We start from the raw sequence: 89,419 nt of genomic DNA on the forward strand, positions 1-89,419 counted from the left end.
CGACAAACCCCAGCACACTGGCCATCCGGATATTGTTCTCCCACCGATACAAACAGTACGCCAGCAACTGCGGCGCCAGGTTCGGCAGCGTGCCGTAGCAGAACGCCAAAACCGGATTCCCTCCCTGCAACCGAATTGCATCCGCCGGTTCCGGAGGCGTGTTTTCCAGCGCCTCAGCAAACAACCGCCCCAACACGCCCGTGGTGTGCAGGGCCAGTGCCAGTGTCCCGGCATTCGGCCCAAGCCCAGCCGCCAGCACCATCAACGCAGCCCATACCAGTTCCGGAATCGCGCGCAGTGCATTGAGCAGCAGGCGCGCGGCACTCTGAAAAAACCAGCCAAATCGGCCTGCGGCGGGGAGCGCCAACAACAAGCCCAGCACGGCAGCGAGCAGGGTGCCGAGGGCGGACATGGCGAGGGTTTCCATCGATCCGCGCAGGATGGCTGTCAGGTAATCGGCGCTGAGGTCCGGGCTGAGAAAGCGCCCCACATACAAGCCCATCTGTTTCAGGCTCGTAGGACTGCCGAGTTCTTCAAGATCAAGGCCCAGGTAGGCAAACGAGGCAATGACGGCCGCAACAATGGCAAGAATCAGCACCAAATTGATCAGGCGTTTCATGCCAGTCTCCAGCGCAGCAGGCGGCTGAGTTGGTCGGCGCCGAGGACGAGGAGGAGGAAGGTCAGGAGCATGCTCGCGACTTCGCCGCCGGCGAACATGCGGATCGACAGGTCGATCTGTTGGCCGAGGCCGCCGGCGCCGACGAAGCCCATGACCACCGAGGCGCGGATGGCGCATTCCCAGCGGTAGACGGTGTAGGAGAGCAGTTCCGCCGCGACGTTGGGCAGTACGCCGTAGGCGAAGCTGGCGAGGCGGCCGCTGCCGGCCTGGAGCAGGGCGTGGGCCGGGCGTTGGTCGGTGGATTCGTAGATTTCGGCGTAGACCTTGCCGAGCATGCCGCTGTAGGTGATCGCGATGGCCAGCACGCCCGCCGCCGGGCCGAGGCCGACGGCGCGCACGAACAGCAGCGCCCAGACGATTTCCGGCACGCTGCGCAGGAAGATCAGCAGCCCGCGCACCGGCCAGCGCAGCAGTCGTCCCAACAGGCTCGGGCGGCCGCTGCGGGAGGCGGCGGTCAGCGACAGGGCGCGGCTGGCGAGCAGGCTGGCCGGCACTGCCAACAACAGCGCCAGGGCCATGCCGGCGGTGGCGATGGCCAGGGTTTGCAGCGTGGCTTTGAGCAGTAATTGCAGAAACTCGCGATCATGGGCCGGTGGCCAGAACATCGACACGAAGCGGCCCATTTCACTCTGGCTGTCGGCATGAAACAGCACGCCCAGATCCAGTTCGCTGAGCTGAATGGCGGGCCACAGCAAGGCAATCGCCAGCCCGGTCAGCAGCAACCGGGGCAGCGCGGCGGGGTCGCGGTTGTCGGCGCTCAGCATCGCGGAATCTGCACAATCAGCGGGGTGACGGCGGGCGCCGGGGATTGCAGTTGTTCGTTGGCGTAGAGGGTGTCGAGCATGTCGCGGCTGACTTGCGCGGACGGGCAGTCGAACAGGATCCGGCCCTCGCGCAAACCGACGATGCGCGGGAAGTGCGACAGCGCCAGTTCCACCGCGTGCAGGCTCGCCACCAGCGTGACGTTGTGCTCGCGAGCATGGCGCGACAGGATCGACAGCGTGTGCCCGGCCAGCACCGGGTCCATCGCCGAGACCGGCTCATCCGCCAGCAACACTTCCGGCGCCTGGTACAGCACGCGGGCGATGCCGACCCGCTGCAATTGCCCGCCGGACAGTTGCTGGCACTGGCTGAAGAGTTTGTCGGCCAGATCCAGTTTTGCCAGGGCGGCGCGAGCGCCGGGCACGTCGAGCGGGTGCAGCAGATTGATCAGGCTTTTGCCCAGGCTCCATTGGCCGAGTTTGCCGGCCAGCACCGCCGTCACCACCCGTTGCCGGGGCGGCAGCGGAGGCGCCTGATGCACCAGACCGATGCGCGCACGCAGGCGTTGCCGTTGGCGGGCGGACAAGTGCCAGGCGCGCTCGCCCAGGACTTCGATGTCGCCGCTGCTGGGCCGAATCGCGGTTGCCAGCATATTCAGCAGGCTGGATTTGCCGGCGCCGGACGGGCCGATGATCGCCACCTGCTCGCCGGCTTCGATCTGCAAATCCACGCCGCGCAGGGCTTCCACGCCATTGGTGTGGTGCAGAAAACCCTGTTTGAGGCGCAGCGTCATTTCAGCAAGTCGGCGGCGCGGGCGGCTTCCTCGATGCCTTTGTAATTGTCCGGGCTGGTTTCGATGAAACGGCTGGCGGCTTGCAGGTCGAGGATTTTCTTGTGCTCGGGGTTGGCCGGGTCAAGGTCGAGGAAGGCTTTTTTGATCTTCGCCGCCAGCGCCGGGTCGAGGGTGCCGCGCACGGTCCAGTTGTAATCGAAGTAGGCCGGGGTGGTGGCGAAGACCTTGACCTTGTTGGTGTCGACCTTGCCGGCGTCCACCAGTTTTTGCCAGACGCTGGCGTTCAGCACACCGGCGTCGACCTTGCCGGCCTGCACCCAGGCGACGGTGGCGTCGTGGGCGCCGGAGTAGCCGACGCGGCTGAAATAGCTTTCCGGTTTGATGCCGTCCTTGAGCATGAAATAACGCGGCATCAGGCTGCCGGAGGTGGACGACACTGAGCCGAAGGCGAAGGTCTTGCCCTTGAGGTCGGCAAGGCTTTTGACGTTCGGGTCGGCGGTGATGAATTTGCTGGTGAACTGCGCGTCTTGTTCGCGCTGCACGAGTGGAATGGCGTTGCCGGTTTTCAGCCGCGCCTGAACGAAGGTGAAACCGCCGAGCCACGCCAGGTCGAGACGGTCGGTGGCCAGCGCTTCAACCACCGCCGGGTAATCCGCCACGGGGACGAACTGCACGTCCATGCCCAATTGCTGTTGCAGGTACTTGCCCAGCGGCTCGAACTTGCGCAGCAGCTCGGTCGGGGCTTCATCGGGAATCGCGCTGACCTTCAACACCTCCGCAGCTTGCGCCAGCACGGCGGACAGGGACAGGGCCAAACCAGCGGTCAGTGCCAGGGTTCGCTTGAGCATGGAATTCTCCGTTTCGTGGGCATCAAGGTCGATGCACCCGTCGATGGGCAATCATCGTCGGGTGCAACGTCAGGTTAGACGAAACGGTGAAAGTGCGAGGGCGCCGAGATCACTTCAAGCGGTCAACGAGGGTCTTGCCCACGGCCAGGGCCGACGCCGGGTTTTGCCCGGTGACCAGTTCGCGATCAACCACCACATGGCTGGCCCACGGCGCCGAATTGCTACTGAAAACGCCGCCGGCCTTTTCCAGCGCAGTCTGCGGATAGAACTTCATCGCGCCGCCGTTCAACAGGCCTTTGGCGATTTCTTCTTCCTGATTGCTGATGACCGTGAACTTATAGCCGGCATACGTCCAGTTGTTTGCCGTCTTGGCTTTGCCGGTTTCCAGCTGGCGGGTGAATGCGGTCGGATCCGTCAGGGTCGACAGCAGTGCAATCGGGCCGTGGCACACCAGCGCTGTGGTTTTGCCTGTTTGATGGAAGTTGTTCAGCAGTTTGCCCAGCGCCTGGCTGTGCAGCAGATCCTGCATCGGTGCGTGGCCACCCGGAATGTAGACGGCATCGAAATGCTCGTAGCCGACTTGCTCCACCCGCGACAGGCTGATGACCGGCGATCCATCGGGCGAGGTGATCTTCAGTTGTTCCAGCAGCGCCTTGTGGGTCTGCAGTGCTGCCACGTCATTGTTGAAATACATCTTGTCGTCGGAGGAGCGATCCAGCGTCGGCGCCTTGCCGGTCGGGGTGGCGAAGGTCACGGTGTGGCCGGCATCGAGCAGCAGCTTGACCGGTTGCATCAGTTCGTTGAGGTAGAAACCGGTGCTGAAGACCTTGCCGTCCTTTAGATCGAGATGATCGGAGTCCGACAGCACCACCAGCACATTGGCCGCATGGGCGTTCAACGCGGCAACGGAGAGAGACAAGGCGAAAGCAAGACGTGTAATTGAGCGCATGGCGATTCCAGAAGATGAAGGAAAGTACGGCTCACTGTATTGATGCTCATCGCGGCGATAAACTCGCGCCACAGCAAAGCATTTGTTCTCTGGAGATCAAGATGAGTCGCCGATTCGATTATCTGGCCGACGTCGAAGTGTTCGTCACGGTGGTGGAGAAGGGTTCGCTGAGCGCCGGTGCAGTGTTTCTCGCAACCACGCCGTCGGTGGTCAGCCGGGCGATTTCGCGGCTGGAGGCGCGCCTGGGTGTGCAGTTGCTGCGGCGCACCACGCGGCGTTTGAGTCTGACCGATGCCGGGGTGTTGTACCTGGAGCAATCCCGGGCGGCGTTCGGCCTGATCGACGACGCCGAGCGCACGATCCAGGGACAGGACGGCGAACTCAGCGGCCGCGTGCGCCTCAGCGTGCCGACCACTTACGGCCACTATCGTTTGCCTGCCATGCTCGGCCGTTTCACCCGGCAACATCCGCAAGTGCGCGTTGAGTTGAGCATCAGCAATCGCAACGTCGATTTGGTAGCCGAAGGCTTCGACCTGGCTATTCGGCTGGGCGCGTTGCCGGACAGCGGGCTGATCGGGCGCAAGCTGGAGGACGCCGGTTTATGTGTGGTGGCCGCGCCGGAATATCTGCGACGGGCCGGAACACCGCAGCGCGTCGACGATTTGCAGCGGCATGCGTGCCTGCCGTTCGTGATGCCCAGCACCGGGCGCGTCGGGCCGTGGCTGTTCCGTGAGCAGGGCGAAGACCGCGAATGGCTGCCCAGCGCCAATATTCAGGTGTCCGACGATGTGCTGGGGATTGTGTCACTGGCGGAGCAGGGGCTGGGCATCTGCCAGACCTATGACTTCATCGTCCGCGAGCGGATCGAGAGCGGGCGACTGGTGCGCCTGCTTGAACAGTCGGGCGGGCGCTCCCGACCGTTCTCGGTGATCTATCCGCCGCACCGGCAGCTGTCGGCTTCGGCGCGGGCGCTGATTGATTGTCTGACCCGAGAGGTCAGTCAAGGCGTTGGGGAAGGCCTCGACTGACGCAATTCAAACGACGGGCAGACGCGTCACCCATTTCCCGCCACCCGCGCCGTCCTTCAGGGCGCGCAAGGCCTGGGGCAATTCATCGAAGTTGAACATCTGCAGCGCCGGGCCGATCAGGCTGCCGTCCAGCAAGGCTTGCAGCAGGTGCTCGCCGTTGCGGCGCAAGGTCTGGCGATCGTGCAGGCTGGCGTGGACGTGGAAGCTGTTCAATGCCACTTCATGCAGCGAAATCGCGCTGGTGAACGCCGGCAGCGGCGCGCTTTCCTGACGATCCTGAATGCACACCAGATGGCCGTTGTAGCCCAGCAGGTCGGCCATTTTCGCCGCGTGAGCGCCGCTGACCGTGTCGAATACGGCGTGCAAACGACGTTCGCCGAGGCTGGCTGCGAGTGCGCTTTGCCAGTCCGGTTCGCGGTAATCGAATACGCCGACTGCGCCCAGGGCCTTGAGCTTTGCATGATGCGCGCCGGACGCGGTCGCCCAGACCCGCCATCCGCGTTGTACCGCCAGTTGCACCAGCAGCAGGCCGACCGCGCCGCCGGCGCCGATCACCAGCACATCGGCTGCGCCATTCGCGGGGACTTTTTCCACGGCTTGCCACGCGGTCAGTCCGGGGCAGGGCAGTGACGCCGCCGCGGCATCATCGAGCGCGGCAGGCACCGACAGCACGGTGGCGGCGTCCAGCAGGCAGTACTCGGCGAAGCTGCCATCGTTCGCCAGTGATTGGTGATACGCCACGCGACTGCCGGGTTGTAGTGTCACGCCGGCGCCGGCTGCGACCACCACGCCCATGCCGTCGACACCCGGCACACGGCCGGTGTGCCACGCGGAGTGGCCCCACTCGATGATCTTCCAGTCCACCGGGTTCAAGGCGATGGCGCGGTTGGCCACCAGCACTTGGCCGGGGCCGGGTTGCACGAGGGGTTTGCGGGTCAGTGTCAGGCCATCCAGCCCTTGGCCGGACGTCCAGGCCCAGGCAGCGTAATCGGTTTGCATTGTGCGGTTTCCCATGACTGTCAATGGCCGCCAGTATCGGTGGCAACGGGCATGAGAAGAACCGGCCCTGGGTCAAAGGTGTTTTGCGTAAAAGTCAGCAATGCTCCCGCAGCACCTCAATCGACCTGCGCAAACCGCTCCACCAGCCAATCAATGAACACCCGCACCCGGTTGCTCAAATGCCGGTTCGGCGGGTACAGCACATGAAACGGATACACCGGCGGACGCCAATCTTCGAGGACCGGCACCAGTTCGCCGCGCTCGATGGCTGTCCTGACCGTGTAGCTGAAGGTGTGGATGATCCCCAGCCCGGCGAGCCCGGCCGCCAGGTGCGCGTTGCTCTCGTTGACGCTGATCAGGCCTTTGCCTTCGATCTGATGGCGTTCGCCGTTGCGCTGGAAGTTCGACGGCAGGATGCGCCCGGTGGAGGCCGAGCGGTAGGCGATCAGCTGATGGCTGGCCAGGTCGAGCGGGTGGCTCGGGGTGCCGTGGCGTTGCAGATAATCGGGCGTGGCGCAGGTGGTCCACGACACTTCGCCGAGGCGGCGCACGGCCAGGGTTTGTTCGGTCAGCGGGCCGCCGCGAATCACGCAGTCCACCCGTTCACTGATCAGGTCCACCGGGCGGTCGCTGACGCCCAGATCAACCTGGATGTCCGGATAGCGTTCGAAGAACTTCGGCAGTTCGGGGATCACCAGCATCGTCGCGGTCGAGCCGCCGATGTCTACGCGGATCTTGCCGCGCGGCAGCCCCTGAGCCTGGCTGAAGCCCTGATCGATGTCGTCCAGTTGATGCAGCAGTTGTTGTGTCAACTGGTAATAAGAGGCGCCGTCGGCCGTCACGGTGAGGCGGCGGGTGGTGCGTTGCAGCAGGCGTACGCCGAGGTGGTTTTCCAGTTGGCCGATCAGTTTGCTGACCGTGGTTTTCGGCAGGTTCAGCGAGTCGGCGGCTTTGGTGAACGAACCGCTTTCCACGACGCGGGCGAAGGTGCGGATCGCCATTAACTGATTCATCGATTCGGGCTCGGTGGGGTAGATGCGGTTGAGTATTGTGCATGTCTGTGCACAAAAAAAACCGATTTTGCGGATTTTTCAATTCAATCGATCGGCCTAAAGTCGCTTCCAACGGCTCACCTACGACCCGTCACTTACCTCGAAACGGTTACTGGAGATTCATCATGAGCAACAGACTTGAAGGCAAAATCGCACTGATCACTGGCGGCACCACCGGCATCGGCCTGGCCTCGGCGCAGGAATTCGTCGCCCAGGGCGCCACGGTATTTATCACCGGCCGCCGTCAGGCCGAACTGGACAAAGCGGTCGCCGCCATCGGCCCGCGTGCCATCGGCATCCAGGGCGATGTGGCGAAGCTGGAGGATCTGGATCGCATCTACAGCGAGATTTCCGCCAAGGCCGGGCACCTCGACATCCTGTTCGCCAACGCCGGCGGCGGGGACATGCTGCCGCTGGGCGCGATCACCGAAGAGCACTTCGACCGGATTTTCGACGCCAACGTGAAGGGCACGCTGTTTACCGTGCAGAAGGCCTTGCCGCTGCTGCGCGATGGCGCCTCGATTCTGCTGACCTCGTCGACCACCTCGGTGCAGGGCACGGAGAACTTCAGCGTCTACAGCGCGAGCAAAGCGGCGGTGCGCAACTTCGCTCGGTCATGGTTGCTGGACTTGAAACCACGGCGCATCCGCGTCAACGCCATCAGCCCTGGCCCGGTGCGCACGCCAGGTCTGGCAGGGCTGGTGCCAGCGGAACACACCCAGGGGCTGTTCGATCAACTGGCGTCTATCGTGCCGATCGGGCGTCTGGGCGAGCCGAGCGAGATTGCCAAGGCTGCGTTGTTCCTGGCCTCGGATGACAGCAGCTTCGTCAACGGCATCGAGTTGTTCGTTGACGGCGGTACTGCGCAGATCTGATCCGATCTGATTTAAACCGCTTGATGCCCCGGCACTTGTTCAGTCGAGTGCCGGGGTTTCTCTGTTTCTTCGTCCGGCGCGTTATCCCAGATCAGCCGTGGGTCGAAACTCATCGCCGAAAGCATGGTGAACACCACCACAAGGCCGAAGAACAGAATCCCTACGCGCGGCTCGATGTCCCCCAGCGCCTGGAATTTCACCAGTGCAGCCACCAGCGCAACCACCAGTACATCGAGCATCGACCAATAGCCGATCAGCTCGACGAAGCGGTACAGCTTCGAACGCTCCTTGCGCGCCCAATGGCTGTCCCGTTGCACGGTGACCAGCAGCAAGGTCAGCGCCACGAATTTCACCCCCGGTACGGCGATGCTGGCGACGAAGATGATGACGGCGATGTCCCACGCACCGTGTTCCCAGAACTCCAGCACGCCGCTCATGATGGTGCTGTCGGCGCCGCTGCCGAGCAGGGTGGTGTTCATCACCGGCAGCAGATTGGCCGGCACGTAAAACGCCAGCGCGGCGAACATGTAGGCCCAGGTGCGGGTCAGCGAGTTGGTCTTGCGCCGGTGTAGCGGCGCGTCGCAGCGCGGGCATTGGTGCGGTTCGCCGGTCATGTCGCAGGCCAGTCCGCAGCTGTGGCACAGGCACAGGTTGAGTTCGCTGGCAGTCGGTGGTCGTTTCATAGGATGTCCCACAGTTCGCGCACATCGCGCCCGGCGATGCGGATCAGCAACAGGCTGAGCACGGCCAGGGCAAACAGGCCGATGCCGGGAATGACGTCGAGCATGCCCGCCAGTTTGAACACCGCGACCATGGCACCGAGCAGGCAGACTTCGAGCATGCTCCACGGCCGCAGCGTTTCGAGCCAGCGCATGCACAGCTTGAACCCCGGCGAGCGGCGCGAAGCGAGGGCGAAGCTCAGGACCCAGATCAACAGCACCAACTGGAAGGCCGGGGCGATGATGATCGAGATCGCCGCGACCATCGCCATGAAGGTGATCGGCCCCTGACTCAGGGCCAACACTGAATCCCAGAGGGTCGCGCTGTTTTTCAGGCCCTTCATGCTGATGCTCATCACCGGGTAGAAATTGGCGAACAGCCACAGCATCGCCGCGGTGAAGCTCAGGGCCAGCCGTTGCTCCACGCTCAGGTTGTTGTAGCGCTGGAGCACGGCGCCGCAACGCACGCAGAGGGTCTTCTGGTGTCTGGCCAGCACGACTTTTTCGTACACGCAGTCGCAATGCTCGCAGATGATCAGTTGATCGGTGCTGGCCATGGGGCGCTCGACGGAAGGAAGGCTTGAACCCCTTCACTATAGAAGCGCTGGGGCATTCGGCAACCGGGGTGCCATTCGTCCAATGCCGGGCACTAACCACCACTCACTCGTTTCACACCTTCAGGTACGAACATTGCGCACCAGAACGGAGAACCTCATGGACATTGATGAAAATGCACCCGGTAACCAGTCACAGCAGGCTGTGACCCGCACGACCGACAACGAAACCGGCCATGATCCGCGCAAAGACGAGTCGCCAGTCCCCTTGCCGCCGGACGATGAAGCGCCACTGGAAGAAGACATGAGCGATGTGGCGGCCAACAATTCGTTGGGTTCTGAGCATCCGCAGGACGGCAACCGCTCAGGAAGCGCCGACGCCGACCCGCAGAGCATCACCAAGGATGATGAGGACCGAGAAGCGCGGGGCCTGCCGGCAAGTGATCCGGAGTCGGGCGCCTGACTGCGCGCCGGCCCATTTGAGGGCGCTCAGCGCAATCGGTCGCGTCAGAGGACCGGTTGCGTGGCTTCCTCTGCCGCGATGGCCGCCCGCACACTGGGTCGCTCGGCGATGCGCGATATGTAGCTCGCCAGCGCTGGCCAGTCTTCGATGGCGATACTGAATGTCGGCAACCACTTCAGCACCGTGAACAGATAGGCATCCGCTACGCCGAAGGCCTGCATCAGAAACGGCTGGGTGGCGAGGAGGCGGTTCAGGTAATCCAGACGTTTGAACAGTTTGTATTTGAAGAACGTTTTGGTGGTTTCCGGGATTTCGCTGCTGAACAACGGCGCGCTGCCGCCATGAATTTCCGAGCTGATGAAGTTCAGGTACTCCTGCAAACGCGAGCGCTCCCAGCTGCCATTGGCCGGGGCCAGCGCATGACCGGGCACGAGGTCGGCGAGGTACTGCAGAATCGCCGGCCCTTCGGTCAGCACTTCACCGTTGTCCAGCATCAGCGCGGCCACGTAACCCTTGGGATTGATCTGGCGAAAGTCCCGGCCGTCGGCGGTTTGCTTGGTCTGGTTGTTGACCCGGATCAGCTCGAACGGCAGCTCCAGTTCGCGCAATACGATGTGCGGCGCCAATGAACAGGTCATGGGGGCGAAGTACAGTTTCATGGGATCTCCTTATAGATGGAGGCTCAGAATCCGCCATCGCCGCTCGGCTTCGCAAAGGACATATCCAGTGCTAGCGTATGACAAATTCTCATGGACTGAAGAGGTCATATGCTGCCCCGACTGCCATCGCTCAACGGATTGCGCGCCTTCGAATGTGCCGCCCGGCACATGAGCTTCACCCGTGCCGCCGAAGAATTGAACGTCACGCAAACTGCGATCAGCCATCAGATCCGTCGCCTCGAGGATGAACTCGGCGTGCGTCTGTTCATGCGCTTGAAAGACGGTTTGGCATTGACCGAGGAGGGCAATGCTTACTTGCCCGGCATCCGCTCGGCGTTTCTTGAATTGCGCTACTCGACTGAAAAGCTGCTGGAATCCAGCAACAACAGCGTCCTGACCATCAGCACCCTGGTGTCGGTGGCGTCCAAATGGCTGTTGCCGCGTCTGCCGTCGTTTCGCGAAGCGCATCCGGACATTGATGTGCGGATCAGCGCCTCCACCGAGTGGGTGGACTTTCGCAAGGGCGGCATCGATGCGGCGATCCGCTACGGCGACGGGAATTGGCCTGGACTTCGGGCCGACTGGTTGATGGCCGACGAGATCTTCCCGGTGTGCAGCCCGCGCTTGCTGACCGGCGACAAGCCGTTGAATACACCGGTGGACCTGGCCCATCACCCTTTGCTGCAAGTCAGCGGCGTGACCGCCAATGACTGGAACGACTGGCTGCATGCGGCAGGCCAGCCACCGCTGACGGCGAAGGGTCCGCGATTGACCTTCGACCTGGCGATGATGGCGGTGCAGGCGGCGATTGACGGGCAGGGCGTGTGCATCGGTCGCTCGACCTATGTCGATGACGATCTGCGCGCGGGCAGGCTGGTGGCGCCGTTTGATCTGCGCTTGAAATCCGCTTCCGGCTTTTACCTCGTCACGCCCCACGATCAGGCCGAATCGAAAAAGATCGTGGCGTTCAGAGGCTGGCTATCGCAGGTGCTGGCCAAACCCTTTGTATAAGCGTGTATCCATCGCGCCGCCGTACACAAACGGGTAACAAACCCCGTCATCAGGACACATCCTGAGTACATGCCTCGGCCAAAGTAGTGGCCAACACATCACTACTTCCAAGAGGACAACACCATGCGCCGCACACTTCTGATGACCGCTGCCGCCGTACTCGTTTCGCTGACCGGCCTCGCACAGGCGGCTGACACCCCATCTGCCGCCCCGGCGAAGAACTGGCAACAAGGCCTGAGCCGTACCGATCTGGTCCGACAGGACCTGGGTGCTGCGGATCGCGAGGTGATTCAGGCTCGCGTCGATTTCGAACCGGGCGTCACGTCGCCCAACCATGCGCATCCGGGTGTGGAAGTGGCTTACGTGATCAGCGGCACCTTCGAGTACCGGCTCGAAGGCCAGGCGCCGGTGACGCTCAAGGCGGGTGATTCACTGTTCATCCCGGCGGGTGTGGCGCATATCGCCAGGAACGTCGGCAGCGAGAAGGGCTCGGAACTGGCGACCTACATCGTCAAGAAGGGCGAGCCGCTGCTGATTCTCAAGCAATAACGTTTCGCGAAAAAAAGAAGGCCTGCCGGTTTGGCAGGCCTTCTTGCGTCTGGCGTGCAGCCAAAGTCGTGGGTCGCGGCGAACGACCGCTTCAACTGTCGTTTTCGAGTGCCGACTCCACGGCCCTGAGCAGCACATCACCGGAGAACGGCTTGCCCAGGCAGGCGAAGGCGTTGTAGCGACGGGTCTCGGCCAGGGCGGCGTCGTCCCAATGGGCGGACATGCAAATGACCGGGAATTTCCTGTCTCGGGACGCCAGCGCCTGCATCACCTCGATCCCTGACAAACCGTGCATTTTCAGGTCCAGCAACAGGCACGCAATGTCCTCGAAATGTTCCTGCGCCAGGAAATCCTCGCCACCGCTGTATAACCGCGCGTGGTAACCAGCGGAGCGCAGCAGGTTGGCGAGGCTTTTACGTACGGACGCATCGTCGTCGACGATGCAGACGATAACCGCGCTGACAGTGAGCGCGGGCGTGTCGGTGTCCTGACTCATGAAGGGTTCTGCACGCCGGACGGTGGCGGCGTGCTGATCAGGCCATACAGCTCGACGAGCCCGACCAGCGAGCGCGTCTGCATTTTCACCATGATGTGTTTGCGATGAACCTTGGCCGTCACTTCACTGGTGCCCAGCCTGTTGGCGATGTGCTTGTTGGAGAGGCCCGCAACGATCAACGGCAACACTTCACGCTCCCGTGGCGTCAGCAGGGCGGCTCGCTGGCGCACGCTCTGGACCCGCTGCCACTGCTGGAAATCAACCGCTGCGCGCTGGCGGGTCGCTTGCAGGATGGCCAGCAACTGGTCGTCGTCGAACGGCTTGGTCAGAAACTCGACGGCGCCCGCTTTCATCGCTTGTACCGACATCGGGATGGTGCCGTAACCGGTCATGAAAATGACCGGCCATGGATGTCCTCGCTCGCCGAGCGTCGACTGCAGCTGCAGACCGGTCGCCTCCGGCAGGCTGACATCGAGCAACAGGCAGGCCGGCCCGGCCTCGAGGTCAGCGCCAAGCAGCTCTTCTGCCGAATTGAAGATCCGGTGGGGCACGCCTTCGGCCCGCAGCAGGCGGCTGAGTGACGTGCGCACGGAAGCCTCGTCGTCCACGATGAACACCGGCACGCTGTCCGGATCAATCGCAGGCTGAACCTCTGTTGCAGGGACGCTCGCGGCGACCGGGTGAAACGGGGGCAGGGAAGGGGCACTGTCTTTCAATAATCGGTAACCTCGGCGCGGGACCGTCTGGATGATCTCATTCTCTCCAAATAACTTGCGCAGCGATGAGATCTGCACTTGAAGATTGTTTTCCTCGACGACGGTATCGGGCCAGACCTGGGTGAGCAATTCATCTTTGCTGACGATCCGGCCATCGGCCTGCATCAACACCGACAGCAGTTCGAACGCCCGTCCTCCCACGCGCAGCGGCCGTCCGTCAAGAAAGGCTTCACGCCGCTCCAGGGAAATAGTCGCTTGGCCGAGTCGGATCATACGGTTCTCTGCGTGGTGTCGAGTGAGTGGCACAGGGCGCCGGTTCATCAGGACGACACGCTAGGCGACGACCTCGCGCAATTCAATTATCCCGAGGGATAAGGCCGGTGGTTTTTCAATCTCTGCAACCGGTCGGGACAGGCGCTCGACGGCCATGATGGTGCCGGATGCGGACATGGGCATCACCACGAAACCTCTGCGCCAGAGCCTTGCGTATACTCCTGCGCCAGGCCTGAAACGAATAATGAGCGGTGACAGCGAATGCCCGGCAGACTTTCCTCCTCTCCAGCCCTCTGCAACCCGGATGTCGTGCCGGATGACGCCTGGCTGGAGGGCTGTGCATTCGAGCTGCTGCGCCGGGAAATCGACCTGACCTGGTTCACCATCCACGATCCTCGGTCGGACTTCCGCTGGCTGGCCGCCCGCGCACCGATCCAGCGTCCTGACGTGGGCAAGCGTCTGGAACGGGACTTTCATCTGCGCCCGGATTCAGCCTGGGCCATCCGGCCGGTCGCCTTCATCCGTTCGGCAGAAGGGCCGTTGCTGGTCTATCCCGAGACGGGCGTGGCCCTGTCTGATCTGCTCGGTCAGTCCCGCCTGCCGCCGGGCCGCTTGCTTGCCATCGCGGTCGCGGCGGCCCATGCGCTGGTCAATGCCGGGAAGGCCGGCGCACGGCAGTCCAATCTGTTGCCCTGGCACTTGCGGGTGGGCGCCGATGATTCGGTGAGCCTTCTGGGTTATCACACCGACGAGCAGGCGGGCGCCGTCGCCGAGCTTCCTGCGCTGGAGCACTGGCCCTACCTGGCCCCCGAGCAGGTTCGGCGCGATGGCGCCGGTTTCGATGAGCGCAGCAATGTCTACGCGCTGTCGAGCATTCTTTATCACGCCTTGACCGGCCAGCCGCCCCTGACGGCGCGTGACCCGTCGCACTGGCGGCATGTGCATGCCGCGGTCCAGCCGACATCGCCGGCCGTGCATGTCGCCGACCTGCCGGAAGGCCTCTGTCGCGTGTTGCTCAAAGGCCTGGCCAAGGAGCCGGGCGCTCGCTATCAGAGCATGGAGTCGATGGCCACTGACCTTGTCTGGTGCCGTCAGCAATGGCTGGAGCATGGCCATGTGAAGGCTTTCAGGCTGGGCACCTTCGATGCACTGCCATCCGTTGCTGACGACCCGGTACTGTTTGGTCGGGAGGCGGAGCGCGCACAACTGCTCGAACAGATCAGCCAGGTGCGCAGCGACGGTATCGCCCGCGTGCTGTGGGTGGGCGGTACACCGGGAGCGGGCAAGTCAACCCTGATCCATCAGGGCGTGCGGCCGTTGGTTCCCGGCTATTGGGCCAGCGGCAAGATCAACCTGTTGCAGCAGGAAATCCCCAATGCGCCGCTGGCGGAAATCTTTCGTTCGCTGATGACTCAGTTGCTGGGCAAACCCGCACTGGAACTGCAAACCCTCGGCGCGCAACTGATTGAACGGCTCAAGGGGCGCGGCAGGATCCTGGTGGATCTGGCCCCCGAGGCCGAACTGGTGATCGGTGCCACGCCGGAACTACCCAACATGCCCGCCCGGCACGCGCTTGAGCGGGTCAATCGCACGCTGCTCGATGCGCTGGACGTGTTTGCCCAGCCCGGGCGGCCGCTGGTGCTTTTCGTGGATGACGTGCAGTGGGCGGACGATTCGACGCTTGCGTTTCTGCGCGCTTTCTTCGCCCGGCCACCGCGGCATCTGGTACTGATCCTGGCGTACCGGGACAGCGGGTCGAAGGCCTTTGCGCGGGAGGACGCCATACTCGACGTGCTGCGCGGCGAACAGGCATTGCCCGGCATTCACATCACGCTGGGCGCCTTGTCGGTGTCCGCCGTCGCGCAACTGCTGGCCGCAGAACTGGACACCGATCCCGCCGGCATTGAAGTGCTCGCCCAGGTCGTGCATTTGAAAACGGCTGGCAATCCGCTGTTCGTCGGCCAGGTGTTGCGGGCGCTGATCGATGAGCGTCTGGTGCGTTTCGACGCGGCGGCGGATCGCTGGGTCTGGAACCAGAGCGATGTGGACAGCTATCGCTATGCCGACAACGTCGCGGAGTTGATGGTACAGCGACTGGACCGGCTGACATTGACCGAACGAGACGTCCTGCGCACGGCGGGTTACATCGGCGGTCGCTGTGATGAATCGCTGCTGGGCCGGGTGTTGCCGTTCGATTCGGTGCAACTGGCGCGCGATGTACAAAGTCTGGTGGATGGGGGATTGCTGCTGCGCGCCGGCGCGCAACTGGTGTTCGGCCACGACCGGGTGCTCGAGGCGGCCTGTCAGCTGCCTTCGCCGGTGGGGCGTGGCAGTGAGCATGCGCGCATCGCCGCTGCCATGCTGGACCTGTGGGGCGAACAGGCCCATGAGCGCGTGTTCGAGATTGCCGGTCAGATTCAGCGTGTCGACGATGCTGCACTGACGCAGTCGCGCAGCGCCGCGTTTATTGATGTCCTGGTCGAGGCTGCCGAGCGCGCGAGGGATTCGGCCGCCGTGCAACTGGCGGCGGATTATCTGCAGACGGCCGGACGCCTGCTCGGTCAGAGCGGCTGGACCCACCTCTATCCGCAAGCGTTCGCCAGCACCTGGCTGGCTGCCGAGTGCGCGATGCTGCTGGCGGATCTGGCGGGGGCCCGGGGACGTCTCGATGATTGCCTGAACTACGCGCTCACGGACGCGGACCGCGCGAAAACCTATCGCTTGCGTGCCACGTTGCGCACGCTGCACTCCGACTATGAAGGGGCGATCACCGAGGCTTTGACCGGCCTGGCGCTGCTGGGCATCACCCTGCAACGCAAACCTCCCGAGGACCATCTGACCCGGGCCTTTGCGCAGGTGCGCGACCTGATCGGCACGCGAGCGATCGCCGATCTGGTTCATTTGCCCAAGGCTGAGGATGCGCAGATCGAGGCGGCCATGGAGCTGCTCGGCACATTGATTCCTTCGTTCTTCGTCGATGACGATCTCCGCTTGCTGCACCTGGCGAAAATGGTCGAACTCACGCTCGAACACGGTACTACGCCAAGCAGTGGCTACGGATTTGCCTGGTTTGGCGTGATGATCGCCGAGCGTTTCGGCGAATACGTGGACGGACTGGCATTTGCGCAAGTCGCCCTGAAACTGACTGACCTGCATGGCTATGAGGCCGGCCGCACAGGCACCCTGGTGGCGCTCGATCAGGTCAGCCCATGGACCCGGCCGATGGCGTATGCCCGGCAGACAGCGCTCGCGGCGTTCGAGTGCGGTCAGGCCGGGGGTGACCTGGGCATGTCCTGCTATGCCTGCAATCACATTGTTTCCGACTTGCTGTTCATGGGCGAACCCTTGCAAAAGGTGCTGGACGAACTGGAGCACGGTCTGGCCTGGGTGAGGCAGTTCAATTACGTCGATATCGAACGCATTCTGCTGGCGCAACAGGCGTTCGCCATCGACCTGCGTGACGGTCGCCCCGTGCGGGCACTGTCTGAACTGGAGGGCGTGGAACACGACCGTTTCGGCCCCATCGATCGCGCCAGTGTTTCGCAGTCGACGTTGTTCCTGTCGTGGCTGTATTCCGGCATGTCGGCCTTTTATGCAGGCGATGCGCTGTATGCCTGGCGGCGTTTCGAAGACGCCGCGACGGTGGCCTGGTCCATTCCTGCGCATATCAATCTTGCCGATTACCATCTCTTTCGCAGCCTCGCACTGGCCAGTGCGCAAGTGCCGGGTGACGTTGAGCGAAAGCTGCAAGTGCTTGAGCAGCAACGCCAGCGATTTCTTTCATGGGCCGCGCTCAATCCGGCGACATTCCGCAACAAACTGCTGTTGATCGAGGGCGTGATCGCGCGCTTGCGCGGTCAGGATCTGATTGCCATCCGTTGCTTCGATCAATCGCAGATCGCAGCGGCGGGCGCCGGTTTCGTTCACGAACAGGCACTGGCGCACGAGCAACTGGCTGACGTCTGCATGTCCAATGAGCTGGTCTCGGGGGCTCATCACCACCTGCGTTTTGCCCGGGATTGCTACGACCTCTGGGGGGCGAGCGCCAAGGCGCGGCAACTGGAAAACCGCCATCCGTTTCTGCGCACGGAACCCGCTTCGCAACCTTCACAACCGATCAACCGGGGCCGGCTGGACCTGGAGGCGGGTATCGAGGCCGCGCGGGCACTTTCCCAGGAGGTCTTGCTGGATCGGCTGGTCGAGACCTTGATGAACCACCTGATGGTTCAGGCCGGGGCTGACCAAGGTGTGCTGATGATGGTCGCTGAAGGCGACCTGCGCCTGGCGGCCGCTGCGTCGATGGAAGCCGGCAATCTGATGATTGCGCTGGGCAGCGACCAGGCGCTTGAAGCGCTGGCGCCTGCGTCGGTGCTCAATGCAACGATGCGCACTCGTGCACCCCTGGTGCTCGACGATGTGCGGGTCGATTGCCCCGAAGCCTATGGCGCCGATCTGCGTCGGCGGCAGACCCGCTCGATGTTGTGCCTGCCGCTGCTCAGACAAGGCACGTTGATCGGTCTGGTCTATCTGGAAAACAGCCTGGTGCCCGGCCTGTTCGGTGCCGAACGGCTGACCATGCTGGAAATTCTTGCCTCCCAGGCAGCGGTGTCGCTGGAGACCGCCCGGCTGTATGCGCAATTGGTGGAAGACAACCGCCTGCGGGCGCAGATGGAAGCGGATCTGCGCAGCTCCCGCGCCGAACTGGCGCGCAACTCGCACCTCAAGGTCATGGGCGAACTTTCAGCCTCCATCGCCCACGAGATCAGTCAGCCGCTGCTTGGCATTCAGTCCAATGCCTCGGCCAGCCTGCGCTGGCTCAAGCGTGAAAAGCCCGATCTGGACGAGGCGATTCAGGGCCTGGAAGACATCCGCTCGGACAGCACGCGGGCCGCCGACATTGTCCAGGCCTTGCGCGCACTGGCCAGGCAGGCGCCGCTCAAGCGCTTGCCGGTGCAAATCGACGAGTTGGTGAGTGGTGTCGTTCAACTGACGGCGACCGAGCTGACCAACCGCAACGTCGCCCTGCACACCCGACTCGAAGCGCAATGTCAGGTGTGGGGCGACTCGGTGCAGATCCAGCAGGTGGTGTACAACCTGATCAACAATGCGATGGAGGCGATCGCCGGCGCCGGGGTCCCGGACGGGCGCATCGTCATCAGCTCCACCGTCAGGGACGGCCATGTGCGGGTGACGTTCCAGGACAACGGGCCGGGGATTGGCGTGCCTCAGCGCGAGCAGGTATTCGATGCCTTTTACACCACCAAGGGCAGCGGCATGGGAATGGGCCTGGCCATCTGCAGATCGGTGATCGGCGCACATGGCGGGACATTGCTGATCGAGGACAGCGAGCAGGGTGCCCGACTCAGTTTCGACCTGCCGCTGGAACCGGCTGGCGCCGGATAAAAAAAGGCCGCATCAGCGGCCAAAGGGGAGGAGCGGGTAACGTCAGGTTCGATCAGGTCAAGCGTGCGAGGGGTGGGCGTGCCCAGCGTTGTGCACGCTCCAGAGTGCAGCGTCGAGTTCGATGGCAGGCAACTGAAGCGCGATGGGCGCGCGGTTGGCGACGAAGGCGCGACGCCACTCTCGGGGCGGCATGCCTTCGAGGCGGTTGAAGGTGCGGGTGAAGTGCGAATGGTCCGAAAACCCGCATTCGTAGACGACTTCGGTGATCGGCATCGAAGTGATCAGCAGGCTTTTGGCTTTCTCGATCTTCATCCTCAGCCACCACTCCTGCGGTGAGTACCCGGTGTTCTTTTTGAACGCACGGGAAAAATGACTGCGCGAAAGATTGCAGAGGCCGGCGATCTCGCTGATGCGCGCGCTGCGGCTCAGGTCCCTGAACATCAGTTCCTTGGCGCGACGTTCCTGCCAACTGGTCAACGATCCCAGCGGGCGCATCAGGGGGCGTGGATGGTCGGAAATCAGCGATTGCGGGCTCATGTTTGCTCTCCTTATCGTTGTGCAAAGTCTCTGCGTCGACGCCCTTTAAAGTCCTTAAACAATCCTGAAGAGTTATTAAATTCCCTCGGTCAGCGCCCTGCGGTCAGCGGGTCAGGCGTGGGTCGGGTAGTCAACGTAACCACGCTGATCGCCGCCAAAGAACGTGCTTGGGTCTGGTGCGTTGAGCGTCAGGCCTTCGCGGATTCGCCGAGGCAGATCAGGGTTGGCCAGAAACGGTCGGCCAAACGCGATGATGTCGGCGCGACCGTCGGCCAGGGCCTGTTCCGCCGACTCGGGGTCGTAGCCGCCGGCGATCATCAGCACGCCACCCCAGGCATCACGCAACTGAGCGATGATCGCGTCCCAGCGTGGATCGAAATTCTCGTCCTTGACGGTGCCGACCACGGCCGGCTCGACCAGATGCAGATACGCCAGTTTCCAGCGGTTCAACGAACTCACGATGTAGCCGAACGTGGCTTCCGGCGATTCATCACCCATGCCCATGAAGCGGCCCATGGGCGTCAGGCGCACGCCGACACGGTCGGCACCGACTTCGTCGACCACGGCCGCCACCACTTCCAGTAACAGGCGCGCACGGTTTTCCAGGGTGCCGCCATAACCGTCGGTGCGCTGGTTGCTGTTGCTGTTGATGAACTGGTCCAGCAGATAGCCGTTGCCCGCGTGAATTTCCACGCCATCCATCCCGGCGTTCAGTGCATTGCGGGCGGCGCGGCGGTAGTCGTTGATGATGTCGGCGATTTCCGCAACCTGCAGTGCGCGCGGCACCGGCACGTCGCCCCAGACACCGTTGCCCTCGGCATCGACGATGAAGGTCTTGCCCGGCACCGGCAATGCGCTCGGCGCCACCGGCAGCCCGTTGTCCGGTTGAAAGCTTGGGTGCGATACGCGGCCCACATGCCACAGCTGCATGAAGATCAACCCGCCAGCCTCGTGTACCTGGCGGCTGACTTCGCGCCAGGCTTGCACCTGTTCGTCGTTGTAGATGCCAGGCGTCCACGCATACCCCTGGCCCTGACGGGAAATCTGCGTCGCCTCGGTAATGATCAGCGCGGCGCTCGCCCGCTGGCGGTAGTACTCGGCGTTCATGGATGTCGGGATGTCGCCCGGTTGCCCGGCACGGGAGCGAGTCAACGGCGCCATCGCCACCCGATGGGGAAGTGTGTAGGGGCCGAGGGCGATGGGACGGAACAGTTGTTGTGTCATGGGGTTCTCCAGTCTTCGAAAAGGATCGGCAGGGCGGTGTCGGACATTGGGTCCGACACCGGATGGCCCTACGTTAAGCGGCTGTCCGGTGCTTGATAATCCACACGCGACGCCACGCTGCATTGCGTGAAATGCAACGTGGCGCGGTTCAGGCAGGCTGCTGCGAGCGGGTCAGGGGCAGGTTCAGCCAGCGCCGTCCGGTGGCATTCGCCACGGCGTTGCCGATGGCAGCCGCCATGGGGCCCTGGACGATTTCGGCGGCCCCCAGAAACGGTTGCCCCGGCTGGTCGAGCAGGTGAACGTCGACCTTTTTGGGGAGTTGCGAGAAACGCAGGATCGGGTAGCCGCTCCAGTCGTAGCTGCGGATGCCGCCGGCGTCATAGGCGACCTTTTCATACAGCGTCCAGCTGGTGGACTGCACGATCCCGCCCTCGACCTGGTTGCGCAGGCCATCGGGGCTGACGATCTGCCCCACGTCCACTGCGGTGACGACGTGATCGATCTGCACTTCGCCGGTTTGCGGATGCACCCGCAGACGCACGGCAATGGCGCAGTAACCCATGATGTTTTTGTAGCGCGCGAAGGCGAAGCCAAGACCTGCGCCGGGGTCGCTGCTTTTGTGCGGCCAGTCGATTGCATCGCGCACCCGTTCCACAACAGCCCGTGCCCGAGGATCGGTCAGGTGCGCCAGGCGCAGGGCAACCGGATCGACTGCGGCCTTGGCGGCCAGCTCGTCGATGCAGGCTTCGATGGCGAAGACGTTGATGTGGGCGCCCAGCGAGCGCATGGCCGAGGTGCGGAACGGCATTTCGGTGACGAAGTTCATGTCGATCCGCGAGGAGGCCACGGTGTACAGCGGCACTGCGTTGCGATCGCCGTCGCCTTCGGGCTGAGCGATCGGCACCGACGGTGCGGAAGCGAACGGCCGGGCCAGCAGGCGTGCGGGCAGCAAGCGCCCGGCGTTGACGATGCGTTCGTTGTGCGGCGTGGTCCACAGCTCATAGTTCCAGTCCTGCAGCCGACCCTGTGGGTCAAGGTTGGCTTGCACCTCGGTGACCATCGCCGAGCTGTAGGGCTCCCAGAGGTTTTCCTGCTCGCGCATCCATTGCACCCGCACCGGCGTGCCCGGTACGCGCATGGCAATCAACGCCGCGTCGGCTGCTGCATCGTCCGCGCCGTTGTGGCCGTAACAGCCGGAGCCTTCAGTGTGGATGCAGCGCACGCGCTCGGGTGGCAGCCGCAGCATCTCGGCGATTCCGGCGCGCAACGGGTACACGCCCTGGGTGTGGGTCCAGACGGTGAGGGTGCCGTCCTTGAACCAGGCCACGGCGCAGGACGGACCGATCGAACCATGCATCAGATATTGCTTGGTCACCCGGGCGCGGTATTGGTTGGCGGTCGCGCCCTGGGGCGTGCCTTCATGGCTGATCGGATAACGACGCGAGGGCAGGCGTTTGAGCAAGGTGTGGATGTCCCGCGATTCGGGAATCGCCTGTCCGCCGCTCCAGCGCGCCGATGCGTATCCATGACGCATGGCTTTGATCGCCTGCCATTCGTCCCGCGCCACCACGGCCAGATAATTGCCGTCGCGAATCACCTGCACCACCCCGGACAGCGCCTTGATCGATTCAATATCGATGGCTTCCAGCGTGCAGCCGGGACGCGGCGGGCGGATGACCCGGGCGTGAAGCATGCCCGGCAGGCGAATGTCCTGCACGAACGCGGCGCCGCCGCTGACTTTGCCCGGAATGTCCAGGCGTGGCAGCGAATGGCCGATGAGCTTGAACGACGCCGGCGGCATCGAGGGTGACTCGGACGTTGCATAGCGGTGCAGATCGACCTGCTGCACGGCGTCGGCGTAAGACATGTGTTGCCCGGTCGGGCCGAGAATGCTGCCGTCGCGAGTCGTCAGCAGCGCCGGCGCAACGTTCCAGCTGCGTCCGGCCGATTCCAGCAGCATCTCGCGCACTTGTGCCGCCGCGTTGAACAGCGCGGTGCCGCTGTCAAAAATCGTGTGGCTGCCGGCGGTGTAGCCTTCGTTCGGCGTGAGTGCGGTGTCGGCGGTGAGCAGGTTGATCGCGGTCGGGGAGACCTCCAGCCGTTCAGCGGCAATTTGCAGTAACGCGGTTTTGACCCCGGTGCCCAGTTCGACCTTGCCGGTGTAGACGGTGATGCCGTCGTGGCCGACGCGGATCCACGCATCGAGCCAGGGGTTGGTGCGCAGGCTGCCGGGCAGGTCCGGCGCCAAGACGACCGTGCCGAGGGTATCGACTTCGGTGTCAGCCAGGGCGCGGCGCGAGACCGGCACCAAAGCAAACGCCACCAGCAGCGCGCCCCCGCGCAGGAACGCACGGCGACTGTGATCGACCTCATTGATCGTGGTCATTGCGCACTCCCGTTTTGCCGGGCGACAACGCTGATCGCCTCGATGATGCGCAAATGCGTGCCACAGCGGCACAGGTTGACGGACATGTGTTCGCGAATGGTCTGTCCGTCGGGATGCGGATTGCTTTCCAGCAGTGCCTGCGCACGCATCAACATGCCGGCGATGCAGTAACCGCATTGAGCGGCCTGCTTGTCGATGAATGCTTGCTGCAGAGTGCCGGGGCGTTTGGCCGTGCCCAGGCTCTCGACCGTCCGCACCTTTTTGCCCTCAAGACCCGCGCAGGGTGTCAGGCAGGAAAACACCGGTTGGTCATCGACGATGACGGTGCAGGCGCCGCATTGGCCCAGGCCACACCCGTACTTGGCGCCGTTCAGGCCCAGGTGATTGCGCAGCGCATAGAGCAGCGGCATGTCCGGTTCCAGCTCGAGAGCCCGGGAAGATCCGTTGACGTTGAGGGTGATCTGAGTCATTTCGTCTCCTGACGTAGCGCTTGGAGGGTGGCAGGGAGGTCGGTCCACGGTTGATCGGGGCTGGCCTGATGGCGCAGGTAGACGGCCAGGGCGTTGAGTTGGGTGTTATCGAGACTGGCGGCGAACGAGGGCATCACCGGTCCCGGTTGGCCGGGTTCTGCCAGGATGCCTTCGAGTACGGTTTTCACAAAGTTGCGCGGGCTGGCGGACTGCAGCGCCGAGGTGCGATCCAGTGCCGGGCGTCCGTCGATGTCACGCATCGGCGCGCCTTGGGCATGGCAGCCGGCGCAGGCACTGGCGAACAGCAGCGCGCCAGAGGATCGATCCGCAGGTTCAGCGCTGGCGCTCGGGATTTCGTTGATCGCGGTTTTCGCCGGCAGACTCAGCAGGTATTCGGCAATCGCCTGGGCATCTTCCACGGGCAAGCGCGCCAGACCGAGACTGACCGGGCGCATCGGGCCCGCTGCCGTGCCGTGTCCGTCGACCACTTCGGCCCGCAGGTAACTCACCAGTTGCTCGCTGCTCCACGGGTTTGCCCGGTGCGCCATGCCCAGCAGTGAAGGCGCGTCCCAGCCATCCACGCTGCCGCCGGCCAGGTTTTCGCCGGACTTTTCGGCGCCGATCAGGTTCAACGGCGAATGACAGCCCGCGCAGTGACCGGGCCCCTCGACCAGGTAACGCCCGCGATTCCACCCCTGCGATTGCTCCGCCAGCGGCGTCATCGGCTGCCCATGCAGGAACAGCAGGTTCCAGAACGACACCAGAGGCCGGATGTTCATCGGGAAGTTCATGCGGTTCTGTTGTGGCGGCGAGTCCACGGCCGGGCCGCTCATCAGGTACGCATAGGCGTCGGCGATGTCGTCTTGGCTCATGCGCCGGTAATGAACGTAGGGGAAGGCCGGGTACAGGAAGTGGCCGTCGCGGGAGATCCCTTCACGCATCGCCCGCTCAAAGGCCGGCAACGACCATTGGCCGATGCCGGTCTGTGGATCCGGGGTGATGTTGGTGCTGTAGAGGGTGCCGAACGGCGTCACCAGCGGCAGTCCGCCGGCCAGGTATTGGCCGCCGGGCCGCGTATGACACACCGCACAGTCGCCCGCCTCGACGACGCGCGCGCCGCGTTGCAGTTGTGCGGAATCGAAGGTTTGCGGGCGTTCGACCGGCGCAATTGCCGGCCGCCACATCAGCGCCAGGGCCGCGATCGCACCGATCGACGCGAGGGCTGCCGCGCTGACCCATAGCGCTCTGGATTTCATGAAATGGCCGTTCATGAGCGGTTGCCCAAGAGGCACGCGGTGGGCGTGAGGGACGGATTCGGCATCTTCGACAACTCCTGAACGACCGGGGAAGGGCGCCGATGCAAAGCCCTGCGCCAGGTGCCCAAGGGTAGAGAAGGTGCATACGTCCGAGTATTGCCAGACCGCGCAATAGCACGTTGCGCCAAGTGCAACGCCGAGGGTCGTTGCATTTGGCGCATCACTCAATTGCCTTTGGGATGGATACTCGAAGGCCTGCGCGACCCTTAGCCTTGGCGTCACTTTCCCAACTCATCGAGGTGTCATCATGCTCACGGGCAATCCGGCAGCGGCGGCCAAGGCCGAACCATCCGCTTCTCTTTCCGGCCTGATGGTCGCGTTCCTGGCATTCTGCTGCGGCGCGGTCGTGGCCAACCTTTATTACGCTCAGCCGATCGTCGAACTGATCGCGCCGCAGATCGGCCTGTCCAGCGCCAATGCCAGTCTGATCGTTTCACTCACGCAGTTCGGTTATGCGCTGGGCCTGCTGTTGCTGGTGCCGCTGGCCGACCTGATGGAAAACCGTCGGCTGGTGGTCGGGTTTACCCTCGCGGCGAGCGTGACGCTGTTGTGCGCCGGCCTGACGCATTCGCCGTCGATGTTCCTTGTCCTGTCGTTGCTGATCGGCCTGACTTCGGTGGCGGTGCAGATTCTGGTGCCGTTGGCCGCGCATCTGGCGCCCGAGGCGAGCCGTGGCCGGGTGGTGGGCAACATCATGAGTGGCCTGTTGCTGGGCATTCTGCTGTCGCGACCACTGTCGAGTCTGCTGGTGGAAGTGTTCGGCTGGCGCGGGGTGTTTTTCAGCGCGGCGGCACTGATGGCCGTCATCGCCCTGATCACGGCGATTGCCTTGCCGCGCCGCGTCCCGAGCCATCAGGCGACGTACGCTGCGCTGATCGGCTCGGTGTTTGCGCTGGCCCGTCGGCACGCGGTTCTGCGCCAGCGTTCGCTGTATCAGGGCTTGCTGTTCGCCAGCTTCAGCCTGTTCTGGACCCTCGCACCGATTGAGCTGATGCGGCACCACGGTTTCAGTCAGGCACAAGTGGCGATATTTGCCCTGGTCGGCGCCGTCGGCGCGGTCGCAGCGCCGATTGCCGGGCGGCTGGCCGATGCCGGGCACGGTCGGCGCGGGACGCTCGTTGCACTGTTGCTGGCGCCAGCCTCGTTGCTGATCGCCGCGCTGCCGGGCAGCAGTTATGTCTGGCTGGTGGTTTGCGCGGTGCTGCTGGATTTCGCCGTGCAACTGAACATGGTGCTGGGTCAGCGCGAGGTGTACGCCCTCGATCCGCACAGCCGGGCCCGGCTGAATGCCGTGTACATGACCAGCATCTTCGTCGGCGGCGCGCTGGGATCGTTGGTCGCCAGTCCGCTTTACGAGCATTTTGGCTGGAACCTGTCCGCCGTGTCCGTGGCGTTGCTGCCGGCGCTGGCCCTGGCGTTGTTCCTGAGCCGCAAAGCCGATGCCTGAACCGCAGGCACCGCTGAGTCCGATGAAGCACGGTCCTACAAGACGATTGGCGAACGGTGATGCACAATCATCACCGTTTCCTTTCGATCGGGCTCCACTTATGGACAAGTTGCTGGCACTGAAGATGTTCGTTGAAACCGTCCGTTGCGGTGGTTATTCCTCGGCGGCGCGCAAACTCGGCATCTCCACTTCTTCGGTGACACGCCAGGTGGCGGGGCTGGAACACGAATTGGGCGCCAGCCTGCTCAACCGCACGACACGCAACACCAGCGTGACGGTCGCCGGCCAAACCTATTTCGAGAAAGCGGTGGCCATTCTCGATGCCATCGATGAGGCCGACGCGGTTGTCGCCGACCGTGGCAGCGAAGCGCAGGGACGCCTGCGCATCAGCGTGCCGGTGGAGTTCGGCCGGCAGATCATTGCGCCGCAACTGGGGGTATTGCTCGACCGCCATCCGGGGCTTGAAATCAGTGTGTCGTTGAGCGATCAGGTCAGCGATCTGCTGAGCGAGCAGATCGATGTCTCGGTGCGCCTGGGATCATCGGTGGTCAGTGACGATATCGTCAGCAAGCGGGTGGGCGGCTTCCAGCGCTGGGTGGTGGCGAGTCCGGATTACCTGAGCGGTCACGCTATGCCGGCGCATCCACGAGACTTGCTCGAGCATCAATGCCTGCGCTTCGACTACGCGGGTTCGCACCAGCACTGGACGTTCCAGGGCGACGAGGAAACCATCCAGCTCAATGTCCATGGCCGCCTGCAAAGCAACAACGCCGATATCCTGCGCGAAGCAGCGGTGGCGGGGCGCGGGGTGGCCCTGCTGGCCGACTGGCTGGTGCGCGCCGACGTCGAGGCCGGTCGGTTGACGCGGCTGCTGGAGGGTTATGAAGTCAACCCCGGTAATGCGAGCTGCTGCATCAATGCGTTGTATCTACCCAATCACCGGGGCTCCAGTCGTATTAATGTGTTCATCGACTTTCTGGAAGACATTCTGGTGGCGGATCCATCGCGTCAACGCTAGAGAGCCGTTTATTGCCGCCCGACGCTTTGTGAGTTCTGCATAAAAAAGCGCCCGCCAAAAAAACCGTGGCGGGCGCCTGGGAATGCGCAGCGATAGGGAAGTGTGAACCGTCGGGTGATCAGGCCACCGGAATCAATGGGTCGGCCGCGGCGAGTGCGGTTGCACGATCGGCGGCCGGCGGGTAAATCCACACGGTGTTGATCTGGGTCTTGAGGTCTTTGGCCTCTTGCCCGACCAGTTTCAATTGACGGTCCCATCCCTCGGTGAACACCGCGCCCCAGGCACCGAGGTCAAGGCAGGTCACGTACTTGGGCTGGCGGTAGGTGACCGGTGCGACACCGATCAGGTCAGCGGCCACATTGTTGCCGGCATAACGGCCCAGGCTGATTGCATGCTGGCAGGACATCGCGGCGTAGTTTCCGAGGTCATCCGTGGCGGCATAAGCGACGTCGCCGGCAGCGAAGACATCCACGTGCCCCAGCACTTTCAGGTGACCGTCGACGTGCAGGCGACCTTGCGGATCACGGCTGCCCGGAATCTGTTCGGTGAGCGGGCTGGCGCGGAAGCCAACGGTCCAGACGACGGTGCTGGACTCGATCCGTTTGCCGTCGGCCAGGGTCACGCCGCCGGCATCGACCGAGGCCACCGAGGCGTCGACTATCCATTCAATGCCCAACTCTCGGGACGCTTCCACAATGGAGGGCCGAATACCGTCACCCAGCGTCGCGGCGATTTGCGGCGCGCGATCCACCACGATGACCCTGATCGGCGCATCGTCACCCAGTGCGGCACGCAGGCGGGCCGGCATTTCGGTGGCGGTTTCGATCCCGGTAAAACCACCACCGGCGACCACCACGGTATTACGCGCAGCGCTCGACGGCTGGTCCTTCAACGACTTGATATGGGCTTCGAGGCGTGCTGCTTCTTCGATCTGATCGACATCGAAGGCGTGTTCGATCATGCCTTTGAGCGGTGGCCGGATTACTCGGCTGCCGGCAGCCAATACCAGTCGGTCATAGTTCAGCGTGCCTTGTGTGCCGAAGGCATCGCTGTAGGTCACTTGCTTGCTGGCGGTGTCGATGTTGTCGGCGATGCCTTTGACGAATTTCACGCCCACGGCATCGAACAGTTCACCCAGCGGCGCTTTCATGTTGTGGACATTCGGCTCGTAGAAGCGCGGACGGATGCGCAGTTCTGCCTGGGGCGCGAGGACGGTGATCTGCACGTCGTTACGATCATGCTGGTCCAGCAGACGTGCGGCGCTCAGGGCGCTCCAGACTCCACCAAACCCTGCGCCTATCACTAAAATGTGCTGTTTCATCGGATGACTCCTGTGGAAATTCTGGTCGTTGAACGGATTGTCCGTTCATGCGTGACCGTCTGCTGCTCTGCACGAAGCAGGTGGTTGTGAACAACCGCAGAGCCGGTTCGATTCGCTGGGGAAGATGCTATCGGGGAAGGTGCGGCGCGACACTTCTACATAGGGTCAGTGCCGACATGCTTAGGTATGGGTTGGGGTATACACAGGTATAGAAAGAGGGCAGTCAAACGGCGCGATTGAATGCGCTTTCGATGCAGGTGATGAGTTCGCCGCACGGGAAGGGTTTAGGGAAATAGGCGAGGGGCTCGGGGAATGCTGCGTTGACCCGTGGCGGACGCCCCTGGTAACCCGTGATGAAAATGATCGGGATGCGCACGCCTCGGGCGCACAGCTCATCGTACATCTCGATGCCGGACAGACCGGGCATCTGGATGTCCGAGATGATGCAGCCGGGGCGGTGCGGCGCCTTCATCGCCAGAAAAGCCTCCGCGTTCGGGTACAACTGCACGGTGTAGCCGTGAGAGCGCAACAGGCTGTCCAGCGCCATGCGCACGGACTCATCATCATCGACAACCGATACAACAGCGGTGTGGGACATTGCTTTACCAGGGCTGATCTCGGGTAGCCCGTCGAGGACGCCCGCATTGCCGCACGATACGCCGCTCGGTTCGGCGGCGTACTTATACGTGTGTATAGCGACAGTATTTGAACGTCTGCGAGCCCGGCGCCATTGCGCTGTTTGGCGTCAGCGCGAGAACCGGCTGCGGTATTCCCGGGGCGAGACCGAGAGGTGACGGTAGAAGGTGTCGCGCATGCGTTCCTCGTCGCCGAACCCGCACAACTGCGCGATCTGGTCGATGTTGCGCTGAGAGTCTTCGAGCATTCGTCGCGCCGCTTCCAGGCGAAACAGCTCGAGTGCCTTGGCCGGCGTGCGGCCGATCTTGCGTTTGTAGACCCGCGCGAAATTGCGCGGGCTCATCTGCGCCTGTCGGGCCAGCGATTCGACGCTCAATTGCGGGTCGCCGAGGTTTTCGCTGATCCACAGGTGCAATTCTTCGAAGCAGCCTCTGTCGTCGATCTGCGCTTGCAGCAACTGGCTGAACTGCGCCTGACCGCCAGGGCGTTTGAGAAAAACCACCAGCTCCCGCGCCACCTTCAACGCCACGGCGCGGCCGCAATCGGCCTCGACCAGCGCCAGCGCCATGTCGATCCCGGTGGTGACCCCGGCGGAAGTCCAGACGTTGCCTTGCTGGATGTAGATCGCATCAAGGTCGACATCGACACTCGGAAAACCACCCTTGAGCATGTCGCACATGCCCCAGTGCGTGGTTGCGCGCAAGCCTTCCAGCAGCCCGGCCTGGGCCAGCAGAAAGGTGCCGCTGCACACCGAGGCGGTGCGTCTGGCCTTGGCCGATGCCGCGCGCAGCCAGTCGACCAACGCAACGTTGTCGAGCATGGCCTGACGGATGTTCGGCGCACCGGGCACGATCAGCGTATCGATGGTTGTCTCGTCAAAGGTGCGCAGGGCCAAGGTGTTGACCGACAGCCCTTCGGCGGTGGCGATCAATCCGCCTTCCAGGCTGGCGGTGTGCAACGCGTAGCCAGGCAAGCCGCGTTCGGCCATCGCCTTGGACGCAGCCCAGAACACGGTTTGTGCGCCGGTCAGGTCCAGCAAGCCCATCTGCGGATACGCCAGGAACACCAGCATGCGCGGTTGCGCGAGCAAGCAGGTGAGAGGGTCGGGTTGGTGAAAAATAGAGTTCATGACTGCTCAGGGACCTGATGATCGCCCGCTTTTCGGCGATCCGGTGCGCCGTAGTGTCGGTGTTTGCGGGCAGGAGCGCGAATATACATTGGTATGGGCCACAGCCACCTCAACAGCGGCGTTACTCGGTCGATGTGGTTCAAGCCCTATACCCGCGTATGGTGTTGGACGTCGTGGTCGCGATGCACACTCGATTTCAAGGCGCGCCATTCAGCGCTTGCGCCAGCAAGGGCATTCGTCCGGGAAATTTTGACTCAGCCAAGAGGAAAGCGACCATGTCAACGTATCTGAATCACTCCAATCAAACCAACGCAACCGATGACCGGCAGGCGTCCGTCACCCGCCAGCCATTCGCTCCGGCGCAGGAGCTGGTGCCATCGCGCTACGCACTGCAGGTCGGCGACATCGACGTGGTGGTGATCAGCGACGGCGTGCTGCCGCTGCCGACCTCGACCATGTCCACAAATGCCGACCCGCAGGCTCGCGCCGCCTGGTTCAAGGACATGTTCCTGGGGCCTGATGCGTTTGACTGGGCACTCAACGTGCTGGTGGTGCGCAGCGGCGAGCAGATCATACTGGTCGACGCCGGACTGGGCGGGCAGTTTCCCGGTTTCCCTCGGGCCGGCCAGCTGCCGAAACGGCTGGAAGCGGCCGGAATCGATCTGGCAGCCGTGACCGACATCGTGATCACGCACATGCACATGGACCATGTCGGCGGTCTGCTGGTGGATGAAGTGAAGAGCCGGCTGCGTCCGGACGTGCGTATCCACGTCTCGGCGAAAGAGGTCGAGTTCTGGGAGACGCCGGACTTCACCCAGACCGTCATGCCGGCGCCGGTGCCTGACGTTCTGCGCGCGACGGCCAATCAGTTCATCAACGATTACCGCCGCCAGGTGCGCACCTTCGAGGATGAATACGAAGTGGCGCCGGGGGTGGTGGTGAAACTCACCGGCGGGCATACGCCGGGGCACAGCATTGTCTACGTCAACTCGGGCGGCGAACGCCTGACCTTTGCTGGCGACGCCCTGTTTCCGGTGGCCTTCGAGCATCCGGAATGGCACAACGGTTTCGAGCATGATCCTGAAGAGTCGGTGCGTGTCCGCGTACGCCTGATGCGTGAGGCGGCGGCGAGTGGCGAGTGGTTTGTCGCCACCCACCTGCCGTTCCCGTCGGTGGGCCGCGTGGCGGTCGATGGCGATGCGTTCCGCTGGATTGCAGCGTTCTGGGATTACTGATCGGCTGTCGGCGGCCTGGCTGCATTCGGCCGGGCTCGATAAAAATCAGGCCCCGCAAGTTCATCACTTGCGGGGCCTTTTTTACTTTGAGGTTTATCGGTCGGGCAGGGAGGCGGCTCTTTTTTGGGGCTCAACGTCCGCGCATCAGCGCCTGCGCGATGCAGGCCAGCAGTGCCTCGGTATGGAAGGGTTTGGAGAAGTAGCCTTCCGGCGTCTTCACACGGGTGCTGAATTCAGGGGGCAGGCCTGGCTTGCCGGTGATGAAGATCGTCGGAATGTGGATCTTCCTGGCCGCCAGTGCCTCGTACATTTCGACCCCGCACATGCCCGGCATCTGAATGTCGGAAATCAGACACCCGGTCTGCTCTGGCGCGCTCGATTCAAGAAATGCAAAAGCGCTGTTGAATGTCTTGACCGTATAACCGCAAGACCGCAACAAACTGTCCATTGAAACCAGAACAAGTTCGTCATCATCGACAACTGAAACAATAGCTGAGTTGAACATGGGAAACCTTGCGTTCTTTGCGGGTGTCTGTCGCGCCCGCCATACTTGCAAGATACGCTTTCAAAAATTGTGGGATAGTATACGTGGGTATGTTTAGTTGGTTTTTTTGTTAGTTGCGAAAGTTAATCAATGTTCAGCAAATAAATGGTTGTTGATTAACGAAAGAAAGTAACTGTTATGTCGAGTGCAGGCTTCAAAGAGTTGTCGGCTGGCGCAATCGTTGTTGGCAATTGCGCTGGCGCGACAGTCGCGGAACAAGGCATCGGCGGCCCGCAGTCGGCGCAGGGCGCGGTCAATGCCTTTAAGGCAGTCGGCAAAGCATAAAGGTTCGGGAGCCTCATTGAGGTGGTAGAGCGCGTCGCGCTGGGCATGGCCGCCCAGGTCGGTGATGCCGGTGACGAGAAAGTCGGCGTAACGGGTATTGGCATTCAACAGCCTGCGAAACAGCGTCTGCACCGGTAAAAAGCTGACAGCGTGCAGTGTCTGCTGGCTGTGCCTGAGCCGCGCCAGAATGCTCAGCGTCGCGCTCAGGGTCTGCGTCAATGCGTCGATGATCTCCACGCGCTCAGCGGTGGACAACGATGTGTGCGTGCCATAGCGGGTGACGCAGGGCGGGTGACTGACCAAATACAGTTTGTGCGGTGCGTTCATGACCACCGTCTCCGGCTAGCGCTCGTGCGCGATTGAATGTTGTGATTGCAGCAGCGGACTCCACTGTTTCTGGTTGTCCGGGCGTCGGTAGTACACCACCATGCGCCGGGCGACCTGCATGGCCAGCTCGCGACCGTGATCGGCCTCGACCAGTGCCAGCGCCAGATCGATCCCAGCGCTGACGCCAGCGCAGGTCCACACCGATGCCTGGTGGACGAAGATGGCCTCGCGATCCAGCTCGACCCTGGGGAACAGCCGCTCGAACATGTCAGCCATCAACCAGTGTGTCGCCACGCGCAGGCCATCGAGCAAGCCCGCCTGGGCCAGGAAAAAAGCGCCGCTGCACACCGACGTCGTACGGCTGGCCGTGGCTGAGGTGACGCGCAACCAGTCCACCAGCGGCGCGTTGTCGAGCATGGCCTGGCGGATGGACGCCGAGCCCGGAACAATCAGCGTATTGATCGGCTCGTCGCTTAGCTCATCCAGCCGCCGGGTTTGCACCACCAGGCCTTCGCCGGTCTGGACCGGTCCGCCTTGCAGGCTCGCGGTGTGCAAGGCATAACCGGGCAAACCGAGTTGCGCCAGTCTGCAGGTCGCTGCCCAGAACACGGTCTGCGCACCGGTCAGATCCAGCAGGCCCATTTGCGGGTACGCGACGAAAACAACGGTACGGCCTGATTGCGGGGTTTCGGGTCCAGCGCCAGGGTTTGTACTTTCGATAGACAATGCGGATCTCCATATCGCCACCGGGCGACGTCAGGGATGTATGACGGTCATTGATCGTGTTCGAGCGCAGCCAATGGAATCGCAAACACAAACTGCGTGCCGACGCCCTCGGTGCTGTTGACCCAGATGCGCCCGCCGTGGAATTCAATGATCGAGCGGCAAATCGAGAGCCCCATTCCCAGGCCCGTTGGCTTGGTCGTGAAGAACGGATCGAACAGTGAAGGCAGGATGTCTTCGGCAATGCCGACGCCGGAGTCGGCGATTTCAAGCACGGCCTCGTTGTGCAGGATCGAGGTGGTGATCCGCAGCGTCCGGGCCCGTTCATGCACGTTGGCCATGGCCTGGCAGGCGTTGATGATCAGATTGATGATGACTTGCTGCAGCTGCACCCGGTCGCCTTTGATCAGTGCGCTGCTTGTGCCCAGTTGGGCGTGCGGGCGAACCTCATGGAAGCAGATGTCGTGTTGCATGAGTGTCAGCGAGTCACTGACGATGTCGTCGAACACTTCGACATTGCGCTGCACCTCGCTGTGTCGCGATAACGCTCGAATACAGGCGATGACATCGGAGACCCTGACCGAGTTTTGAATGATCCGGTCCAGCGAACGGCGGGCTTCTTCCAGGTTGGGTTCGGGCCGGTTGATCCAGCGTTTGCAGGATTCACCGCTGGTAATGACCGCTGCCAGCGGCTGATTGATTTCGTGGGCGATGGAGGCCGCCAGTTCGCCCATGGAAGTCAGGCGCGTGACGTGGGCGAGGGTGGCTTGCGAGTGAAACAACGCCTCTTCCGACTGTTTGCTGGCGGTGACGTCCATCAGCGCCCCGGCGTATTGCGTGCGACCGCGATGTCTGGGCAACGGGCTGGCGATCATCTGCACGTGCTTGATCCGACCATCCGGCATGAGCAGCCGATGCTCGACTTCGACCAGCTCCTGCCGGCGCGCAAACTGCTCCAGCACCTGATCGATAACCGGCAGGTCGTCGGGATGAGTGCGTGACTTGACCAGCGCCAGTGTCGGGGTGACGTCCGGCGAATACTCGAAAATACGCGACGACTCTTGCGACCATGACACGCTGACTTTTTTATCAATGATGAAACCGATACTGCCGGTGTGGGTAAGTTTCTGTGCGCCCAGAAAGAACGCTTCCTTGCGCCGCAGCGTTTCAGTGGCGCGTTTGCTGCGCAACGCGAGCAGGGAAATGGTCGTCAGCGCGATCAGGCACCTGACGAATCCGGCGATGCTGCGGTGATCGCGATAACCTTCATCGACCAGGAAGTCGGCCGTCAGCAGTGTGAGGCAACCCAACGCGACGGCAAGAAATACCGGTACCGGGAAGATGTTCGCTGACATGAATACCAGCGTGATGTAGAACAACGTCGGCGCAACGTCCAGATCGAGGTACGCGTTGGTGATATAGATCATGCTGCCGACCGCTATGGCGCAAAGCCAGGTGAAGGCGTCTGAACAAAGAAGTTGTGCGCGACGTTTGATGATAGACATTTATTCTTCCAGATTTTTGCTATCGGACGGCAGGTCGTGTTCTTTCGATGAAGCAGGCAAACGCTATGAAAGGCGTATTGATGAAGAGGTTAAAAAGTCTGAAGTTGTTTTTCAGGCATGACGGTTGTTGGCGACTGTCTGTCGTTCACCAATCGTTGTATTGAGTAATGATTATTTGAATAAAGATCTTATTCGAAGACTTCTACGCTGGCACTGCTGCATTGGGTCATTTGCAGTATGACTGCGTATGAACCGGCTATACCCAAGTGTTAGTTGTTCGGAACTTGAGTGTTGATGGTGCCGGCCAGCCACGGCGGCTTGAGCCATACCGTATCGTTTCATTCGGTCACCGATGTGCAGGCAGCGCCGCGATGACTTCGGCCATGCGCACCAGGTCGGCAAATGAGCGCGCGCCCATCTTGCGCATGGCCTGGCCCCGGTGGATCTTCACAGTGATTTCACTGAGGCCGATTTCCCCGGCGATTTGCTTGTTCATCAGGCCCGAGGCCGCCAGTGCCATGACCGTTTGCTCGCGGGGTGTCAGCGTCCCATGGCGTGCGCGCAGCTCATCGGCATGTCGCCCGGACTCGCGACGCTGCTTGTCCCGCGAGTGTGCGGCGCAGACGGCATCGATCAGGTCCTGCTCGCGAAACGGTTTGGTGAGGAAGTCCACCGCGCCGGCTTTCATGGCGCGCACGGTCATGGCGATATCGCCGTGTCCGGTGATGAACACGATCGGCACGTTGATGCCGGCGGCGGCCAGTTCACTCTGGAAATCCAGCCCGCTGCTGCCTTGCAGGCGCACGTCGAGTACCAGGCAACTCAGCGTGTCCGGACGTTGATACGTCATGAACTCGGCGACCGATCCGAACAGCTCCACCCGCAGACCAATGGAGCGCAACAGGCTGCCGAGGGATTCGCGCAACGCGGCATCGTCGTCGACGATGAATACCACCGGCTCGCTGGGGTTGTTGCTGATGGGATTGTTGTTCATTGCTCTTTTCCCAAAAGGTTGTGACGTTGTGGCGAATCCCTTGGCCGGGCGGCCGGTGTTTGCTCGTGCGGGTTGATGCCCGACCAGAGACACGGTCCCGCTGGCGATAGCGCCGTGCGACACGTTGCGCAGGTGTGGGCGTGAGTAGATAGACGGTTAAGCATCGTAGTGGCGCAGCACGCCGTCAGCTAGGACAAAAAACCCGAAAAAACGGCCATTGCACCGGTCTTTGCGCGGCCCGATGCAGCTATCGTTTCAAACGGTTCATACACAAGTATCAAAACACTCACCTAACGCATGATCTCGCTGTCCCCAAGTACCACAGACGCCCGGCAGGCTCGCCCTTAACCTTTATGAGCTCTCCGTCGATCTCAATGGCCGCGTGCCGGGTGGTGAACTTCATGAACAGAAATGAACTCCGTCGTGTCGACATCAATCTGCTGGTGGTCTTCGAGACGCTGATGCATGAGCGCAACGTCAGCCGGGTCGGCGAGAAACTGTTTCTCGGTCAACCGACCATCAGTGCAGCGCTGGGCCGTTTGCGCGTGCTTTTCGACGACCCGTTGTTCGTTCGTGCGGGGAGGGTGATGGAGCCGACAAGGCGGGCCGAGGAAATTTTCGCCAACCTGACGCCGGCGCTGGATGGCGTTGTCGCGGCGTTGAGCCGTTGCCAGCCCTTCGACCCAGCTACCAGCGAGGTGACCTTTCAGGTCGGCCTGTCCGACGATGTCGAATACGCGTTGCTCCCGCGATTGCTGCGCCAGCTTCGTAGCGAGGCGCCGAATATTGCCTTGGTGGTGCTGCGCGTCGATCAGCAGCAGATGTCGCAGCGGCTGTTCAATGGCGAGATTTCTTTGGGCATCAGCCCTACGCTCGATCTGCCGGCCAACGCCCGACGCAAGAGTCTGCGGTCGATCCGGCCAATGCTCCTGCGCTCGGATACCCGCCCGGGCCTGCTGGCGCTCGATGAGTTCTGCGAGCGACCGCACGCCATCGTGTCATCCATGGGCAAAGCCAAAGACGATACCGACCACGCGCTGGACCTGCTCGGACGTCGGCGCAAAGTGGTGCTGGCAGTGCCGCAGTTCAGTGCCTTGCCAAGGTTGTTGGCGCAGAGCGACATGCTGGTCATCGTTCCGGATTACGTGGCCAGGGCCATGGCCTCGGTTGAGGGTGTCAGGGCTGAACCGGCCCCTCTGTTGCTGCCGTCGCGGGAGCTTTCCATGGTCTGGCGTGCCGCTGCGCACAACGATTGCGCTCAGCGTTGGCTGCGTTCGCGCTGCCAGGCGTTTTTCGGTACGCCGATTGAATTGCAGGTAGTGCCAAAATTACGCCCGGCGTTGCCCTTCGATCAGACGTTGATGATGGCCCGGTAGATAACTGCAACGGCTGTGTGATTCGCCCAATAAAAAAGCTCCGACTCGATCGGAGCTTTTCTTTTCAGGGGGCTGTACGTGGCTTGTCGTGAGGGCGCGGCCCTGGAACCTCACGCATTGATAAACGCCAGCAGGTCCGCGTTGATGGTGTCGCCGTTTGTGGTGCACATGCCATGGGGCTGGCCGGGGTAGGTTTTCAGCGTACCGTGCTTGAGCAATTTGATTGAGAGGTGAGCCGAATTGGTGATCGGCACGATCTGGTCATCTTCACCGTGCAGCACCAGGGTCGGCACATCGATGTTTTTCAGGTCATCGGTGAAGTCGGTTTCGGAGAACGCACTGATGCAGTCGTACTGCGCCTTGATCCCGCCGTTCATGCCCTGACGCCACCAGTTTTCGACGATCGCCTCAGACACTTTCGCACCTGGGCGATTGAAGCCGTAGAACGGTCCGCTCGGGAAGTCACGATAAAACTGGCTGCGATTCTGCGCGAGCGCCTTGCGCAAACCATCAAAGACTTCCATTGCAAGGCCGCCGGGATTTTTTGCGGTGCGCAGCATGATCGGCGGCACAGCACCGATCAGCACAGCCTTGGCCACCCGGCCGCGACCATACCGCGCGACATAGCGTGCCACTTCACCGCCACCGGTGGAGTGGCCAATGTGCACGGCGTTGCGGATGTTCAGGTGCGCCATCAACTCGGCAACGTCGGCGGCGTAGGTGTCCATTTCGTTGCCCATGGCCGTTTGCGAGGAGCGACCATGACCACGTCGATCATGGGCGATGACGCGAAAGCCCTTGCTGAGGAAAAACAGCATTTGCGCATCCCAGTCATCACTGGAAAGGGGCCAGCCGTGGTGGAAAATGATCGGCTGGCCGTGGCCCCAGTCCTTGTAGAAAATCTGCGTGCCATCCTTGACGGTGAACATTCCCGAACCGCTGGCGTTACCGGCGCTTGTGCTGCCCCCTGACGCGGATGCCGGTGTCTGCTGCGTCGCCAGCGCTGGCAATGCCACCGCCAGGGTAGCGGCCATGGCACCCGTCGTGATCAAGCCACGACGCGTGGTTCCGTTTTTCTCGTCAGTCATTTTGAACACCCATTGAGTTATTGAAATCGCACAGGCGGCGCAAGGCTGCCGCCCTGGCCGAAGGCAATCTTTGGGCAAAGGGGTACGACTGACCACCAGACATGGGTTTTTGAAATTAACGCTTTGGTATGTAGGGCATGAAGGGGGGCATGTTGGCGGGGTGGCGCGTCCCTGCGCCTGGACAAGTCAGAAGGTGTACTTGGCCGTGAGCATCATGTTGCGCGGCGTGCCATAGCTGTCGCCGCCGTAGCTGACGGAGTTGGCGATGGTGGAGTAGTACTTGCGGTCGAAGATGTTGTTGGCGTTGAGTTGCAGATCGAGGTTGTCATTGACCCGGTAGCCGGCCATCAGGTCGGTCACGGCGTAAGCGCCTTGCTTGAGGCGGTAGTTGCCGCCATCGAGCAGTTCGATGTCGTTGTACATGCGGCTCTGCCAGGAGATGTTGCCGCCCACGCGCAGTTTTTCCAGCGGGCCCTGGAAGTTGTAGCGGGTGGTCAGTTTGAACAGGTGCTCCGGGGTGTCGGTGTCGAACTGCTTGTTGACGTTCTGCGGGTTCGCCTCGTCCTTGATGGTGTGCGTGCGGGCGTAGGTGTAGCCGCCGCCGACCTGCCAGTTGTCGGTGAGCGCGCCTTGCAGCTCGAGGTCGATACCCTGGCTGCGGATCTCGCCGGAGGCTTCATAGCAGGACGACTGCGGGCAGTTCGGGACGAACACTTGCACCGCGCGGTTTTCCTGATCGACGCGGAACACGGCGAGGCTGGCGTTCAGCGCGCCGCCCAGGTATTCGCCCTTGATGCCGACCTCGTAGTTCTTGCCCACGATCGGCTTGACCGGGTTACCGGAGGTGCCCTTGTTGCTCTGCGGGGTGAAGATGTCGCTATAGCTGGCGTACACCGAATGATGGTCGTCCAGCTCGTAGATCAGACCGGCATAGCGGGTGACGTTGCGGGTGACTTTGTAGTCGCCGTCGCCATCGCGGTTGTCGTAGTCGTACCAGTCCAGACGCCCGCCGAGGATCAGCTTCAGCGGGTCGGCCAGGCTCAGGCGGGTCGTCAGGTACACGCCGTCCTGAGTGGTGACTTCACGCGTGTTGTTGGTGTGAACGAAGTCCGGTTTGCCGGCGTTGATCGGCCAGTTGGTGTCGTAGGGTGAGTAGTTGTGGGTGGTCAGGTCGTAGATGCGTTTGCTGGCGCCGACCACCAGTTCATGGCTGCGCCCGAAGGCTTCGAACGGGCCGCTGAAGAAGGCGTCGAGACCGGCCTGGTTTTCATCGGCCTTGGACTGGTAAACCGTGCGGGCCAGGTTGTCGTTGACCCAGCGCGACTGGTACGAACCGGAGAACAGCGCGTTCTGCTCGGAATAGTTGGCGTTGACCTGCAGTTTCCAGTCGTTGGCCAGTTGCTGGCGGATCTCGGCGAATACGGTGTTGATCTCTTGATCTTTGTCTTCCCAGGAGGTGCCGGGGTTATACGAGCGCGGCAGATCCAGGTGATGGCCGTCGAGGCCGATCATTGATGACCCCCAGAAGTAGTTGGTCCTGTCCTTCTGGTGCGAGAAACCGAGGGTCAGAGTGGTGTCTTCGCTCAGATCGGCTTCGGTGACGGCGTAGAACAGGTTGTGTTGTTCGTCTACGTCATCGATGAAGCTGTTGGCGTCGTGGTAGGACGTGACCACCCGGCCGCGCAGGGTGCCGCTGTCGTTGAGCGGGCTGGAAGCATCGAGCTCGCCGCGATAGTTGTCCCAGGTCCCGGCGGCGCCGGTCAGGGTCACGCGCTGCTCGGCCAATGGCCGTTTGCGCACCAGGTTGATCGCCGCCGAAGGGTTGCCGGCACCGGTGACCAGACCGGTCGCACCCCGAACAACCTCGACCCGATCAAACATCGCCAGATTCGGCTGGGACCCGACGTTCACGCCGTCGTAGCCGCTTGGAATGCCGTCGTACATCAGGTTGTCGATGTTGAAGCCCCGGGCTTTGTAGGCCTGTCGGCCTGGGCCGCTGGAGTAGTCGAGGAACAGCCCTGGCGTGGCGTTGACCACGTCGTTGATGCTGGTCATCGCCTGATCGTCCATGCGCTGGCGGGTGATGACGGTGACGGCTTGCGGTGTTTCGCGCAGGGTCAACGGCAGTTTGGTGGCGGTGGCCATGGTGCCGGTGGTGTAGGACTCGGAGCCTTCGGTGGTGCTGCCCAGCTGTGTCGATGTGATGGCGGTCGCGCCGAGCTCGAGGGTGGCGGGGGGCGGGGCGGTGTCCTGCGCCTCGCGGGTTTCATCGGCCAGCGCCGGGGCCATGACGGCCATGCAGATGGCCATGGACAGGAGGTTGCGTGACGGGTTGAAACGATGCGGCGAGGCTGGGCGCGACATTGAGGCTTCCTGATTTTAAATAGCAAACAAAGAGCAGTTGAGAATCATTGCCAATAATTGTGTCAGGGTTTTTTACAGCAACAAAGCGCTTCGTGAAAAAAATGTGAAACAGCGCAGGAGGAGAGGGAGAGGGCAAACGCGATCAAGGAACCGCTTAAGCGCGGCACTTGCAGCGCAAGAGCCGGTTACACCGTTGGTCAGCTTGCGATGCAAACCAACAGGTTGGTGTCTACTTTTGTGGCCGGGTCAGCCAAATGACGGGAGAAATTCTGAAGTCATTCAAGCGCTTTCGAGCTGATCCGTGACGTTGATTTCAGGATGGATCTTGAATGAGGCGCGGAGCATCGCCCAGGCGATGCGCAACGGAAACCCGCGCCTTTGAACTCGTTAAGGAGAACGCAGATGGCAATCAGCCGAGTCACCGAAACAACCGATAAAACCGCACTCGTCAAAGCCGAGGTGTACCGCTGGTACAACCTCTTTTTCCCGTGGTCGCGCGGTGTGGCTTCCCAGTCGGAAGACGCGATCAAGCCTTTGTACGATGCCCTGGCGAATGATTTCCGGGTGGTGCTCACGGACGGTCAGATCATGGACCGGGAGAACTACTGGGAACGCCTTTGGGGCCTGCACGGCCAGCGTGCCGGCAGCCCCGAATCGCACATCATCAATCTCTCGATCACGCCGCTTCCCGGTGATTTCTTCCTGACGGTTTTCGACCTGGTCAAGAACGGGATCACCAAGAAGAAAGTCGACTCGGCGCTCATGCGTCTCGACCCGGATTCGCCATCGGGAATCTCGTGGATTTACGTCCACGAAAGCGAGCACGAGACATCGTTCGCGTAAATCATTCAATGACCGTTCGCGCCTCTGGTTGTTTGAACCGGAGGAACGGCATCGCTCAACCCTGTAAAAAAACCGCCCGAAGCCTTGCATCGGGCGGTTTGCAGGATCAAACAGGGCTGATTCAGATCAGCCGCAGGGTGACGTCGATGTTGCCGCGAGTGGCTTTTGAGTAAGGGCAGGTCTGATGCGCAGCGTCCACCAGCGCCTGGGCAACCGTAGGCTCCAGCCCCGGCAGGCTGACACTCAAGCGCGCCTGAAGAAAGAATGCGTCGCCGGCCTTGCCCAGATCGATTTCGGTTTCGACCGCCACATCCGCCGGAAGCCTGATCTTCTGTGCCGCGGCTGCCTTGCCCATGGCGCCGATGAAGCAGGCCGACCAACCGGCTGCCAACAGTTGTTCCGGATTGGTGCCGCTGCCATTCGAGCCCGGTGGCGAAAGCTTGATGTCCAGGTTGCCGTCCGAACTGCGCGATGCGCCATCGCGCCCGCCAGTGGTGCGGGTCTTGCCGGTGTACAGCACGGTGTCGAGTTGATTGATCATGGAAATACCTGCCTGAGTGATGGGGGGATGTCGGACAGCGAAGGTTCCGATGGCCCACACTTTTGCATTGGCGTGTACCCGGGATGTGTCGTGCAGTGGCGCTTTTGTATCGCTCTGTAGCCTTATCGGCGTGGAAGGGGTCACACCTGGCCGTGTTTAACCGGGTGCAGCGCAGGGGGAGCCGAAAGCCCGGACCTTGCCGGGCGGGTGATGGACGTATTCAGCGCGAATCGGCGTTTCGCGTACGTTGCGTTGCAGATGCTTCGCGGCGTCTGCGAAGCCACGTGACGACAGCATGTACCGGGTGGAGGACGGCGACGAGAACGCCAAGCAGCATGATGGTGAAGATGATGATCAGCGGGATGCTTTCATGCGAGAACATGGTGGGTAACTCCTGTAGTCACTATGTCGGAACCCGCAGACTAGACGCTTGGAACGATGTTTTAGATGAATGTATGTTCATTCGACGAGGTGTGGAATGTGCTACGGCGCAAGGGCGTTTCCACACGCAAGTCGATGGCTCTCGTCGGGTTTTCCTCTTAACGCATCTGCAGGATGATCGGACTGCTGCTGGCCGGATCGGTGTGCTCACGTAGCTTGCCAACCGTGTTTGCATCAACAGCGCTGCCCTGATTGCCCCAGGTGCTGCGCATGAAGGTCAGCACTTCGGCGATCTGCTGATCCGACAGCTGCTCACGGAAGGCCGGCATGCGATAGGCATCCGGCACGCCGGCCGCCACCACTCGTTGCGATCCATTCAGAGTGATGTTGATTGCCGAGGCACTTTCCCTGGCCAGTGCCGAGGTGGCGCCCGCCAGCGGCGGCATCCACTGCGATTGACCCTTGCCGTCCAGACCGTGGCACGACGCACAGCGCGTCACGTAGGTATGCGCACCGGGCGAGTCCAGACGTTGCGCTGCCGAAACCGCTTGATACTGCCAAGGCGCGCCATCCCGCTCGCGATCTCCCGGAAGCGACTTCAGGTAGTGGGCAATGGCCGTCAGATCGTCGTCGCTCATGAACTGCGTGGAGTTGTTGAACGCCTCGGTCATCGAGCCGTAGACCACCGCGTGCTGGTTGCGACCGGTCTTGAGGAACTGCACGATCTCCTGCTCGCTCCAGCGGCCCAGCCCGGTGTCGTGGTCATCGCGCAGGCTCGGTGCGTACCAGCCATCGAGCAGGGCACCGGCGAGGTATGGCTTGCCGGACTCATCCAGTGCCTTCTCGTTGAACGCCAGGCTGCGCGGCGTGTGGCAACTGCCACAGTGCCCGGCGCCCTGCACGAGATAAGCGCCGCGGTTCCATCGTTCATCCTGCGACGGTTTGGTCACATAAGGTTCGACGTCGACAAACACACCGTTCCACAGTGCAATCGGCCAACGCAGGTTCAGCGGAAACGGAATCGCACTGGGGATGTTCGCCTGTTTGACCGGCGCCACGCCTTTCATGAAGAACGCATACAGCGCTCGCACGTCGTCATCACTGAGCTTGGCGTAGGACGGGTAGGGCATGGCCGGGTATAAACGGCGACTGTCAGGCGCCACGCCGTGGCGCACGGCACGATCAAAGTCCGCCAGACTGTAGTGGCCGATGCCGGTTTCCGAGTCCGGGGTGATGTTGGTCGCATGGATCGCGCCCAGCGGCGTGGCCATTTCCAGGCCGCCGGCGAATGGCGCGCCACCCGGCACGCTGTGACAGGCCACGCAATCGCTCAACCTGGCGACGTATTCGCCACGGGCGACCAGCGCCGGGTCGATATCGGCCACGGCGATCTGAGTGTTTTCCAGGCGCGAGACTGGCTCGCGGGTGACATACCAGGCCAGCAGGCCTGCCGCGACCAGGCACGGCACCGCCAGCCAGCCAGCGGTTCTTGCGAATCGGCTGTTATTCATGGACGCTCCGGGGCTGATCAACTGAAGGTGTGTCGGCTCATGGGCAGGCTGCGCACCCGTTGACCGGTCAGCGCTGCCACCGCGTTAGCGACAGCGGGTGCGACCGCAGGCAACGGCGGTTCACCGATGCCACCCATTTTTTCCCCGCTCTCGACCACGCGCACATGGACCCGTGCCATCCGCGCTGGCGGCAGGATCGGATACAAGTCGTAGTTGCGCGCCCGGGGTTTGCCATCGATCCACACGGCTTCTTCCACCAGTGTTTGCGACAGACCCAGCGCCACGGCACCGTTGACCTGAGCCTCGACAATCGCCGGGTTGACGATGCTGCCCGGATCAATCGCCTGCCAGATGTCATGCACCTTGACCTGGCCGTTCTCGATGGACACCTCGGCGATCACCGCCGTCTCCGTACCGAACGGCGAAGCCATGGCCACCCCGCGCGCACGCCGGCTGCCATCCTCGGCGGTAAACGGCCCACGCTTCCAGCCGCCCGACAGTTCACCCACGGCTTGCAGCAGTGTGGTCAGCCGTTGGTTGCCGCGCAGCAAATGCAGGCGCAGGTCGAACGGGTCCTTGCCGCCCTTGTCGGCCAGTTCATCGAGGAACGATTCATAGAAGAAGTCGTTGAGGGAATTGCCCACCGAACGCCAATAGCCGAGCATCGCCGGACCTTTGACGTAGATCTGCGCGATGCGCTTGTTGGGGATCGCATAGGACTTGCCCGATAAGCCCTCGAGCGCCGTCGGGTCGAGCTTTTCACCCTGCTTGCCGGCGAGGGCCTCGGTCGGGCCTTCAGTGGCACTGATCGCTTCGATTGCCAGCGGCCAGCCGTCGTTGTCCAGCGCGGCACGGAAATTCACGGCGGCAACCGGGCGAAGCACGTCACGCAGGAACTCTTCCTCACGACTCCAGATCAGTTTGACCGGGCGACCAACCGCTTTGGACAGCGCAATCGCCTGAGGATAGGGATTGGCCGAGTCGTAGAGGAAGTGCCGACCGAAGAACCCGCCCAGCAGCGGCGAATGCAAGGTGATGCGCGACGGATCCAGTCCTGTGCGCTTGGCGATGTCGGCGCGGAACATGTCCGGCGCCTGATTCGGCAACCAGACTTCCAGCGAACCGTCCGGATTGAACCGGGCCAGCGCTGAAGGCGGTTCCAGTTGGCCGTGGTTCAGGTATTGGTTGTGGTAAGTGGCGTCGATCCGGGTCTTGGTCTCCTTGAGAATCGAAGCCACATCGCCTTCGTGTTCATCATCTTTGGCGGGGCTTTTATCTTCAGCGAGGCGCTTGAACCACGCATCGCTGGAAAAGTCGGCGGGCATCGGCCGCACTTGGCTGTCGGCCGTCGGCTCTTGCCAGTCGACCTGGATCGCCTCGACGGCACGTTTGGCGTGCCACCAGCGCTCGGCGACCACCGCCACGGCGCCCGGCAGACGATGCACGGAATGTACGCCTTTCATCGCCTTGACCTGGTCTTCGTTGCGCAGGTTTCCCACGGTCATCCCCAGGCGCGGGGCATGTTGAACGGCGGCATGCAGCATGTCGTCGACCTTCAGATCGATGCTGTACAGCGCCTTGCCCGTGGACTTGTCGTAGGCATCGAGGCGCTTCACCGGTTTGCCGATCCAGCGGAACTGACTCGGATCGCGCAGCTTTACAGAGGCCGGATCGGGAACCGGCAAATCCATCGCGCGCTCGGCCAGTTCACCGTAGGCCAGCGAGCGGCCCGATCTGGCGTGCACCACTTTGCCAGGCTCGGTGCTCAACTCGCTCACCGGCACGCCCAGTTGCTGCGCGCCCGCCTGCAACAGCATGGCGCGGGCGAGGGCACCGAGGCGGCGCATGACCGGGTAACTCATGCGCACCGACATACTGCCGCCGGTGATGCGCATGCCGTTCTCCATGACTACGTAGGCCTCGCCGGGCGGGGCGGCTTCGACCAGGAAGGTCGCCGGATCGGCATCCAGTTCTTCACCGACGATCTGCGCCATGGCGGTGAACGTGCCTTGTCCACCTTCCATGAACGGGCAGAGCAGACGCACGCGGTTATCCGGACGGATCTCGAGAAACGCCGGGACCTGCGTGCCACGCTCGGCCGTCGTTGTCGCTGCAGCTTGCACCCGTGTCGCACCGAGTGGCAGACCGAAACCGAGCACCAGTGCGCCGACGGCGGTACCGGTCAGAAAACGTCTGCGCGACACATTGATCGGTTCCTGCAGATCCAGGACTGAAGCGTGTTGTGAAGGATCGATACGAACGTTCATCACGCGTCCCCCTTGCCGGCAAGTTCATGCACGGCGGCATGGATGGCGTTGTACGTACCGCAGCGGCACAGATTGACCATCGCCGCCTCGATCTGCGCATCACTCGGTTTGGGGTTCTGCTTGAGCAGCGCGGTGGCAGCCATCACCTGCCCGGACTGGCAGTAGCCGCACTGGGCGACCTGCAGATCGACCCAGGTCGAGATCACTCGTTTGCCCACGTCATCGGCCTCGATGGCCTCAATGGTGGTGACCTCGCGGCCGACCACACCGGCCACCGGCGTGACGCACGAGCGCACGACGTTGCCGTCCACCAGCACCGAGCAGGCGCCGCATTGCGCCAGTCCGCAGCCGTACTTGGTGCCGGTCATGCCCAGATCATCGCGGATCACCCACAGCAAGGGCGTATCGGCGTCGGCATCGACCTGATAGGTCTTCTGGTTGATTCGTAGTTCCATGATTCACCCGCTGATCATCGGTTGACGTGCATTGTTATGAGCGGTGACACGCGGCGCGGCGCATCACCGGTTTTCGTTCAATTCGCGACTGTGCCGAGGGCTTCTGCCTCGAATGGCTGCCCGCGCAAAAGGGCCATGTCGCGGCTCGGTGCGGTGCCGAACAGCCGGCCATATTCGCGGCTGAACTGCGAAGGACTTTCATAGCCGACTGCAAACGCCGCCCGCGACACGTCGAGGCGCTCGATCAACATCAGTCGGCGCGCTTCGTTGAGCCGCAGCCATTTCTGGTACTGCAGCGGACTCATGCCGGTGAGCTGGCGGAAATGATGGTGAAAGGTCGGCGTGCTCATCTGCACCCGCGCGGCCAGATCGTCGATGCGCAGGGCATCGGTGTAGTTGACCTTGAGCCAGTCAATGGCCTTGGCGATGCGATAGCCCTGACCGTCGACGGCAGTGATCTGCCGCAGCCGTGGGCCTTGGTCGGTGTGCAGCAGCCGATAGTGGATTTCTCGCAGAATCAGCGGCGCCAGGACCGGGATCGCCTCGGGTTCATCGAGCAATGCCAGCAGGCGATCGAGCGCGTCCTCCAACGCTGACGACAGGCTGCCAATCGCAGCGCCCGTACCCGTTGATGGCTGGCGTTTCGAGGGCAAGCCGCTCTTGGTAATGACCTCGGCAAGCATGCTGACATCCAGTTTCAATACGAGGCCGACGCAGGGCTGTCCGGGACTGGCGAGCATCACTTCGGAGTTCGCGGGCAGGTCCAGCGACGTGACCAGAAACCGCGACGGGTCATAGCTGTAGCCCTCACCGCCGACCCACAAGCGCTTTTCGCCGCGACCCACGAGAATCAGGCTGGGCTCGATCATGCACACCACGGGGGGCGCCGGCTGGTCGCGACGAAACAGCGACAGCCCGGGTATCGACGTGGCGAAGTCACCCGGTGCTTTCACACGCGGGTCGATGTGCCGTGCCAAATGTGATTCCTGGGGCAGAGGGGTAGGGATCATGTGGGCTCACTCCTTTGACCGAACTCTAATGCGCGCGCGAGACGTTTCCTATCTATCACCCTGCATCCCCAGAGGATCAGGCAAGCATTCAAGAGGAATGCACTAGGGAAGCACCGGATTGACCGGGAGAATGTGTCTATCTGTTACAGGGGCAGTGCCCGGACGGGCGACAAACTGCTTGCCCCTGCGCATCACCCCCCTACGGTTTTTCGCACCACAGGTAGTTTTCATGACGTTACCTTCTACAAAACCTTCTAAAAGAACGGGCGGCTGGAGCGCCGTGCTGGCCATGTCGTTGGCCGCATTCGCCCTGGTCGCTTCAGAGTTCATGCCCGTCAGCCTGCTGACGCCGATTGCGGCAGACCTGCACATCACCGAGGGCCAGGCCGGGCAGGGGATTTCCGTGTCCGGTGGCTTTGCCTTGATCACCAGTTTGTTGATCGCCTCGGTCGCCGCTCGCATCGAACGCAAGCAGCTTCTGCTGGGCCTGACCCTGCTTATGATCGTCTCTGGTACGGTCGTCGCGCTTGCGCCGGGCTATCCGTCATTCATGTTCGGACGCGCGCTGATCGGGATCGCTATTGGTGGTTTCTGGTCGCTGTCGGCGGCGACTGCCATGCGCCTGGTGAAGCCTGAACAGGTTTCCCGTGCGCTGGCCATCGTCAATGGCGGCAACGCTTTGGCCACGGTCATCGCCGCTCCGGCGGGCAGCTTCCTGGGCTCGTTGATCGGCTGGCGCGGCGCATTCTTCTGTGTGGTTCCGGTCGCGGTGCTTGCCGCCGTGTGGCTGCTGATCAGCCTGCCGTCCTTCAAGGCCGAACGCCAGGCAGGTAGCGGCAACGTTCTGCGTCTGATGAAGCAATTGCCAGTGGCCTTGGGCATGGTCGCCGTCAGCGTCTTTTTCATGGGCCAGTTCATGCTGTTCACCTACCTGCGACCATTTCTTGAAGGCGTGACGGGCGTCGGTGTCTCAACCTTGTCCTTCATGCTGCTGGGGCTGGGACTGGCTGGGTTTATCGGCACCTTTCTGATCGAACGGTTTATGGGGCGCGGTCTCTACCGCACGCTGACCGCCATTCCGCTGGTCATGGCGGTGATCGCGCTGGCGTTGATCAGCTTCGGCAAATCGCCGGTGCTGACTGCCGTGTTGCTCGGACTCTGGGGGCTGGTCGCCACGGCCGCACCGGTCGGCTGGTGGACATGGCTGGCGCAGACGCTCCCGGATGATGCTGAAGCGGGAGGCGGCTTGCTGGTAGCCATCGTCCAGCTGGCGATCGCCGGCGGCGCAATCATTGGCGGTCTGGCCTTTGATTTGAGCGGCTACAAAGCCACCTTAGAGCTTAGCGCCGCTGTCCTGGTCGCCGCTTCCGTGCTGGCCTGGCTGGCCGGGCGCAATGCCACGCAAATTCATCTTGTCGAGTCGAGCGCGACAGCCTGACGAGATCACCTGCAACCTTCCTTATGGCTCAAGCATCAAACTGTGCCAAACGATAACGGGCGGTTGAACCTGCACATCATCCGGTTGAAGCACTTGCTGCTCCTCTGGCGAAATCACTTCGGCTGAGGGCCGCTCCAGCAGTAAAGGGTGTGCAGTGTCTACGTTCGATTCAGGAACAGGCGGCGTGGTCATTTGAGCGCAACAACGACCTTGCCCTTGGCGCGTCCCCGCTCAACGTACTTCAATGCCTCGGCCGTTGATTCAAAGGGGAAGGAGCGATCAACCACAGGTTTGATGATTCCGCCCTCAACGAGCGCGGTGATGCGTTGCAGTTGAGCGCCATTGGCTCGCATGAACACAAACGCATAGCTGACGTCCTGCTTGCGCGCTTTGCGACGAATGCCAAGGCTCAGCAGGCGCATGACTTGCTGCAATGGCCAGGACAACCCTTGCTCCCGCGCGAACTGCACAGTGGGTGGGCCCGAGATGGAAATGAGCTGGCCACCAGGTTTCAGGACCTTGAGTGACTTCTCCAGTACGTCGGCGCCGAGGCTGTTCAGCACCACGTCATAGTCATGCAGTACATTTTCGAAGTTCTGCTGTGTGTAGTCGATCACCAGATCGGCCCCCAGCGCCTTGACCCATTCGACATTGGCGGTGCTGGTGGTTGTGGCGACAAACGCACCGAGGTGTTTGGCAAGCTGAATGGCAATGGTGCCAACGCCGCCCGAGCCTGCGTGAATCAGCACTTTCTGGCCCTTTTGCAGCCGGGCGGTTTCAACCAGTACTTGCCACGCAGTCAGTGCAACAAGGGGCAAGGACGCGGCTTGTACCATGTCGGTATTGCCAGGTTTCAGGGCGACCGCGGTTTCGTTCACGGCGATCAATTGGGCGAACGTCCCGATCCGCGCTTCGGGCGCGCGAGCATATACCGCGTCTCCCGGTTTGAAGCGTGTCACCTTCGAACCGACTTCAACCACGACCCCCGCCAGGTCATTGCCCAGGATCAACGGAAAGGCGTAGGGCAGGATCAGCTTGAACTCGCCTTTGCTGATCTTCGAATCCAGCACGTTGACGCTGCTCGCATGGACCTCGATCAAGACGTCGTGGGCACCGACTGCGGGGGCGGGCGCTTCGCCAATGCGTCCGGGGTTCTTGCCATAGCCATCAATCAGAAATGCTTTCATCGTGGTGCGGCTCTTGCTGGTTGTACGGAGGGTAGTCGGTGGGTTGCGGTGTTGCTGCGTGACGTGATCAAGCATCGAGAAACGCCTGCGCCTTGGCCACAAAGTCGGCGTGATGCTGGAAAATCCCGCCGTGCCCGGCATCCTCATAAATCACCAACTGTGCGTCGGGGATAAGCCTGGCCAGTTCAAACGAGTTAACGCTGGGCACCATGATGTCGTTGTCGCCGTTGACGACCAGTGTCGGTGTGCGCAAGCGTCCGAGCGCTTGCCGCGGTTGTCTGCCCCACGCCGTGATGGCTTTCAATTGCCGCAGGAAGGCGCGTGGCGTCGGGCCCTTGTCGCGATTGTTCTTGCGTGCCTTGAGGCGCCTTAAATACTGCGAGGCAGACCGTCGCCCATTGGCCGACGAGGTGAAGAAAAGGTAGAACTTGGGATCGCGCAGGGTCAGCAAGCCTTTGAGGATCAATGGCCATGACACTGTGCCGACCTTGTCGATGCCGGTGCCGCCCGCCGGTCCAGTACCGGTCAGAATCAACCGGCGTACCAAGTCAGGCGCCTTGAGGGCAATGTCCTGAGCGACGAAACCTCCGAGGGAAAATCCGAGCACATCCACGGTTTTCAGCCCCAGCGCCCTGATCAGCTGGATCGCATCGTCGGCCATTTCACCCACCGTCAGTGGCGCGGTTCCACCCGAGTTGCCGATGCCGCGATAGTCGGTGGTGATGACGCGTCTGGTTTGCGCCAGGCCATCGATGATCGCGGGGTCGAAGTTGTCCAGCACCGCGCCCCAATGATTGAACAGCACGAGGGGCACGCCGGTTGCGGGCCCGGTGTCGCGGTAGGCGTAGGGAATGCCGTTGACCGTGATCGACTGGTTCGCTGCGTCGATGAATGACGTCGGCGAACCCGAGCGGGAATTTGTCTGTATTGAACTCATTGTCACTCCGGCAAGCCGACAGGATTCGATGCAATGCCCTGTGCCTGCATCGAATCTGCCGCGACTGCTCGCTAGCAAAAAATCACTGTGGCGTCTGATAGCGCTGGGCAACCGCAGACTGGCGAATTTGCCCCAGCAGGCCCTGGCGTGCGCCCTGCAGGTCATCCCAGCGCTCGGCCTCGTGCAGCGGCGGGATGGTCACAGGTTCGCGACGATCGAAACCGACCAGTGCGGCATCCACCAGATCACCCACTTCCATGATTTCGCTCAGGGTGTTGATGTCGACGCCGGAGCGATCCCAGATTTCCGTGCGAGTGGCGGCGGGTAGCACGGCTTGCACATAGACACCTTGCGGCGACAGTTCCAGGCTCAGTCCCTGGGACAGGAACAGCACGAAGGCCTTGGTCGCACCGTAGACGCTCATGCCGAATTCCGGCGCCAGGCCCACCACCGAACCGATGTTGATGATTGCGCCGTCGCCGGCCTTGGCCAGGCGTGGGGCGATGGCGCTGGCGAGCCGCACCAGCGCCGTGGTGTTCAGGGCAACCAGTTGCGCGACGCTGTCGGTGCTTTGATCGACGAAGTGGCCGGACAGCGCGGCGCCGGCGTTATTGACGAGAATGCCGATGCGGGCGTCGTCGCGCAGGCGGCTTTCAACGGTGGTCAGATCGGCGAGTTGGGTCAGGTCTGCCGGGATGACATCGACGGCGACGTCGTGCTCGCTGCGCAAGCGCGCTGCCAGTGTGTCCAGGCGAGCCTGATCGCGGGCGACCAGTACCAGATCGTGACCACGTCTGGCGAAGCGTTCGGCATAGACGGCGCCAATGCCGGTGGAGGCGCCAGTAATGAGAACAGTAGGGCGAGTGTTCATGGGGTATCTCTCTTTCAGGAGGTGAGAAACAGAACGCGCTCAGCTTGCGCTGACGCTTGATTCAGCCAGCGTCGGGTAGTCGATGTAGCCCGCCGCGCCGCCACCGTAGAGGGTGGCGGGATTGAACGCGGACAGCGGCGCGCCCTGCTTCAGGCGCTCCACCAGATCCGGGTTGCCAATGAACGGGCGACCGAAGGCGATCAGGTCGGCCTGGTCTTCGGCGAGCCGCGCGTTCGCCAGGTCCAGGTCATAGCCGTTGTTGGCGATATAGGTGTTTTTGAAGCGCTGGCGCAGGGCGCCAAAATCGAAAGGCGCCACGTCGCGCGGGCCGCCGGTCGCGCCTTCGACCACGTGTAGGTAAACCACACCGAGGGCGTCGAGTTGCTCGACGACGTAATTGAATTGCGCCTGCGGATCGCTGCTGGATACGCCGTTGGCTGGCGACACTGGAGACAGACGCACACCGGTGCGATCCGCGCCGATCTCATTGACGACCGCCGCCGTCACTTCGAGCAACAGACGCGCACGATTTTCAATCGAACCGCCGTAAGCGTCGGTGCGCAGATTGGCGTTGTCCTTGAGGAATTGATCCAGCAAGTAGCCGTTTGCACCGTGAATCTCCACGCCATCGAACCCGGCCGCGACCGCGTTGGCCGCGGCCTGGCGGAAATCGGAGACGATCCCCGGCAGTTCGTCGAGTTCCAGCGCGCGGGGTTCGGAAACGTCTTCAAAACGGTTGTTGACGAACACTTTGGTCGCGGCACGCAGCGCAGACGGGGCCACCGGTGCGGCGCCGTTTTCTTGCAGGTCAACGTGTGAAACGCGGCCGACATGCCACAGCTGCAGGAAGATTTTTCCGCCCTTGGCGTGAACCGCATCGGTGACCGTGCGCCAACCGTCTATCTGCGCCTGTGTGTAGATCCCGGGGGTGTCCTGATAACCCTGACCCTGTCGGGAAATCTGCGTCGCTTCGCTGATCAGCAAACCGGCGCTGGCGCGCTGGCTGTAATAGATCGCCGCGAATTCGCTCGGGACAAAGCCCTGGCCCGCGCGGTTGCGTGTCAGCGGCGCGAGAACAGCGCGGTTCGACAGCGTGAGACTGCCTAGCGTGTAAGGGGAGAAAAGAGTCTGTTTGGTCATCTGATGAATCTTCCGTGCCCGTGAATGGAGATCGGTGGGTGTGAAATTAGGATGATGATCGAAATCTAAACTGTCAACGGTTTTGATTATGGGCGACATCTATGTATCATCGGACGTAGGAATTCCCGCTAAACACGAGGTATTGCACGTGAGAGTGACCAAGGCCCAGGCGCAGGCCAATCGAGAACACATCGTTGAGACGGCCTCAGAGCTGTTCCGTGAGCGTGGCTTTGACGGCGTCGGTGTGGCGGATCTCATGGCGGCTGCCGGTTTCACCCATGGAGGCTTTTACAAGCACTTCGGCTCGAAGGCCGACCTGATGGTCGAAGCTTCGGCCTGCAGTCTCGGCAAATCGTTGACAGGTGCCCAGGCGCTCGATGTCCCCGGTTTCATCAACGTTTATGTGAACAGAGAACATCGCGACGGACGCGGAAGCGGTTGCACGATGGCCGCACTGTGTGGCGACGCGGCGCGTCAGTCGGATGATGTGAAAGCCACGTTTGCCGAAGGCATTGAACGCACCCTGCAAACTCTGGGGGAAAAATATCCGACAGGGCCGGATGCCGCGGAGGGCGAGGGGAGGAAGAAAATGATCGACTTGCTGTCGCGTGCGGTCGGCGCAATTGTCTTGTCACGCGCCTGTCCGGATGATTCCGCCTTGGCGGATGAAATCCTTGAGGTATGCCGCGCCGAAATGTTTGCTTCATTGCCGGTGTTGCCGGTCGATGAAGTGGAAACGCCGTAGAAGGGCCGATCCGCGCTGTTCGATGACTTGAACGTCGGCGCGTTTTCAGCCAGTCGGATTTTTGTGAAATATGTACGCTATTGGTCACGATTTGTAAGACCTCGACAGGCTGAGTAAGCTACGCCCATGAATCAGCCATCCATATCTTCGCCCGGCCCACGTGGCCCAGTCGATCACGAGATTCGTGATCAGATTGTCGCGGCAGCCAATGAACACTTCAGCCAATACGGCTATGGCAAAACCACGGTTTCCGATCTGGCCAGGGCCATCGGTTTTTCCAAGGCGTACATCTATAAATTCTTTGATTCCAAGCAGGCGATCGGCGAAGCGATCTGCTCAAATTGTCTGGGGCAAATGGTTGCAGCGGTCGAACAGGCTGTTAACGCAGAGGCGATTTCGCCGACCGAGCGTTTACGCCGGCTGGTGAAGACCGTGATTGCCACGGGTGTGGACCTGTTCTTCAATGATCGCAAGCTTTACGACATCGCGGCATTCTCGGCAGCGGAGCGTTGGCCAAGTGCTCAGGTGTATGAGGAGCAGATCAAGCGCTTTATCTTCGGCATCGTGCGTGAAGGGCGGGAGCTCGGAGAGTTCGAGCGCAAGACGCCGCTGGACGAGACCGTCGAGGCGATTCATCTGGCCTTGCGCCCCTTCGTAAACCCGTTGCTGCTGCAGCACAATCTCGATTTTATCGAGGTTGCGCCCACGCTCACCTCCAACCTCATTCTGCGCAGCCTGATGCCCTGACCTGAAAGCGATCTGGTGGTGCTGCTCAGCGTGCCGCTACAGGTTGTGATTCAGTGGGTTGCCAGCCCCCGCCCAGCGACTTGAATACCGCCACCGCCGCACGGGCCGATTCCGTCCGCGCCTGCGCTCTGGCGTCGGAGGCCTGTAGCAATGTTTCGTCGGCGTGCAGGACATCGATCAGGCTGGCGGTGCCTTTTTCATAGGCGGTGAACGAGGACTGGCGTGCTTGAGTCAGCGCCGCTTCGCCGCCAGTCAGGGTCGTGGTCTGGGTTTGCCGATTCACCAGTGAGGACAGCGCGTTCTCTACATCTTCGGTGGCGCGCAGTACCGACTGGCGATAGGCCGCCAATGCTTCAGATTCCTGACCTTTGGCCTGATCGATCCGGGCGTTGATGCGTCCGAAGTCAAATAGCCGCCAGCGCAAACCCAACACACCGGCAGATTGGCTTGCGCCGCCGGTGAAAAGATTGCCGCCGGATACGGCTGTCGCGCTGCCGAGCAAGGCGCTGAGGGAAAATTTCGGGTAGTACTCGGCAATCGCTTCACCGATACGCGCGTTGGAGGCCGCAAGACGGCGTTCGGCCACGATCAGATCCGGTCTGCGCCGCAGCAGATCTGCCGGTGTGCCCAGTGCAGTCAGCGACGGCACATCGGGAATCTCGCCCTCACGTGCCAGTTGCGTGCGGTGAGTGCCGGGAGGCGTGCCGAGCAGCACGTCCATCGCATTCATGGCTGCCTCCAGACCGCTTTGCAGTACCGGAACGGTCGCCTCGACTTGCGACAACTCGCCCTCGGCCTGGCGCACCTGATACTCCGCGGCCAGACCCTTGCCGTAAAGTAACCGGACCTTTTCCAGCAACGCACGCCGGGTATCGACTTGCCGGTTGGCGATATCCAGCCGCGCCTGCAATCCGCGCAGGGTGATGTAGATGTCGGCCGTTTGCGCAGCGATCGCCAACCTCGTCGCCGTGACACCCGCTGCTGAGGCCTGATACTCAGCCAGTGCCGCCTCACGCCCGCGGCGCAGTCCGCCAAAAACATCGACTTCCCAGCCCGCCTCGAAGTTGACCTCGTAGGCATTGCCATAGCGGTCATAGCCGGGTGTTGAATTCAACACCTGGCCCAAAGGTGTCTCGACGGACTGATAAGCGCGTGCCGCCTGTGCGTTGATGTTCGCCGAGGGCAGCAATGCTGCATTTGCGGCGCCCAGTCCGGCCTTGGCCTGGGTGACGCGCGCCGAAGCCTGTGCCAGATCCAGATTCTGCTGCAAGGCCTGGTCGATGAGGTCGGTCAGCAGCGGATCATTGAAGCTTTCCCACCAGGCGGCAAGGCTGTCCGGTGTCGATCCGGATCGTGGTTCGACAGCAGACTGCCCCAGGTAATGATCTGAAAGCGGGGCGTCCGGACGATGGTAATCCGGACCCACCGCACAACCTGCCATGAGGCTGGCGGTAACTAAAAGAGCAATCGGGCGCAGGGGAGGCATCGGCGTTCCTTAACGAGATTTTCGTGACCATATTACGTAATGGTCACAATGTGTCAATTAAGGCTTGAAAAGGAAATCACGGCATAAATGATAAAACCGGAGCGTCGAATACCTCATGCAATGTGACTGTTGACGATGTTGGTCACAAGGATGAGAATATGATGATCATCCTATTTCAGTAAGAGAACCTATGCGCCGGCTCCGAACGTTCCCCATTGCCGCATGCCTGTTGCCGCTCGCCCTGGCGGCGTGCGGTGATTCCTCATCCGTTGCAGACCCGCGCACACAGGCGCCTCTGGTCAGGTTCACCGCCGTTCAGGCTGCGGCTGACGGTTCTCGCACCTTCACGGGAGTGGTGACTGCGCGCATTCAGGGCGACCTGGGGTTTCGCGTTTCGGGCAAGGTGCTCGAGCGTCTGGTTGACACGGGGCAGAGCGTCAAACGCGGTCAGCCGCTGATGCGGCTCGACCCCATCGACTTGGGGTTGCAGGCACGCGCGCAGCAGGAGTCGGTCATCGCCGCACGGGCCCGCGCCAGGCAGACAGCCGATGACGAAGCCCGCTATCGCACTCTGGTCAGCGCCGGCGCCATTTCCGCATCGGCCTACGATCAGATCAGAGCCGCCGCAGATACCGCCAAGGCCCAACTCAGCGCCGCTGAAGCGCAAGCGGACGTTGCCCGCAACGCTTCCGGTTATGCGGTGCTGGTTGCCGATGCCGACGGCGTTGTGGTGGAAACACTCGCCGAACCCGGACAAGTCGTCAGCCCTGGACAACCGGTGGTTCGATTGGCGCGGGCAGGGCAGCGCGAGGCCATCGTGCACTTGCCCGAGACCTTGCGCCCCGCAGCAGGATCCACTGCGCAAGCCACGCTCTATGGCGACGCCTCGGGTGCTGTTACCGCGAAACTGAGGTTGCTTTCGGATTCGGCGGACCGCACGACGCGTACGTTCGAGGCGCGCTATGTACTGGAAGGCGCGCTGGCCAATGCGCCGATAGGTTCGACAGTCACCCTCAGAATCGCCGAGGGTTCGACACCTGCCGCATCGTTGCAAGTGCCTGTTGCCGCTCTTTACGACGCCGGTAAAGGTCCTGGCGTGTGGATCATCGCCGGCACACCGCCAACCGTGACCTGGCGACCGGTTCAAGTGTTGGGGTTGAGCGACGATTCAGCGCGAGTCGCTGGCGATCTCCGGGTCGGCGAACAGATTGTGGCGCTGGGCGCTCACCTGTTGCGCGAAGGTGAAGGAGTAAGAATGCCCGTGCCTGATGCGGCGACCGTTGCCGGGAGTCGTCCATGAGCGAGGGCCGATTCAACCTTTCTGCCATCGCCGTTCGCGAGCGTTCGATCACGGTCTTTCTGATTTTCCTGATCGCCGTTGCCGGCACCCTGGCGTTCTTCCAGCTGGGGCGTGCCGAAGATCCTCCGTTTACGGTCAAGCAGTTGACCGTCATCACGGCGTGGCCGGGGGCGACCGCACAGGAGATGCAGGATCAGGTCGCGGAGCCACTGGAAAAACGCCTGCAAGAACTCAAATGGTACGACCGCTCGGAAACCTATACGCGGCCAGGGCTCGCTTTCACGATGGTCTCGTTGCTCGATAGCACGCCGCCCTCGCAAGTGCAGGAAGAGTTCTATCAGGCGCGTAAAAAACTCGACGATGAAGCGATCAAGTTGCCGGCGGGCGTCATCGGGCCGATGGTCAACGACGAGTATTCGGACGTGACCTTTGCGCTGTTCGCCCTGAAAGCCAAGGGCGAGCCGCAGCGTCTGCTGGTCCGCGATGCGGAGTCCATGCGCCAGCGCCTGTTGCATGTGCCGGGTGTGAAGAAGGTCAACATCATCGGCGAACAAGCCGAACGGATATTTGTTTCTTTCTCGCATGACCGGTTGGCGACTCTGGGCTTGTCGCCGCAGGACATCTTCGCCGCGCTGAACAGTCAGAACGCACTGACCCCGGCCGGATCAATCGAAACCAGCGGGCCGCAGGTTTTTCTGCGTCTCGACGGTGCGTTCGACAAGCTGCAAAAAATCCGCGACACCCCTGTGATCGTGCAGGGGCGGACACTCAAGTTGTCTGATGTGGCGACGGTCGAACGCGGTTACGAAGACCCGGCCACCTTTCTGGTGCGCAATAACGGCGAAGAGGCGCTGTTGCTCGGTGTGGTGATGCGCGAGGGCTGGAATGGCCTTGATCTGGGCAAGGCGCTGGATGCCGAGACCGTCAGGATCAATGAGGAAATGCCCTTGGGCATGAGCCTCTCCAAGGTCACCGACCAGGCGGTGAATATCGACTCCGCCGTTGGCGAGTTCATGGTCAAGTTCTTTGTCGCGCTGCTGGTGGTCATGCTCGTCTGCTTTCTGAGCATGGGCTGGCGTGTCGGCGTGGTGGTCGCCGCTGCGGTGCCGTTGACCCTGGCGATCGTGTTTGTGGTGATGGCGGCCACCGGCAAAAACTTTGATCGTATTACCCTGGGGTCGTTGATTCTGGCGCTCGGGCTGCTGGTCGATGACGCGATCATTGCCATTGAAATGATGGTGGTGAAAATGGAGGAGGGCTACGATCGCATCAAGGCGTCTGCCTATGCCTGGAGCCACACGGCGGCGCCGATGTTGTCCGGAACCCTGGTGACGGCGATCGGTTTTTTGCCCAACGGTTTCGCTCAGTCCACGGCCGGCGAATACACCAGCAACATGTTCTGGATTGTGGGCATCGCTCTCATCGCTTCATGGGTCGTGGCGGTGGCGTTTACTCCTTATCTGGGCGTGAAACTGTTGCCGGACATCAAGGCAGTCGAGGGTGGACATGCGGCGATCTACAACACGCCGCGATACAACCGCTTCCGTCGGGTTCTGACCCGGGTCATTGCGCGCAAATGGCTGGTCGCGGGCATGGTTATTGTGCTGTTCTTCGTGGCGGCGGCGGGCATGGGCCTGGTGAAGAAACAGTTCTTCCCGACCTCTGACCGTCCCGAAGTCATGATCGAGGTGCAAATGCCCTACGGCACCTCCATCGAGCAGACCAGCGCCACGGCCGCCAAGGTCGAAGCCTGGCTGCGCCAGCAGGATGAGGCGAAAATCGTCACGGCCTATATCGGTCAGGGGGCGCCGCGTTTCTTCCTGGCGATGGCGCCGGAACTGCCCGATCCGTCGTTCGCCAAGATCGTGGTGCTGACCGACAGTCAGGAAGCGCGGGAAACCCTCAAGTTGCGTTTTCGTGACGCGGTCGCTCAAGGGCTCGCCCCGGAGGCGCGTCTCAGGGCAACGCAAATCGTGTTTGGTCCTTACTCGCCGTTTCCGGTGGCCTACCGGGTGATGGGGCCTGATCCGGCCAAGTTGCGGGTGATCGCCGAGCAGGTGCGGGGCGTGATGCAGGACAGCCCGATGATGAGAACCGTGAACACTGATTGGGGCCCGCTGACGCCGTCGTTGCATTTCAACCTGGATCAGGACCGTCTGCAGGCAGTGGGGCTGACATCGACTGCGGTTGCACAACAATTGCAGTTCCTGCTCAGCGGAGTACCGATTACGGCGGTGCGCGAGGATATTCGTTCAGTACAGGTCATGGGGCGGGCAGCGGGCGATGTCCGGCTCGATCCACAGCAAATCGAAGGCTTCACCCTGGTCGGTGCGTCGGGGCAGCGGGTCCCGTTGTCGCAGATAGGCGAGGTCGATGTGCGCATGGAGGATCCGATCCTGCGCCGGCGTGATCGCACCCCGACCATCACCGTGCGCGGCGACATTGCCGAAGACTTGCAGCCACCGGACGTTTCCAGTGCGCTGCTGAAGCAACTGCAGCCGATCATCGAGAAACTGCCTTCCGGTTACCGGATCGAGCAGGCGGGTGCGATCGAAGAGTCCGGCAAGGCCGGCAAGGCGATCCTGCCGTTGTTGCCGATCATGATCGCCATGACCCTGGTCATCATCATTGTGCAGGTCCGTTCGATCTCGGCGATGATCATGGTGTTCCTGACCTCGCCGTTGGGCTTGATTGGCGTGGTGCCGACACTGCTGATCTTCAATCAGCCGTTTGGCATCAATGCGCTGGTCGGGTTGATTGCACTGTCGGGGATCCTGATGCGCAATACGCTGATTTTGATCGGTCAGATCCATCACAACGCGCAAGAAGGGCTGGATCCGTTTCACGCTGTCGTCGAAGCCACGGTGCAACGTGCGCGACCGGTACTGTTGACGGCCCTGGCGGCGATCCTGGCGTTCATTCCCCTGACACACTCGGTGTTCTGGGGGACGCTGGCCTATACCCTGATTGGCGGTACGCTCGTCGGCACCGTCATGACGTTGGTGTTCCTGCCCGCGATGTACTCGATCTGGTTCAAGATCGGTCCCGACGCCAGGGCGCGGGCTGCAATAGTCAAACCGATGTAGCGATAAATGCAGGAAATCGAGGCCCGTTCTGGCGGACCTCTTTGTCCGCGCACGTGAACAGCCTGGCGCTATTGGCTCGTCATTTCCAAACCCCGGAAACGTCCGCGTGAGCCCTTGGTGCCAGAGCTTATGAAATCGTGTACCAGTGGAAATGGATGTACTCGTCTTCATACTCCGCGAACAGTGAAACGATGAAATCCGTCTTCATTGAGTACATCAACAACGCTCCGACAAAACCTGTCGGCTCATGCAGCGGTTGCTTGAGCGGAGCAATCAAATCAATCGTCCGATCCACAATCATCTGATTGAAAACAGCTTCCGGGATTTTCTCAAACTTGGCGTCGGATACGTGTTGCGGGAAACGGCTGTCACTTTCAGGTCGCCAATCCAGGTACTCCGCCTGGAGCCAGAATTTCAGTCCGTCTTCACCATGCCGTTTGGGTGCGCGAGTTATTCTGATGGTCTCCTGCGACTCAGAATATCGAAAGGCGTCGTTTGGATAGGTGACGTAGTAGAGACCGCGACATTCACTTCGTGCAGCACTACAAATCTGCTGGTCACTCGATAGTTGATCGAAATCGCTTCTGTCGAACATGTAAATACCTGCGGTTTACTTCGTGCAATTGGGCTGGAGCGCGCGATGTTAGCAAAATAGTCTTGCCGATTTTTCCAGGAGGCGTCTTCACCCCGTTTTGGCCAGACTCAAAGCAAGTCTTCAGGCTGCATCGTCAGAATGATTTTCCCGACGTTCTCGGAAGACTCCATTCGGCGGTGAGCATCGGCAGCCCGTGATAACGCAAACGTGCTATCGACGACAGGCTCAAGGCTTCCGGCCCCCTCAAAGCGATCAAGCCAGTGCTCGCGGAAGCGCTTGATCATGTCGTGCTTCTCCGGCTGCGTACGCGACTTCATCACCGTACCGATGATTTGCAAATGGCGGTAAAGAATGTCGTCCAGCGCTACGGTCACGTTGCCGCCTGCGCCGAGGATGCCCACTTGCACCAGGCGACCGCCCTTTGCAAGGGACGCAATGTTGCGTGCGAAGTAGGGCGCCCCGATAAAGTCGATGATGACATCGACGCCGCGCCCCTGGGTTTTGGCGGCGATTACGTCAGCGAAATCCTGCGTCTTGTAGTCGATCGCCACGTCAGCGCCCAAATGCTCGACACGCGCCAACTTGCTGCCGTCGGTCGTCGCATACACCGTGGCACCCGTAGCGTACGCCAGCTGCACCGCGGCCGACCCGACGCCGCCGGCGGCCGCATGAATCAACACTGAATCGCCGGCCTTGAGCCGAGCCAGATGCATCATCGCTTCATGGGCCGTGACGAAGACCTCGGGAATGGCTGCCGCGTGTACATAGTCAAGCTGCGCCGGGACGTGCATGGCCATGCGGTAATCGATGCGTGCCAGTTCGGCGTAGGCACCGCCACCGACCACGCCCATGATTCGATCTCCTGCTTCGAATCCCGTCACCGCGCTACCTTTCCCGATCACTTCGCCGGCGATTTCCAGACCGATGATCATTGAGTCGCCGAAATTAGGACGGCCGTACCCACCGGTCCGGTGAGTCAGGTCCGCACGATTCACCCCGGCGGCATAGACACGTACCAGAAGGTCGTCAGGACGGACTTCAGGGCTGGCAACTTCTACGAGTTCGAGGACGTCTGGCGCACCAAACGCTCTGATGTCGATGGCTTTCATTCAGTTGTTCTCCGTTGCGCTGAACGTGGCGTTGGCGATCGCCGATGCGGTGATCGCGCCGGGGAAACCCACGTAAAAAGCCAGGTGGGTGATCGCTGCCGCCAGTTCGTCTTGGGTTACACCGTTGCCAGCCGCGCGGCGTAAGTGGGCAGGCAACTCTTCCGAATGACCACCGGCAATCAACGCCGCTACGGTGATCAGGCTACGGTCGCGCGGGGACAGCGCCGGATCGCTCCAGATTTGCGGATATAGTGTCGAGTCCACGAATTGCGCCAGCTTTGGCGTGAACGCGCGCGCGGCTTCGCGAGGACTGTTGAAATTGATCCTGGACATGGGCGAGCTCCTTAAACCTGGCTGATGAATTTGTGGGTGAGATAGTGCTCGATACCTTCAATGCCACCTTCGGAGCCGTGACCGCTCTCTTTCATCCCGCCGAAGGGGAGCTCGGTAGCAACGATGCGGTATTGGTTGATCCCGATCATCCCGGCCTCCAATCCGTCCGCGACGTCAATGGCCGTGCGAGCGCTGGTGGTGAACGCATAGGCAGAGAGGCCGTAGGGCAGGCGGTTGGCTTCTTTCAAACCATCTGCCAGTTCATCGAACGGCATCAGCACGGCGATAGGGCCGAAAGGCTCTTCGTGCATCACGCGGGCATCCATCGGCACATCCGCCAGAACCGTGGGTTGGAAGAAGTAGCCTTCGCCTGACAAGGCTTCACCACCCACCAATACCCGTGCACCTTTTTCGACGGCGTCGGCGACCAGTTCTTCCATCTTTGCCAATTGCCTTGGGTTGGCCAACGGTCCGACCTGGGTGTCAGGATGCAAGCCGTCGCCGATCCGCAGGGCCTGGGTCGCAGCGACAAAGTGATCAACGAAGGCTTGATAGGCACCACGCTGGATCAAAAACCGAGTGGATGAAATGCACACTTGCCCGGTCCCGCGAAACCGATTGGCGACACCTTCGATGGCGGCTTTTTCAATGTCGGCATCTTCGAATACCAGAACCGGTCCGTGCCCACCCAGTTCGAGGGTGATGGGCTTCACGCCTTCAGCCGCTCGTGCGGAGAGCAGGCGCCCGATGGGCACCGAACCGGTGAACGTCACTTTGCGAATGATCGGCGAGGCGATCAGATGGCTGGACACTTGATCCGGTACGCCAAAGACCACTTGCAGCACACCCTTGGGCAATCCTGCATCATCGAGTGCACGCGCCAGGGCCAGCGCTGTGGAGGGGCTTTCTTCACCTGGCTTGAGAATGACGCTGCAACCCGCGGCCAGCGCTGCCGCGAGTTTGCGTGCCGGGGTGATGGCCGGGAAATTCCAGGGCGTGAATGCGGCCACCGGGCCGATGGCCTGGCGTTTGACCAGTTGCAGCACGCCTGGTCGATTGGCCGGGACCACACGGCCGTCGATGCGCCGGGCACTTTCGGCGAACCATTCGAAATACTCCGCCGCGCGGGTCACTTCATCCAGGCTTTCACCCAGCGGTTTGCCTTCCTCCAGGGTCATCTGCGCAGCAATCTGCGGTGCACGTTCGAGGATCAGGTCGGCGGCACGTTTGAGAATTTTTGCGCGTTTGTCGGGCACGGTCTGGCGCCATTGCTCGAAGCTCAGGCGAGTCACTGCCAGGGCGTGATCAAGGTCGCCTGCGGTGGAGAGTGGGACGCGTCCGATTTCCCGGCCGGTTGCCGGATTCACGACGGCGGCAGTCTCGCGCCCTTCGGCGTTGAGCCATTCACCACCGATGAAAAGATAAAGCGGATCGTAGGAAGTCTTCATGATGTGGCCTTCAGTTGGTTGTGAGATTCGTATGAAGCTCGGTGCCTGATGGGCTGTACTGCAAAGCCAGATCAGGAAGCTTGTGCAACCAAGTCTATGGAAGGAGGGCCCGTTGATTTAGTCGGGCCCAAGGGAATCATTGTTGTCCGCAGAGGTAATATCGGGCTGCGGGCCGACCGTGTAGCATCCTGAAAAAAGCGGTATCACGGGTGAGCGCCAGATCCACAGGAAGGTCGCGATGGATAAGCTTTCGAACATGTCGGTGTACATAAAGGTTGTCGAGATGGGCAGTTTCACGGCCGTGGCCAATCATCTGGACTCCACGGTCGGTAACGTATCGCGTGCTGTATCTGCGCTTGAAAACGTGCTCGACGCACGACTGTTGCAGCGCTCGACGCGGCGCCTGTCGGTCACCGATGCGGGGCGACGGTTCTATGAGCGCTGCACGAAAATTCTGGCTGATCTGGAGAGTGCCGAAGCCGAAGCCAGCAATGCGGCGCTGGAGCCTCGGGGAACACTGCGGGTGCATTGCGTCCCCGGACTGGCTCGGCATCTGGTCACGCGGGCCGTGCTGGATTACCGCCAGCAATTCCCGGAGGTGTCTGTGGATTTACTGCTTTCACAACGCATGCCTAACCTGCTGGAAGACCAACTGGATGTCTCGATTCTGATCGCCCGAGCGCTACCCGATTCCGCGTACGTCAGCCAAAAGATCGGTGTCAGCCATTGTGTTCTGGTGGCGTCGCCAGACTACCTGGCCCGGCATGCGCCTCTTGAGACGCCTGAAGATCTGCGTGATCACCAGTGTTTGCTGCTGGGTACGGTGGACTATGCGCGGGATGAGTGGCAGCTCAAAAGCAAGGCGGGGGACGCGACATTTATCCCGACAGGGCCGAGTTTCAGCGTCAACGATATGGATGCGATGGCGCTTGCCATTCGAGAGGGTGCCGGGATTGGCTTGCTGGCCGGTTTCACGGCCATCGACGATCTGCGCTCCGGCAAGCTGGTGCGGGTTTTGCCTGACTACCATACCTACGAGCGTAACGTGTATGCCGTCTATACCTCGCGACAGTTCGTCGATGCAAAAATCACGCGTTTCATCGAAACGTTGAAAGATCAGGTTGGCAGTCAGCTGGCAGCCACGGCCAAGGCACTTATCGGTTGAAACGCTGCGGGGCAGAAAGGTATTTGCGCCTCGATGAAGCAACTTCCCGAGGCGCAATGATCGGCGAACAGGTTACTTAGCCCTGGCTGCACCGGCCCATGACTTTATAGGCCAGTACGTGTTGTTTGCCTTGCGAATCCTGGTAGGTCATGTGTGTCGGTACGACTGCACAAATATCCGGCACCGGGTCTTCAGAGATGACCTTGGCGACATCAAGGTGGGTGCCGTAGCCATATTGCTCGACCTGTTGATTCTTGGCAGTACCGTCCTGTGCCGCTACCACAGAGCTGAAGCCCAAGAGTGCGACGATGATCATTGCAGTTTTCATGATGAGATTCCCTGAAGTAAATGTGATCTTGCTGGCAGGACGAACTTTAGGCTCGAGGGATTTGTGGAAACAGGAGCGAATCAGGGAAAGACTTTTCTACATTCCGAACACAATTGTCAGGTTTCGGACGTCAGAACGCTTGATTTCGGGACTGTCGGCTTTTGACTGAAAACCGCATGTTGAAGACAGCTGCCTCCCTCAGTTGCGAGGTGGAGGAACTAAATTTTTTTGGGGGCGCGCGCAGCCGTGTCGGAAGAGCAGGGGGGCGGAAATGACCGAAAAGATGCGCAAACCCTCCTGAGGGAGAGGAGTAAAATTTCCGGATGCCAGAAACGACAAAGCCCTGAATAATCAGGGCTTTGTCGTATCAAATATGGCGGAGGCGATGGGATTCGAACTCATGGACCTGTTACAGTCGACGGTTTTCAAGACCGTTGCCTTAAACCACTCGGCCACACCTCCGTTGCGTTGCGGGCGCCATAATACCTGAATGAAACACACTGTCAAACTCTGTGCATGGCTTGTTACAGAGCGTCTGTTATGATCTTTGCGACTGAACGTTTCAAACCAACAGGAGTGTCGCCATGCGCGAACAGGATTACGCAGTTCACAACAGCGTGCAGGCTGAGCAGCTAGAGGTTAGCCGCGTCCTGCGCAACACTTACGGTCTACTGGCGCTCACCCTCGCATTCAGCGGTGTGATGGCGTTCGTGGCCCAGCAGATGCGGGTCGGCTACCCGAATATTTTCGTGGTGCTGATCGGTTTCTACGGGCTGTTCTTCCTCACCAACAAGCTTCGTGATTCCGCCTGGGGCCTGGTGTCGGCGTTTGCCCTGACCGGTTTCATGGGGTTCCTGCTCGGCCCGATCCTCAACCGTTACCTGGGCATGCAGGGCGGCGCTGAAGTGGTCAGCTCCGCGTTCGCGATGACTGCGCTGGTGTTCGGTGGTCTGTCGGCCTACGTGCTGATCACCCGCAAGGACATGAGCTTCCTCGGTGGGTTCATCACCGCCGGTTTCTTCGTCCTGCTGGGCGCGACGCTGGCAAGCATGTTCTTCCAGATCAGCGGCCTGCAACTGGCGATCAGCGCAGGTTTCGTGCTGTTCTCGTCGGTTTGCATCCTGTTCCAGACCAGCGCCATCATCCACGGCGGCGAACGCAACTACATCATGGCGACCATCAGCCTGTATGTATCGATCTACAACCTGTTCGTCAGCCTGTTGCAGATCTTCGGCATCATGAGCCGCGACGACTGATCGCTGCACCGCTATAAACAGAAAACCCGCGAAAGCGGGTTTTTTGTTGCCTGCGAAAAAGAGAGCGGGCGATCAATTGATCACGATGCTGCCATCGGCCTGTTGCTTGTAAATCGTGTAGGGCAGCAGCAATGTATCGAGCACTCCCGACACGGCCGCATCGACCAGCAAACCCGGCGTCGCGTTCTTGTAGTTGAACGCATCAACGTCATCCGGCTTTTCGGCGTGCAGCATGCAGAAATCGTACGTCACGCCGCTGTAGATGCGCGGTACAGCGCCGCAGTAGGATTTTTTAGTCTTCAACTGGTCGGTGGAAGACTTATCGCTGAACGCCACGGTCTGCACCGTCCCGCACCCGGTCAGCATCAACATCGCCAGCATCAATGCCTGAATTTTCATACCGCCAATCCTTCGCCGGAAAAAACACAATCTACGCCGCTCACGCCATCGGCGGCAACCGACGTTTCACCGGGGTCTTCTTGACGATCGCGGTATTGGTTTCCGCCAGCGTGTTCAGCCGGTCAAGCAGGGTGTCCAGCTGCTCCATCGAGCGCACATGCAGGCGCGCGATAAAACAGTCTTCTCCGGTGACCTTGTCACACTCGGTGAACTCGGGAATCGACAGGATCTGCCGCTCGACCTCCTGCAACTGCCCCGGCAATGGCCGCACCCGGACAATCGCCTGCAACTGATAACCGAAGCATTTCGGGTCAATCTCTACGGTGTAACCCTTAAGCACACCGCGCTCCTCCAGACGCCGCAGGCGTTCGGCCACGCTGGGCGAGGACAACCCGCTGATCTGCGCCAGCGCCTTGAGCGAGCGCCGCGAATCCTCCATCAAGGCCCCGATCAGGATCTGGTCGATATCGTCGGTCATACAAAAAACTCCCGCATTAGGCGAATGACGCAAACCACCCTTGATAAAAAAGGCAGAAATCGAGTTTAGCCTGCTTTTTGCGCTGGAGAAGCCCCGGTCGCGCTTGGCATACTTTTGCCACACATTAAGGAGATTGATGATGGACAAAACAATCCGTCGCGGCTCATTCGAAATGACCGCCGCCATGCTGATATCCGGGACAATCGGCTGGTTCGTGCTGGTGTCGGGGCAACCGGTGCTGGACGTGGTGTTCTGGCGCTGCGTATTCGGTGCCGGGACCTTGCTGCTGATCTGCGCCGCATTCGGCTTTCTGCGCCCAGGCATCCTGACCCGCACCACTTTCCTGCTGGCGGTGCTCAGCGGAATGGCAATCGTCGGCAACTGGGTGCTGTTGTTCGCCTCGTATTCACGGGCCTCGATTGCCATCGGCACGGCGGTGTACAACGTGCAGCCGTTCATGCTGGTGGGTTTGGCGGCATTGTTTCTGGGTGAGAAGATCACCCTGCAGAAGCTGTTCTGGCTGGCGATTTCTTTCATGGGGATGCTGGCCATTGTCAGTGCCCATGGGGGGCAGGGCGAGGGTGGCAATGATTACCTGATGGGGATCGCGCTGGCACTGGGGGCGGCGTTTCTGTACGCCATCGCCGCGTTGATCATCAAGCGCCTGACCGGCACGCCGCCGCACCTGATTGCGTTGATCCAGGTCTGCACCGGTGTGTTGCTGCTTGCGCCGTTTGCGCATTTTTCAGCGATGCCCGAGGCCCCGAGTGCCTGGGCCAGTCTGGTGACGCTGGGCATTGTCCACACCGGTCTGATGTATGTGCTGCTTTACGGCGCGATTCAGAAACTGCCGACCGCATTGACCGGCGCGCTGTCGTTCATCTACCCGATCGCGGCGATTTTCGTTGATTGGTTTGCCTTCGGCCATCAACTGCAAACCCTGCAATGGATCGGTGTGGCGGCAATCCTGCTGGCAGCAGCCGGCATGCAACAGGGTTGGGGATTGAAGTCACGTCGTCTGCTCGCTCAGTGAATTCAGATCTCCTTGACCGCGGCTTTGAACAGTCCTCTTAGTTGTTGATTGCCGGCATCGACCAGATGGTTATCGTCGAAATACAACGGCACACCTTGCTTTGACCCCATGCAGTTACCGTCCGGACAAAGCAGCGGGGTCGGGTCCAGCACCTGTGCATTGCACCGTTTCGCCACAGTTTCAATGGCATCGTTGGCGATTCGGTTGCGTTGCTCGTAATCCTGCAACGGGATGGAAATATCGGCTGTATCACCAAAGATGCGTTGATGCAGATTCAGGCCTTTATAGACGCTGAACGGCATCTCCGGGATTGGTTTGACGATGTAAACCGGATGGTTTTCGGCGATGGCGCACACGGTGTTCGCGTATTCAGCGACGTAGGCCTCGCTGAAAGACATTGGCTGCTGATCGGGAAAGCGAATCCGATAGCTGTTGTTACGACTCGGGTCGGCATACAGCGCCGCTCTGCTGAACAGCACCACTGGAATTCCCGTGTATGAATTCTTCAATATTTGCAGTTTTTCGTGATTGAACGCCTGACATTGACGCTCGAGTGTTTTGTCGTGCATCTGGAAGTTCTGCAATGTCGGACAACCGCCCAGGGACCACGACAAAGCTGCTTGCGGATTATCCATCTGCACAGCGGCGGCGGTCGATTGCGCATGACTGTCGCCAAACAGAATGACTGACACCTCGCCGTTACCCAGTTTGCAATCAGCGGCGCCGTACGCATTCGGATTACATTCCTGGGTATAGAGTTTGCTGGTGTACTCGGGCTGCCCGAGGTCGACAAAGGCAAAGCGAAGTGTGGGGTGTTCCTTGACCAGCGACGCCGTCGCGGCGGACACGACAACCATTGCGATCACCCACGATGCAAACCTGAAGAGCGTACCGCGTACCGACGTCATCGGCTTGACCCTGGATTCCACCAGGTAATACGACCCGGCACCCAGAACAAATGACAGCGCTACTGCGCCCCAGACATGTGGCCAGCTATCGAGCAGGCCGCAAGTGTAGAGAAGAACCACCAGCGGCCAGTGCCACAGGTAAACCGAATAGGAAATGGTGCCGGTCAATTGCAGTGGCTTGAACGTGCTGAAAACCGATCGGGTATTACCGTAGATCACCAGTACCGTGCCCACTACCGGTAACAGCGCCAGGTAACCCGGCCACAGATCCTGTTCCGAAAAACACAACACACTACCCAAGATGGCCAGCAGCCCCACGCCTTCAGCAATAGATCCGTGGCGCTTGCTCAGGTGCAAAGGAAAGAGATACACCAGTCCGCCGGCAATCAATTCCCAGGCTCGGGTCGGCAGCATGTAGAAGGCAAACACCGGATCCGAGCGTGTGATGACAGTCGAGGCGGCAAAAGACGCAGCAGCCAGTATCAACAAGCTGCAGCGGGTCTTTTGTGCGCCCAGGCACTTGTAAAGCGCCATCAGCAGCAAGGGATACAGCATGTAGAACTGCCATTCGACTGACAGCGACCAGGTGTGCAACAACCAGTTCTCGTGCAGCGGCGCGTCGAAGTAACTGCCACCCTTGGCGAACAAGAAGTTGGAACTGAACAGCAGGCTGCTTTTGATCGTTCTGATGACGTCGCGAAAGTCATCCAGCGGCAGAAAGACGAAACCGAACAGCAGCAGGGCAATACACACCACCAACAACGCCGGGATAATGCGCCGGGCTCTCGAGGCATAAAACCCCAGTATCGAAAAACGCTGCTGTTCCAGCCCCGTGAAGATGATACCGGTCATCAGGAAGCCGGAAATGACGAAGAACACGTCTACGCCCGCAAATCCGCCGCCGAATCCCTGAATAGCGAAGTGATAGAGCACCACCGATAGCACGGCAAGCGCCCGCAGGGCATTGATATTCGTCCTGAATTGCATTGAGGCATCCGTCCACGTCCATTGTGGAGGCGCATTGTAGAGAGGATGTCGAGTTTGTTACATCGAAAAATCGGGATCAGATGTTCCAGCGCGGCGCAGTCTTCGCCAGACGCTGGCGCATTTCGCCGATGTTGGCTGCCAGTTGCCGGGTCAGCAGACGGTAGCCATCCAACGGGCTGTAGACCGGCGTGTCGAGGCTGGCGTCCGGCAACTCCACCGGACGCCCCAGCCTCTGGGCCGCACCGGTTTTCAACGCCCGGGCCATGCCGATCAATTGCACGCGAATGTGCCGGTGTTCGGCCTTGAGCGCCGCTTGCAGGTGCGTCATGGCGTCGGGGTCGTTGGCGTCCGGGCGGATGTTGCCGAGGATTTCCAGAGTGCTGATGCACATGCGCAGGTTGCGCTGGATCGCGTCCAGTTCGGTCATCGACACTTTGACTTCCTTGGATACCGACGGCATCAGCGAACGCAGTTGCACCATCACCGCATTCAGTCGGTTCATCAACTTCAAGTGTTCGTCGGCGGTCACCGGTTGGCCGCCGATGATCCGTCCGTACACCGTGGCGCAATCGCGCAGCGCATCGGCCAGGTTGTAGCGCCACGAGTACACCGCGTACAGCGGCAGGGCGAAGGAAAAGGCCAGGGCCAGGGCGATGCCGATCAGGATATCGACCCCGCGCCACAGCCCGTCAGTGATCGGGTTGTCGCCATGCCCGGCGACGATGAATACGGTGATGGCCGAGAGCAGGGCGGTGTAGCCGCCCTTGCCGATGGCGTGATACGAGAAGAATCCGCACACCACTGCCATCGCAAAATAGGTCAGCCACGGCATTCCCAGCCACGCCTGTTGCGCCACTATCAACAAACCGACGCCAGCACCGATCAAGGTCCCGATGGCGCGTTCGGCGGCTTTCTTGCCGATGTTGCCGTGGTGCTGCAAGCCGCCGATCACCACCAGCATGGTCACCGACGCCCATTCGCCGTGGGGCAGGTTGATGCCGGTGGTCAGCAGGATCGTCGCCAGCAATCCCAGCGCGACCCGCACCGCGTGAATCGTTCGTGCATGGCGATAACGTCGATACGGGTCGAGCAACGGCCGCAGGATCCGCCGCAACAGCGGCGGCCAGCGGTGGGGGCTGAAAGTGCTCAGCGCTGATTCCTCCTCAGAAGATGTAGTCGGTGGCGATGAAGTTCGAATCGCGCCCGCGAATGATTTCGCTGATCAGATCCTTGTTGGGTTCCTGGAACTTGGTCGCCACCAGCGTACGGATCGAAAACACCCGCAGCGCATCGTGTACCGACAGCGTGCCCTCGGCGGAGTTCTTGCGCCCGTTGAACGGGTAAGTGTCCGGGCCGCGCTGGCACTGGGCGTTGAGGTTGATCCGCCCGACCTGGTTGGCGAAGGTATCGACCAGGCGGCCGACGGCGACCGGATTGGTGCCGAAGATGCTCAATTGCTGGCCGAAGTCCGACTCCAGCACATAGTCGATCACGGTATCGAGGTGACGGTACGGCACAATCGGCACGACCGGGCCGAACTGCTCTTCCTGATACACGCGCATCTGCGGCGTCACCGGGTACAGCACCGCCGGATAGAAGAACGATTCCCGCGACTCGCCTCCATTCGGGTTGACCACCTGGGCGCCTTTGCTCTGCGCGTCAGCCACCAGCCCATGCAGATAATCGACCTTGCCCGACTCCGGCAGCGGCGTCAGCGAAACCCCGCTGTCCCACGGCATGCCTGGTTTGAGGCTGGCCAGTTTGGCGTTGAATTTCTCGATGAAGCTGTCGACCACATCTTCATGCACAAACAGGATTTTCAGCGCGGTGCAGCGCTGGCCGTTGAACGACAGCGAACCGGTGACCGCTTCGCTGACCGCGTTGTCCAGATCCACCTCGGGCAGGACGATACCGGGGTTCTTCGCATCCAGCCCCAGCGCGGCACGCAAGCGGTGTGGTTTCGGGTGCAGTTTTTTCAGGTCGCTGGCGGCCTTGTTGGTGCCGATGAAGGCGAAGATGTCGATCTTGCCGCTGGCCATCAGCGCACTGACGGTCTCGCGGCCGCTGCCGTAGATCACGTTGATCACGCCGGTCGGGAAACTGTCGCGGAAAGCTTCAAGCAAAGGACGGATCAGCAGCACGCCGAGCTTGGCTGGCTTGAACACCACGGTGTTGCCCATGATCAGCGCCGGTATCAGCGTGGTGAACGTCTCGTTCAGCGGATAGTTGTAAGGGCCCATGCACAGCGCCACGCCGAGCGGGACGCGGCGGATCTGGCCGAGGGTATCCTGCTCCAGCTCAAAACGGCTTGACCGGCGGTCGAGTTCTTTCAGCGCATTGATGGTGTCGACGATGTAGTCGCAGGTGCGGTCGAACTCTTTTTCCGAGTCCTTGAGGTTCTTGCCGATTTCCCACATCAGCAGTTTCACCACGGCGTCGCGCTGTTGGCGCATGCGCCCGAGGAAAGCTTCGACGTGCTGGATGCGTTCGGCCACGCGCATGGTCGGCCACAGGCCCTGGCCCCGGTCGTAGGCGCGCACGGCGGCGTCGAGGGCGGTGAGGGCGGTGTCGGCGTCCAGCAGCGGCGTGCTGCCGAGGATCACTTGTTCATCGCCGTTGTCGCCATGCAGATAGACCGGGCTGCGCACGGTGGCGAGCGGGCCGTCCCAGCGGCGCAACTGGCCATCGACCAGGTATTCGCGTTGCTCGACCTGACCGTCGAGGCGGTATTTTTCCGGGATGTCGCTGACAGAAGGGAACAGGTTGCCAAGGATGTTTGCTGTGGTCATGTCGCTACCCCGTGTTGATGTCCGCATGCAGATCAAAAAGTCTCAACAGGTTATACGCCTGAATGCGCGGAAATTTAAACCCGCAAATGTCACGCGAATGTCACGCGAAACCGCACAGCAGAGCGGGCATCCACACATGATCGTTCCCACGCTCTGCGTGGAAATGCCTCAAGGGGCGCTCCGCGTTCCAAGCGGACGCAGAGCGTCCAGGGCTGCATTCCCACGCGGAGCCTGGGAACGATCGTCTTCAGGTAATGGGCTGGCCCCGTTTGCCCCCCTCAATGTCCCGCAATGCCCTCAACCCGCCGACCCGCCTGCCTTAAGGTGTGACCACAACAATAAGCGAGGCCGTTATGCGGGCAATCCGACTCACATTATTACTGGCGTTGGCCATGACGCTGCCTGGCTGCGGCGAAGACCCCAAACCCCCGGCCAGCACCAACAACACCATTCCCAAAGACCCGGCGCTGGCGCAGATCTACGCCAACAGCTGCCAGCTCTGCCACGCCAACCCCGCCGCGAATGCGCCGCTGACCGGTGACCGCAAGGCCTGGGAACCGCGCATCCAGCAGGGTGCCGACACGCTGCTCGACCACGCCATCAACGGCTACAACGGCATGCCGCCGATGGGCCAGTGCGTCGAGTGCTCGGAAGAACAATTCCTTCAGTTGATCGGCTTCATGGCCGATCAGCCGCTCCCTCAATAAGGATCCCGGCATGCCGATAGATCTGACACGCCGGCAGTTGTTGCAACGGGCAAGCATCGTCGGGGCGTTCAGCGCGCTGGCTTCCAATCCGGCGCTGGGCCAGTTGATGCGCGCGCCGCGGCTGATTCCCTGGCGCAACTGGTCGGGCGGGCAGAGTTGCCTGCCGGCGGCGCGGGTGGCGCCGAAGAATCTGGATGAACTGACCGCAGTGATTCAACAGGCGCCGGGCAAGATTCGCCCGGTCGGTTCGGCGCATTCGTTCAGCGCGCTGGTGCCCACCGACGGCACGTTGCTGTCGCTGAGCTACTTCTACGGCCTGCTCGACCACGACCCGAAAACCCTGCAAGCCGAATTCGCCGCCGGCACCCCGATGTCACGCATGGGCACGCCGCTCAAGGATGTCGGCCAGGCGCTGCAAAACATGGCCGACATCGATTACCAGACACTCGCCGGGGCGATTTCCACCTCCACCCACGGCACCGGCAAAACCTTCCAGTCCTACTCGGCCCACGTCTGCGGGATGCAGCTGGTGACCGCCAACGGCGAGGTGCTGGATTGCGACAGCCAGCGCCATCCCGAAGTATTCAATGCCGCCCGGGTGTCCCTCGGCGCACTGGGCGTGGCGACCAGAATCCGCCTGCAAAACCGCCCGGCCTATCGCCTGCGGGAAACCCAGTGGATCGCCAAGACCGAAGAGCTGCTGGAAGACCTGGACAAGAACACAAGCGAAAACCAGCACTGGGAAATGCTCGTCGTCACCCATTCCGATTACGCCTTGTCGATCGCCCTCAACGAAACCACTGACCCGCCCACGCCGCCGATCCCGCCCGAAGAGGAGGGCGGCAACGAGTTCGTGACGTTGATCGAGAAGATCGACAAGTACGGCAGCGATTTCCCGAACCTGCGCAGTTCGCTGCTCAACAGCCTGCGGCATCTGGCGAGTTTCGATGACCGGGTCGGCGACTCGTTCGACATCTACGCCAACGTGCGCACTGTGCGCTTCAACGAGATGGAATATTCGGTGCCCGCCGAGCACGGCCCGGCCTGCCTGCGCGAGATTCTCAAGCTGATCCGCGACAAGGACCTGCGCACCTGGTTTCCCATCGAGTACCGCTACGTCAAGGCCGACGACATTCCGTTGAGCATGTTCGAAGGCCGCGACAGCTGTTCGATCTCGGTCCACCAGCACTACCAGATGGACCATCACAACTTCTTTGCCGCCGTCGAGCCGATCTTCTGGAAATACAACGGCCGCCCGCACTGGGGCAAGTTGCACACGCTGAATGCCCGCACGTTGCAAACGCTCTATCCGCGTTGGCAGGAATTTATTCAGGTACGCCAGGCGCTGGACCCGAGCGGCAAGTTTCTCAACGGGCATCTGTCGTCGATTCTGGGGGTGAGCTGATGGCGGTCAATCGACGTAATTTCGTGCTCGGGACTTTGGGTGTCGGTGCCCTGCTTGTGGGCGTGGGGGCGTGGCTGCGGCCGGGGGATCGCGGCGGGCCTTACAGCGACTATTTCCGAGCGCTGAACAACGAACTCAAGACCAAAGGCCCGATGCGCCCGGTGTTGCTGATCGATCTGGATCGCCTCGATCACAACATCGACGTGGTGATGCGCTCGGTCAAACGCGCGGGCAAGCAGTTGCGGCTGGTGGAGAAATCCCTGCCATCACCGGGTCTGCTCAGCTACATCGGCCAAAGGGCAGGGACGCAGCAGCTGATGTCGTTCCATCAGCCGTTTCTCAATCACGATGCAGTGACGTTCCCGCAGTCCGACATTCTGCTCGGCAAGCCGCTGCCGGTGCGTTCCGCCGAGCTGTTCTATCAAACCCACAAGGGCCCGTTCGACCCGACGAAGCAACTGCAATGGCTGATCGACAACCCCGAACGTCTGCAGCAATACCTCGCACTGGCTCAGGGGGTGGGCACGCGGATGCGGATCAATATCGAGCTGGACGTCGGCCTGCACCGGGGCGGCGTCAGTGACGTGAACGTGCTCGGGCAGATGCTCGCGCTGATCGCCGCCAACCCGCAGCATCTGGAGTTCGCCGGGTTCATGGGCTACGACCCGTTCGTGGGTATGGGCGTGCCGGGGATTCTCGGTTCGCCCGAGGAACTGTTCGCCAAGGTGATGGTGATTTATCAGCGCTGCGTCGACTTCACCCGGCAGCAATATCCGGCGCTGTGGCATGACGGCTTGTGCCTGAACACTGCTGGCAGCCCGAGTTATCGCATGCATGAAAACGAAAGCCTGAGCAGTGAGGTGTCGGTTGGGACAGCGATGCTCAAGCCGACGCATTACGATCTGCCGTCGCTGGTTGAACATGAGCCCGCCACGTACATCTCCACCCCGGTGCTGAAAAGCACGGGGGCAGTGAACATTCCGGCGCTGGATGACAAGTCGAAACTGTTTTCGTGGTGGGACACCAACCAGCGGCAGACCTTTTTCATCTACGGCGGCAACTGGATGGCCGAGTTCGAATCACCGCCCGGATTGCAGAGCAATGGCGTTTATGGGCGTAGCTCGAATCAGGAGATGGTCAATGGTTCGAATGCCGTTGGCCTGACGGTGGAGGATCAAGTCTTTCTGCGGCCGACCCAGACCGAGGCGGTGTTATTGCAATTCGGCGACTTGCTGGCGGTGCGTGGCGGTAAGATCGTCGACATCTGGCCGGTCTACACCTGACTCAAAACCACCACAAATCCCCCCTGCGGGAGCGAGCTTGCTCCGGACGGCGTTCCGACGAAGGCGTCCTTTCAGTCAGCATCTATTTGACTGGCACACCGCATTCGCGAGCAAGCCCGCTCCCACAGGGTTTTGTGTTGTCTGCCAAATCCCGATCAATTTCTGTAATGAAGCTTTTATGACAAAAGTTCGGTAGCACATCGCCAGTCCGGTCATGCCTATGTAACGCGCTTGAGGGGCCCTTTTGGGCGCTTTTTACAAGTCGAGGCGGGACGCCGGGAGTGAGGCAATGGGGACTATGGAACGCTACTCGAAAGTGGGCATGCAGGAACTCGATCAACGCCTGTCGAAGATCGTCGAGGCCGCGCGCAAGAAGCCGGTTTCGGTGTATCGCTACGGCGCGCCGTGGGTCTGGATCGTGTCGCAGGATGACTGGCAGGGCGCCTTGAAAGAGGTCTCCAGCTACATTCCGCCGGGGCATTCGCTGGTGCTGCTGCGCCCGCAGATCGACGACCTGCTCGACGCTCACCGCGACCTCCTGCACGACCTCAATGCCCAGCCCGGCATGCTGATCGCCCCGCAGACGGTCATGCACATCCTGCTCCTGCAACTGCTGTATTCGGTGCCCAGCGAGCAGCAGCTCTATGAACAGCTCAATTACAACCTGCTGTTCCGCTGGTTCGTCGGCCTGGGCCTGAACCAGAAAGTCTGGAGCTTCAACGTCCTCAGTCGCGACATCGCCACGCTGCTCAACGAGCCGCGTGCGGTGCAGCTCATCCAGAAAATCATCGGTGAAGTGTTCTGCGGCGCGCTGCTGCAAATGCCCGAGTTCTCGCTGAACTTCGCGCTGCTGCACACCTGGCTGGGCAAGCACGCCGCGGTCCCGCACGTCAGCAATTAACAACGCCAGTCATTGACGCACACGCAAGGCGCAAAAGCGCCAACAGGTCATCGCGAATTTCAGGGGGTAGTGTGGAGCAGATTTTCACGTCACGGCTGGCGCTGTGGGGCTGGCTGCTGGTGACGGCCGGCGCGCAGCCGGCGTTCGCCGAAGAGGCCGAGAACGCAGCGGCGCAGCGTCTGGTGGACGTCAACGAATACTTCGTGCGCGGCAACACCGTGCTCGATGCGCGGGCGATCGAAGAAGCGGTGTACCCGTTCCTCGGCCCGCAAAAAGCCTTGAGCGACATCGAAGGCGCGCGGGATGCCCTGCAAAAGGCCTATCAGGAGCGCGGTTATCAATCGGTGTTCGTCGAACTGCCCGAGCAGGCGGTGGCCGACGGCATCGTCTACCTGCAAGTCAGCGAAACCAAGGTCGGCCGGGTGCGGGTGGTTGGCGCCAAACACTATTCGCCGCTGGACATTCGCGACAACGTCCCTGCGCTGAAGGAAGGCGAGGTGCCGGACTTCGCCAAGGTCCAGGGCGAACTGGCGCAACTCAACAAGACCCCGGGCCGCCAGGTGATGCCGCTGGTGCGTGAAGGCCAGCGCCCCGGCACCATGGACGTGGACTTGCAGGTCGAAGACCAGAACCCGTGGACCGCCAGCGTCGGGCTGAACAACGACTACAGCGCCGACACCGAAAAGCTGCGGACCGTCACCAGCCTCGGCTACAACAACCTTTGGCAGTTGGGACACAGCGTCAACCTGACGTTCTTCACCGCGCCGCAGGAGACTGACAACGCCAAGGTCTGGTCCGGCTCGTACACCGCGCCATTGACCGAGCGCTGGAGCGTGCAGTTCTCCGGTTACCAGTCCGACAGCAACGTCGCCACCATCGGCGGCAGCAACGTGCTCGGCAAGGGCCATTCCTACGGCGTAGCGGCGATCTACACGATCCCGTCCAGCGGCAACTGGTCGAACTCGCTGTCGGCCGGCATCGACTTCAAGGACTTCGACGAACGCCTGACCCTGTCCGGCGAGAGCGACAAGGTGCCGCTCAAATACGCACCGTTCACCTTCGCCTACAACGGCTATCGCTACAGCGAAAAGAGCCAGCTCGGCCTTGGCTTGAGCCTGGTCGCGGCCACCCGCAGCATCTTCGGCTACGGCAGCTCCGACGAAGACTTCGACTACAAACGCTACCGCGCCAACCCGAGTTTCGCCGTGCTCAAGGGCGATACCAACTTTACCTGGACCTTCGACAGCGACTGGCAGAGCGCGAGTAAAGCCGCGTTCCAATTGGCTTCGGGGCCGCTGGTTTCCAACGAACAATTCTCCGCCGGTGGCGCCACTTCGGTACGCGGTTATCTGGCCGCCGAACGCACCGCCGATGACGGTTTCCTGCTCAGCGAAGAGCTGCGCACGCCGTCGCTGGCCAAGTACGTCGGCGGCTGGATGCAGGACTGGCGCTTCTACGCCTTCGCCGAGGGCGCGCAACTCTACCTGCGCGACGAACTGCCGGATCAGGACGCCAATTACGCCCTGGCCAGTGTCGGCCTCGGCACCCGCGCCAGCCTGAGCAAATGGCTGTCCGGCAGCCTCGACTGGGGCTACCCGCTACTCGAAGGGCCGAACACCTCGAAACAGGAATCGCGCCTGCACTTCAACCTTCAGGCCACTTTCTAACAAGGAGCACCTCCATGCAGCGCCTTTTCCTTTCGTTGTTGATCTGCCTGGGCTTCGTGCTCCCGGCCACGGCTCAGGCCTGGTGGCAAGACGACTGGCATTACCGCAAACAGATCGCCGTCGACACCACGCCGCAAGGTGCCGCGATCAATCAGGCCCTCGGCCGCACCGCGCTGTTGGTGCGCCTGCACACCGGCAATTTCACCTTCGACGGCGTGAAGGAGGACGGTTCGGACCTGCGTTTTGTCGCCGCCGATGACAAGACCGTGCTCAACCACCAGATCGAAAGTTTCGACGCGCTGATGGGCATGGCGCTGATCTGGGTCGATGTGCCGAATGTCGAGGGCGGTCAGCGTCAGGACATCTGGATGTATTACGGCAATCAGAAAGCCCCGGCGACCGGCAACGGCCAACTGACGTTCGATCCGAATTACACCGCGCTCTATCACTTCGACGGCGCCACCGGCACTCCGGCGAAAGACACCACTGCTTACGGCAACACCGCGCAGAGCGCGACCGGCGCAAGCATTGACGGCGTAGTAGGGCGGGCCTTGCAGTTCAGCGGCCAGCCGTTGCTGTTGCCGGCCAGTCCGTCGTTGCAGCACAACGCCGGCAGCGCGTTTACCTTCAGTGCCTGGCTGCGACTGGATCAGGCCAACGGCGAGCAACTGATCCTGGCCCGCCGCGAAGGCGCCAACAGCCTGCTGGTGGGTGTGAATCAGGGCGTGCCGTTTGTGGAAATCGACGGCCAGCGCGCCGTGGCCACGCAGCCGCTGAATCCGGGCCAATGGCAGCACGTCGCACTGACCGCCGAAGGCGCGAAAGTGACGCTCTACATCAACGGTCGCGAAGGCGCGGCACTGGCTCAGGCGATGCCGGCGTTCAACTCGGTCATGGCCATTGGTGCTGATCTTTCCCCGAGCGCGTTCCAGCCATTCGTGGGCGCCATCGATGAACTGCGCCTGTCGAAAGTCGCCCGCCCGGCGCCGCTGCTGCTGGCCGACGCCACTTCTCAGGGCGCCGAGTCGAAGCTGGTCGCCTATGGCGTCGATGAAGAACAGTCCGGCTTCGGTTTCGGCAGCCTCGGCTTCCTGCTCAACGCGGTGCCTGTGGACGCCTGGGTGATCATCGCGGTGCTGGTACTGATGATGTTCCAGTCGTGGATCATCATGCTGCGCAAGAACCGCACTCTCAGCCGCGTCACCGCCGCCAACGAAGACTTCCGCGTGCAATTCGCCAAGGTCGGCACGCGTCTGGAAATGTTCGCCGACGACACCCAACTCGCCCAGCGTTTGCAGCACTCGCCGCTGTGGCGCCTGTATCAAGTGGCGGTGAAGGAAATCCGCACCCGCCGTGAGCAGGGCGCCGATACCTCGTCGGTTTCCGCCGCAACCATCGAAGCCATCCGCTGCTCGATGGACGGCGTGCGCACCCGTGAAAACCAGCAACTGAGCTCGAAACTCTCGACCCTGTCCAACGCCATCGCCGGCGGCCCGTACATCGGCCTGCTCGGCACCGTGCTGGGGATCATGGTGGTGTTCCTCGGCACGGCCATGGCCGGCGACGTCAACATCAACGCTATCGCGCCGGGCATGGCGGCCGCGTTGCTGGCCACGGCCATGGGCCTGTTCGTCGCGATTCCGGCGCTGTTTGGCTACAACCGCCTGACCACCCGCAACAAGGAAGTCAGCGCTGACATGCGCGTGTTCGTCGACGAGTTCATCACCCGTCTGGCGGAGATGCACGGCGAAGGCCAGTCCAGTGAAGCGGCGCATCAGCGCGGTCATCACGCCAACCACTCCGTACCGGCCTGAGGAGCACAGACATGGCGTCCGTAAATGCCTCCCACGACGATGACGAAGATGCCGCAGTGGACAGCATCAACATCACGCCACTGGTGGACGTGCTGATGGTGGTGCTGGTGATGTTCATCCTCACCGCCACCGCGCAGGTCTCCGGGATCCAGATCAACCTGCCCAAGGCCAGCGCCGCGGTGTCGCTGTCCGAGGCCAAGACCAAGGCGATTTCGGTCAACGACGGCGGCCAGGTGTTCCTCGACGCCTACCCGGTGACGTTGCCGGAGCTGGAAGAACGCCTGCGCATCGAGAAGGCGCAGAACCCGGACTTCCCGGTGATCGTGCGCGGCGACGCCACGGTGCAATACCAGAAGGTCATCGAAGTACTGGACCTGCTGCGCCGGCTCGAACTGTCCCAGGTCGGTCTCGTTACCGGCAAACCGACGCAGGGCTGAGTGATGACTGCACAACTGCCAATCGAGCCTTTGCCGGTGAAGAAGTCGCCACTGCGTTACGTGAAGTGGGGCGCCGGGCTGCTGCTGGGTGCCGTCGCGGCATTCCTGTTGTGGCAGTGGGCCAACGACATGAGCGGCATCCGCCGGGAAGCGCCGAAGGTGCCGACAATCATTCCGTTGCCGCCACCGCCACCACCGCCGCCGGAAAAACCGCCGGAGCCGGAAACCCCGGTGGAAGAAAAAATCGTCGAGCCCGAGCCAACGCCCGAACCGCAAGAGGTCAAGCCCGAGGAAGAGGCACCGCCATCGCCGGCGGACGACCTGGCCAACCCGATGCAAATGGACGGCGACGCCCAGAGCGGCAGCGACGCCTTCAACATCGGCGCGGGCAAGGGCGGCGGCATGGCCGGTTCCGGCGGTGGGCGACTGGGCAACGGCACCTACAGCCAGTTCCTGGCGTTCACCTTCCAGAAGCTGCTGCGCGAGAACCCCGACCTGCGCAACCTGGCGTTTTCGCTGCAGGCCGATGTGTGGCTGAGCAGCGTCGGCGAGATCACCCGGGTCGAGCTCATCAAGTCCAGCGGCAACCCCGAGATTGACAGTCAGGTGCTGGCCGCCTTGCGTAACGCGCCCCACCTGAGCGAACGGCCACCGGCCTCCATCACCTTGCCTGTGCGCATGTCCCTGCAAGGGCGGCGTCCGGGTTAACCGAATTCATAAAGCTGTATGAAAAGGAGTTGTGTGCAGATGATTTCCAACGTGAATCGATTGTCCCTGGCGGTCGGCATGGTCATCGCGACCCTGGTCGGTCAGGCCGCGGCAGCGCCTGCGCCCTCGGAGAACGCCACGATCAATCTGATCCGCTTGCTGGTCGAGCAGGGCATTCTGAAACAGGACAAGGCCGACGCGCTGATCGCCCAGGCCCAGAACGAAGCGGCCCAGGCCAAGCAGGCTGCGGCGTCCACCGCTGTGGCCGCCGGGCCGGTCGCCGCACCGGGCGATGTGCGGGTGCAATACGTGCCGGCCGCAGTGCGCGACCAGATCCGCGATCAGGTCAAGGCTGAGGTCATGGCCACCGCCAAACAGGAAAACTGGGCTGCGCCCAATACGTTCCCGGACTGGGCGTCGCGCATCAGCTTCGACGGCGACATCCGTCTGCGTGACGAATCGCGCTACTACTCGGGCAGCAACAGCAACGAAATCGTCGACTTCGCCAAGCTCAACAACAACGGCCCGTACGACGTGAACCCCAACAGCAGCACCGCGCTGCCACCGTTGCTCAACACTCGCGAAGACCGCGAAAACCTGTTCCGCCTGCGCGCCCGGCTGGGCATGAAAGCAGTAATCTCGCCGGAATGGACCGCCGGCATCCGTATCGGCACCGGCTCGGACAACAATCCGGTGTCGACCACCCAGAACCTCGGCGGTGGCTTCTCGAAAAAGGACATCTGGCTCGATCAGGGTTACCTGACCTGGAAGCCGTCGGATGAACTGACCCTGACCGGTGGCCGCTTCGCCAATCCGTTCATGTCCACCGACATGCTGTATTCCAACGACCTGAACTTCGACGGCGTGGCGGCGATTTTCGACCACAAGCTCAGCCGCGACTGGGGCGTATTCGGCACCGTCGGCGCGTTCCCGGTGGACTACACCAACGACACCACCACCAGCAACGGCTTCGACAAGGAAGAAAGCGACAACAAATGGCTGTACGGCGCGCAGATCGGCGCCAAATGGGCGATCAACAGCAACAACCGCCTGAAAGGCGCGCTGGCCTACTACCGCTTCGACGACATCGAAGGCCAGCGCTCCAGTCCTTGCGAACCCTGGGCCGGCGCACCGGGCTGCGACAGCGACGGCACCCGCGCGGCGTTCATGCAGAAGGGCAACAGCGTGTTCCTGCTGCGCGACATCACGCCTAACCCGCTCAACCCGACCACCACGCCGCAACCGCAGTTCGTTGGTCTCGCTTCCGAGTTCAACCTGCTGGACCTCAACGTGGTGTGGGACACCGACCTGGCGGAAGACTTCAAACTGCGCAGCCAGGGCAACTACATCCACAACCTTGGTTACGACGAAGGCGACATGCGCAAGCGTTCGGCCGGGCAACTGGTCAACAACCTCGACAGCAACGGCAACATCGAAAGCGGCGCCAATGCGTGGATGGTCCAGTTCACCCTCGGCAACGCACTGGAGCTGAAGAAGCAGGGCGACTGGAACCTGTTCGCCGGCTACAAGTACATCCAGCCGGATGCCTTGCCGGACGGCTTCAACGATTCGTCGTTCCACCTCGGCGGCACCAACGCCAAGGGCTACTTCCTGGGCGGCAATTACGGTCTGGCGAAGAACGTCTACGCCACCGGCCGCTGGCTGAGTTCGGAGGCGGTGTATGGCGCGCCGTTCGACATCGACGTCATGCAGCTTGAGATCAACACGCGCTTCTAAGCGCCGGGAGAGGGATATGAAAATCCGCTTTTTATGGCTTGGGCTCGGGATGTTGATCGCCACCGGGGCGAGCGCCGAAGGCATGGAAGAACGCCTGCGCACCCAGTTGCGCAGCACCACCCAGCAGTTGCAAGCCCTGCAAAGCCAACAGGCCCAGGCCAGCGCCGCGCAACTGGCGGCGCAGAACGAAGCCAAGGCTGCGCAGGCACAAATCAAGCAATTGACCGCCGAACTGGCCAAGGCCAAAGGCCTCGCCGAGCAGCTGGCCGGGCAGCAGCAAGCCCTGCACAGCCAGGCCCAGGCGCAAGTCGCGGCCAGCAACGAGCAGACCGGCAAGTTCAAGAAAGCCTATGACGAGTTGTTGGTCATGGCCCGTGCCAAAGAGGCAGAACGGTCTAAGCTTCAAGCGCAATTGACTGAACGTGACACACAAGTGCAGCAATGTTCGGTCAAGAATCAGCAGATGTACGGCGTGGCCAAGCAGATTCTCACCGCCTACGAAAACATCGATGTGGCCGAGGTGATGAAGATCCGCCAGCCCTTCGCCGGCAGTGCCCGGGTCAAGTTCGATGAACTGGCTCAGGGCTTTGGCGATGAACTGTACAAGACTCAATTCGATGCGCCGCAAGCCGCGATTGCGCACTGATTAAAAGACTCATGGACAAGGAAGAAGTAATGACTCAATTGATCTCCCACGTATCCCCGCAATCCCTGACCGACGTGCTGCAAGCTGCCGGTTACCGCGTCAACCAGACCGAACAGAACGGCATCGTCCAGTTGCTCAGCGCCAGCCAGGGCATCGGTTACGCCGTGCGTTTCGGCAACCCGGCGGTGGCGGAGCAGGGCAGCTACGTCGACTTCACGTTCAGCTGCGCCTTGCGCGTGCAGGGTGAGTTGCCGGCCGGTGTGGCTGAGCAGTGGAACGCGACTCGCCGGTTTGCCCGGTTGTCGTTGCAGGGCGAGTTTCTGGTGATGGAGATGGACGTGGTGGTGGCTGCTGGCGTCAGCGGCGATTACCTGCGCGGCAACCTGGAATTGTGGGATCGCCTGTTGCAGGAGTTCATCGTGTACCTGCGTGATTTCACCCAGAACGCTGCTGCCGCCCAGGCGCCAAAAGTTGAGCAAGAGGAAGTCGCGCTGTGACAAAACCTGCCATGGTAATCAGCGCCGCTGCGGTGGCGCTGTTGGTGGTCGCCGTGGCGCTGGTGGTGCGGCCGGGTAATGACCCGGTCGCCGCCCAGCAACCGGCGCCGGTCATTACGGCGAACAGTGGGCCTGCGGTGGCGCGTTTGGGCAATCAGCAGGTCTCGCCGGAGGAATTGCAGGCGCTGCTGGCGGCCGTCCCGCCGCAGACTCGTGAGCAACTGCGTGGCAATCGTGAGGCGCTGGAGCGCTGGATTCGTTCGCGCCTGGCCGAGAAAGCCGTGCTCGAACAGGCCGACGCCCAAGGCTGGGCGCAGCGTCCGGACGTGGTTCGGCAAACCCGCGCCGCCACCGAACAGATCGTGTTCCGCGACTATTTGCAGTCGGTGAGCCAAGTGCCGGCGGATTACCCGAGCGCTGCTGAATTGCAGCAGGCATATGACGCGGGCAAGGCCAACTGGCAGACGCCGGCGCTGTATCGGGTCAGCCAGATTTTCCTCGGGGTGAATGAGCCGCAGAATCTTGAGGCCGTACGCAAGCAGGCGGCGGAGTTGAGCAAGAAAGCCCAGGCAACTTCGGCGGACTTTGCAGCGCTGGCCAAGGAGTTTTCCCAGGATCGCCTCACCGCTGAACGTGGTGGAGATACCGGCCTGCAACCCTTGCAGCAACTGGTGCCGGAAGTGCGCGGTGCGGTGGCGCGACTCAAGGTTGGCGCGGTCTCCGATCCCGTGCAAAGCAGTGCCGGCTTCCACGTGATCAAACTCACCGAACAACAACCGGCCCGCATCGCGACCCTCGATGAACTGCGCGACCAACTGACCCAGGCCTTGCGGGCTCAGCGTCAGGAGCAGATTGCCCAGGCTTATCTGGACGGCATGCTCAACACCGCGACACTGAGCATTGACGGGGCCGAGCTCAATAAGGTGCTGGAGACCAAACCCTAAGCGCGGCACACCAAAACAAAGATCGACAGGGAGTCATCGATGTCATTCACCGAACCCGCAGCACGACAGAGCAGCGCCGATTTCCGCTGGCCCCGGGACAAGGACGAACCCTGGCTGGCGCAGGCCGCGACCCTCGACGGCGACGTCGCCCAATACTTTCTGGTCAGCGCCCGTTGCGGCTGCTTCATGCAGGCCGCCCGCAGCCTCAACGTGCGCTCGACCCTGCTGCGCAAGCAACTGGCGCAACTCGAACAGCAACTGCAATGCGCACTGTTCAGCTTTCAGGGCAGCGCCCTCAGCCTGACCCGCGAAGGCCTGCAATTGCAGGCGCAACTGATCGCTTTGGCCCACGAACGCAAGCTGCCGGTGATTGAGCAGCCCTTGATCAGGCTGGCCGTCGCCGAATCGATCCTGCATGACATCCTCGGCCGCGACCTCATCGCACTGCTGCGCCGCAACGCCAGCGTGCGCCTCGAAATCATCGCCCTCGACAGCGAACTGGCCCTGCGCGCCGTCAGCGCCGACATCGTGCTGTGGCTCGCCCACGGCGACACCCCGCATCCTGGCCCGACCTTCACCATCAGCGAACCGCAACGCCTCGCGCAACTGGAATATCAGCCGCACATTGCCAAGCGTTACTCCCGCGTGACTGCCCGCCCGGAGAGCCCGGACGACCTCGCCGATTTCATGCTGGTGCAATGGCAGCACGACCGGCAGATCGACAGCTTTCGGCCGTGGAATGAACTGGTTGAACAGCGTCTGGCGGGCGTGGTGCAGATGCAGTCTTACGAGCTGATGCTGGAGATGATCCGGTGCAGTGCGTGCATCGGGTTGCTGCCGATGTACATGAGCCGGTTTGATCGCGGGTTGGTGGCGTTGCCGGGGTTGTTTGAAGAGGCGATGCGGTTGCAGGCGTGGTTGGCGATTAATTCCGCATCGCAGGATGTGGCTGAAGTACAGACGTTGGTTGAGTTGATTCAGCGGACGTTCAATGAGCGGCAGGAGTGGTTTGAGTAGGCGGACTTAGATCGTTCCCACGTCGAGGCGTCGAACCGTCCGCGTGGGAATGCCTCAAGGGACGCTCCGCGTTCCAGCTCCGGAAGGGACGCGGAGCGTCCCGGGCTGCATTCCCACGCAGAGCGTGGGAACGATCAGGCGATCAGGTTACAGCGGCGCCTCGGCCTTCAACTCCAGATTATCCAGCGCCCGATTTACCGCCAGTTCACCCAGCATGATCAGTTGCGCAATGCCCAGCAGCACGTGTCGATGCGAACCGTCCACCAGCCCGGCGAAGTCGGTGGCCATGGTTTTGGCCGAGGTCAGGGTTTCGCAGGCGTCGGCCAGCAGTTCTTCGCTGTCGATGCCGGGGGCGATGAGGTAGCGGGTGTTGGGTTTGAGCAGCGGTTTTCTGGGGAGCAGGGGATTGAAGTAGTGATCGAGCGCGCGTTCGGCGGCTTCGTGGAAGGTCTTTGAATCGAGGGATTCGTAGGGCGAGGTGGTATCGGATTCGGGTGGGTTTGGCGTTGGTTTGATCATGGTAGTACTCCCTGATTGATGGAGCTGCCACGGTTCGCTGCGAAACGAATGGAGGTGGCAGCTGTACGCGGGTTCGCAGACCGGGAATCAAGGAACCCGGCATACCCGAAGGTATCCCGCGCACAACCGCCATTACGCGACCAGCAAAGAATGCTGAACGGAAACGACGCTCTGGGCGCCTTGATTGATCCGGGCTGCGAAACCCGATCGCTGATTCATCAGCGACCCGGAAACGATAGAGCCCGCCCTCAAGGCGCACAAGCCGGCGGATTCTGGCGGATGCGTAGGTAATGGCGCAAGCCGTTGTGGCTTGCCGGACGTTTCGGTCAACGGCTTTAAACAGTCGTGGCGAATCCGTGAAGAAGCGGTTTACAGTGACCGGCCACGCACTGATCCAGGAGGGATCTTTCATGCCTGAGCACAACCCCGCCATTCACCTTGAGCGCTACAACGAATCCCACGTCGAGGGCATCACCGCGCTCTATAACGACCCGGCCGTGACCCGGCAGGTGTTGCAGATGCCGTTTCAGACCACCGAGGTCTGGCGCAAACGCCTGGCGCCGGACAACGAGCGGGTGGTGCAACTGGTGGCGCTGCATCAGGGGGTGGTGATCGGCAATCTGGGGCTGGAGCAGTATTCACGAATTCGCCGCAGCCATGCGGGCAGTGTCGGCATGGCCGTTGCGGTGGCGTGGCAGGGCAAGGGCGTGGGTTCGAAGCTGTTGGCAACGGCGCTGGACATCGCCGACAACTGGATGAACCTGCACCGGGTCGAGCTTTCGGTGTACGCCGGCAACGAGGCGGCCATCGGCCTCTATCGCAAGTTCGGCTTCGAAAATGAGGGCCTGTTCCGCGATTACGCCGTGCGTGATGGGCAATGGGTCGACACCTTGAGCATGGCGCGTCTGCGCAAACGCTGACCTTCTGTCCGTCAATGGTCGATGGGGCGACCGTGCAGGCAAATGACTTGCACGGCCGTCATCGGCATCTGCCATGCTCGGAGTCCGCAGCACTGCTTCCTCAAAGGAACACCGCAATGGACGACGTACAGCAACTGGGCGAAATGCTTCGCCACTATGCCGACAGCGAAGCGCACAAGAAGCAACTGTTCGAGACGCAATCGGCGACCTGGGCCACCCGGATCACCGAGTTGTTCGGGCGGATCCAGCAATGGCTGGAACCGGTGCAGGCGCCGGGGTTGCTGGAGGTGAGCCGCGAGGCTTATGTGGCGTTCGGGCCGAGCACACCGGTTGAGACCTCAACCTTCAAGACTGAAAAACTGAGCATCGTGATTGCCGGCAAACCGGTGGAGTTCGTGCCGGATGTGATGGGCAGTGGCGGGCAGATTTCGCTGGCGGTGATGGGGTTGACGGCGGCGCGGTATGGGAGTGTTTCGTTGGTGGGACTGCCGGGCGGGGAGTGGCAGTGGCGCAAGACCAATGGGTTGAAGGATCCGGATACCTTTGCCTTCGACGCGAATTTCCTCGCGCAGCAATTGCAAAGCCTCATCCCCCGCGACCGAGGTTGACACACTTGATCGTTCCCACGCTCTGCGTGGGAATGCAGCCCGGGACGCTCCGCGTCCCTTCCGGAGCTGGAACGCGGAGCGTC

General features: G+C 61.7%; 82 protein-coding genes, 1 tRNA gene and 1 pseudogene. 34 read left to right on the forward strand and 50 right to left on the reverse strand.

Annotation, left to right across the window (positions count from 1 at the left end; all coding sequences use genetic code 11):
• From AC07Y2_RS21610 to AC07Y2_RS21630, 5 genes are all read right to left on the reverse strand, one after another.
• A partial coding sequence (locus AC07Y2_RS21610; protein WP_103386838.1) for an ABC transporter permease subunit occupies positions 1-619 on the reverse strand: 619 nt, incomplete at its 3' end.
• Positions 616-1,443 (reverse strand): PhnE/PtxC family ABC transporter permease, encoded by an 828-nt coding sequence (locus AC07Y2_RS21615; protein ID WP_103386839.1) that lies wholly within the window; start codon positions 1,441-1,443, stop codon positions 616-618. The genes AC07Y2_RS21615 and AC07Y2_RS21610, both read right to left, overlap by 4 nt.
• On the reverse strand, positions 1,437-2,234 hold the full coding sequence (locus AC07Y2_RS21620) for a phosphonate ABC transporter ATP-binding protein (RefSeq protein WP_103386840.1): 798 nt from the start codon (positions 2,232-2,234) through the stop codon (positions 1,437-1,439). Before AC07Y2_RS21620 ends, AC07Y2_RS21615 begins: the two co-directional genes overlap by 7 nt.
• Positions 2,231-3,082, reverse strand: a complete 852-nt coding sequence (locus tag AC07Y2_RS21625; RefSeq protein ID WP_007955223.1) for a putative selenate ABC transporter substrate-binding protein — start codon at positions 3,080-3,082, stop codon at positions 2,231-2,233. The genes AC07Y2_RS21620 and AC07Y2_RS21625 overlap by 4 nt, the downstream gene beginning before the upstream one ends.
• A 109-nt stretch (positions 3,083-3,191) precedes the next feature.
• Positions 3,192-4,031, reverse strand: a complete 840-nt coding sequence (locus AC07Y2_RS21630; RefSeq protein ID WP_103386841.1) for a type 1 glutamine amidotransferase domain-containing protein — start codon at positions 4,029-4,031, stop codon at positions 3,192-3,194.
• A 101-nt stretch (positions 4,032-4,132) separates the two neighbouring features.
• On the opposite strand from AC07Y2_RS21630, the gene AC07Y2_RS21635 reads away from it, so the two are divergent.
• Positions 4,133-5,059 (forward strand): LysR family transcriptional regulator, encoded by a 927-nt coding sequence (locus AC07Y2_RS21635; protein WP_103386842.1) that lies wholly within the window; start codon positions 4,133-4,135, stop codon positions 5,057-5,059.
• Positions 5,060-5,065: 6 nt separating this feature from the next.
• On the opposite strand, the gene AC07Y2_RS21640 is transcribed toward AC07Y2_RS21635, so the two are convergent.
• Both AC07Y2_RS21640 and AC07Y2_RS21645 read right to left on the reverse strand, forming a co-directional pair.
• On the reverse strand, positions 5,066-6,058 hold the full coding sequence (locus tag AC07Y2_RS21640; protein ID WP_103386843.1) for a zinc-binding dehydrogenase: 993 nt from the start codon (positions 6,056-6,058) through the stop codon (positions 5,066-5,068).
• A 116-nt stretch (positions 6,059-6,174) separates the two neighbouring features.
• On the reverse strand, positions 6,175-7,071 hold the full coding sequence (locus AC07Y2_RS21645) for a LysR family transcriptional regulator (RefSeq protein ID WP_103386844.1): 897 nt from the start codon (positions 7,069-7,071) through the stop codon (positions 6,175-6,177).
• Positions 7,072-7,235: 164 nt separating this feature from the next.
• Here AC07Y2_RS21645 and AC07Y2_RS21650 point away from each other — a divergent pair, with 164 nt between their 5' ends.
• Positions 7,236-7,985, forward strand: a complete 750-nt coding sequence (locus tag AC07Y2_RS21650; protein ID WP_085611803.1) for an SDR family NAD(P)-dependent oxidoreductase — start codon at positions 7,236-7,238, stop codon at positions 7,983-7,985.
• 11 nt (positions 7,986-7,996) lie between these two features.
• Here the strand turns inward: AC07Y2_RS21650 and AC07Y2_RS21655 are convergent, their stop codons facing one another.
• Positions 7,997-8,668 (reverse strand): paraquat-inducible protein A, encoded by a 672-nt coding sequence (locus AC07Y2_RS21655; RefSeq protein ID WP_064381884.1) that lies wholly within the window; start codon positions 8,666-8,668, stop codon positions 7,997-7,999.
• Positions 8,665-9,261, reverse strand: a complete 597-nt coding sequence (locus AC07Y2_RS21660; protein WP_085667158.1) for a paraquat-inducible protein A — start codon at positions 9,259-9,261, stop codon at positions 8,665-8,667. Before AC07Y2_RS21660 ends, AC07Y2_RS21655 begins: the two co-directional genes overlap by 4 nt.
• A 157-nt stretch (positions 9,262-9,418) precedes the next feature.
• Between AC07Y2_RS21660 and AC07Y2_RS21665 the strand changes: the two are divergent.
• Positions 9,419-9,610: pseudogene (locus AC07Y2_RS21665) on the forward strand (hypothetical protein); the annotation flags it as partial.
• A gap of 155 nt (positions 9,611-9,765) precedes the next feature.
• Here AC07Y2_RS21665 and gstA read toward each other — a convergent pair.
• On the reverse strand, positions 9,766-10,380 hold the full coding sequence (gene gstA / locus AC07Y2_RS21670) for a glutathione transferase GstA (RefSeq protein WP_039772135.1): 615 nt from the start codon (positions 10,378-10,380) through the stop codon (positions 9,766-9,768).
• A gap of 108 nt (positions 10,381-10,488) precedes the next feature.
• On the opposite strand from gstA, the gene AC07Y2_RS21675 reads away from it, so the two are divergent.
• Both AC07Y2_RS21675 and AC07Y2_RS21680 read left to right on the forward strand, forming a co-directional pair.
• Positions 10,489-11,391, forward strand: coding sequence for a transcriptional regulator GcvA (locus tag AC07Y2_RS21675; protein ID WP_103386846.1), 903 nt, complete (start codon positions 10,489-10,491; stop codon positions 11,389-11,391).
• A 123-nt stretch (positions 11,392-11,514) separates the two neighbouring features.
• Positions 11,515-11,940, forward strand: a complete 426-nt coding sequence (locus AC07Y2_RS21680) for a cupin domain-containing protein (protein WP_103386847.1) — start codon at positions 11,515-11,517, stop codon at positions 11,938-11,940.
• A gap of 91 nt (positions 11,941-12,031) precedes the next feature.
• Here the strand turns inward: AC07Y2_RS21680 and AC07Y2_RS21685 are convergent, their stop codons facing one another.
• Together AC07Y2_RS21685 and AC07Y2_RS21690 are read right to left on the reverse strand one after the other, a co-directional pair.
• The gene (locus AC07Y2_RS21685; protein ID WP_052266604.1) at positions 12,032-12,436 is read right to left on the reverse strand and encodes a response regulator transcription factor; all 405 of its coding nucleotides are present in this window, start codon (positions 12,434-12,436) and stop codon (positions 12,032-12,034) included.
• The gene (locus AC07Y2_RS21690) at positions 12,433-13,425 is read right to left on the reverse strand and encodes a response regulator (RefSeq protein WP_074690853.1); all 993 of its coding nucleotides are present in this window, start codon (positions 13,423-13,425) and stop codon (positions 12,433-12,435) included. The genes AC07Y2_RS21685 and AC07Y2_RS21690 overlap by 4 nt, the downstream gene beginning before the upstream one ends.
• A gap of 261 nt (positions 13,426-13,686) precedes the next feature.
• Between AC07Y2_RS21690 and AC07Y2_RS21695 the strand changes: the two genes are divergently transcribed.
• Positions 13,687-18,828: a trifunctional serine/threonine-protein kinase/ATP-binding protein/sensor histidine kinase gene (locus tag AC07Y2_RS21695; protein WP_256587051.1), complete on the forward strand. Its 5,142-nt coding sequence runs from the start codon at positions 13,687-13,689 to the stop codon at positions 18,826-18,828.
• Between the two features lie 57 nt (positions 18,829-18,885).
• Here the strand turns inward: AC07Y2_RS21695 and AC07Y2_RS21700 are convergent, their stop codons facing one another.
• From AC07Y2_RS21700 to AC07Y2_RS21720, 5 genes are all read right to left on the reverse strand, one after another.
• Entirely contained in the window at positions 18,886-19,365 is a 480-nt protein-coding gene (locus tag AC07Y2_RS21700) for a helix-turn-helix domain-containing protein (protein WP_103386848.1), read from the reverse strand.
• A 111-nt stretch (positions 19,366-19,476) separates the two neighbouring features.
• Positions 19,477-20,589, reverse strand: coding sequence for an alkene reductase (locus AC07Y2_RS21705; RefSeq protein WP_103386849.1), 1,113 nt, complete (start codon positions 20,587-20,589; stop codon positions 19,477-19,479).
• A gap of 148 nt (positions 20,590-20,737) precedes the next feature.
• A complete protein-coding gene (locus AC07Y2_RS21710; protein WP_103386850.1) occupies positions 20,738-22,975 on the reverse strand; it encodes a xanthine dehydrogenase family protein molybdopterin-binding subunit in 2,238 nt (745 codons plus the stop codon).
• A complete protein-coding gene (locus tag AC07Y2_RS21715) occupies positions 22,972-23,445 on the reverse strand; it encodes a (2Fe-2S)-binding protein (RefSeq protein WP_103386851.1) in 474 nt (157 codons plus the stop codon). The genes AC07Y2_RS21710 and AC07Y2_RS21715 overlap by 4 nt, the downstream gene beginning before the upstream one ends.
• A complete protein-coding gene (locus AC07Y2_RS21720) occupies positions 23,442-24,701 on the reverse strand; it encodes a c-type cytochrome (protein WP_103386852.1) in 1,260 nt (419 codons plus the stop codon). Before AC07Y2_RS21720 ends, AC07Y2_RS21715 begins: the two co-directional genes overlap by 4 nt.
• Positions 24,702-25,008: 307 nt before the next feature.
• On the opposite strand from AC07Y2_RS21720, the gene AC07Y2_RS21725 reads away from it, so the two are divergent.
• Together AC07Y2_RS21725 and AC07Y2_RS21730 are read left to right on the forward strand one after the other, a co-directional pair.
• Positions 25,009-26,208, forward strand: a complete 1,200-nt coding sequence (locus AC07Y2_RS21725) for an MFS transporter (RefSeq protein ID WP_103386853.1) — start codon at positions 25,009-25,011, stop codon at positions 26,206-26,208.
• 100 nt (positions 26,209-26,308) lie between these two features.
• The gene (locus AC07Y2_RS21730; protein ID WP_103386854.1) at positions 26,309-27,226 is read left to right on the forward strand and encodes a LysR family transcriptional regulator; all 918 of its coding nucleotides are present in this window, start codon (positions 26,309-26,311) and stop codon (positions 27,224-27,226) included.
• A gap of 118 nt (positions 27,227-27,344) precedes the next feature.
• Here AC07Y2_RS21730 and AC07Y2_RS21735 read toward each other — a convergent pair whose 3' ends face one another.
• The 3 genes from AC07Y2_RS21735 to AC07Y2_RS21745 all read right to left on the reverse strand — a co-directional run bounded on the left by AC07Y2_RS21735 (position 27,345) and on the right by AC07Y2_RS21745 (position 30,312).
• Positions 27,345-28,547 carry an NAD(P)/FAD-dependent oxidoreductase gene (locus tag AC07Y2_RS21735; protein ID WP_039772150.1) on the reverse strand — a complete coding sequence of 401 codons (1,203 nt, stop codon included), beginning with the start codon at positions 28,545-28,547 and terminating at the stop codon, positions 27,345-27,347.
• A 223-nt stretch (positions 28,548-28,770) separates the two neighbouring features.
• Positions 28,771-29,145: a response regulator transcription factor gene (locus tag AC07Y2_RS21740; RefSeq protein WP_039772152.1), complete on the reverse strand. Its 375-nt coding sequence runs from the start codon at positions 29,143-29,145 to the stop codon at positions 28,771-28,773.
• A 147-nt stretch (positions 29,146-29,292) separates the two neighbouring features.
• On the reverse strand, positions 29,293-30,312 hold the full coding sequence (locus AC07Y2_RS21745; RefSeq protein ID WP_039772153.1) for a GlxA family transcriptional regulator: 1,020 nt from the start codon (positions 30,310-30,312) through the stop codon (positions 29,293-29,295).
• 275 nt (positions 30,313-30,587) lie between these two features.
• Here AC07Y2_RS21745 and AC07Y2_RS21750 point away from each other — a divergent pair, with 275 nt between their 5' ends.
• A complete protein-coding gene (locus AC07Y2_RS21750) occupies positions 30,588-31,547 on the forward strand; it encodes an MBL fold metallo-hydrolase (protein WP_074690860.1) in 960 nt (319 codons plus the stop codon).
• 130 nt (positions 31,548-31,677) lie between these two features.
• Here AC07Y2_RS21750 and AC07Y2_RS21755 read toward each other — a convergent pair whose 3' ends face one another.
• From AC07Y2_RS21755 to AC07Y2_RS21775, 5 genes are all read right to left on the reverse strand, one after another.
• A complete protein-coding gene (locus tag AC07Y2_RS21755; RefSeq protein ID WP_039772155.1) occupies positions 31,678-32,052 on the reverse strand; it encodes a response regulator transcription factor in 375 nt (124 codons plus the stop codon).
• 126 nt (positions 32,053-32,178) lie between these two features.
• Positions 32,179-32,703: a hypothetical protein gene (locus tag AC07Y2_RS21760; RefSeq protein WP_039772157.1), complete on the reverse strand. Its 525-nt coding sequence runs from the start codon at positions 32,701-32,703 to the stop codon at positions 32,179-32,181.
• Positions 32,704-32,718: 15 nt separating this feature from the next.
• Complete coding sequence (locus tag AC07Y2_RS21765; RefSeq protein WP_103386855.1) at positions 32,719-33,429, reverse strand: AraC family transcriptional regulator; 711 nt, start codon at positions 33,427-33,429, stop codon at positions 32,719-32,721.
• A gap of 47 nt (positions 33,430-33,476) precedes the next feature.
• A complete protein-coding gene (locus tag AC07Y2_RS21770; RefSeq protein ID WP_103386856.1) occupies positions 33,477-34,931 on the reverse strand; it encodes a sensor histidine kinase in 1,455 nt (484 codons plus the stop codon).
• Between the two features lie 346 nt (positions 34,932-35,277).
• Positions 35,278-35,925, reverse strand: a complete 648-nt coding sequence (locus tag AC07Y2_RS21775) for a response regulator transcription factor (RefSeq protein ID WP_103386857.1) — start codon at positions 35,923-35,925, stop codon at positions 35,278-35,280.
• 401 nt (positions 35,926-36,326) lie between these two features.
• Here AC07Y2_RS21775 and AC07Y2_RS21780 point away from each other — a divergent pair, with 401 nt between their 5' ends.
• Complete coding sequence (locus AC07Y2_RS21780; RefSeq protein ID WP_103386890.1) at positions 36,327-37,301, forward strand: LysR family transcriptional regulator; 975 nt, start codon at positions 36,327-36,329, stop codon at positions 37,299-37,301.
• A 110-nt stretch (positions 37,302-37,411) separates the two neighbouring features.
• On the opposite strand, the gene AC07Y2_RS21785 is transcribed toward AC07Y2_RS21780, so the two are convergent.
• Together AC07Y2_RS21785 and AC07Y2_RS21790 are read right to left on the reverse strand one after the other, a co-directional pair.
• Positions 37,412-38,230, reverse strand: coding sequence for an alpha/beta fold hydrolase (locus AC07Y2_RS21785; protein WP_207273894.1), 819 nt, complete (start codon positions 38,228-38,230; stop codon positions 37,412-37,414).
• Positions 38,231-38,575: 345 nt separating this feature from the next.
• Complete coding sequence (locus tag AC07Y2_RS21790; protein WP_103386859.1) at positions 38,576-40,753, reverse strand: TonB-dependent siderophore receptor; 2,178 nt, start codon at positions 40,751-40,753, stop codon at positions 38,576-38,578.
• A gap of 402 nt (positions 40,754-41,155) precedes the next feature.
• Here AC07Y2_RS21790 and AC07Y2_RS21795 point away from each other — a divergent pair, with 402 nt between their 5' ends.
• The gene (locus AC07Y2_RS21795) at positions 41,156-41,596 is read left to right on the forward strand and encodes a hypothetical protein (RefSeq protein WP_103386860.1); all 441 of its coding nucleotides are present in this window, start codon (positions 41,156-41,158) and stop codon (positions 41,594-41,596) included.
• Positions 41,597-41,717: 121 nt separating this feature from the next.
• On the opposite strand, the gene AC07Y2_RS21800 is transcribed toward AC07Y2_RS21795, so the two are convergent.
• The 6 genes from AC07Y2_RS21800 to AC07Y2_RS21825 all read right to left on the reverse strand — a co-directional run bounded on the left by AC07Y2_RS21800 (position 41,718) and on the right by AC07Y2_RS21825 (position 47,761).
• Complete coding sequence (locus AC07Y2_RS21800; protein ID WP_103386861.1) at positions 41,718-42,137, reverse strand: organic hydroperoxide resistance protein; 420 nt, start codon at positions 42,135-42,137, stop codon at positions 41,718-41,720.
• A 220-nt stretch (positions 42,138-42,357) separates the two neighbouring features.
• Positions 42,358-42,519 carry a hypothetical protein gene (locus AC07Y2_RS21805; RefSeq protein WP_166742318.1) on the reverse strand — a complete coding sequence of 54 codons (162 nt, stop codon included), beginning with the start codon at positions 42,517-42,519 and terminating at the stop codon, positions 42,358-42,360.
• A gap of 157 nt (positions 42,520-42,676) precedes the next feature.
• On the reverse strand, positions 42,677-44,029 hold the full coding sequence (locus AC07Y2_RS21810; RefSeq protein ID WP_103386862.1) for a c-type cytochrome: 1,353 nt from the start codon (positions 44,027-44,029) through the stop codon (positions 42,677-42,679).
• 17 nt (positions 44,030-44,046) lie between these two features.
• Entirely contained in the window at positions 44,047-46,296 is a 2,250-nt protein-coding gene (locus AC07Y2_RS21815; protein ID WP_103386863.1) for a xanthine dehydrogenase family protein molybdopterin-binding subunit, read from the reverse strand.
• A complete protein-coding gene (locus AC07Y2_RS21820) occupies positions 46,296-46,751 on the reverse strand; it encodes a (2Fe-2S)-binding protein (RefSeq protein WP_103386864.1) in 456 nt (151 codons plus the stop codon). Before AC07Y2_RS21820 ends, AC07Y2_RS21815 begins: the two co-directional genes overlap by 1 nt.
• Positions 46,752-46,828: 77 nt before the next feature.
• The gene (locus AC07Y2_RS21825; protein WP_103386865.1) at positions 46,829-47,761 is read right to left on the reverse strand and encodes an AraC family transcriptional regulator; all 933 of its coding nucleotides are present in this window, start codon (positions 47,759-47,761) and stop codon (positions 46,829-46,831) included.
• Positions 47,762-47,990: 229 nt separating this feature from the next.
• Between AC07Y2_RS21825 and AC07Y2_RS21830 the strand changes: the two genes are divergently transcribed.
• Positions 47,991-49,199: an MFS transporter gene (locus AC07Y2_RS21830; RefSeq protein WP_103386866.1), complete on the forward strand. Its 1,209-nt coding sequence runs from the start codon at positions 47,991-47,993 to the stop codon at positions 49,197-49,199.
• A gap of 188 nt (positions 49,200-49,387) precedes the next feature.
• Here AC07Y2_RS21830 and AC07Y2_RS21835 read toward each other — a convergent pair whose 3' ends face one another.
• The 4 genes from AC07Y2_RS21835 to AC07Y2_RS21850 form a co-directional block, all read right to left on the reverse strand.
• The gene (locus AC07Y2_RS21835; protein ID WP_103386867.1) at positions 49,388-50,386 is read right to left on the reverse strand and encodes an NADP-dependent oxidoreductase; all 999 of its coding nucleotides are present in this window, start codon (positions 50,384-50,386) and stop codon (positions 49,388-49,390) included.
• A gap of 67 nt (positions 50,387-50,453) precedes the next feature.
• On the reverse strand, positions 50,454-51,323 hold the full coding sequence (locus AC07Y2_RS21840; RefSeq protein WP_103386868.1) for an alpha/beta fold hydrolase: 870 nt from the start codon (positions 51,321-51,323) through the stop codon (positions 50,454-50,456).
• Positions 51,324-51,405: 82 nt separating this feature from the next.
• Positions 51,406-52,194 carry an SDR family NAD(P)-dependent oxidoreductase gene (locus tag AC07Y2_RS21845; protein WP_103386869.1) on the reverse strand — a complete coding sequence of 263 codons (789 nt, stop codon included), beginning with the start codon at positions 52,192-52,194 and terminating at the stop codon, positions 51,406-51,408.
• A gap of 39 nt (positions 52,195-52,233) precedes the next feature.
• Positions 52,234-53,334 (reverse strand): alkene reductase, encoded by a 1,101-nt coding sequence (locus tag AC07Y2_RS21850; RefSeq protein ID WP_103386870.1) that lies wholly within the window; start codon positions 53,332-53,334, stop codon positions 52,234-52,236.
• Between the two features lie 148 nt (positions 53,335-53,482).
• Here AC07Y2_RS21850 and AC07Y2_RS21855 point away from each other — a divergent pair, with 148 nt between their 5' ends.
• The gene (locus AC07Y2_RS21855) at positions 53,483-54,079 is read left to right on the forward strand and encodes a TetR/AcrR family transcriptional regulator (RefSeq protein ID WP_178082873.1); all 597 of its coding nucleotides are present in this window, start codon (positions 53,483-53,485) and stop codon (positions 54,077-54,079) included.
• 126 nt (positions 54,080-54,205) lie between these two features.
• Positions 54,206-54,826 (forward strand): TetR/AcrR family transcriptional regulator, encoded by a 621-nt coding sequence (locus AC07Y2_RS21860; protein ID WP_103386872.1) that lies wholly within the window; start codon positions 54,206-54,208, stop codon positions 54,824-54,826.
• Between the two features lie 25 nt (positions 54,827-54,851).
• Here AC07Y2_RS21860 and AC07Y2_RS21865 read toward each other — a convergent pair whose 3' ends face one another.
• Entirely contained in the window at positions 54,852-56,312 is a 1,461-nt protein-coding gene (locus tag AC07Y2_RS21865) for an efflux transporter outer membrane subunit (protein ID WP_103386873.1), read from the reverse strand.
• A gap of 190 nt (positions 56,313-56,502) precedes the next feature.
• On the opposite strand from AC07Y2_RS21865, the gene AC07Y2_RS21870 reads away from it, so the two are divergent.
• Positions 56,503-57,612, forward strand: coding sequence for an efflux RND transporter periplasmic adaptor subunit (locus AC07Y2_RS21870; protein WP_103386874.1), 1,110 nt, complete (start codon positions 56,503-56,505; stop codon positions 57,610-57,612).
• Complete coding sequence (locus tag AC07Y2_RS21875; protein ID WP_103386875.1) at positions 57,609-60,698, forward strand: efflux RND transporter permease subunit; 3,090 nt, start codon at positions 57,609-57,611, stop codon at positions 60,696-60,698. Before AC07Y2_RS21870 ends, AC07Y2_RS21875 begins: the two co-directional genes overlap by 4 nt.
• A 127-nt stretch (positions 60,699-60,825) precedes the next feature.
• Here AC07Y2_RS21875 and AC07Y2_RS21880 read toward each other — a convergent pair whose 3' ends face one another.
• From AC07Y2_RS21880 to AC07Y2_RS21895, 4 genes are all read right to left on the reverse strand, one after another.
• On the reverse strand, positions 60,826-61,293 hold the full coding sequence (locus tag AC07Y2_RS21880; protein ID WP_039772200.1) for a hypothetical protein: 468 nt from the start codon (positions 61,291-61,293) through the stop codon (positions 60,826-60,828).
• Positions 61,294-61,400: 107 nt separating this feature from the next.
• Positions 61,401-62,402, reverse strand: coding sequence for an NAD(P)H-quinone oxidoreductase (locus AC07Y2_RS21885; RefSeq protein WP_103386876.1), 1,002 nt, complete (start codon positions 62,400-62,402; stop codon positions 61,401-61,403).
• A complete protein-coding gene (locus tag AC07Y2_RS21890; protein WP_074690879.1) occupies positions 62,403-62,735 on the reverse strand; it encodes a carboxymuconolactone decarboxylase family protein in 333 nt (110 codons plus the stop codon). It abuts the gene before it with no gap.
• Between the two features lie 11 nt (positions 62,736-62,746).
• Positions 62,747-64,183, reverse strand: a complete 1,437-nt coding sequence (locus tag AC07Y2_RS21895) for an NAD-dependent succinate-semialdehyde dehydrogenase (RefSeq protein ID WP_039772206.1) — start codon at positions 64,181-64,183, stop codon at positions 62,747-62,749.
• Positions 64,184-64,421: 238 nt separating this feature from the next.
• Here AC07Y2_RS21895 and AC07Y2_RS21900 point away from each other — a divergent pair, with 238 nt between their 5' ends.
• Positions 64,422-65,348 (forward strand): LysR family transcriptional regulator, encoded by a 927-nt coding sequence (locus AC07Y2_RS21900; RefSeq protein ID WP_085611760.1) that lies wholly within the window; start codon positions 64,422-64,424, stop codon positions 65,346-65,348.
• Positions 65,349-65,424: 76 nt separating this feature from the next.
• Here AC07Y2_RS21900 and AC07Y2_RS21905 read toward each other — a convergent pair whose 3' ends face one another.
• Both AC07Y2_RS21905 and AC07Y2_RS21910 read right to left on the reverse strand, forming a co-directional pair.
• Positions 65,425-65,676, reverse strand: coding sequence for a DUF2790 domain-containing protein (locus AC07Y2_RS21905; protein WP_074690881.1), 252 nt, complete (start codon positions 65,674-65,676; stop codon positions 65,425-65,427).
• A 374-nt stretch (positions 65,677-66,050) separates the two neighbouring features.
• Positions 66,051-66,138, reverse strand: a tRNA-Ser gene (locus AC07Y2_RS21910).
• 122 nt (positions 66,139-66,260) lie between these two features.
• Here AC07Y2_RS21910 and AC07Y2_RS21915 point away from each other — a divergent pair.
• Complete coding sequence (locus AC07Y2_RS21915; protein ID WP_007955123.1) at positions 66,261-66,932, forward strand: Bax inhibitor-1/YccA family protein; 672 nt, start codon at positions 66,261-66,263, stop codon at positions 66,930-66,932.
• A gap of 72 nt (positions 66,933-67,004) precedes the next feature.
• Here AC07Y2_RS21915 and AC07Y2_RS21920 read toward each other — a convergent pair whose 3' ends face one another.
• Positions 67,005-67,331: a YceK/YidQ family lipoprotein gene (locus tag AC07Y2_RS21920; RefSeq protein ID WP_103386877.1), complete on the reverse strand. Its 327-nt coding sequence runs from the start codon at positions 67,329-67,331 to the stop codon at positions 67,005-67,007.
• A gap of 40 nt (positions 67,332-67,371) precedes the next feature.
• Positions 67,372-67,809 carry an Lrp/AsnC family transcriptional regulator gene (locus AC07Y2_RS21925; RefSeq protein ID WP_064381847.1) on the reverse strand — a complete coding sequence of 146 codons (438 nt, stop codon included), beginning with the start codon at positions 67,807-67,809 and terminating at the stop codon, positions 67,372-67,374.
• A gap of 139 nt (positions 67,810-67,948) precedes the next feature.
• On the opposite strand from AC07Y2_RS21925, the gene AC07Y2_RS21930 reads away from it, so the two are divergent.
• The gene (locus AC07Y2_RS21930; RefSeq protein WP_103386878.1) at positions 67,949-68,842 is read left to right on the forward strand and encodes a DMT family transporter; all 894 of its coding nucleotides are present in this window, start codon (positions 67,949-67,951) and stop codon (positions 68,840-68,842) included.
• A gap of 2 nt (positions 68,843-68,844) precedes the next feature.
• Here the strand turns inward: AC07Y2_RS21930 and AC07Y2_RS21935 are convergent, their stop codons facing one another.
• The 3 genes from AC07Y2_RS21935 to AC07Y2_RS21945 all read right to left on the reverse strand — a co-directional run bounded on the left by AC07Y2_RS21935 (position 68,845) and on the right by AC07Y2_RS21945 (position 73,526).
• Positions 68,845-70,737, reverse strand: a complete 1,893-nt coding sequence (locus AC07Y2_RS21935; protein ID WP_103386879.1) for an acyltransferase family protein — start codon at positions 70,735-70,737, stop codon at positions 68,845-68,847.
• 76 nt (positions 70,738-70,813) lie between these two features.
• Positions 70,814-71,854 carry an FUSC family protein gene (locus tag AC07Y2_RS21940; RefSeq protein WP_178082874.1) on the reverse strand — a complete coding sequence of 347 codons (1,041 nt, stop codon included), beginning with the start codon at positions 71,852-71,854 and terminating at the stop codon, positions 70,814-70,816.
• Between the two features lie 46 nt (positions 71,855-71,900).
• On the reverse strand, positions 71,901-73,526 hold the full coding sequence (locus AC07Y2_RS21945; protein WP_103386881.1) for an NADP-dependent glyceraldehyde-3-phosphate dehydrogenase: 1,626 nt from the start codon (positions 73,524-73,526) through the stop codon (positions 71,901-71,903).
• Positions 73,527-73,879: 353 nt separating this feature from the next.
• On the opposite strand from AC07Y2_RS21945, the gene AC07Y2_RS21950 reads away from it, so the two are divergent.
• From AC07Y2_RS21950 to AC07Y2_RS22010, 13 genes are all read left to right on the forward strand, one after another.
• Positions 73,880-74,233, forward strand: coding sequence for a c-type cytochrome (locus AC07Y2_RS21950; RefSeq protein ID WP_102687644.1), 354 nt, complete (start codon positions 73,880-73,882; stop codon positions 74,231-74,233).
• A gap of 76 nt (positions 74,234-74,309) precedes the next feature.
• Positions 74,310-75,638 (forward strand): D-arabinono-1,4-lactone oxidase, encoded by a 1,329-nt coding sequence (locus AC07Y2_RS21955; RefSeq protein WP_178082875.1) that lies wholly within the window; start codon positions 74,310-74,312, stop codon positions 75,636-75,638.
• 74 nt (positions 75,639-75,712) lie between these two features.
• On the forward strand, positions 75,713-76,921 hold the full coding sequence (locus tag AC07Y2_RS21960; RefSeq protein WP_178082876.1) for a DSD1 family PLP-dependent enzyme: 1,209 nt from the start codon (positions 75,713-75,715) through the stop codon (positions 76,919-76,921).
• A gap of 289 nt (positions 76,922-77,210) precedes the next feature.
• Positions 77,211-77,822 (forward strand): transposase, encoded by a 612-nt coding sequence (locus tag AC07Y2_RS21965; RefSeq protein ID WP_082934408.1) that lies wholly within the window; start codon positions 77,211-77,213, stop codon positions 77,820-77,822.
• Positions 77,823-77,893: 71 nt separating this feature from the next.
• Positions 77,894-79,489, forward strand: a complete 1,596-nt coding sequence (locus tag AC07Y2_RS21970) for a ShlB/FhaC/HecB family hemolysin secretion/activation protein (protein WP_085611750.1) — start codon at positions 77,894-77,896, stop codon at positions 79,487-79,489.
• 14 nt (positions 79,490-79,503) lie between these two features.
• Positions 79,504-81,303 carry a DUF2341 domain-containing protein gene (locus AC07Y2_RS21975; RefSeq protein ID WP_103386884.1) on the forward strand — a complete coding sequence of 600 codons (1,800 nt, stop codon included), beginning with the start codon at positions 79,504-79,506 and terminating at the stop codon, positions 81,301-81,303.
• Positions 81,304-81,314: 11 nt separating this feature from the next.
• Positions 81,315-81,740: an ExbD/TolR family protein gene (locus AC07Y2_RS21980; RefSeq protein WP_007955109.1), complete on the forward strand. Its 426-nt coding sequence runs from the start codon at positions 81,315-81,317 to the stop codon at positions 81,738-81,740.
• Positions 81,741-81,743: 3 nt separating this feature from the next.
• Entirely contained in the window at positions 81,744-82,448 is a 705-nt protein-coding gene (locus AC07Y2_RS21985) for an energy transducer TonB family protein (RefSeq protein WP_103386885.1), read from the forward strand.
• Between the two features lie 39 nt (positions 82,449-82,487).
• Complete coding sequence (locus AC07Y2_RS21990; RefSeq protein WP_103386886.1) at positions 82,488-84,185, forward strand: putative porin; 1,698 nt, start codon at positions 82,488-82,490, stop codon at positions 84,183-84,185.
• Between the two features lie 16 nt (positions 84,186-84,201).
• A complete protein-coding gene (locus AC07Y2_RS21995; protein ID WP_074690893.1) occupies positions 84,202-84,831 on the forward strand; it encodes a DNA repair protein in 630 nt (209 codons plus the stop codon).
• A gap of 29 nt (positions 84,832-84,860) precedes the next feature.
• Positions 84,861-85,328, forward strand: coding sequence for a YbjN domain-containing protein (locus tag AC07Y2_RS22000; RefSeq protein ID WP_039772356.1), 468 nt, complete (start codon positions 84,861-84,863; stop codon positions 85,326-85,328).
• On the forward strand, positions 85,325-86,272 hold the full coding sequence (locus AC07Y2_RS22005; protein WP_085667126.1) for a peptidylprolyl isomerase: 948 nt from the start codon (positions 85,325-85,327) through the stop codon (positions 86,270-86,272). Before AC07Y2_RS22000 ends, AC07Y2_RS22005 begins: the two co-directional genes overlap by 4 nt.
• A 39-nt stretch (positions 86,273-86,311) precedes the next feature.
• Positions 86,312-87,289, forward strand: coding sequence for a LysR family transcriptional regulator (locus tag AC07Y2_RS22010; RefSeq protein ID WP_039772360.1), 978 nt, complete (start codon positions 86,312-86,314; stop codon positions 87,287-87,289).
• A gap of 147 nt (positions 87,290-87,436) precedes the next feature.
• Here AC07Y2_RS22010 and AC07Y2_RS22015 read toward each other — a convergent pair whose 3' ends face one another.
• Positions 87,437-87,808 carry a DUF6124 family protein gene (locus AC07Y2_RS22015; protein ID WP_103386887.1) on the reverse strand — a complete coding sequence of 124 codons (372 nt, stop codon included), beginning with the start codon at positions 87,806-87,808 and terminating at the stop codon, positions 87,437-87,439.
• 410 nt (positions 87,809-88,218) lie between these two features.
• On the opposite strand from AC07Y2_RS22015, the gene AC07Y2_RS22020 reads away from it, so the two are divergent.
• Both AC07Y2_RS22020 and AC07Y2_RS22025 read left to right on the forward strand, forming a co-directional pair.
• Entirely contained in the window at positions 88,219-88,728 is a 510-nt protein-coding gene (locus AC07Y2_RS22020; RefSeq protein WP_103386888.1) for a GNAT family N-acetyltransferase, read from the forward strand.
• A gap of 116 nt (positions 88,729-88,844) precedes the next feature.
• On the forward strand, positions 88,845-89,336 hold the full coding sequence (locus tag AC07Y2_RS22025; RefSeq protein WP_074690897.1) for a hypothetical protein: 492 nt from the start codon (positions 88,845-88,847) through the stop codon (positions 89,334-89,336).
• Positions 89,337-89,419 lie beyond the last annotated feature (83 nt).

It is taken from the genome of Pseudomonas sp. GW456-12-1-14-TSB6, from assembly GCF_059424205.1.

Excerpts from the sequence above, each read along its gene's own strand:
- AC07Y2_RS21615 (WP_103386839.1), bottom strand. The coding sequence starts at position 1,443 with ATGCTGAGCGCCGACAACCGCGACCCCGCCGCGCTGCCCCGGTTGCTG.
- AC07Y2_RS21620 (WP_103386840.1), bottom strand. The coding sequence starts at position 2,234 with ATGACGCTGCGCCTCAAACAGGGTTTTCTGCACCACACCAATGGCGTG.
- AC07Y2_RS21625 (WP_007955223.1), bottom strand. The coding sequence starts at position 3,082 with ATGCTCAAGCGAACCCTGGCACTGACCGCTGGTTTGGCCCTGTCCCTG.
- AC07Y2_RS21630 (WP_103386841.1), bottom strand. The coding sequence starts at position 4,031 with ATGCGCTCAATTACACGTCTTGCTTTCGCCTTGTCTCTCTCCGTTGCC.
- AC07Y2_RS21635 (WP_103386842.1), top strand. The coding sequence starts at position 4,133 with ATGAGTCGCCGATTCGATTATCTGGCCGACGTCGAAGTGTTCGTCACG.
- AC07Y2_RS21640 (WP_103386843.1), bottom strand. The coding sequence starts at position 6,058 with ATGCAAACCGATTACGCTGCCTGGGCCTGGACGTCCGGCCAAGGGCTG.
- AC07Y2_RS21645 (WP_103386844.1), bottom strand. The coding sequence starts at position 7,071 with ATGAATCAGTTAATGGCGATCCGCACCTTCGCCCGCGTCGTGGAAAGC.
- AC07Y2_RS21650 (WP_085611803.1), top strand. The coding sequence starts at position 7,236 with ATGAGCAACAGACTTGAAGGCAAAATCGCACTGATCACTGGCGGCACC.
- AC07Y2_RS21655 (WP_064381884.1), bottom strand. The coding sequence starts at position 8,668 with ATGAAACGACCACCGACTGCCAGCGAACTCAACCTGTGCCTGTGCCAC.
- AC07Y2_RS21660 (WP_085667158.1), bottom strand. The coding sequence starts at position 9,261 with ATGGCCAGCACCGATCAACTGATCATCTGCGAGCATTGCGACTGCGTG.
- gstA (WP_039772135.1), bottom strand. The coding sequence starts at position 10,380 with ATGAAACTGTACTTCGCCCCCATGACCTGTTCATTGGCGCCGCACATC.
- AC07Y2_RS21675 (WP_103386846.1), top strand. The coding sequence starts at position 10,489 with ATGCTGCCCCGACTGCCATCGCTCAACGGATTGCGCGCCTTCGAATGT.
- AC07Y2_RS21680 (WP_103386847.1), top strand. The coding sequence starts at position 11,515 with ATGCGCCGCACACTTCTGATGACCGCTGCCGCCGTACTCGTTTCGCTG.
- AC07Y2_RS21685 (WP_052266604.1), bottom strand. The coding sequence starts at position 12,436 with ATGAGTCAGGACACCGACACGCCCGCGCTCACTGTCAGCGCGGTTATC.
- AC07Y2_RS21690 (WP_074690853.1), bottom strand. The coding sequence starts at position 13,425 with ATGATCCGACTCGGCCAAGCGACTATTTCCCTGGAGCGGCGTGAAGCC.
- AC07Y2_RS21695 (WP_256587051.1), top strand. The coding sequence starts at position 13,687 with ATGCCCGGCAGACTTTCCTCCTCTCCAGCCCTCTGCAACCCGGATGTC.
- AC07Y2_RS21700 (WP_103386848.1), bottom strand. The coding sequence starts at position 19,365 with ATGAGCCCGCAATCGCTGATTTCCGACCATCCACGCCCCCTGATGCGC.
- AC07Y2_RS21705 (WP_103386849.1), bottom strand. The coding sequence starts at position 20,589 with ATGACACAACAACTGTTCCGTCCCATCGCCCTCGGCCCCTACACACTT.
- AC07Y2_RS21710 (WP_103386850.1), bottom strand. The coding sequence starts at position 22,975 with ATGACCACGATCAATGAGGTCGATCACAGTCGCCGTGCGTTCCTGCGC.
- AC07Y2_RS21715 (WP_103386851.1), bottom strand. The coding sequence starts at position 23,445 with ATGACTCAGATCACCCTCAACGTCAACGGATCTTCCCGGGCTCTCGAG.
- AC07Y2_RS21720 (WP_103386852.1), bottom strand. The coding sequence starts at position 24,701 with ATGAAATCCAGAGCGCTATGGGTCAGCGCGGCAGCCCTCGCGTCGATC.
- AC07Y2_RS21725 (WP_103386853.1), top strand. The coding sequence starts at position 25,009 with ATGCTCACGGGCAATCCGGCAGCGGCGGCCAAGGCCGAACCATCCGCT.
- AC07Y2_RS21730 (WP_103386854.1), top strand. The coding sequence starts at position 26,309 with ATGGACAAGTTGCTGGCACTGAAGATGTTCGTTGAAACCGTCCGTTGC.
- AC07Y2_RS21735 (WP_039772150.1), bottom strand. The coding sequence starts at position 28,547 with ATGAAACAGCACATTTTAGTGATAGGCGCAGGGTTTGGTGGAGTCTGG.
- AC07Y2_RS21740 (WP_039772152.1), bottom strand. The coding sequence starts at position 29,145 with ATGTCCCACACCGCTGTTGTATCGGTTGTCGATGATGATGAGTCCGTG.
- AC07Y2_RS21745 (WP_039772153.1), bottom strand. The coding sequence starts at position 30,312 with ATGAACTCTATTTTTCACCAACCCGACCCTCTCACCTGCTTGCTCGCG.
- AC07Y2_RS21750 (WP_074690860.1), top strand. The coding sequence starts at position 30,588 with ATGTCAACGTATCTGAATCACTCCAATCAAACCAACGCAACCGATGAC.
- AC07Y2_RS21755 (WP_039772155.1), bottom strand. The coding sequence starts at position 32,052 with ATGTTCAACTCAGCTATTGTTTCAGTTGTCGATGATGACGAACTTGTT.
- AC07Y2_RS21760 (WP_039772157.1), bottom strand. The coding sequence starts at position 32,703 with ATGAACGCACCGCACAAACTGTATTTGGTCAGTCACCCGCCCTGCGTC.
- AC07Y2_RS21770 (WP_103386856.1), bottom strand. The coding sequence starts at position 34,931 with ATGTCTATCATCAAACGTCGCGCACAACTTCTTTGTTCAGACGCCTTC.
- AC07Y2_RS21775 (WP_103386857.1), bottom strand. The coding sequence starts at position 35,925 with ATGAACAACAATCCCATCAGCAACAACCCCAGCGAGCCGGTGGTATTC.
- AC07Y2_RS21780 (WP_103386890.1), top strand. The coding sequence starts at position 36,327 with ATGAACAGAAATGAACTCCGTCGTGTCGACATCAATCTGCTGGTGGTC.
- AC07Y2_RS21785 (WP_207273894.1), bottom strand. The coding sequence starts at position 38,230 with ATGTTCACCGTCAAGGATGGCACGCAGATTTTCTACAAGGACTGGGGC.
- AC07Y2_RS21790 (WP_103386859.1), bottom strand. The coding sequence starts at position 40,753 with ATGTCGCGCCCAGCCTCGCCGCATCGTTTCAACCCGTCACGCAACCTC.
- AC07Y2_RS21795 (WP_103386860.1), top strand. The coding sequence starts at position 41,156 with ATGGCAATCAGCCGAGTCACCGAAACAACCGATAAAACCGCACTCGTC.
- AC07Y2_RS21800 (WP_103386861.1), bottom strand. The coding sequence starts at position 42,137 with ATGATCAATCAACTCGACACCGTGCTGTACACCGGCAAGACCCGCACC.
- AC07Y2_RS21805 (WP_166742318.1), bottom strand. The coding sequence starts at position 42,519 with ATGTTCTCGCATGAAAGCATCCCGCTGATCATCATCTTCACCATCATG.
- AC07Y2_RS21810 (WP_103386862.1), bottom strand. The coding sequence starts at position 44,029 with ATGAATAACAGCCGATTCGCAAGAACCGCTGGCTGGCTGGCGGTGCCG.
- AC07Y2_RS21815 (WP_103386863.1), bottom strand. The coding sequence starts at position 46,296 with ATGAACGTTCGTATCGATCCTTCACAACACGCTTCAGTCCTGGATCTG.
- AC07Y2_RS21820 (WP_103386864.1), bottom strand. The coding sequence starts at position 46,751 with ATGGAACTACGAATCAACCAGAAGACCTATCAGGTCGATGCCGACGCC.
- AC07Y2_RS21825 (WP_103386865.1), bottom strand. The coding sequence starts at position 47,761 with ATGATCCCTACCCCTCTGCCCCAGGAATCACATTTGGCACGGCACATC.
- AC07Y2_RS21830 (WP_103386866.1), top strand. The coding sequence starts at position 47,991 with ATGACGTTACCTTCTACAAAACCTTCTAAAAGAACGGGCGGCTGGAGC.
- AC07Y2_RS21835 (WP_103386867.1), bottom strand. The coding sequence starts at position 50,386 with ATGAAAGCATTTCTGATTGATGGCTATGGCAAGAACCCCGGACGCATT.
- AC07Y2_RS21840 (WP_103386868.1), bottom strand. The coding sequence starts at position 51,323 with ATGAGTTCAATACAGACAAATTCCCGCTCGGGTTCGCCGACGTCATTC.
- AC07Y2_RS21845 (WP_103386869.1), bottom strand. The coding sequence starts at position 52,194 with ATGAACACTCGCCCTACTGTTCTCATTACTGGCGCCTCCACCGGCATT.
- AC07Y2_RS21850 (WP_103386870.1), bottom strand. The coding sequence starts at position 53,334 with ATGACCAAACAGACTCTTTTCTCCCCTTACACGCTAGGCAGTCTCACG.
- AC07Y2_RS21860 (WP_103386872.1), top strand. The coding sequence starts at position 54,206 with ATGAATCAGCCATCCATATCTTCGCCCGGCCCACGTGGCCCAGTCGAT.
- AC07Y2_RS21865 (WP_103386873.1), bottom strand. The coding sequence starts at position 56,312 with ATGCCTCCCCTGCGCCCGATTGCTCTTTTAGTTACCGCCAGCCTCATG.
- AC07Y2_RS21870 (WP_103386874.1), top strand. The coding sequence starts at position 56,503 with ATGCGCCGGCTCCGAACGTTCCCCATTGCCGCATGCCTGTTGCCGCTC.
- AC07Y2_RS21875 (WP_103386875.1), top strand. The coding sequence starts at position 57,609 with ATGAGCGAGGGCCGATTCAACCTTTCTGCCATCGCCGTTCGCGAGCGT.
- AC07Y2_RS21880 (WP_039772200.1), bottom strand. The coding sequence starts at position 61,293 with ATGTTCGACAGAAGCGATTTCGATCAACTATCGAGTGACCAGCAGATT.
- AC07Y2_RS21885 (WP_103386876.1), bottom strand. The coding sequence starts at position 62,402 with ATGAAAGCCATCGACATCAGAGCGTTTGGTGCGCCAGACGTCCTCGAA.
- AC07Y2_RS21890 (WP_074690879.1), bottom strand. The coding sequence starts at position 62,735 with ATGTCCAGGATCAATTTCAACAGTCCTCGCGAAGCCGCGCGCGCGTTC.
- AC07Y2_RS21895 (WP_039772206.1), bottom strand. The coding sequence starts at position 64,183 with ATGAAGACTTCCTACGATCCGCTTTATCTTTTCATCGGTGGTGAATGG.
- AC07Y2_RS21900 (WP_085611760.1), top strand. The coding sequence starts at position 64,422 with ATGGATAAGCTTTCGAACATGTCGGTGTACATAAAGGTTGTCGAGATG.
- AC07Y2_RS21905 (WP_074690881.1), bottom strand. The coding sequence starts at position 65,676 with ATGAAAACTGCAATGATCATCGTCGCACTCTTGGGCTTCAGCTCTGTG.
- AC07Y2_RS21915 (WP_007955123.1), top strand. The coding sequence starts at position 66,261 with ATGCGCGAACAGGATTACGCAGTTCACAACAGCGTGCAGGCTGAGCAG.
- AC07Y2_RS21920 (WP_103386877.1), bottom strand. The coding sequence starts at position 67,331 with ATGAAAATTCAGGCATTGATGCTGGCGATGTTGATGCTGACCGGGTGC.
- AC07Y2_RS21925 (WP_064381847.1), bottom strand. The coding sequence starts at position 67,809 with ATGACCGACGATATCGACCAGATCCTGATCGGGGCCTTGATGGAGGAT.
- AC07Y2_RS21930 (WP_103386878.1), top strand. The coding sequence starts at position 67,949 with ATGGACAAAACAATCCGTCGCGGCTCATTCGAAATGACCGCCGCCATG.
- AC07Y2_RS21935 (WP_103386879.1), bottom strand. The coding sequence starts at position 70,737 with ATGCAATTCAGGACGAATATCAATGCCCTGCGGGCGCTTGCCGTGCTA.
- AC07Y2_RS21945 (WP_103386881.1), bottom strand. The coding sequence starts at position 73,526 with ATGACCACAGCAAACATCCTTGGCAACCTGTTCCCTTCTGTCAGCGAC.
- AC07Y2_RS21950 (WP_102687644.1), top strand. The coding sequence starts at position 73,880 with ATGCGGGCAATCCGACTCACATTATTACTGGCGTTGGCCATGACGCTG.
- AC07Y2_RS21965 (WP_082934408.1), top strand. The coding sequence starts at position 77,211 with ATGGGGACTATGGAACGCTACTCGAAAGTGGGCATGCAGGAACTCGAT.
- AC07Y2_RS21975 (WP_103386884.1), top strand. The coding sequence starts at position 79,504 with ATGCAGCGCCTTTTCCTTTCGTTGTTGATCTGCCTGGGCTTCGTGCTC.
- AC07Y2_RS21980 (WP_007955109.1), top strand. The coding sequence starts at position 81,315 with ATGGCGTCCGTAAATGCCTCCCACGACGATGACGAAGATGCCGCAGTG.
- AC07Y2_RS21985 (WP_103386885.1), top strand. The coding sequence starts at position 81,744 with ATGACTGCACAACTGCCAATCGAGCCTTTGCCGGTGAAGAAGTCGCCA.
- AC07Y2_RS21990 (WP_103386886.1), top strand. The coding sequence starts at position 82,488 with ATGATTTCCAACGTGAATCGATTGTCCCTGGCGGTCGGCATGGTCATC.
- AC07Y2_RS21995 (WP_074690893.1), top strand. The coding sequence starts at position 84,202 with ATGAAAATCCGCTTTTTATGGCTTGGGCTCGGGATGTTGATCGCCACC.
- AC07Y2_RS22000 (WP_039772356.1), top strand. The coding sequence starts at position 84,861 with ATGACTCAATTGATCTCCCACGTATCCCCGCAATCCCTGACCGACGTG.
- AC07Y2_RS22010 (WP_039772360.1), top strand. The coding sequence starts at position 86,312 with ATGTCATTCACCGAACCCGCAGCACGACAGAGCAGCGCCGATTTCCGC.
- AC07Y2_RS22015 (WP_103386887.1), bottom strand. The coding sequence starts at position 87,808 with ATGATCAAACCAACGCCAAACCCACCCGAATCCGATACCACCTCGCCC.
- AC07Y2_RS22020 (WP_103386888.1), top strand. The coding sequence starts at position 88,219 with ATGCCTGAGCACAACCCCGCCATTCACCTTGAGCGCTACAACGAATCC.
- AC07Y2_RS22025 (WP_074690897.1), top strand. The coding sequence starts at position 88,845 with ATGGACGACGTACAGCAACTGGGCGAAATGCTTCGCCACTATGCCGAC.